We start from the raw sequence: 110,747 nt of genomic DNA, 5'->3' as shown, positions 1-110,747 counted from the left end.
GGGCGGCATCGGGCTGAACGTGATCCAAGGCGCCCGGCTGGCCGGCGCCGACATGATCATCGGGGTCGACATCAACAACGACAAGAAAGCCTGGGGCGAACGCTTCGGCATGACCCACTTCGTCAACCCGAAGGACATCGAGGGCGACATCGTCCCCCACATCGTCAACATGACGAAGACCCCCTTCGACAAAATCGGCGGCGCGGATTACAGCTTCGACTGCACCGGCAACGTCAAGGTGATGCGGGCCGCGCTGGAATGCACCCACCGCGGCTGGGGCCAGTCGATCATCATCGGCGTCGCCCCCGCCGGGGCCACCATCGAGACCCGCCCCTTCCAGCTGGTCACCGGGCGCATCTGGAAGGGCACCGCCTTTGGCGGCGCGCGCGGCCGGACGGACGTGCCGCAGATCGTCGACTGGTACATGGACGGCAAGATCGAGATCGACCCGATGATCACCCACACCCTGAAGCTGGAAGACATCAACAAGGGCTTCGACCTGATGCATTCGGGCGAGAGCATCCGCTCGGTCGTGGTCTACTGATCCAACCCCGGGGGGCTGTCTGCCCCCCGGACCCCCCGAGGATATTTTCGGACAGATGAAAGGGCAGGGGCAGGATGGCCTCGACCCCCGGGTTGAAGATGCTGGCGGCGGCGGGGGTGGAGGTGACGCTGCACCCCTATGACTATGACCCCACGGCCGATGCCGTGGGCCTGGCGGCGGCGCGGGCGCTGGGGCTGGACCCGGCGCTGACCCTCAAGACGCTGATGGTCGAGGTGGACGGGAAGGCTGCCTGCTGCATGATCCCGTCCGACCGGCAATTGTCGATGAAGAAGGTGGCGGCGGCCTTTGGCGGCAAGGCGGCGGCGATGATGCCCGCGCCCAAGGCCGAAAAGCTGACCGGCTATCACGTCGGCGGCATTTCTCCCTTTGGCCAGAAGCGGGCGGTACCGACCGCCATCGAGGCCGTGGCCTGCACCGCGCCGAAGGTCTGGATCAACGCCGGCGCGCGCGGCCTTTTGATGGGCATCGCGCCCGACCGGGCGCTGGCGGTGCTTGCCGCCCGCGCCGTGCCGCTGGTCGCCTGACGCGCCGTCTCGGCAGTCTTGCGCTGGCACGCATGATTTTCCGTGACGGGGCGGCCCCGCCTCGCCTAATCAGGGCCATCATGGGTGTGGCGACGGCCTCGGAACTTGAGGCAATGATCGAATGCGTCGTGCGGGCCCTGCTGTCCGGGCAGCAGGACGGGCGGCTGTTTGTCCGCGACCTGGTGCAAAGCCGGCCCGCCGCGGCGCCGCTGGACATCGTCTATGTCCTGGTGATGGCCGCCGGCACGGTCGAGGCGCTGCTTGCCAGCCCCGCCATCACCGGTGCCGCGCAGGATTGCTGGCGCATGGCCGGGCTGGTGGGCGTCGACCTGTGGATGATGGAACGCCTGGGCCTGCCGCGCGACACCACCGCCGACCTGATGGCCTACTGGTCGACGCATGACCGCTACTTCCTGGACTGAGGCTTTCGCCCCGCGCGGCAACCTGCCATGGTGCGCCGAAAAAGGAGGCCTGTGATGCCTGAACCCCGCGCCCCGCGTCTGGCGGTGCTGATCGACGCCGACAATGTCCCCGCCGGCTATGCCGAAGCGATCTTCGAAGAGATTGCGGCGCTGGGCGAGGCCTCGGTCCGCCGCATCTACGGCGACTGGTCGGCGATGCGCCTGAATGCCTGGGCCAAGAAGGTGGCCGCGCTGGGCCTGGTGGCGGACCAGCAGTTCTCCAACACCAAGGGCAAGAACGCCTCGGACATCGGCCTGGTCATCGCGGCGATGGATTTCCTGCATTCCGGCCTGTTTGACGGCTTTGTGCTGGTGTCGTCGGACAGCGACTTCACCCGCCTGGCCGCGCGTATCCGCGAACAGGGCCTTGACGTCTATGGCATCGGCGAGAAGAAAACGCCGGAAGCCTTCCGCATGGCCTGCAAGCGCTTCATCTACGTCGAGAACCTGGGCGTGGCCGAACCGGAAGAGGCGCCGAAGCCAGTGCGCGGCGAGTCCGAGCCGCCGGCGCAGCCGAAACCCGGCGGCAAGGAACCTCCGGCCAAGGCCATTCCGCTGATCGCCGCCGCCATGCGGGCGATCGACCCCGAGGGCGAGTGGTTCTCGATGGGCCAGATCGGCCAGTACATCACCCAAGGCAACCCCGACTTCGACACCCGCACCTACGGCTCGGCCAAGCTGTCGGATCTGATCCGCAAGTTGCCCCGGTTCGAGGTGCGCCAGGACGGCAACCACCTGCAGGTGCGCGACAAGGCCTGACGCTGGCAATGGGTTTGCGAGCGACCGTTCGGCGCGCGTGGCTGACCGCGCGGTCGGCAGGGTTGCTTGACGCAACGGACGGCCGACCTTACGCAGGACAGACGACCGGAATCCGGCAAGGGGGGTGGCCATGCGGGACGCGAGCGAAGCCTTGATCGTGATCGACGTGCAGAACGATTTCTGCCCCGGCGGCGCGCTGGCCGTGGCCGAGGGAGATGCGGTCGTCCCGCGGATCAACGCCCTGATGCTGGAATTCGCCACCATCGTCCTGACACAGGACTGGCATCCGGTGACGCATTCGTCCTTTGCCATCAACCATCCCGGCGCCGAGCCGTTCAGCCTGACCAGCATGCCCTATGGCCCGCAGGTGCTGTGGCCCACCCATTGCGTGATCGGCACCACCGGCGCGGCCTTCCACCCCGACCTGCGCAGCGACCCGGCGCAGATGATCCTGCGCAAGGGGTTCCGGCCGAGAATCGACAGCTATTCGGCCTTCTTCGAGAACGACCGGACCACCGCCACCGGCCTTGAAGGCTATCTGAAAAGCCGCGGGGTCAAGGCGGTCACGCTGGTCGGCCTGGCCACCGACTATTGCGTCGCCTTTTCGGCAATGGATGCCGCCCGTCTGGGCTTTGCCGTCACCGTGCTGGAAGATGCCTGCCGCGCCATCGACCTGAACGGCTCGCTCGCCGCCGCGCGCCAGCAGATGCAGGCCGCCGGCGTGGAGCTGACATGACAGCAGCCCGTCCCGGCAAGCGCCCAGGTGTCGCGCTTGCCCTTGCCCTTCTGGGCGCCGCACCCGCTGCATGGGCAGACCAGATCTGCCTCGAAGCGCCCTATGCCGACGGCACCGGCGAGATTGGCGCCCTGGCCAAGCGAACGGTCCAGGCTCTTGCGGCCTATCCGTCGCTTTCGCAGGCACTGCAGGACCAGGCCCCGAGGCTTTGCCTGGACGACACGCTGGTCGAAGAGCAGGCCTATTTCGAGCCGAAGACGCGCCGCATCGTGGTGCGCGCCGGCCTTGACCCCGACTTCCAGCTTGCGGTGATCGTTCACGAGGTTCGCCATCTGGAACAGTTCGGAAGGGATGTCTGCCCGACCATCCGGATGACGCTGACCGACTACGTCCGCACCCGGCAGGCGCTTGAGGCCGATGCGGCGGCGATCGGCCTGTACATCGCCTGGGACCTGCGCGCCGGCGGAGAGGCAGGGCCCTGGAACACGCTGCTGACCTGGCCCACGCATGACGATCTGGCGGCAAGGTTCGCAGCCGAAATGGCGGCAAGCGGCGATGTGGTCAAGGCCACCTCCGCCACCTATGCCGCCTGGTTCGACGATCCCGAGCGGCGCGAGATCTATGCCTTCGTGAGTTGCGTCAACTACCTTGATGCGCTGGACCGCGAAAAGCTGCAGCCAGGCCAATCCGAGGTTCCGGACGACTTTGCCGAAACCCTGTGCCGCATGCCCGACGGCAGGCCCTATGACTGCTTCCTGCCACCCTGACGCCCGGGTGCGGCAGCAGGGGTTGCACTGGCCCCGTCCAAGCGGCGACAATCAACAGACGCCCGCAGCCTGCGCGGGGAAGATCGGGGGCCAGACATGGTGGACATCGCAACCAGGGTCTACAATCACAACTGGAAGATCGACCCGATCGTCCGCTCGTTGATCGACACCGACTTCTACAAGCTCTTGATGTGCCAGTCGGTGTTCCGCAACAAGCGCGACACGACCGTGGTGTTCAGCCTGATCAACCGCAGCGACAAGGTGCGGCTGGCCGAATTGATCGACGAAGGTGAACTGCGCGAGCAGCTTGACCACGTCCGCAGCCTGAGCCTGAGCCGCGGCGAAAGCACCTGGCTGCGTGGCAACACCTTCTACGGCAAGCGGCAGATGTTCCGCTCGGACTTCATGGAGTGGTTCGAGAACATGCGTCTGCCGCCCTATCACCTTGAGCGTGTCGGCGGCCAGTACGAGCTGACCTTCGAAGGCGCCTGGCCCGAGGTGATGCTGTGGGAAATCCCGGCCCTGGCCGTGTTGATGGAGTTGCGCAGTCGCGCCGTGCTGAAAGACATGGGCAAGTTCGAGCTGCAGGTCCTCTACGCCCGGGCGATGACCCGGATCTGGGAAAAGATCGAGCGGCTGCGACGGATCGAGCATCTGCGCATCGCAGATTTCGGCACCAGGCGGCGGCACGGGTTCCTGTGGCAGGACTGGTGCGTTCAGGCCATGCAGGAAGGCCTGGGCCGCAAGTTCACCGGCACCTCGAACTGCCGCATCGCCATGCGCCGCGACATCGAGGCGATCGGCACCAACGCCCACGAACTGCCGATGGTCTACAGCGCGCTGACCGATAGCGATGCCGACCTCGCCCAGGCGCCTTATCAGGTGCTGGCCGACTGGCACGAAGAACACGATGGCAACCTGCGCATCATCCTGCCCGACACTTACGGCACCGAGGGTTTCCTGCGCAACGCGCCTGACTGGCTGGCCTCCTGGACCGGCATCCGCATCGACAGCGGCGATCCGGCGGCCGGGGCCGAGATTGCGATCCGCTGGTGGAAAGAGCGCGGCGAAGACCCGACCAGGAAGCTGGTGATCTTTTCCGACGGGCTGGATGTCGAAGCCATCGAGACCCTTTACGCCCGCTTCCACGGCCGGGTGAAGGTGTCCTTCGGCTGGGGCACCCTTCTGACCAACGACTTCCGCGGCCTGGTTCCCGAAGACGCACTGGCGCCGTTCAGCCTGGTCTGCAAGGCGGTCAGCGCCAACGGTCGGCCCACGGTCAAGCTCAGCGACAACCCCAACAAGGCGATGGGCCCGGAAGATGAGATCGCCCGCTACAAGCGCGTGTTTGGCGTGGGCGAACAGGTTGCGCAGCAGGTGCTGGTCTGACCCCGGTCAGAACAGCGCGTTCAGAATCCAGAACAGCAGCGCCGACAGCAGCGCGGTCAGCGGCACGGTAATCACCCAGGCCGCGCCGATGCCCACCACATGCGCCCGCCGCACCAGCTTGCGCCGGGCGCGTTCCTCAACGGCAACGGGCTTGCCCTTCAACTCGTTCAGCCGCCGCGCCACCCGCGCCGCATGCCATTCGCGGTAGAAGCCCACCCCGAACACCCCGCCCACCGCGATGTGGGTGGATGACACCGGCAGCCCCAGCGCCGAAGCGACGATGACCGTGATCGCCGCCGACAGCGCCACGCAATAGGCGCGCAACGGGTTCAGCTTGGTGATCTCCTGCCCGACCATGCGAATGAGTTTGGGTCCGAACAGCAGCAGGCCGAACGAAATCCCGAAGGCGCCGATCATCATCACCCACAGCGGGATGGTCACCTTCTCGGCCGTGCCGGCATCCTGCACCGCATGCACGATGGCCGCCAGCGGCCCCACCGCATTGGCCACGTCGTTGGCGCCATGGGCAAACGACAGCAGAGCCGCCGAGGCGATCAGCGGAACCGCGAACAGCTTCTTCAGGCTGCGCTTGCGGTTCTCCAGCCCCTGCGACTGGCGCCGCACGACGGGACGCATGACCAGGATGGTGGCCACGCCGACCACCAGCCCCAGAGTCAGCGCCTGGCCCAGCGAGACCTCGACGATCTTCTTCAGGCCCTTGGCCACCAGATAGGCCGAAAACGCCCCGGCCATGATGCCGATCAGCAGCGGCACCCAGCGGCGCGCGGCGCCGATCTTGTCGGGCACGTCGTTGATGAAGGCCTTGATGAAGGCCAGGAAGGCGGCGGCGATCACCCCTCCCAGCACCGGCGAGATCACCCAGCTGGCGGCGATCTGGCCCATCTTGCCCCAGTCCACCGCGCCGAAACCCCCGGCAACGACACCCGCGCCCATCACCCCGCCCACGATGGCATGGGTGGTGGACACCGGCGCCCCCAGCCAGGTGGCAAGGTTCAGCCACAGCGACGAAGCGATCAGCGCCGCCATCATCGCCCAGATGAAGGTGTCGGGGTCGGCCACCGCCTCGGGGGCGACGATCCCGCCCGAGATGGTGCTGACCACGTCACCCCCCGCGATCAGCGATCCTGCCGTCTCGAAGATGGCCGCGATGACCAGCGCGCCGCCCATGGTCAGGGCGTTTGCGCCCACCGCCGGGCCCATGTTGTTGGCGACATCATTGGCGCCGATGTTCAGCGCCATGTAGGCGCCAAAGACGGTCGCCGCGATGATGATCAGGGCACCCGACTGATGACCGGTGAAGATCGCGGCAGCAAGGCCGCAGAACACCACGAAGGCCAGCGAGATGCCGATGGCCACCGAAGGCCGACCAATCGCCACCGTCGCCTGGCTCAGCATGTCGATGCGAGACAGGTCCTTGTCCAGGGTCTTCCAGCGGTTCTGCTTGGGGTCGGGGGCGAAGGTCATTGGCTGGCCTTGTCATGCGCGCGTGACGGTTTCGTCACGAAACCGTCATCTGGCGCGCTGACTATCCGTTCACATTGCCTGCCGCAACCGATTCCACCGCGTCCACTCAGCGCATGACGTGACGCGCCCAGTCCACCGCGCGGGTGATGTGAAGCGGCACCACGGGGTTGCCCGGCGCCAGTCTCGGCATCATCCAGCCGACGCTCGCGCAGCAACGGGCCAAAATCATCGTTTCGACCAGTGCGGTGTCGGCCGTGCCATAGCCTGCCATCAAGGCGTCGCGGAGCTCACCATAGGCGGGCTCGTCCAAAGACTGCGCCAGCGCGGTGCCCAGGTCATACAGCGCAAAGCCCCAGCCCGAATCATCGAAGTCGATAAGAGAAACCGAATGGTCGTTCACCAATATGTTCTCGCGCAGCACATCGGCATGCACCAGGGTCTCAGCCTTGCCGCGCAGCCGCTCTGCCAGCAGCCCGCGCGCGGCGACCAGCACCGCCCGGTCGGCCTCCGTTGCGGCCGGATGGTCCCAGAACCGGCCCCAGAATGGAGCCTCGCCGACCAGTCCCGCCCGGTCCCACCGCGGCCGGGTGAACCCTTCCGGCAGCACCAGCCCGGCTGAAACCTGATGCACCTGCCGCAGCAGTTGCCCCATGGCCTGATGCACCTCAAGCAGACGCGGCAAGGGCTGTGCAAAGGCCACCCGCGCCTCGCCCAGCGGCGCGCCCTCCAGCCAGACCACCGCCGAGGCCATCGCCCCCTCGGCCAGCCGCACCAGCACCTCGCCCGTCTGCGCCGCGACCGGCGCCGGTACAGGCAGACCGCGGTCAGCCAGGGCCGCGCACCACCACAATTCCGACCGGATCGCCGCCTCGGACTGATAGCCCGGCCGGTGCAGCCGCAAGGCCGCGCGGCGGCCATCCGGCAGGCGCATCTCATGCACCGCGTTCTCGCGCGCTGCCGCCAGCCGCAACAGCCTGCCCCCCCACAGCGCGGCCGCCGCCCAGGCTGCAGGGTCGGCGGTCATTCCTCGTCCTCGACGCGGCCGCGCAGGGCCTTGACCGTGCCGCGCACCGTCTTGGCCACCAGCCGTCGCCGCTCGCTGCCCAACGTGGGCTTGGTGGCGATGCGGCGCTTCGGTGCCACCAGCGCGGCCCGGATCATCTCGACCAGTCGCTCGCGCGCGATCTCGCGGTTGCGGGCCTGACTGCGGGTGTCCTCGACCTGGATGACCAGTGCGCCCTCGTTCGTCCACTTGCGCCCCGCCAGCCGCTTCAGCCGCGCCTTCACCGGCGCGGGCAGGTGCGGCGACCGCTCGGCCTCGAACCGCAGTTCCACCGCGGTCGACACCTTGTTGACGTTCTGCCCCCCGGGCCCGGACGAGCGCATGAAGCTCTCGGTCAGTTCCCAGTCGGCGATGGCCAGGGTTTCGGTCACATGCAGCATGGGCGGAACACTAGCCACAACGAGAAAGGGCCGCCAGTGCGGCGACCCTTCCCGAGTTCCAAGGAGATGGGCCAGTTAGGGAAAGGCCCAATCAGTGGTCTGTCACCAAGGGGGCTGCCCCTAGAAGACACTCCTCCTGACTGTCCCGACACCTCTCTCCAATATCCCTCTAGACACTGGATCACCTCCTTTCAAAAGATTGCCGATATACGAATCATCCCACAGATTTTGTGTTTGTCAAAACAAATCACGCTACCTTTGCGATCAGTTTCCCGACAATGATGCGAAAAGGAACAAGTGCCGCCACGGCCAGCACGATCTTCACGCCCCAGTCGGCAACGGCCAGCGAAATCCAGAACGGCAACGCCGGGCCTAGGCCCAGCAGGGGGGTGGGAACCGCGGCCCAGGCGACGACGTTGGCCGGCTCCAGGACCACCAGCGCGGCCGAGAAGGCGATGCTGAAGAAGAGCGCCGTGTCGACGGTCGATGACACCAGCGTCGAGACGAAGGGTGCGGTCCACCACTTGCCCTGCCGCAGCCGGTTGAAGATGGCTACGTCCAGAAGCTGGGCGGTCAGGAACGCCAGCCCCGATCCGAGCGCGATGCGCAAGGTCACCAGAGGGCCGGAGTCACCGATGAACTGGGTGCCGGCCAGCGAACAGGCAATGCCGGTGGCGAAGCCCGCCAGCACGACCCGGCGCGCGGCGGCGGGGCCGGCCAGGCGGTTGGTCAGGTCGGTGACCAGGAAGGCGAAGGGATAGGTCAGCGCGCCCCAGGTCAGGTAACCGCCCATCGGGTATTGGACAAGGATGTTCGAGGCCACGACGATGGCGGCCATGGCAAGGATGCCGGGCAGAAGCGGTTTCATCTGGTGTTCCGTTTTGACAAGGTGGCGGAGACTTGGCCCCCGCTGCCGGGGACGCGCCGCTTTAGGGCGAAACCGGGCGGGCCGTCAACGGGGCAGGCGGTATTCGACGATCTCGGTGGTCAGGAAGAAGCCGAAGTTGTCGTCCGAGATCAGGCTCAGCCGCAGGTCTCCGGCGGCATCCTGCCAGACCGACAGGCCTTCCAGGTTGCCATGCAGGCCCGGCGCGGTTTGCAGCACCGTCGCGGCCGCCGCCCGGCCGGTTGCTTCGCCCGCTTTGGGTATCGTCGCCGGATCGAGCGCCCGCACCCGCGAGGCAAAGCCGCCCAGACCCAGGAACTGCCGCTCGAGGATGTAAAGCCGCCCATCTGGTCCGAAATCCGCCCCGACCGGAAGGAAACCGCCCTCGCGTGGCACCGTGAAGGGCTGGCTCCAGCCGGTCGCGGGGTCGTGGCGAAAGACCGGGAAGTCTTCGGTGCCGCCCGCCGTGTCCTCGGGCAGGGTGTAAAGCCGGCCCGCATCGTCCACCGCCAGGGCTTCAAGCGAAGCGTTCAGTGCCAGGTCGCGAAACGCCTCGGGACTTGGCAGGATTTCGGCCGACCCGCCGAAGGCGGCATAGCGCAGGACGCGCGCCCAACCCTCGAACGACACGAAAAGCGTGCCATCCTCGGCGATTGCCAGGCCTTCGCTGTCGGTGCGGAAGGGCTTGAGCGGCGCCTCGCCGCGCCCCTTCAGCAACACGGGTGCGATCGCGTCGATCCCGACGATGGCGCCCGCCGCATTGCGCCGGATCGTGCCACGCGTCCAGCGGCCGCGGTCCGTCAGGGCAACGAAGGCAGCCCCGTCGGCGGAAAGCTCCAGGCCGGAAAAGCCGCCGAAACCGGGGGCATCCATCGACCAGACGAACTTGCCGACAAAGCCGGCCGGGGTGGCAGGATTGGCGGCTCCCTGCAGGCTTGCCGCCAGAAGCAGGGCCGCCGTCAGTCCGAGGCGAGCACGGTTCTGCATTGCTTCGGCAGGTCGGCCAGGGTGAACTCGCGCGGCCCCTTCTTCCTGGGCGCGTCGTCGTCCTTCGGCTTCTTCTTGGCCCCCTTCGGCGGGTTCAGGTAATCGGTCACCCACCAGGTCAGCGTGTCGTCGCAGCCATCGCCGCCGTTCGACAGGTCGGCCACCGTCGGCTTTTGCGTCTCGCACAGCCGCGCACCCTTGGGGCATTTCAGCCGCACGTGGAAATGCGTGTCATGGCCGGCGATGGGACGAATCTTCTGCAGCCATTTCTTGTCGGCCTTTGTCGCGCCCCTGCACAACTCGATCTTGATCGCCGCGGCCACGAAGACGCGGTCCACCCGCGGGTCCGACGCCGCGATCTTCAACAGCTTTGCCGCCCGTGGTCCCCAGGCCTCGGTGACTGATCGCTGGTCGGCCGACCGCATCGGGATCGAGCTGATGTTCTCGCGCGCCTTGGCCGAAAGGTCCAGCCGCTGCGGCGCCAGCCACCAGATGTCGGCGTCCAGCCCGATCTGGTGGCTGGCATGACCGCTGGTCATCGGGCCGCCACGCGGCTGGCTGATGTCGCCAATGTAGAGGCCGCGGCCCCAGCCGATCTGGGCGGCGGCCTGCGAAAGCTCGATCAGAAAGCCGATCATCGCCGGATGGCCGTAGTTGCGGCCGCGCGACAGCCGCATCGCCTGCCAGGTCGGGCCGGTTTCGGGCAGTTCCACAAGGCCCGCCGCGCAGCCCCTGGCGTAGCTGCCGATCGGCATCGGGTCCTGCTGGCTGGGCGCCTGCTTGGCGCCGAACAGCTTGTTGGCCAGATTTTCAGCCATTGCCGGGGCGGGCAGACACAGGGCAAGGCACAGTAGAATGCGCGGGATCATCGGGTTTGCTCGCCTTTGGGGTTGACCCAGACTAGCAGGATCAGCCCGACAAGAAACAGCCCGATCAGCGGCGAGATGCCAATCCGCTGGCTGCCGCTGATCTGGGTCACCAGGGCAATCAGCGCCGGTGACAGGAAGCTGGCCACCTTGCCCGACAACGCGAACAGGCCGAACGACTCGGTCGCGGTGTCCGGCGTGGTGTGGCGCACCATCATGGTCCGGCTGGCCGCCTGAACCGTGCCGCCCGCAGCACCGATCAGCGCCCCGCAGGCAAAGAAGATCTGGTCCGCCGTGCCCGAAGCAGGGTCGATCGGCAGCCCGAACAGGCTGTCTCGCGCCATGCCGACGATCACCGCGCAGACCCCGATCAGCACCACGATGGACAGCGCGATCACCGGCTTCGGCCCGAAGGCCCGGTCCGCCCGCCCGCCGATCCAGGCGGCGATCATCGCCGAGACCGCGCCGACGATGCCGAAAATGCCGATCTGGGTAATCGACCAGCCCAGCACGCCCGAGGCATAGACCCCGCCAAAGCCGTAAAGCGCATTCAACGCATCGCGATAGAACAGCGAAGAGGCAAGGTAGGCGGTCAGGCTGCGGCGATAGCGCAGCGAGGCCAGAAGGTCATAAAGCATCCCCATGGCCCGGCGGATGTGCAGCCCCTGACCCGCCGTGCGCGGTTCCTTCACCCACAGAAAGAACGGCAGCATGAACACCGCATACCACAGCGCGGTGAACGGCCCGACAAAGCGGGTGCCCTCGCGCGCTTCCGGGTCCAGGCCCAGAAGCGGTTGAATCCCCAGGAAGGTGCGGCCGCTGTCCGAGCCTTCGGCAAAGAACAGCAGCATCACGATCAGCGCCAGCAGCCCGCCCAGATAGCCGAAGGCAAAGCCCGAGCCGGAGATGGCGCCCAGGTCGTCATGGTCCGAAAGGGTGGGCATCAGCGCGTTGGTGAAGATGGTGGCGAATTCCATCCCGATGAAGCCCAGGCCAAAGCTGCAGACGGCCCAGAACAGCATGTCGGCTTCGCCGCCCGGGGCGACCCACCACAGGCCCCAGGCCCCGGCGATGTAGAACACCGAGAAGATCCAGACCCAGATCAGCCGCCGCCCGGTGCTGTCGGCGATGGCGCCCAGAATCGGTGCCAGCACTGCAACGAGGATCGAGGCGATGGCCAGCCCCCAGCCCCAGTAGCTTTGCGCCGCTGCCGCTGCCGCTTCGGCGTCCAGGCCCTGGCCCAGGTAGTAGCCGCGGGCGACCTCGGCGAAGTAGGGGCCGAAGACAAAGGTGAGAAGCAAGGTGTTGTAGGGCTGGCTGGCCCAGTCGAAGAAATACCAGCCCCAGATGCGTTTCCGCGCGCTGATCATGCCCTGCCCCCTGTTTGCCGGCCAGTGAAGCCGCAAACCGCCGGTGGCGCAAGCGTCACCCCACGGGGGGCCAGGGGCGCAGCGCATCGGCATCGGCCCAGGCCGCCACCCAGCCCGGCAGGGGCGGGCTGTCGGCCGCCAGCCCCAGCGCCACCGCCATCTCGGCCGGCGGCACGATCCCACGTTTGCCTTGGGTGATCGCCGTCCGGATCAGCGCCTGCGAGGCACATTCGCCCCGCACCCACATCGTCTGGTCCACATAGACAAAGCGCCCGTCCCAGCCGACCATCCGCGTCCGCATCTCGATCCGGTCAAAGGTCTTGATCCGCCCGCGATAGCGCACCGAGGCTCCGGCCACCGCCAGCCCCCAGCCTCTGTCCCGCGCCACCCGGTCCAGCCCCACCCGGGCGATCATCGGCAACCGCCCCAGATCATACAGCGTCAGCGTGCGGCCGTTGTTCAGCTCCATCCAGGGGTCGATGTCCCAGGGCCAGCACAAGTGGTGGCTGACATGCGTGTCGAACGCGCCCAGCGGCGGGGCCTGCCGGAATTTCAGGATTTCTTTGAACATCCGCAGGTAAGGATACATCGGCGCCTCCGAAAGCTGGCGTCCGATTGCCGCGGGCAGGGGGCGAAGGCAAGCGTGACCCTGCGTAGGCCATTGCCCTTGTGGGGGCTGCAGGCTAGGAAACCACCATCTGTTGTGCACGAGGCTGCCATGACGTCGCTCTTCCAGATCCTGATGCTGCTGCTGGACATCGCCTATTTCCTGATCCTCGCGCATGTGATCATGAGCTGGCTGATCAACTTCCAGGTGCTGAACCTGCGCCAGCCGCTGGTGGCCCAGATCTGGGACGGGCTGAACCGGATTCTTGAACCGCTTTATTCCAGGGTCCGCCGCTTTCTGCCGGCCATCTCGGGCATCGACCTTGCGCCGCTGGTGGTGCTGATCGGCATCATCGCGCTGCGCATCGTGCTTCGGAACAACGTCGCCGCCTTCTACTGATGGCCTCACCCGCCGCGCTTCTGGCCCAGGTCTTCGGTTTCCCCGGGTTTCGCCCCGGGCAAGAGGAAATCGTCGCCGCGGTCCTGGCAGGCCGCAACACGCTGGCCATCATGCCCACCGGCGGCGGCAAGTCGCTGTGCTTTCAACTCCCCGCCCTGTGCCGCGACGGCGTGACCGTGGTCATCTCGCCCCTCATCGCCCTGATGCGCGACCAGGTCCGCGGCTTGCGCGCGGCGGGCGTCGAGGCCGGGGCGCTGACATCCGGCAACACCGACGAAGAGACCGAGGCCGTCTTCGCCGCGCTCGACAAGGGGCGGCTCAAGCTTCTCTACATTGCGCCCGAACGGCTGGCCGCGCCCGCCACCCTGCCGATGCTGCGCCGCATCGGCGTGTCGCTGATCGCGGTGGATGAGGCGCATTGCGTCAGCCAATGGGGCCATGACTTCCGCCCCGATTACCTGCGCATCGGCGATCTGCGCCGCATCCTGGGCGTGCCCCTTGCAGCCTTCACCGCCACGGCGGACGAAGAAACCCGGGCCGAGATCACCACCCGCCTGTTCGACGGCGTCGCGCCGGAAACCTTCCTGCGCGGCTTTGACCGGCCGAACATCCACCTGGCCTTCGCCGCGAAAGACTCTCCCCGCGAGCAGATCCTGCGCTTTGCTGCCGCCCGCAAGGGCCAGTCCGGCATCGTCTACTGCGGCACCCGGGCCAAGACCGAAACCCTGGCCGCCGCCCTGCGCGACGCCGGCCACAACGCGCTGGCCTACCACGCCGGCCTTGACCCCGACGAACGCCGCCATGTCGAAACCCGCTTCCAGCGCGACGACGGGCTGATCGTGGTCGCCACCGTCGCCTTCGGCATGGGCATCGACAAGCCCGACATCCGCTGGGTCGCCCACGCCGACCTGCCCAAATCCATCGAATCCTACTACCAGGAGATCGGCCGCGCCGGCCGCGACGGGGCGCCGGCCGAAACCCTTACCCTCTACGGCGCCGATGACATCCGCATGCGCCGCGCCCAGATCGACGAAAGCACCGCCCCGCTTGACCGCAAGCAGGCCGATCACGGCCGCCTCAACGCCCTTCTCGGCCTGGCCGAGGCGATCACCTGCCGGCGCCAGGTTCTGCTGCGCTACTTCGGCGAAGACCCCGCCCCTTGCGGCCATTGCGACCTGTGCGACCGCCCGGCCGAGGTGTTCGACGCCACCGATGCCGTCCGCAAGGCCCTGTCCGCCATCCTGCGCACCGGCGAAAGCTTCGGCGCCGGGCATCTGATCGACATCCTCACCGGCAGCAGCACCGAAAAGGTCCGCCAGCGCCAGCACGACCGCCTGCCCACCTTCGGCGTCGGCCGCGACTTGTCCAAGGTTCAATGGACCGGCCTGTTTCGCCAGATGATGGGCCGCGACCTGGTCCGCCCGGACCCCGAACGCATGGGCGCCCTGCGGATGACCGATTCCGCCCGCCCCGTGCTGCGCGGCGAAGAAACCGTGACGCTGCGCAAGGACATTGCCCCCGCCGCGAAACCCTCCGTGCAGACGCTGGTCAGCGATGAGGATGCCCCGCTCCTCTCGCTCCTCAAGGCCCGCCGCCGCGCCCTGGCCGAGGCCGCCGGCGTGCCCGCCTATGTCATCTTCGCCGACCGCACCCTGATCGAGATGGCCGAGAAACGGCCGCAGACGCTGGACCAGATGGCCGGCATCACCGGCGTCGGCGCCAAGAAGCTGGAGAGCTTCGGCCGCATCTTCCTGGAAATCCTTCGCGGCGGCGCCGAACACCAGCACCCCAACCGCCGGGCGCTGGCCGGCCGCCCCGAAGCCGACGTCTTCGACCGCCTGGCCGAGGCGCAGACCCGGCTTTCCCGCGGCGAGGACGGCACCGGCAAGCCCTTGTCCTGCAACTCCTCCACCCTGCGCCACATCGCCGAGCGCCGCCCCCGCACGCTGGACGAACTGGCCCGCGTGCAGGGGATGGACGCGCAGAAGGCCGACCGCTTCGGCGCCGCCTTCCTTGACGTCCTGCGCGAGGCCTGAGCGATGCTCTGCGTCGTCTCTCCCGCCAAGCGGCTGGACGTGACACCCGGGCCGCTGCCCGAAGGGCGGCAGATGACCCGGCCGGATTTCCTGCCCCAGACCTGGCAACTGGTGCAGGCGGCGCGACAGCTTGCCGTCGAAGACCTGCGCGCCCTGATGCACCTTTCCGACCCGCTGGCCCGCCTGAACGCCGCGCGCTTTGCGGGTTTCCACCGCGCCCCCGGCCCGGATCAGGCGCTACCCGCGATTCACTGCTTCGCCGGCGACACCTACATAGGGTTTTCGGTCCGCACGCTCGACCCCGACGCCCTGCGCTGGGTCGACCGCCACCTGCGCATCCTGTCCGGGCTTTACGGCCTTCTGCGCCCCTGGGACGCGATCCAGCCGCATCGGCTTGAGATGGGCAGTCGGCTGGCCAACCCGCGCGGCCCCGACCTTTACGCCTTCTGGGGCGACCGCATCGCCCGCGCCCTGAACGCGCAAGGGCAGGCAGTGGGCACCAAGACCCTCGTCAATTGTGCCTCGGTCGAATACTTCACCGCCGCAAACCGCAAGGCTCTGAAGCTGAGGGTGATCTCGCCGGTGTTCCTGGAAGACCACCCCGACGGCCCGCGCATCCAGGCGCTGCACGCCAAGCGTGCCCGCGGCGCCATGGCGCGGTTCCTGTGCGAAACCCACCTGACCGACCCGGCCGACCTGCGCGGCTTCTCGACCTTCGGTTATGCTTTCCAGCCGGGCCTGTCTGTGCCCGACCGGCCGGTCTTCCTGCGCGCCGCCCGCGACCAGGACAGAGCGGACGCCGCCGCCTGACCCCGTTCAGGCGGCATCCTCGGCCAGGGGCGCAAGCGGACGGGCACCCTGCGGGCAATGTGCGGCCAGAGCTTCCATGATCGCGGCTTTGCGCAAGGGCTTGGTCAGGTAGTGGTCGATCCCCGCGGCCAGAATGGCTTCGGCGTCGCCCTCCATGGCATGCGCGGTCAGCGCCACGATGGGCACATGCGCCCCGCCCGCTTCGGCCAGACGAATCGCGGTTGCCGCTTGCTTGCCGTCCATCTCTGGCATCGAGATGTCCATGAAGATCAGGTCGGGTCGGAAGCTCTGCCACAACTCTACCGCCTCACGGCCGTTGTTGGCGAAGATCAACTCGATCTCCTGCCCCTTCACCATTTTCTGGAACACCAACTGGTTGGTCTTGTTGTCTTCTGCCGCCAGCACCCGCATCAGGCGGCCGCTTTCCGGTTCCGGCTCGACCGCCAGGGGCGGTGCGGTGACGGGTGCTTCCATCTCGGGCTCGTCCTGTCCGGTCAGGTCGCGCAGGCAGCGATACAGCTCGGCCCGCAACACCGGCTTTTGCAGGATGGCGTCCAGCGCGGCCGCGCCTTCGCGTTCGCGCGCGCTGGCCGGGCTGGAGGACAGCAACAGGATCGGCATCGTCAGCCCCAGGGCGCGGATGCGCCCGGCCAGGGTGACGCCGTCCATTTCCGGCATGTCGTGGTCGGTCAGCACCACATCGTAGCCCGGATCGGCGGCCAGCGCGGTCAGCGCCTCGGCGCCGGACCGGCAAAGCGTGACGTCGATCCCGCAGGGCACCAGCTGGCGTTCCAGGATGGTGCGGTTGATGAAACGGTCGTCCACCACCAGCACCCGGCGGATCTTCACCGGCGGGCGTGCCGAATCGGTGATCTCGGCCACCGGCAGGGTGACGCGAAAGCCGAAGACGCTGCCCTTGCCGGGGTCGCTGTCGACCCAGACCGCGCCACCCATGCGCTCGATCAGGCGGCGGGTGATGGCCAGGCCCAGGCCGGTGCCTTCGTACTTGCGGTTCTGCTCGTCCTCGACCTGGTTGAACTCACCAAAGATGTGGTCCAGATGCTCGGGCGAGATGCCGATGCCGGTGTCTTCCACGGTGACATGCAACTGGTGCCGGCCCGCCTCGGCCTCGATCCCCACCACGCGGATCAGCACATGGCCCTTGTCGGTGAACTTGACCGCATTGCCCAGAAGGTTGGTCAGCACCTGCCGCAGCCGGCCGGGGTCGCCGACAAAGCCGGTCGGCAGGAACATGTCGTAATCGATCATCAGGTCCAGCCCCTTGGCCCGGGCGCGGGGCTGCAGCAGCATCGTCACCTCGTGGATGGTGCGCTCAAGGTCGAAGGGTTCGGGGTGCAGCGTCATCCGCTCGGCTTCCAGTTTGGAATAGTCGAGGATGTCGTTGATGATAACCAGAAGCGCCTCACCCGAAGAGCGGATGGTCTCGGCAAACAGCCGCTGTTCATCGGAAAGCGAGGTGTCGCACAGGAGTTCGGCCATGCCGACGACCCCGTTCATCGGGGTGCGGATTTCGTGCGACATGTTGGCCAGGAAGGCCGACTTGGCGCGGTTTGCGGCCTCGGCGGCCTTGCGGGCGGCTTCCAGCGCGGTCTGCTGCTCGCGCAGCTGGGTGATGTCGGTGCGCAGGCCCACCCGGCCGCCGTCAGGGGTGACGTGGTCGGATTCCAGGATCCAGCGGCCGTCAGCCAGATGGTTTTCGCTGGTCTCCCTCGCCTCGCGCATCTGGCGCAGGCGGTCGGCCAGCCAGTCCTCTTCGCGGCCCACTGCGGCCGGAACGTGGCCGGCCTGCAGCCCGTGGCGCAAGAGGTCTTCGAACGAGGTTCCCCGCACCATCAGGGGTGCGCTATCGGGGAACATGTCACGGTAACGCTGATTGCAGGTCAAGAGACGTTCCTCCCGGTCAAATAGGACAAAACCATCCGGCAACGCCTCAACGGCGGCCCAGATGCGCATCTGTTCGGTGATATCCATGGCCAGGCTGACCAGGTCGCCGTCGCGGGCACGGCGATCCACCAGTCTGACCCAAAGGCCATTGGTAAAGTGTAGCGTTTCGGTCGGGATTGGGTCCTGATCCAGCCGCGACAGCATCCGGTCGATCCAGTCGTCCACGGAGGTGTCGCCAAGTTCCACCAGGTTGCGGTCGGCCAGGACCTGAAGAAGTTCACCGTAGCTGATGCCCGGGTCGACCGGAAATCCGTCGAAGGCTGCCGCATAGGCACGGTTGGCGGTGACCAGCCGCAGGTTGGCGTCGAAGACCGAAAAGCCGTCGCGGATGGTGTTGACCGATTCCCACAGCCGCCGTTCAGCCATCACCGCGGCGGTGTGGGCGCGTTCCAGATCGTGCAGGAAGCGGCTGTTCTGGCCTTTCAGGGTTTCCGCCTCGGTGACCGCGGTTTGCACCACCACGCGCTGCTCGACGATCTGGTCCGACAGCGCGCGTGCGTGCAGCCCCAGCTTTTCGTTGGCGGCAAACAGATCGCGCGTGCGCTGTTCAAGCAGGCGTTCGGCGGCCAGGCGGGCCCGCCGTTCCTTCGCCAGTCTTTCGCCCAGATCCATCCGCGCCTCAGCCGACATCCTGCCTGCCGCCCGGGCCGCGGCACCTGCCACGTCCGGATTTCGCGACTACCTTCGCCGACCAAGGTGAACCAAGACTTAACGACAAAATGACGGAGTCGCTGCTTGCCGGGTTTCGGCCTGCATGGCAGTCTCTGGCTCATCTGACAGGAGGGTATTGGCATGCGCACATTCGCCAGGGCCGCAATCGCGGCGCTGTTTCTGGCTGTTCCGACGCTGGCTTCGGCGCAGGAGCTGATTCCAGAGCGGCGGGCGATCGTGACGCAGGATGCCGACCTTCCCGGCGGCGACATCTCGTCGATCTTCGACACCACACATGAGGCGTGCGAGCGCGCCTGCCTGACCAACACCCGCTGCGAGGCCTATACCTTCAACGGCAAGAACGGCAGCTGCTTTCTCAAGGCCGATCCGGGCGAGGCCGCCTTCTTCCAGGGCGCGTTCTCGGCCCGCATCGTTGCCGCCGACGCCGGGCTGCCCGCCATGGCCAAGGACCGCCGCGCCGAGCTGATGCCCTGGCTGCCCGATTGGGACGTGCGGTCCGCCACCGACATCGCGGCCGGCCTGGGCCGCACCCACACCACCGGGCCATGGTCCGCCGAGGAACACCTGCAGGCAGCCTCGGACGCCGAGGCCAAGGGTGACTGGGTCATGGCCACCGCCTTCACCGGCGCGGCGCTGAACATCACCGACGCGGCCGATCTCTGGCTGGAATACTCCCGCCGCGCCTTCGAGGCCTCCAAGGGCAGCAACATCGACCGCAGCTGGTATCAGAACCGCGCCTTCGGCGGTGCGATCAACGCCTATTTGCGGGCCAAGAACCCGGCCCTGCGCCACAGCATCCTGGTGCAGATGGGCACCGTTCTGGAAGCCAGCGGCCGTGGCCGCGACACCGTGCAGGCGCTGCGGCTGGCGCAATCGCTGCAACCGCGCGACGACACTGCCGCGCTGCTGGATGACGCCATCGGCAAATACGGCTTCCGCATCGTCGAGAACACGGTCGAGGCCGACCTCGCCCGCCCGCGCATCTGCGCCACCTTCTCCGAGGATCTGGTGCCCTCGGGCGTGGATTATTCCACCTACGTCAAGCTGCCCGAACCCGGGCTGACGGTGGAGAATGGCGGCTACCGGCAGCTTTGCGTGACTGGCATCAGCCACGGCAGCCGCTACACCGTGACCTTCCGCGAAGGCCTGCCGGCGCTGGACGGCCAAAGCCTGGCCAAGGACGTCGACCTGACGATGTACGTTCGCGACCGCAATCCCGGCGTCAGCTTCCCCGGCCGCGGCTACATGCTGCCCCGCACCGCCGATGCCGCCCTGCCGGTGCAGACGGTCAACACCACCAAGCTTGACCTGACGCTGTTCGAAGTCACCGACCGCAACATGCTGCGGGCCATCCAGGACAACTACTTCGGCTGGCCGATGCAGGAATACACCGAAGCCTATTTCGCCGACACCGTGGGCCAGGAAATCTGGACCGGCACCGCCACCGTCGCGCAAGAGGTGAACAAGGACGTCGTCACCCGCCTGCCGCTGGCCGAGGCGCTGAAAGACCGCCCCGCCGGCATCTACGCGCTGAAAGCCGCCGTTCCGGGGGTCGATCCCTATGAGGTGCCCGCCGGCTGGCAATGGTTCGTCGTCTCCGACCTTGGCATCACCTCGATGTCCGGCGTCGACGGTCTGCATGTGTTCGTCCGCAGCCTGGGCACCGCCGCCGCCAAGCCCGGCCTGACAGTGGAACTTCTGAATCGCGCCAACAGCCCGCTCGGCACCGCCCAGACCGATGACCAGGGCTATGCCCGCTTTGACGCCGGCCTGACCCGTGGCACCGGCGGCGCGGCCCCCGCTCTGATCGTGGTCAAGGACGGTGACGCCGACATCGCCTTCCTGTCGCTGACCGACCCCGAGTTCGACCTCTCCGACCGTGGCGTGGAAGGCCGCGAGCCCGCCCCCCCGGTCGATGTCTTCCTGACCACCGACCGCGGCGCCTATCGCGCGGGCGAGACCGTCTACGCCACCGCCCTGGCCCGCGACCCGCAGGTCGCCTCGGTCGAAGGCCTGCCGCTGACCGCCGTGCTGATGCGCCCTGATGGCGTGGAATATTCCCGCCAGTTGGTGCAGGACGCCGGCGCCGGCGGCCACGTCTTCCAGATGCCGATCACCGGCACCGCCCCGCGCGGCGTCTGGCGGCTTGAAGTCCTGGCCGATCTTGAGGCCGCCCCCCTGGCGACGAAAACCTTCCTGGTGGAAGACTTCCTGCCCGAACGCATCGACTTCACCCTGTCGCTGGGTGATGCCCCCCTGACCCTGGGCGAGACCGCGGCCGAACTGCTGGTCGACGCGAAATACCTCTTCGGCGCCCCCGGCGCGGGCCTTGCCATCGAAGGCGAAGTGCTTCTCAAGGCCGCCAAGGGCCTTGAATCCTTCCCCGGCTACATCTTCGGCCGCCACGACGAACCCTTCTCGGCGATGATGGATTCGCTGGCGGGTGGCGAGACCCTGGAAGACGGCAAGGGCTACGTCGACCTGATGCTGCCGCAGGCCGCCGACCCCGGCCAACCGCTTGAGGCCGTGGTCACCGTCCGCGTCGCCGAAGGCTCGGGCCGGCCGGTGGAACGGCAGATCACCAAACCCGTCACCCCGGCCTCTGCGATGATCGGCATCAAGCCGCTGTTCGATCAGGTGGCTGCCGAAGGCGCCAACGCCGGGTTCGAACTGATCGGCGTCGGCCCCGACCTTCAGCCCGCGCCGATGACGGTGAAATGGACCGTCACCCGCATCGAGACCGACTACCAGTGGTACCAATCCTACGGCAACTGGAACTGGGAACCGGTGATCTACCGCACCCCGGTGGCCGAGGGCGAGGCGACCCTTGGCACAGCACCCGTGCAGGTGGCCGCCCCGGTGACCTGGGGCGAATACGAGATTCGCGTCGAGCGGACCGATGGCACGCTGGCGGAAACCTCCACCACCTTCTGGGCCGGTTGGTATGCCCCGGCAGACGTCTCGGCCACGCCCGACACGCTGGACCTGTCGCTGGACAAGCCCGCCTACAAACCGGGCGATACCGCCACCCTGCGGCTGGTGCCCCGCGCGGCCGGCACGGCGCTGGTCACCGTGGTGTCGAACCGCCTCGTCGCGATGCAGGCGGTCGAGGTCAAGGAAGGCGAGAACCTGATCCAGCTTCCCGTCACCGCCGACTGGGGTGCGGGCGTATACGTCACCGCCTCGGTCCTGCGGCCGATGGACGTGGCCTCGGGGCGCAACCCGGCCCGCGCGCTGGGCCTGTCCTACGCCGCCATCGACCCGGGCGACCGGGCGCTGAAAACCACCGTCGAAACCGCCGCCGAAGCCGCCCCCCGCGGCCCGCTTGACGTGGCGGTCAAGGTCGAAGGCGTCGCCCCCGGCGACACCGCCTATGTGACCCTCGCCGCGGTGGATGTGGGCATCCTGAACCTCACCGGCTTCCAGGCCCCCGATCCGCAGGATCACTACTTCGGCCAGCGCAAGCTGGGCGTCGGCATCCGCGACGTCTATGGCCGGCTGATCGACGGGCTGAACGGCGCCCCGGGCGAGGTCCGCTCGGGCGGCGACGCCGGCGCGCAGGCCCGCCTGCAAGCCCCCCCTCCCACCGAGGAACTGGTGGCCTACTTCACCGGCCCGGTGCAGGTGGGCACCGATGGCTACGCCCGCGCGTCCTTTGACCTGCCCAGCTTCAACGGCACCGTCAGGATCATGGCCGTCGCCTGGTCAAAGACCGGCGTCGGACAGGCCAGCGCCGATGTGCTGGTGCGCGATCCGGTCGTGGTGACCGCCTCGATCCCGCGCTTCATGGCGCCGGGGGATGAAAGCCGGATGCTTCTGGAAATCGTCCACGCCACCGGGCCTGCGGGCAAGATGGCGCTGGCGGTGGCCGGCACCGGCGTGACCCTGGGCACCGCCCCCGCCGAAATCACCCTGGCCGCAAACGGCAAGCAGGTGGTCGAGGTGCCGCTGACCGCCCTCAGCCCCGGGGTCCATACCATCGACATCACCCTGACCACACCCGACGGCAAGGCGCTGAAGAAGACGCTGACCCTGCCGGTGCAGGCGAACGACCCCGAAATTGCCAAGATCAGCCGGCTTGACCTGAAGAAAGGCCAAAGCTTCACCTTCGATCAGGCCGTCTTCACCGGCATGGTCGCAGGCTCGGGCAAGTCGGTCATGGCCATCGGCCCGATCGCCCGCCTGAACGCGCCCGGCCTTCTGTCCGCGCTCGACCGCTACCCCTACGGCTGCACCGAGCAGATGACGTCAAAGGCGCTGCCGCTTCTCTACTTCGACGAAATCGCCCGGGTGATGGACCTCAAGGGCGCCGACAACATCCAGCTTCGCATTGATCAGGCGGTGGCCGAGATCCTGTCGAACCAGGCCTCCGAAGGCAGCTTCGGCCTTTGGGGCCCCGGCTCGGGCGACCTCTGGCTTGATGCCTACGTCACCGACTTCCTCAGCCGCGCCAGGGCGCAGGGCTTTGCGGTGCCGGACCTCGCCTTCAAGACCGCGCTGATGAACCTGCGCAACCAGGTGAATTACGCGCCCGACTTCGATGCCGGAACCAACGGCGGCGGCACGGCGCTGGCCTATGCGCTGATGGTGCTGGCCCGCGAAGGCGGCGCCGCCATCGGCGACCTGCGCTACTACGTCGACGTCAAGGGTGACGATTTCGCCTCGGCCCTGGCGCAGGCGCAACTGGGGGCCGCGCTGGCCTCCTACGGCGACCAGGCCCGCGCCGACGCGATGTTCCGCAAGGCCGCCGCCCGCGTGCCCGCGCTGTTCGACGGTGACGGCACCCAGGTCTGGCGGGCCGACTATGGCACCGGCTATCGCGACGCGGCTGCCCTGCTGACCCTGGCCATCGAATCGGGGTCCGAGGCGATGGACCGCGAGGCGCTGATTGCCCGGCTGGCCCAGGCGCAGGGCCCGCTGTCGACGCAAGAGGCGACCTGGGCGCTGATGGCGACCAACGCGCTGATCGACCGGCCCGGCGCCGACGGCGTCAAGATCGACGGCCAGCCCGCCGTTGGCCCGCTGGTCAAGGTGCTGCAAGACGGCGACGCGCCGGTGACCGTCACCAACGACGGCGCCGACACCTACCTCACCGTCACCACCTACGGCGTTCCCTCCGAACCCGAACCGGCCGGCGGCAAGGGCTATGCCATCGACCGCGCCTACTACACCATGGACGGCACCCCGGTCGCACTGGACAGCGTCACCGCCGGCGACCGTCTGGTCGTGGTCGTCACCGTCAAGCCCTTCGAATATTCCGAAGGCCGCCTGATGGTCGCCGACCCGCTGCCCGCCGGGTTCGAGATCGACAACCCCAACCTGATGGCCAGCGGCTCGACCTCTGCCTTGGGCTGGCTCGACACGCTGGACCAGGTGGCCCATGCCGAATTCCGGCAAGACCGCTTCCTGGCCCAGGTCGACTGGACCTCGGACCAGCCGTTCAAGCTGTCCTACATCGTCCGCGCCATCAGCCCCGGCACCTTCCACCACCCGGCGGCCTCGGTCGAGGACATGTATCGCCCTGACTTCCGCGCCCGCAGCGATGTGGGAACGGTAAGCATCGCCGCGAAGTGATGCGCGGGCGGTGGCTCATCGCCTTGGCGGCAGGCCTCTGGCTTGCCGCCTGGGGCCGCGATGAGTTCGACCGCTGGGTCGACGCCACCACCCTGCCCAGCCTGCGCATCGAGACCAGCGCCGAGGTGCTGGACCGCGACGGCCGCCTTCTGCGCGCCTATACCGTGGCCGATGGCCGCTGGCGGCTGGCGGTCGATCTTGATGACGTCGACCCCGACTACATCGACATGCTCCTCACCTATGAGGACCGCCGCTTCCGCAGCCACCCGGGCGTCGACCTGCGCTCGATGGCCCGCGCGCTGGCGCAAGCCGCCTGGAACGGCCGCGTCGTCTCGGGCGGCTCGACCCTGACCATGCAGGTCGCCCGCCTGCTTGAGGATGGCACCACCGGCGAAATGGGCGGCAAGCTGCGCCAGATGCGCGTCGCGCTGGCGCTGGAACGGCGCCTGTCGAAGGACGAGATCCTCTCGCTCTACCTCCTCCTCGCCCCCTTCGGCGGCAACCTCGAAGGCCTGCGTGCCGCCTCGCTCTCGTACTTCGGCAAGGAACCCCTGCGCCTGACTCCGGCCGAAGCCGCGCTGCTGGTGGCCATCCCGCAATCGCCGGAAACCCGCCGCCCCGACCGCGCCGCTGACCGGGCCGAAGCCGCGCGCGACCGCGTGCTGTCCCGCGCCGTCACCTTTCACCTGATCGACGCCGAAGAGGCGCAGGCCGCCCTGACCGAACCCGTCCCCGGCCTGCGCCAGCCCTTCCCGGCCTTTGCCCCGCACCTGGCCGACCGTGCCCGGGCGGAAAACCCGATGGCCGGCGAACAGCGCCTGACGCTGGACCTGCCCCTGCAGAAAAAGATCGAATCGCTTGCCGCCGAGGCCGTGGAAGGCAAGGGCGACCAGTTGCAGGTCGCCATCGTGGTGGCCGATCACCTGTCGGGCGAAATCCTCGCCTCGGTCGGCTCGGCCGCCTTCACCGCCGACGCCCGGCAGGGCTTTGTCGACATGACGACCGCGCTGCGCAGCCCCGGCTCCACCCTGAAACCGCTGGTCTACGCCCTGGCCTTCGACGAGGGCCTCGCCCACCCCGAAACCCTGCTCGATGATCGCCCGATGGCCTTCGGCAACTACGCCCCGCAGAACTTCGACAGGCTTTACCGGGGCGAGATTCGCGCCCGGCAGGCGCTGCAGATGTCGCTGAACATTCCCGTCGTGGCCCTGACCCAGGCGCTTGGCCCGGCCAAGCTGCTGTCGGCCCTGACCAAGGCCGGCGTGCAATATGAAATCCCGGGCAACCAGCCCGGCCTGGCCGTCGCGCTGGGAGGCGTCGGTGTCACCCTGCAAGACATGGTCCAGCTTTACGCCGCTCTGGCCCGCGGCGGCGTGGCCCTGCCGCTGATCTGGCAGATCGACGGTGAACGGCCCGAAGGCCAGCGCGTCGTCTCCGCGGTTGCCGCCTGGCAGGTGGGCGACATCCTCGCCGGCCTCGCGCCCCCGCCCGGCGCACCGTCAAACCGGCTGGCCTACAAGACCGGCACCAGCTACGGCCACCGCGATGCCTGGGCCATCGGCTTTGATGGCCGGCACGTCATCGGCGTCTGGCTGGGCCGCGCCGATGGCACCCCGGTCCCCGGGGCCTTCGGGGCTGAGGTGGCCGCACCGGTGCTTTTCCAGGCCTTCAACCGCCTGAAACCCGCGCTTGACCCGCAGCCCCCCGCGCCCGCCGCGACGCTGCTGGTGTCGAACGCCCAGCTGCCGCAGCCGCTGCAACGCTTCCGCCCCCGCGACGCCGCCTTCGCCCCCGCGCCGGACGCCCCCGCCGTGGCCTTCCCGCCCGACGGCGCCGAGGTGGAACTTCTGTCCGCCGGCCTCAAGGTCCGCGTCGCCGGCGGCACCGCCCCCTTCACCTGGATGGTCGACGGCACCCCCGTCGCCGTGGCCCTGCGCGACCGCGAAACCCTGCTCGCGCTGCCCGGCACCGGCTTCGTCACCCTCAGCGTCATCGACGCCACCGGCCGCAGCGCCCGCGCGCAAGTCCGCGTCTGGTAGCCCAAGCCAGAACGACTCCCCGGCCGGGTTAACAGCCGCAAAGCGGCCCCGGCCAGCGCCCGACCGCCCCAGCAACGTATCGGGATGCGGGCGCTTCTGCGCCGTCACCTCTCCGCTCGCCCCTTGCGGCCTTCCTCGGGCCGCCCCCAGACCGTCAGGGCCGGCCCGCGGGCGAAAACGTATGGCTGCAAGCCATGCGTCAGCCATCCGCGGGCCATACCTGCTGCATACCTGAAATTTCTTGCGGATTCAGTCGCTTGGTGCCCCGCCCCGTCAGACCCGCTCCAGCGCCAGCGCGATCCCCTGCCCACCGCCGATGCACATCGTCACCAGCGCGGTCTTGCCGCCCGTCCGCTCCAGCTCATGCAGTGCCTTGACGGTCAGGATCGCCCCCGTCGCCCCCACCGGATGCCCCAGCGCGATGGCCCCGCCGTTCGGGTTCACCTTCGCCGGGTCCAACTCCAGCGCGCGGGAAACCGCCAGCGCCTGCGCCGCGAAGGCCTCGTTCGACTCAACGATATCAAAGCTTTGCGGGGTGACCCCCAGCTTGGCGCACAGCGCCCGCACCGCCGGAATAGGCCCCAGCCCCATCACCTTGGGGTCCACCCCCGCCACCGCCCAGCCCATGATCCGCGCCCGCGGGGTCAGCCCCGCCAAGGCCCCCCCGCGCGCCAGCACCAGCGCCGCCGCGCCGTCGTTCAGCCCGCTGGCGTTGCCCGCCGTCACCGAGCCATCCTTCTGGAACGCCGGCCGCAGTGCTGCCAGCGCCTCGGCCGTCGTGGCCTTGGGATGCTCATCCACGGCAAAGACCACCGGCCCTTTGCGGCCGGAAATCTCAATTGGAACAATCTCTTGAACGAACCTCCCCTCGGCAATCGCCCGCCCCGCCCGGGCCTGGCTCTCCAGCGCAAAGGCATCCTGGTCGGCCCGGCTGATCCCGTCCTGCGCCGCCACGTTCTCGGCCGTCACCCCCATGTGCCCGGTCCCGAACGGGCAGGTCAGCGCGCCGGTCATCATGTCGACGGCCTTGGTGTCCCCCATCTTCTGCCCCCAGCGCGCCGCCGTCAGTGCATAGGGCGAGCGGCTCATGCACTCGGCCCCGCCGGCCAGCGCCATGTCGGCCTCGCCCAGCAGCAGCACTTGTGCTGCCGAGACAATGGCCTGCGCGCCCGACCCGCACAGCCGGTTGACGTTCATCGCCGGCGTCTCCTGCGGCACCCCCGCCTGGATCGAGGCGACCCGGCTCAGATACATGTCCCGCGGCTCGGTGTTGATGACGTGGCCAAAGACCACCGTGCCGATCTGCCCGGCCTCTATTCCCGCGCGGGCGATGGCGGCCTTGGCGGCGTGGGCCGCCAGGTCGATGGGGGGCAAGGACGACAGCGCGCCGCCGAAGGTACCAATGGCGGTGCGGGCGGCGGACAGCAGGAAGACGTCGGTCATGGCGGGCCTCGCGCAAGCGGACAGGGTATCTTGTAGACTACGCCGCCGCGGCCGCGCTTACACCATGACGTCACGTCGCAAAGCCGGTGAGCGGGCGTTGACACGCCTCTGGCGCCGGGCGACACGGGGCGCGGGCGGTCCGACGCAAGGAGACCGGCATGCGCGAACTCATCCGGGCCAATGCAGGGCTTCTGGTCGCCGGAGTGGCAAGCTTCGTGCTGATGGGCGCGGGGCAGTCGTTCTATGGCCCGGCGCTGCCGGCCTTCGCCCGCGCCTTCGGGCTGAGCCTGCCCGCGGCGGGCGTGCTGATCTCGGCGCATTGGGTGGGCTGCGCCATCGGTGTGGCGATCACCTTCCTTGCCGGACCCCGGATCACCCCCCGGCATGCACTGGCACCCATGGTCCTGGGCGCTGCCGGCATTGCCACCATGGCCGGCTGGCCGGCGACCCTGCTTGCAGCAGCCGTCTTCGGCGCCGGCTACGGCATGGCCACCGCCGTCTTCAACCCCCGGGTGCTGGCCGCCTTCGGCCGGCAGGGCCCGTCGATGCTCAGCTTTCTCAACGCCACCTTCGCCGTGGGTGCCATCCTGTCGCCGCTGGTCTTCGTGGCGCTGGGCAGCGACCCGCGCCTGGGCTTTGGCCTGACCGCGGTCCTTGCCGCCCTGGTCTGGCTTGGGTCGGGCGCCGCCAGCCGCCCTGTCGCCCTGACCGATGGCACAACGCGGCCCTACCGGCTGCACCTGCCCATCCTGGCCTTCGGCGCCGTCGCCATCGGCATCGAGGCCTGCCTTGGCGGCCTTGGCCCTGCCGCCCTGATCGCTGCCGGCCATTCCGAGGTCTCTGCCGCCCGCCACCTTTCGGCTTTCTTCCTGGTGTTCCTGGCGGCCCGCATGGTGCTGTCCTTCACGGCGCACCGCATCCCCTCATTCGCGCTTTACACCTTTGCGCTGGGTCTGACCGCTCTGTGCGCGCTCGGCGCCGTCCTGGTTCATGCGGGCGCCTTCTTCGTTGCCATGGGCGCACCCGCGGGGCTGTTCTTCCCCGGCTTCTATGTCACCGCCAGCCGCAAGATGGGCGACGACCCGCGCGTGCCACCGACCATCATCGCCGCCGGGCTGGTGGGCGGAATCCTGTCGCCCGTCGTCATTGGACCTGCCATGGCAGCCCTTGGCCCGTTGGGCTTTTTCTGGATCGTCCTGGGGCTAAGCCTGGCGGCCACGCTGGCCGCGCTGGTGTCCCTGCGCGGCATGTCCCGCTAACGGCCTGCCTGCCAGTTGGCCACCCAGTCCAGCGGCCAGAGCAGCATCAGCACGTTCAGCACCAGCCCGTCGCGGATCAGCCAGATCGTCACCGCCTCGAAGCCGATGGCCAGCACCACCGTCAGCCAGACCGGCAGGCGCGCGGCAAGGAAGAACCCCAGCACCATTGCCAGGATGTCGGCCACCGTGTTGATCACGCTGTCGCCGTAATAGTCCAGCGAGATGGTGACGCTGCGATAACGCTCGATCACCGCGTCCGAGTTCTCGATCAGCTCCCAGGCTGCTTCGACCAGCGTGGCAATCGCCAGCCGCCAGCCGATGGACAGCCGCCGCGCCAGCAGCCAGAGCGCGCCGAACAAGGCGAAGCCGTGGATGATGTGGCTGGGGGTATACCAGTCGGTCAGGTGCTGCGAGTTCTCGGAGCTGACCACCACGCCGTGCCAGAGCTTGACGTATCCGCATTTGCAGATCGGTTCTCGCCCGATCCACAACAGGTAGGCGGCGGCGAGGGCGATGATCAGGGCGGTGACGGCCCAGGGGGACAGGCGCTTGAGCATCGGGTCAGGGAATCATGCCTTGGGCGGCGCGTAAAGGGTTTGCCTTGCGGCTGCGCACGCGGCGGTGTGCTGCGGCCTGACCCGCGGACGATGATTGGCTTCGGACATCTTTTTCGGCCGTCAGATCATCGGCCGCAGCGGCACCCGGCCGGCGTCGGTCAGCAGGAACACCTCGCGGCCTTCCAGGGCAATGGCGGTCAGCGGGCCGCCGTAACCGGCAGAGCTGTCGATGTTCACCCGGTTGCCATGATGCGTGGGGGCGTCCAGCGCGGTGTGGCCATGCACGATCAGCGGCCCATGGTCCCGCGGGTCGTCCAGAAAGGGCTGGCGAATCCAGATCAGGTCGGTTTCTGTCTGGCTCTCGATGGGGATGCCGGGGCGGATGCCGGCATGGACAAACAGCACCTCTCCGATGCGGTGCCAGGCGGGCAGGCCCTCAAGGAAGCTGCGGTGCGCCTGCGGCACAAGCTGGACGGCATCCGCCTGCACCAGCGCCGCGCGCCGGTCGGCGGCCGACCGCACGCCGTAGGAGGCGAGCGTCTCGGCTCCGCCAAGTCGCGGGTGGAGCCAGGTGAACTCTGACCGCAGCCCCGGGTCTTGGTCGAAGGGGTCATGCAGAAAGCGGGTGAACAGGCGGTCGTGGTTGCCCTTCAGGACGGTCCAGTCCTGCCCTGCGGCGATGCCCTGCATCAGGAAGTCGATGACGCCGCGGCTGTCGGGGCCGCGGTCGACCAGGTCTCCGACATGCACCACGGGGGCGGGGCCGTGGCGGACACTGTCGGTGGCGATGCGGTCATGTGCGGCCTTCAGAAGGCCGAGCTGGCCGTGGATGTCGCCGATGGCATAGGCGCGCATGAGTTTCGCCTTCGCGGGGTGGAGAGGCCGGGGGCAATGCCCCCGGACCCCCGGGGTATTTGGTGAAAAGCAAGCCGGAAGGCAACTCAGCCCACGTCGAAGGCGAGCGGCTTGACCTGCTGGAACATACCCGTGGATTCCAGCGTGTCCACCACCTTGGGGTCGATCGCCTGGTCAAGGTACAAGAGCGCGATGGCGTCCTGGCCGATGCCCGAGCGGCCGAGGGTGAAGTTGGCGATGTTGACGCCGTTCTTGCCCATGGTCATGCCCAGAAGGCCGATGATGCCCGGAACGTCCTCGTTGGTGGTATAGAGCATGTGGGCGCCGACCTCGGCGTCGATGTTGATGCCCTTGATCTGGATGAACCGCGGCTTGCCGTCGCTGAAACAGGTGCCGGCCACGCTGCGCTCGCGCTTGTCGGTGACCATGGTCACCTTGATGTAGGCGTCGAAGCTGCCCGACTTGTCCTGCCGCGTGGTCGAGATCTGGATGCCCTTGTCCTTGGCCACCACCGGCGCCGAGACCAGGTTGACATCGGGGTTCTGCGCCTTGAGCACGCCGGCGATCACCGACTGGTTCAGAGCGGCGGTGTTCATCTCGGCGACCGTGCCGTCGTAGAGGATGTTGATCGCCTTGATCGGCTCATCCGTCATCTGGCCGATGAAGCTGCCCAGGTGGCTGGCCAGCTTGATCCAGGGGCCCATCACCGCGGCCTCTTCGGCGGTGACGTTGGGCATGTTCAGCGCGTTCTGCACCGCGCCGGTGAGCAGGTAGTCCGACATCTGCTCGGCCACCTGCAGGGCGACGTTCTCCTGCGCCTCGGTGGTGGAGGCGCCGAGGTGCGGGGTGACGACCACGTTGGGGTGGTTGAACAGCGGGTTCTCCGTGGCCGGTTCGGTCTCGAACACGTCCAGCGCGGCGCCGGCGACATGGCCCCAGTCCAGCGCGTCCTTCAGCGCGGTCTCGTCGATCAACCCGCCGCGGGCACAGTTGATGATGCGGACGCCCGGCTTGGTCTTCTCCAGCGCTTCCTTCGACAGGATGTTGCGGGTCTTGTCGGTCAGCGGCACGTGCAGGGTAATGAAATCGGCGCGGGCCAGCAGCTCGTCCAGTTCCACCTTGTGCACGCCCAGGGTCCTGGCGCGCTCTTCCGACAGGAAGGGGTCATAGGCGATGACCTTCATCTTCAGCCCCACGGCGCGATCGCAGACGATGCCACCAATGTTGCCGGCGCCGATCACGCCCAGGGTCTTGTTGAACAGCTCCACGCCCATGAACTTGGACTTTTCCCACTTGCCGGCATGGGTCGAGGCATTCGCCTCGGGCAGTTGCCGGGCAACGGCGAACATCATTGCGATGGCGTGTTCGGCCGTGGTGACCGAGTTGCCGAAGGGCGTGTTCATCACGATCACGCCCTTCTTCGACGCGGCCGGGATATCGACGTTGTCGACCCCGATGCCGGCGCGGCCGACGACCTTCAGCCGGTCGGCCTTCTCCAGGAGCTTCTCGGTCACCTTGGTGGCCGAGCGGATGGCAAGGCCATCGTAGTTGCCGATGATCTCGGCCAGCTTTTCCTTGTCCTTGCCCAGCTTGGGCATGTAGTCGACCTCGACGCCACGGTCGCGGAAGATCTGGACGGCGGTTTCACTCAGTTCGTCGGAAACAAGAACGCGGGGACGGGCCATCGGGGGCTCCTCTGTCTGGAATTGGGGTAGGGTGGGGTTTGACCCCACCGCTCGCTCAGGCCGCTTCCGTCAGCGCGGCAATCTCGGCGTGGAAAGCCCAGTCGATCCAGGGCATCAGCGCGGCCACATCGGCGGTTTCCACCGTCGATCCGCACCAGATGCGCAGCCCCGCAGGTGCATCGCGATAGGCGCCCAGATCGAAGCCTGCGCCGGCTTTCTCGATCCGCTTGGCCACCGCCTTGGCGAAGGCCTCGCCGTCCACGATCCGCGGATCGGTGAACTTGACGCAGACGCTGGTGGTCGAGGCGATCTCGGGCGTCTCGGCCAGGTTGGCGATCCAGGGGTTGGCGGCGCAGAAGTCCCACACCACCTGCGCATTGGCCTGCGCCCGGGCGACCAGGCCCTTCAGGCCCCCCACCGATTTCGCCCATTTCAGCGCGACCAGGTAGTCCTCATTCGCCAGCATCGACGGCGTGTTGATCGTCTCGCCCGCGAAGATGCCCTCGGACACCTTGCCCTTGGCCGTCAGCCGGAAGATCTTCGGCAGCGGCCAGGCGGGGGTGTAGGTCTCCAGCCGCTCGACCGCGCGGGGGCTCAGGATCAGCATCCCGTGCGCGCCTTCGCCACCCAGCACCTTCTGCCAGGAGAAGGTGGTCACATCCAGCTTGTCCCAGGGCAGGTCCATCGCGAAGGCGGCCGAGGTGGCGTCGCAGATCGTCAGGCCGGCGCGGGTGGCGGGAATGGCGTCGCCGTTCGGCACCCGGCAGCCGCTGGTGGTGCCGTTCCAGGTGAAGACCACGTCCTTGTCGAAATCGACCGTGGTCAGGTCGACGATCTGCCCGTAGGGCGCCTTGCGGACGGTGGCGTCCAGCTTCAGCTGCTTGACCACATCGGTCACCCAGCCTTCGCCGAAGCTCTCCCAGGCCAGCATCTCAACGCCGCGGGCGCCCAGCAGGCTCCACAGCGCCATCTCCACCGCGCCGGTGTCCGAGGCGGGAACGATGCCGATGCGGTAGTCCGCCGGCACGCCCAGGATGTCGCGGGTGAGGTCGATGGCCTCTTTCAGCTTGGCCTTGCCCACCGCGGCGCGGTGCGACCGCCCGAGGGGCGCGTCGGCCAGCATGTCAAGGGAGTAACCGGGGATCTTGGCGCAGGGGCCAGAAGAGAAGCGCGGATTGGCCGGGCGCTTGGCCGGCGGGGTCAGGTCTGTCATGGTAGCCTTCCAGCTAAAGGCCCCTCGTTGGGGAGGGGTGTCCCGCCGCCGCGTCTAACGGGCCGGGCGGGCTGGCACAAGCCGGAAAAGCGCGCTAAAGCGCCGCATCGTCGCGCGAAAGCGGCATTCCCGTTCACCATCGGAAACACGCGCCCATGTTCACCGCCACGCTGTTGACCAATCCCGCAACCCCGGTGCTGGACCGCGTCACGGTGGACTCGCTCCGCAACGCCTGGGCCGGGGGCGATGCGCGCTGGCTGGCCCCGGGCATCGCGGCCGAGTTCCCGGTGTCCGCCGTACCCGAGAACCGCTGGCAGGTCTGGGACAGCCTGCAGGCATTCCAGATTGACCTCGTCGTTCAGCCGTCCGAAGGCCGCAGGAAGCGCCTGCTCATCGCCGACATGGATTCGACCATGATCCAGCAGGAATGCATCGACGAACTGGCCGACGAGGCCGGCGTGGGCACCTATGTCGCCGACATCACCGCCCGCGCGATGAACGGCGAACTCGACTTCGAGGACGCCCTGCGCGAACGCGTGGGCCTGCTCAAGGGACTGTCCGAATCGGTCATCGCCCGCGTGATCCGGGACCGCATCACCCTGATGCCCGGCGGCCCGGTCCTGCTGGCCACCATGCGCGCAGCCGGCGCCCATACCGCCCTTGTGTCCGGCGGCTTCACGGCCTTCACCGACCCCATCGCCGAACGTCTGGGGTTCCACGAGAACCGCGCCAACATCCTGCTCGCAGAAGCGGGCGCCCTTTGCGGCCAGGTCGCCGAACCCATCCTCGGCAAGGAGGCCAAGCTTCAGGCGCTGGAGGAGATCACCGCCCGCCTTGGTATCACCCCCGCCGAGGCCCTTGCCGTGGGCGACGGCGCCAATGACCTGCCGATGCTCTTGCGCGCCGGCACCGGCGTTGCGCTGCACGCCAAGCCCCGCGTTCAGGCCGAATGCGACATTCGCGTGAACCACGGCGACCTGACGGCGCTGCTTTACCTTCAGGGGATTTCCCGCGAAGACTTCGCAGCATGATCATCCGCCCCGCCACCCTCGCCGACGCCCCCGCCATGACCGATCTGCTGAACCGGATCATCGCCATCGGCGGCACCACTGCTCACCAGCACCCGAAACCGGCCGAACGGGTTCTGGTCGATTGCATCGACGGTCCCCACACGCTGACCTGCATGGTGGCCGAGCTTGACGGGCGCGTGGTCGGCTTTCAGTCCGTCGGCCGCAATCCCCAGCTTCCGGCCTCGACAGGCGACATCGGCACCTTTATCGAGCCGGGATTGCAGGCCAAGGGCCTAGGGGCGCAGCTTTTCGTGGCCACCTTGGCCGCGGCGCGGGGGGCGGGTCTGTGCGACCTGAACGCCACCATCCGGGCCGACAATGTTCCCGGTCTGGCCTATTGTGCCCGCATCGGCTTTGTCGATTGCGCCCATGATCCCGACTGGGCGCTGGACGATGGGCGCGTTGTCGGCCGGGTGTCGCGCCGGTTCGTGCTGTAGCCCGCGGATGTTCGAAGTCGCCACCGAGATTGCCGTATTGCTGATCCTTGCCGCCTTTCTGGCGGGGTTCGTCGATTCCATCGCGGGTGGCGGCGGGCTGATCACCGTGCCGGCGCTGCTGCTGGCCGGGGCTGATCCGGTGCAGGCGCTGGCGACGAACAAGCTGCAGGGCAGCTTCGGCGCCGGCACGGCCACGCTGGCCTATGCTCGGGCCGGGCATGTCCGGCTGGGGTCGCAACTTCTGATGGCGGCCGTTGCCTGCCTGGCCGGGGCGGCGGGGGCGCTGGTGGCGCACCTGATTCCGGCCGAGGTGCTGCGGGTGATCATGCCTGTCGTCCTGATCGCCGTTGCCGCCTTCTTTGCCTTCCGCAAGGGCCTGTCCGACGACGACCGGACCCGGCGGGTGAAACCTGCCGTCTTCACCTTCACCGCGGTGCCCCTGATCGCTGCCTACGACGGGTTCTTCGGACCGGGCACCGGCAGCTTCTTCATGATGGGCTTCGTGCTGCTGGCGGGCTTTGGCGTGCTCAAGGCCACGGCGCATACCAAGCTTTTGAACTTCGCTTCGAACGTCGGCTCGCTGCTGGTGTTCATCCCTTCTGGCGCAACCTGGTGGGCGGTGGGCTTCGCGATGGCCCTGGCCCAGGTGGCTGGTGCTGCGCTGGGGGCGCGGGCGGCGATGCGGGTGGGCGCGCGGCTGATCCGGCCCCTGCTCGTGGTGACCTCGACCGGGATGGCCCTGCGGCTGATCTGGCAGAGCTTCGCTTGACCGCGAACACGGCTTAACCTTTGCCTTGCCGGGCGGCAGACTGGCCCAAGGGCTTCACGCGAAAGGGACGGGACATGGCGGACGGCAAGGTGGCGCTGGTGACGGCTGGCGGGTCGGGCATGGGGGCGGACTGCGCGCGGGCGCTTGCGGCGGGCGGTTGGCGGGTGGGCATCCTGTCGTCCTCGGGCAAGGGCGAGGCGCTGGCCACCGAACTGGGCGGCGTCGGCGTTACCGGATCGAACCAGAACGAGTCCGACGTCGCCCGCGCGGTTGCCGCCGTGATGGACCGTTGGGGCCGCATCGACGGGCTGGTGAACTCGGCCGGCCATGGCCCCCGCGCGCCGATTCTGGAGATCAGCGATGCCGACTGGCACAAGGGGATGGACGTCTACTTTCTGAACGTCGTGCGCGCCGCACGGGCGGTAACCCCGATCATGGAGGCGCAGGGCACCGGCGGCGCCATCGTCAACATCTCCACCGCCTGGGCGTTCGAGCCCTCGGCGATGTTCCCGACCAGCGCCGTCGCCCGCGCCGGCCTTGCCGCCTTCACCAAGGTCTTCTGCGACACCTACGCCGCGAAGAACATCCGCATGAACAACGTACTGCCGGGCTGGATCGACAGCCTGCCCGCGACCGAGGAGCGCCGGCAGATGGTGCCGATGGGCCGCTATGGCCGGTCGGAAGAGATCGCCGCGACCGTGGCCTTCCTGCTGTCCGATGGCGCGGGCTACATCACCGGGCAGAACCTTCGGGTCGATGGCGGGCTGACCCGCAGCGTGTGAACAGCACCCGGTTCCGCGGCAGGAAGCCGGGGGTGGGATGCCTGGGCCGGGCGCGGTCGTCCTGCTGTCATGTGCCGCCCCTGGAAGGGGTGCGGCGCGCAGGCCAGACTTCCAGAACGCCTGCGCAAAGCACAAGCGCGCCGCCGGCGATTTCCAGCGGATCAAGAAGTTCTCCGGCCAGAACGGCGGCCGAGACCGCTCCGACCAGGACCTCGGTCATCAGCAGGATGCTGACACGTGCGGGGTCAAGGCGGACGGTCGCCCACATCAGGCCGGCCATCGACACCCCCCACCAGAGGCCCCCGGCCAGCAATGCAAGCGCAATCGCGGGGATCAGGGCGCCTGGTGACGGGGCGCTCAGGGGGGTCAGAAGCGGGGCCAGCAAGAGCGAGGTCGCGGCGGCGCCCAGGGCGAAGACAAAGGCCGCCGAGGCCGGTCCGATGTCGGACCTGGCGCGGATTCCAACGGTCGAGAAGGCCCAGAGAACACCGCCCAGAAAGCTCATCCACTCGCCGATTCCCTTGGGAAAGGGCGGTCCGCCCCCGGCCCCCAGCATCAGGACAAGGCCTGACAGGCCGACTGCGATGGCCAGCAGACGAAGTCTCGGGATAGGCCAGCCCATGAGAAATCGTCCGATCAGGGTGGCCCAGACCGGACTGAGAAACCACAGCAGGATGATGATGGCGACCCGCCCGGACGTGAAGCCGATCGAGTACAGCGCAAAGGCGGCACCGCCGAGGGCGATCGAGGCCAGGGCAATGCGGTTGGCCGTTGCGATCTGGCGCCGGTTCGTCCACGCAACGGGGAGAAGAAGCCCGACCGCCCCCAGCGTGATGGCCGCCGTGCCCCAGGCACCCGGCAATCCGCGTTCAGCAAGAGCCCGCACGGGCAGCCAGTAGACCCCCCAGAAGATTCCCGTCCAGAGGACGATGGACGAGGCGATGAGGGTGACACGATTCGTGGTCATGGTGCAGCGCTAGCAGACCCTGCCGAAGTCGCCAACGGACTGCCCCTGCGGTGGCAAGGCGGCATGGCCGGCAGTTTCCGGTGGGCGGAGGCTATTGCACCCCGGCTACAGCCCCCAGCCGGCTCCCTGCATCTCTCGCAGGCGGCTGGCGGTGCGTTCGAATTCGAACGATCCTTCGCCTTCGACGTACAACCGTTCGGGAACGTCGGCGGCCGAGCAGATCAGGCGGACCTTGGCCTCGTAGAGCGCGTCGATCAGGGTGACGAAGCGCTTGGCCTCGTTGTAGTTGGTGCTGCCCAGTTGGGGGATATCTTCCAGGATCAGCACCCGGCAGGCCTGCGCGATGGCCAGATGGTCGGCCGGGCCGAGCGGGCGGCCGCACAGCTCCCAGAAGCTGGCGCGGCCGACGCCGGTCGAGAACTGCGGCAGCACGGTCTCGCGGCCGTTCACCGACAGCCGGAGCGGGGTGCCCGGGGCGCCGCCGGTCAGATCCTGCCAGATCCGCTGCAACTCGCCATGCGAGGCGCCGACGGGGTGGAAATAGACCTGTGCGCCGGCCAGGCGATGCTGGCGAAAATCGGTCGGGCTTTCCAGTTCGACAACATGCATCCGGTCGCGCAAATGCGCGATGAAGGGCAGGAACAGCACCCGGTTCAGGCCGTTGCGATACAGGTCTTCGGGCGGGCGGTTCGAGGTGGTCACGATCACCGTGCCACCGGCGATCAGCTTTTCGAACAGCCGGCCGACCAGCATGGCGTCGGTGATGTCGGTGATCTGCATCTCGTCGAAGGCAAGAAGGCGGGTGTCGCGGATGACCGTCTCGGCGACCGGGGTCAGCGGGTCTTCGACGCCGGTCTGGCGGGCCGCGTGCATGCCGCGGTGGATCTCCTGCATGAAGGCGTGGAAGTGGACGCGGCGCTTCTGCGCGATGTCGGTGGCCTCGGTGAAGAGGTCCATCAGCATGGATTTGCCGCGCCCGACCCCGCCCCAGAGATACAGACCCTTCGGCGGCGCGACGGGGCGTGCGAAGAGGCCGGCGAACAGGCCGACCCTGCGGGTGGGGTTGGCTTCCAGCCAGGCGCGCAGGTCTTCCAGCAGCGGCAGTACGGCGTGCTGCCCGGGGTCGGGGCGGAGTGTGCCGGCCGCGACGCGGGTATCGTAGATTTCGGTGAGGGTCTGCCGCATACCTTTGTATACCGCGATCGGGTCGGGCTGGAAAGCCGGGCTCAGGGGGGGGCCACGACCAGCCCGCCGGGGCCGGTCTGCGGCCGGATGCCGGGGATCAGCAGACGGTGCCAGAGGCCGGGTGTGGCCGGGGCCGAGGGGAAGGGGGGCTGATACAGCTCAAGCATCGCGGCGCCGAGGGTCAGGAAGCGCACCTCGGTGATGCCTTCGGGGCGGCTGAGGCGGACCGATGCGGCAAGCCGCGCGCCCAGGCCTTCGGCAAAGGCGGTGGCGGCGGCGATGTCGGGGACCGGCAGGCCGATGTGGTCAAGGCCCGGGCCGCGCGGGGCGGCGGGGCGCTCGATCAGCTCGATCCGGGCGCCCTCGGGGCCTTGCAGGAAAACAAAGCGCACGCCGCCCCAGAACTCGGCAATGGCGCGCGGGCCATCGGGCGTGACGGCGGGATCGCGCCGCGCGCCCCGGGCGAGGGCAGCCTCGGCGGCGGCGTCAAGGTCAGGCACGGACAGCGCCAGATGGTCGATGGCACCATGGCCGGCCGGATTGCCTTCGGCCAGCGCGATGGTCTGGTCGTGACAGCTCAGCCGGCCGGGCCCGGCATCGGCAAAGCCGAAGGTGCCGCACAGCATGCGCCGGGCGGCGGCAACATCGCGGACCAGAAGCTCGGGGATGACGGTCATGGGGGCCTGCAGGGGGCGACGGGGAAGGTGCCGCAGGAAACCACGCCCTTTCGCCGGGGAAAAGTCGAAACCGCCGGGCTGCTGCTAACCGAATCTACACGCCTTGCGATCAGCGTTCAGCCAAACCTGCCCTGCAAGCCAGAGGAAGAAGATGAATCGCCTGCGTTCCCTCGGACTCGTGTCAAAGCTGACCGGCCTCTCCGTCCTGTTCTTCCTGATCGTCGGCAGTGTCGGCTTTCTGGTGTCAAGCCATGGCCTGAACCAGTTCAAGGACACCGAACTGCAAGCCACGATGGAAATCGCCGCCCGCGTCTCGGCCGAACTGGTGCAGGACGACTTCCCCGAGATGACCTACAGCATCACCGACGACGGCGAGGTGAACAATGTCGTCTGGCCGGCGATCCCGGATTTCCAGGATCACCGGATCGTTGATGAATTGCACGATCTGATGGGCACCGATTTCTCGATCCTGCGCTGGGACGCCACGCAAGACGACTTTGTCCGCGTCTCGACCAGCCTGCATTCGCCGGAAGGCCAGCGCTGGGTGAACAAGCCGCTGGGCAAGGACCACCCCTCGCGCGAGGCGATGCTGCGCGGAGAGCCGTTCATCGGCGAGGCCGATCTGTTCGGCGAGGCCTACCTGTTGAACCTGCGCCCGGTGAAGGACACTGCCGGCAAGGTGATCGGCATCCTTGGCAACTTCATTCCCGCGGCCGCACAGGCCCAGGCGGTTGCCGAATCGCGTCGGGAAATGCTGATCGGCCTGGCGCTGGCCGCCGCACTGGGTGCACTGGTGCTGTATCTTGCCAACCGGGCCCTACTGCGCCCGCTGGCCGGCCTGTCGGCGGTGATGGAGCGTATTCGCGGCGGCGATACCACCGTGGAGGTGCCGGCGCTGACCCGCACAGACGAGATTGGCACCTTCGCCCGCGGCTTCGAGGCCTGGCGCAATGCCTCGGGCGAGGCGGAACTGCTGGCCGTCACCGCACGGCAGACCGAAGAGGAGCAGGCCCGCGTGGTGCGCGACCTGTCGCTGGGCCTGTCGCGGCTGGCAACGCTGGACCTGACCGCCAGCATCGCCAGCCCGGCCGATTCCCCCTTTCCGGCCCGCTATGAAGAACTGCGCCGCAATTTCAACGCGGTGGTCGACACACTGTCGGAAACCATGCTGATGGTGCGCCAGATCGCCCAGTCGATCGACGCCGGTGCGTCCGAGTTCAACGGCATCGCCCAGGACATGTCGAACCGCACTGAGACTCAGGCGGCAACGCTGGAAGAAACCGCCGCCGCGCTGGATGAACTGACCGCTTCGGTGCAGTCGACGGCGCAGAACGCGGCCGAGGCTGACAGCGCCATGGCCGACAACGCCCGCCAGGCGGAAGAGGGCGGTGCCGTGGTGAAACGTGCGATCTCGGCCATGGAACAGATTGAGCAATCCTCGCGCCAGATCACCCGGATCACCGATGTGATCGACGACATCGCCTTCCAGACCAACCTGCTGGCGCTGAACGCGGGCGTCGAGGCGGCCCGGGCGGGCGAGGCCGGCAAGGGCTTTGCCGTGGTCGCCAGCGAAGTTCGATCGCTGGCCCAGAGGGCGTCGGATTCCGCAAAGGAAATCAAGCGCCTGATCAGCCAGTCCAGCGAACAGGTCGAAGCTGGCAGCGGCCTTGTGCATGCCACCGGTTCCGCCCTGGGCGTAATGATTGACCGCATCAAGAGCGTGACCACGATGATCGCCGACATCGCCAATTCGGCTCGGGAACAGTCGCTGGGTCTGTCCGAGATCAACTCGGGCGTCAAGCAGCTGGACGAGGTGACCCAGCGCAATGCCGCCGTGGTGGTGCAATCCACGACGTCAAGCGAATCGCTGCACGCCAACGCTTCCCGGCTGACCGAAAGCCTGGCGCGGTTCCGGGTGCCGGCGGGCGCCGGTCTGACCCCGGTGCCGGTCGCGGCTTCGATGGGCGCGGGCCTGTCCGCTGTCTCCGCCGGCCCGGCTTCCACGTCCCATCCGGATCCGCAGACCGCCGCCCCTCGGCTCGAAGAGTTCCAGCCGGTCCCGCTGCCCCGCACCGGAACCTCCGATGTCGGTCAGTGGGAGGACTTCTGAACCGAATCCGCCAACCGCTGCGCCCCGAGACGCGGCCGCAGGCAAGCTTGCAGCCCAAGCCAAGGCGCGGCGGCACCTGGGCGGGCGTCGGTCGAAGACCCGCAACAGGCCATCCCGGTGCCCTTGCCGCCTTGGTTGCCCGGCGGGGGGTGCGGACGGCGCAGGTATCGCCGGGACCCGAGCACCGGAACGGGTGCCTCGGCCCCGCACGAAGATCCGAATCCCCCTGCGGCACGGTTGGCGAGTGGCCGGCGGAAGCACCACTCCCCAAGCCCCCAAGGCCGAGCGGAGCGCGGCTTGGGGAAGAATCGACCTTGCCGGCCTTTGGCCAGAGGTGCGAGTGCCCTGGCATCAAGCAACACTTGGTCCTTGCGGTCCGGGCTGTCGCCTGGCGGGGCGCGCAGGTGCTGTCGGGACGAAGCCGGGACATGTGCCTGTCGGGACGAGGCGGGAGGGTTCCTCCCGGCATCGGCGGCCAGGGCATCCTGCGGCCTTGAGGCCCTGCGGTCCGGGCTGTCGACTGGCCGGGCGCACCGGTACTGTCGGGGCGAAGCCGGGATATGGGTCTTTCGGGCGAGGCGGGAGGGTTCCTCCCGGCATCGGCGGCCAGGGCATCCTGCGGCCTTGAGGCCCTGCGGTCCGGGCTGTCGCCTGGCCGGGCGCGCTGGTGCTGTCGGGACGAAGCCGGGACGTGGGTCTGTTCGACACTGGGGAGGGTTGGCCCCCGGCGCAGGTGGCCGAAGGCCTGATGTGGCAGTCCTTGGCGGGCCGAGGCGCCTTGGCCCCGGATGCGGGTCGGCCGGCATCGGTCGCTTTCGGCCAGGCCATGACCGATCATGCCGACAAGCCGACCGTGCCTTCAGGCGCAACTGCCGGGACGGTCTCTTGCCCGCGCGAGGCGACGGCCGGGGTCCGGCAACGACGGCCTGGCCGGATTCAGGGCGCAGTGAGACTGCCCGCCCGGGCCTGATTCGGCCAGAGACCGTCGGTCGGGGCGCTGTCGAAGGGGCGGGCGCCAACCCGTCACCTGTCCAGAGGATCTGGCTGCGATCCGCCTCGGGCGCGTCGGGCGCGCTGGACGCGATGCGTCGCGACAGGGCCGGGGGAACGCGCGGCCACCGACTCCGGGGCCGCGCATGCCGGGACCGGGGCTGTCATCCTTGCGGCGGACCGGTCCAGGTCCGGCCAGCGCGCGCCGCCACGCGCATGGGGGCCTTGATCGTGGCGCCCCCGGGGAACCGCATGGACGTGGCGGCGGTCGGCCCGGCGGACGCAAGTGGCAAAAGGCCGTCAGACGGGTCGGAAACCGGCTCCTGAGGCACCGACCCGGTCCGCGTTGCCGGAGCGCGATGCGCTTGCCAAGGGGCCCGTCACCCCGACGCCCGGTCGAGGTGAGGATGGTCCGTCCGTCCGGGCAGGAGCGGGCGGCGGGGTCGGTCCCCGGCGCTCCAATGCCGTCGGGCCGGGGATGAACCTCGCGGCAATCCCGGACAGGGCCGGCTGCAAGCGTTTGCTGCCGGGACAGGCCAGGCCCGGCACCTTGCAGGCCAGGCCGCAGGGCGATCCCGCCCCCCTGCCCCGACCCTGAGCCGGGGTGAGCACGGGCGGGCCTTCAGGCGCGGCCAGGGGTTGTGGGAGGCGCCGCCAGACCCCCGAGGGCGGTGGCGTGTGTCGAAGGGGCCGCAGGCAGGTGGGGCGGCGCGGTCTTGGGCGTCATGCGGCTGCGATGAAGTCGGCAAGGCGGTTGCGCAGGGCCGGCGGCCAGGGCTGCGGGCGCAGGCCGGGACCGACAAAGACCAGGGTCACGTCGGCGGCAAGGCGGTGCACCCCGTCGCCATGCGCCTCAAGGTGCAGGCCGATCGAGGTGGTCCCCAGGCGGGTGACCAGAAGTTGCCAGTCCAGCACCTCGCCCAGGCGCGACGGGGCATGGAAGCTGACCTCGGCCCGCACCGTTGGAACACCCTCGCCCGCCGCCATCATGGCCTCGTACGGGTAGTGCCCGATGTCCCTGAAGAAATTCTCGGCCACCGAGTTCGTCATCTCGAAGTAGCGCGGGTAGAAGACGATCCCGGCCGGGTCGCAATGGTTGAACTCGATGCGGATGGAGCGGTGGTAGATCATGGCAGGGCCCTCTGGACGAAGATGCGCCGGCTTTCGGTGGCGGGGTTGCGGATGCGCAGTGCGGCGACGTCGGTGCGGTTCCGGTCCGTCGCCCGGCCCCGGTTCGCCGCGCCGCACGGGTTTGCCGGACTGCCGAAGACCGGGCCCGCCGGATCGCTGCCAAGGTGCTTCATGGCGTCCTTTCCCTGAACGCCGCCAGCCTGCCACTGGGCTGGAAGAGCTTCAAGCTTGAGAGTCTCGGGCCGCAATGATCTTGTTGCCGCGGCAAGGGGCGCGTGGCAGCAAGACGCCAGCCAGGGAGACGGACATGGACGGCGCCTATTTCCTGTATCACTCGATCGGGATGTATCCCGGAAAGGCGCGCGACCTGGCGGCGGCGATGGCCGAGTTCGCGCTGACCTGGGGCACGGCGGACGATGCGCAATGGGGCTGGGTGCTGCCGCGGCGGCAAAGGTTCATCGACCGCTGGCGGGGTATCCTGAACGCCGCGCCAGGCAGCGTGACGACCTGCGAGAACGTGACCGCCGGGCTGCATGCCATTCTGGCCGCGTTGCCGGATGGCCACCTGCGCGGCCGCAGCCTGCTGGTGGCAGCGGATTGCTTTCCGTCCAACCACTTTCTGCTGCAAGCGCTGGCGCCGCGCTTCGGCTTCACGCTGAAGACGGTGCCGCTGCGGCAGGGGGCCGCACGGGTGGAGGACGAGGATTTCCTGGATGCCTGGACGCCCGATGTCGGTCTGGCACTGCTGACCTGGGTCAGTTCCACCACCTCGGCCCGGATCGACCTGGCCCGCGCGGTGGCGCATGGCCGGCGGATGGGGGCGCTGGTGGGGGTGGACATCACCCAGGGGGCGGGGCTCTTGCCGTTCGACGTGACGGCGCCCGAGGTGGATTTCGCGCTGTCCACCAGCCTGAAGTGGATGTGCGGCACGCCGGGGGCGGGGGTGCTGTATGTCTCGCCGCGGCTGGTGCCGCATTGCGCGCCGCAGGTGGCTGGCTGGTTCAGCCAGGACAACCCGTTCAACTGGGACATCGCGCGGTTTGCCTATGCGCCCGACATGAGGCGGTTCGACAGCGGCACGCCGGGGTGCATGGCCGCCATCGCCTCGTTGCCGGCCCTGGATTGGCACGCGGGGCAGGACCATGCGGCGATCCGGGCGCAGAACCGGCGGCTGACGGCGCGGCTGTTCGACATCGCCGATGCCCTGAGGCTGGCCACGCTGACCCCGCGCGAGGAGGAAAGGCGCGGTGGCTCGGTGATGCTGCGGCTGCCCGAGACCGTGCCGGCGGCACAGGTGGTGGCCGGCCTGCGCGCCGAAGGCGTCAGCGCCGACCACCGCAGCCAGACCTTGCGCCTGTCGCCCGGCGTGCTGACGACCGAGGCCGGGGTGGCGCGGCTTGAGGCCGCATTGGCGCGGCTGCTGCGAGGCTAGCCCGGGTCTGCGGCATCGCGGCCGGGGGCCGGGCCTTGCCAGTGCGCCCGGGTCGGGCGTATTCGGCAGGCCCCGGTGTCGAGGGTTCTACCGCATGACCGCAGTGAGACGGCTATTCTCCGAAGGGTTCCGCATCTTCTTTCTTGCGGCCTGCGTCTTTGCGCTGGTGTCCCTGGCGGTCTGGGAGGTCTGGCTGGCCGCCCAGGCGGCGGGCGGGCTGGTCGAGTTGCCGACCGCCGCGCTGCCGACCCTGTGGCACGCGCATGAGATGGTGTTTGGCTATGCCGGGGCCACGCTGGGCGGCTTTCTTCTGACGGCAGTGCCCGGATGGGTGGGCAGCAAGGCGGCGGCGCAACGGTTCATCCTGCTGGTCTTTCTGCTGTGGCTGGCCGGCCGGGCGGCGGTCTGGGCCTCGGGCAGCCTGCCGGCGCCCCTGGTGGCGCTGGCCGACCTGTCCTATCTGCCGGTCCTGGGCTGGAAGGTGGGCCGGCTGCTGATGCTGCGGCCCAAGCCGCAACAACTGGTCCTGCTGGCGGTGATCGCCGTGGTCTGGACCGGGAACGTCTTTTGCCACCTGGACTGGCTGGGCCTGATGCCGGACGGTGCCAGTCTGGGGGTGCGGGCGGGCCTTCTGGGCCATGCCGCGCTGATCTTCATCATCGGCGGCCGGGTGGTTCCCGGCTTTACCCGCAACGCCATGGTTCAGGCGGGGCGCGAGCACGGCCACCCGCGCAACCCCACGGCGCTGGCGGTGCTGTCCATTGCCCCGGCGCTGGCGCTGCCGGTCGCCGTTCTGGCCGGGCTGCCGGCGGGGCTGAACGGCACGCTGGCACTGGCGGCGGGCGCGGCGGGGCTGGTCCGGCTGGCGCTGTGGCAGGGCCTGTGGACGGTGACGCGGCCCATCCTCTGGACGCTGCATCTGGCCAGCCTGATGGGTGCGGCGGGCCTGATCGCGCTGGGGCTGGCGTATCTGAACATCGGTTCGGAAATTGCCGCGCTGCATCTGATCGGCATTGGCGGCATCGGCGGGATGACGCTGTCGATCCTCAGCCGGGCCACGCTGGGCCATACCGGCCGGCCGCTGGTGGCGCCGCCTGCGCTGGCTCTGGCCTATGCCCTGCTGCCGCTGGCCGCGCTGGCGCGCTTTGCCGGGTCGACCTGGCCCGAGGTTTATTACCCGACGGGGCTGGCTGCGGGTGCGCTGTGGCTGACGGCCTATGGCCTGACCCTGGCCACCCTGCTGGCGGCCTTCCTGGGCCCGCGCCTGCCGCGTGCCCCGGTCGAACGCCAGCCGACCGAGGCGCTGGGCCGGATGCGGCGCGAAGGGACCAGGGCATAGCCAAAGGGCGACCGGATCACCGCTCTTGATCTTGCCGCCCGCGCGGCGCTACTTGCCGCGAAGGGATGGGAGGCCACGATGGCGGTGATCACGCTTCTGGATGGCGGCATGGGCCAGGAACTGGTGGCGCGGGCGACGCGCGATCCGGGGCCGCTTTGGGCGACCCGGGTGATGATTGACCATCCGGGTCTGGTGAAGGCGATCCACGACGATTACTTCGACGCGGGCGCAAGTGTTGCCACGACGAACACCTACAACATCCTGCACGACCGGCTGCAGCGCGACGGTTTGGACGCGCTATATCACGCGCTGCACCTGCGCGCGCTGGCCGAGGCGCATGAGGCGCGTGCGCGGGCCGGACGCGGGATCATCGCCGGTTCGATGGGCCCCTTGGGCGAAAGCTACCGGCCCGACCTGACGCCCCCGGTCGAAGTCTCGACCGCGCTTTACGCCGAAAAGGCCCGGCTGATGGCGGCGCATGTCGACGTGATCCTGATCGAGACGATCTCCTCGCTCGACCTTGCCCGCGGCGCATTGCGGGGCGCGCAGGCGGCGGGGCGGCCGGTCTGGCTGTCGGTCTCGGTCGATGATCGCGACGGCACGCGCCTGCGGTCCGGAGAGCCGGTGGCCGGGCTGGCCGATGTGATCGCCGAGGCGCCTACGGCGGCGGTTCTGGCGAATTGTTCCATGCCCGAGGCGATGGCCCCGGCGCTGTCGGTGCTGGGGGGGCTGGGTCTGCCCTTCGGCGCCTATGCCAACGGGTTTTCCGAGATCACCGGCCTGCCGCTGCCGGACAATCAGGCCCCGCCGGCCTATTGCGCGCGCCATGACCTGACGCCCGAGCGCTATGCCGATTTCGTCATGGCCTGGGTCGACATGGGCGCCACCCTGGTTGGCGGCTGCTGCGAGGTGGGGCCTCCCCACATCCGCCATCTGGCCGGGCGCCTGCGCGACGCCGGCCACCAGATCGCATGATCCCGGATTTCGTCTACGCGCCGCCGGACGCGCCTCTGAAAATCCTTTTCGAGGATCGGCACATCCTGGTGCTGGACAAGCCGGCGGGTCTGCTTTCGGTGCCGGGCAAGCTGGCCGGGCGCGAGGATTGTCTGCTGTCGCGGCTGCAGGCGGCGCGGTGGGATGCGCTCTTGGTGCACCGGCTGGATTGCGACACTTCGGGGGTGATGATCTTTGCCCGCACCAAGGCCGCGCAGGGCTTTCTGGGGCAGGAATTCGAGCAGCGTCGGGCGCAAAAGACCTATGTCGCCCGGGTCTGGGGCAAGATTGACGGGGAAAGCGGCCGGATCGACCTGCCGCTTTGCGCCGACTGGCCGAACCGGCCGCGGCAGATGGTCAGCCCTGAGCATGGCCGCCCGGCGCAGACCGACTGGCAGGTGATCGGCCGAAGCCCTGGCGAAACCCGGGTCCGGCTGACCCCGCACACCGGGCGCAGCCATCAGTTGCGGGTGCACATGCTGGCCTTGGGCCACCCGATCCTGGGCGATCCGATCTATGCGACTGGCCCGGCTCGCGATTTCCCGCGGTTGATGCTGCACGCCGAGACCCTGGCGCTGCACCATCCGGCCACGAAAGACCGGGTCAGCTTTGTCGCCCCGGTGCCTTTCTGAAATCCGTTAACCAGGATGCAACTTCCGTGCATAACTCTGGCGGCGTCCTGACCAAAGGCCCCCCATGTCCGTGCTTCGTGCCGCCTTCTCGCTGCGTTACGCCCTTGTCACCGGCCCGGCGCTGCTGGCGCTGGCCGCCTTTGCGGCGCTGGTGCTGCACCTGGGCGCCGATTGGATGCTTTGGCCGGTCGCACTGGCCGCAGCCGGGGTGACGGCGCTGGGGGTCTACGACCTGACCCAGACCCGCCACGCGGTCTTGCGCAACTATCCCGTTGCCGCGCACCTGCGGTTCCTGCTGGAATCGATCCGCCCCGAGATGCGGCAGTATTTCTTCGAAGGCGACAAGGACGGCGCCCCCTTCCCGCGCGACAAGCGGGCCATCGTCTATCAGCGTGCCAAGAAGGAGTTGGACAAGCGCCCCTTCGGCACCCAGTTCGACGTCTATCAGGAGCAATACGAATGGCTGCACCATTCCATCACTCCGCGCCCGCCGGTGGGGCATGAGGCGATGCGAGTCATGGTCGGGGCGGGCACGCGGCTGCCCTATGCGGCCAGCCTGCTGAACATCTCGGCGATGAGCTATGGCGCGCTGTCGGCCAATGCGATCCGGGCGCTGAACCGCGGCGCCAAGGCGGGCGGGTTCTACCACGACACCGGCGAAGGCGGCGTGTCGCCCTGGCACCGTGAGGCGGGGGGCGATCTGGTCTGGGAACTCGGCTCGGGCTACTTCGGCGCGCGGGCGGCGGATGGCGGGTTCGATGCCGGCCTGTTCGCCGAGGCCGCGGCGGACCCGCAAATCCGCATGGTCGAGTTGAAGCTGTCGCAAGGGGCGAAGCCGGGGCATGGCGGCGTGCTGCCGGCCGCGAAGGTGACCGCCGAGATCGCCCGCATCCGCGGCGTGCCGATCGGGCAGGACTGCGTCTCGCCGGCCAGCCATGCGGGTTTCTCCACCCCGATCGGGCTGCTGGAGTTCGTCGCCCGGATGCGCGATCTGTCGGGCGGCAAGCCGGCCGGGTTCAAGCTGTGCATCGGCCACCCGTGGGAATTCATGGCCATCTGCAAGGCCATGGTGGAAACCGGGATCACCCCCGATTTCATCGTGGTCGACGGCAAGGAAGGCGGCACCGGTGCGGCCCCGCTGGAATTCATGGACCACATCGGCATGCCGCTGCGCGACGGGCTGACCTTCGTGCACAACGCCCTGGTGGGGGTGGGCCTGCGTGACAGGGTGCGGATCGGCGCCAGCGGCAAGATCACCTCGGCCTTCGACATGGCCAAGGTGCTGGCGCTGGGGGCCGACTGGTGCAACGCCGCGCGCGGCTTCATGTTCGCGGTGGGCTGCATCCAGGCGCAGGCCTGCCATACCGGCGAATGCCCCACCGGCGTGGCCACGCAAGACCCGCTGCGCCAACGCGGCATCGTGGTGCCTGACAAGGCCGACCGGGTGGCGAACTTTCATCGCAACACGCTGCATGCGCTGGCCGAACTGGTGGCCGCGGCGGGGCTGTCGCACCCGTCCGAGCTGCGGCCGCACCACTTTCTGCGCCGCACCGATGCCGACCGGGTGCTGTCTTTCGACGCCTTGTATGAGCAATTGCAGACCGGGCAGTTGTTGGCCGACCCGGGCTCATCTCCGCGGTTCGCCGAGGCCTGGGCACGGTCACGCGCCGACAGCTTCGCACGGGTGGCGTAGGGGCGGCTGGTCCGGGGCTATGCCGCGACGGTCACCCTGACCCCGGCCGCGGCCAGCATGGCGGCAAGAGAGTCCGTCGGCGCGGCCTCGGTGACCAGATGGTGAAAGGCCTGCGGCGGGGCCACCGCGATGGGCGCGCTATGGCCGAACTTGGCGGCATCGGCGGCGACAATCACCGTCTCGGCCCGGGCGATCATGGCACGGCTGAACTCGGCCTCGCGCAGGTCTTGCAGCAGGAATCCACCCTCGGCGTTCACCGCGGCCACCGACAGGATCGCGTGGCCCACCCGGAACTGGCGCAGGAAGTCCAGCGCCTCGGCCCCGAAGGCGCCGCCGTCATGGGCGCGAAGCTCGCCCCCGGCCATGAAGACGCGGTTGCCGTTCACCCCGGCCAGGGCCTGCGCGACGGGCAGGGAATTGGTCACCACAAGCAACTCGCGCCGCGCCCGCAGGGCCTGGGCGACATAGGCCGTGGTCGACCCCACGTCGAGAAACACCGACGCCCCGTCGGGCAGCATCCGCGCCACCGCCTCGGCAATGCGGCGCTTGGCGCCGGGGTTCACCTGCATCCGCTGGGCGAAGGTCGGCTCGGGGCCCCAGTCCTTGAGATGCGCGCCGCCGTGGACGCGGGCGATGCGGCCTGCGGCTTCCAGCCGTTTCAGCGCGCGGCGGATGGTTTCGCCGGTGACCCCCAGGGCGCCGGCCAGATCCTCGACCCGGGCGGTGCCGGTTTCCTCAAGCCGCTCAAGGATTGCGCGTTCGCGGGGACCGGAGAGCATTGGCTTTGTGGCTCCGTTGGGTTCTGCGGCTTTTTGCTGTGAATATCCACGAAAATCCAACACGAATCCACAGGATTCAACATTGGGTTTGACAGGCGCGGGGATTCGGCCGCAGCCTTGGCGGTGCGGACGACCGGGGCCAACCGGCGGCGAAAGGCATGACAACAGGAGAGGATCACGGATGAAACGGATGACCCTTGCGACGGCCGCAGCGCTGGTGCTCAGCGGTGGCATGGCCCTTGCGGAAGTGAAAAGCGAAGACCCGATCAAGCTGACGCTGCACGACTGGACCGGCCAGCTGATCACCACCCAGATCATGGCCGCGGTGCTGGAGGAGGCGGGCTACAACGTCGAACTGGTGCAGGCCGACTATCTGGCGCAGTTCGCGGGCCTTGAGACGGGCGATCTGCACGTTGCCATGGAGATCTGGGAGACGACGGGCCGCGAGGCGATGGATGCCGCCATCGGCAAGGGCGGTGTCGTCAACCTGGGTGAGACCGGAATGCTGGCCAAGGAAGAATGGTGGTATCCGTCCTACGTCAAGGAACAGTGCCCGGGCCTGCCGGACTGGACCGCGCTGAACGATTGCGCCGCGGTCTTCGCCACCGCCGAGACCGGCGAGAAGGGCCGCTATCTGGGCGGGCCGGTCACCTGGGGCGGTTTCGACGAGGAACGCATTGCCGGCCTGGGCCTGAACTATGAGGTGATCCACGCCGGCACCGATGCGGCGATGTTCGCCGAACTGGAATCGGCCTATCAGCGCAAGGACCCGATCCTGCTGTGGGTCTATGCGCCGCACTGGGCACCGCAGAAGTATGAGGGCGAGTGGGTCGAGTTCCCGGCCTATGAGGCCGCCTGCTACACCGATCCGGCCTGGGGCGGCAACCCGAACGCCACGCATGACTGCGGCAAGCCTTCCGGGCCGATCTGGAAGGTGGGCTGGGCCGGCCTGGCGGAGAAGTGGCCGGGCGCCGACAAGGCGATCCGCGCCTTCACCATCGACAACGACGCCATGGGGGCGATGATCGCCAAGGTCGATCTCGACGGCCAGCCGATCGAGGACGTGGTCAACGAATGGATGGATGGAAACCAGGCCACCTGGTCGGCCTGGATCGCCCAGTAACCTTGTGCTGACCGGACCAGCGGGGCGGCCCGTCGCGGCCGCCCTGCCTTTCCCCTGCCCGGAACCGCGATGACCCGCCCTGTCAAACTGGCCTGCCGCCATGTGTGGAAGATTTACGGCCCGCATCCCGAACGCCTGTTGGGAAACGCGCCCACGCTTGAGGCGATCCGCGCCTCGGGCCATGTCGGCGCGGTGCGGGATGTCAGCCTTGCGGTGGGGGAAGGCGAGATCTTCGTCATCATGGGGCTGTCGGGGTCGGGCAAATCGACCCTGGTGCGCTGCCTGTCGCGGCTGGTGGAACCGACCGGCGGCGAGATCCTGTATGACGGCGAGGATCTGCTGAAGGCGTCTCCGGCGCGGATGATCGAGATCCGCCGGCACCACATGGGGATGGTGTTCCAGCACTTCGCCCTGCTGCCGCATCTGACGGTGCTGGAGAACGTGGCCTTTCCGCTGGAGGTTCAGGGTCTGGCGCGGGCGGCCCGCGAGGCGCGGGCGCGCGAGGTGATCGGGCTGGTGGGCCTGCAGGGCCGTGAGGGGCATTTCCCGCGCCAGCTGTCGGGCGGCCAGCAGCAGCGGGTGGGCATTGCCCGCAGCCTGGCGGTGGAACCGGACCTGTGGTTCCTCGACGAGCCGTTTTCGGCGCTGGACCCGCTGATCCGGCGCGAGATGCAGGAGGAATTCCTGCGCATCCAGAAGCAGTTGAAAAAGACCATCGTCTTCATCACCCATGACTTTGACGAGGCCATCCGCCTGGCCGACCACATCGCCATCATGAAGGACGGCGCCCTGGTCCAGGTCGCCAGCCCCGAGGAACTGGTGCTGGCCCCGGCCGACGATTACGTCCGCGCCTTCACTGCGCATGTCAGCCGGGCCAAGGTCATCACCCTGGGCCGGATCGCCACAAAGGGCGTGCCCGCGGGGGTGGCGGGCACCCTGCCGGCCGAGGCGCGGGTGGAAACGGTGGCCGAGCAGGTGGTGACCGCCGGACGGCCCTTCGCGGTGGAACGCGAGGGGGCGGTGATCGGCCATGTCACACCGCAGGCGGTGATCGACGTGCTGATCGGGCGCGGGACATGAGGTTGTGGCCGGCCATATGGGCGGCGCTGGCCGCCGCGGCGCTGGCCCTCGCGCTGTGGGCCAGGCTGCCCGCGGGCTGGCTATGGCCTCCGCAGGCGATGCATCTGCCGATGGCGGGCTGGATCACTGCCGGGATGGCCTGGCTGACCGACACGGCGGCGATCGGGCCGGTCACCTTCAAGGACCTCACGCGCGGCATCGCGGCAGTGATCGAGGCGCCCTATGACGCGGCGCGGGTGCTGCTGGTGGACGGCATCACCGAAGGCAAGGGACGCAAGGCGACGGTGCTGGTGCCACCGCTGAGCTGGGTCGCGGTGACCGTGGCGGCGGTGGCGCTGGGGCATTACGCCAAGGACCTGGCGCTGGGGCTGCTGGCCGGGGCGCTGATGCTGTATCTGGCGGTCTTCGATCAGTGGGACAGCGCCATGGTCACGCTGGCCTCGATTGCCATCGCGGTGCCTTTGGGGGTTGCCGGGGGGCTGGGCCTTGGCATCGCGGCCTGGCGCTGGCGCTGGGTCGAGCGGGTGCTGTCGCCGGTGCTGGACCTGATGCAGACCGTACCGACCTTTGCCTATCTGGTGCCGGTGCTGGTGCTGTTCGGTTTCGGCCCCGTTTCAGCACTGCTGGCGACGGTGATCTATGCGATGCCGCCGATGGTGCGGGTGACGCTGGTCGCCTTGCGCGCCGTGCCCTCGGAGATTGTCGATTTCGCCGACATGGCGGGCTGCACCCAGACCCAGCGGATGCGCAAGGTGATGCTGCCCGTCGCCCTGCCAGACCTGATGGTGGGGGTGAACCAAGTCATCATGCTGAGCCTGAACATGGTCATCATCGCCTCGATGATCGGCGCCGGCGGTCTGGGCGCGGATGTGCTGGCAAGCCTGCGGCGGCTGGACATCGGCGGCGGCATCGAATCGGGGCTGGCGATCACCGCGCTGGCCATCGTGCTGGACCGGCTGGGTCAGGCTCTGGCCGCGAAGGCCGGGGGGGTGCGGGCCGCCGAGGGTTCCTGGCCCAGGCGGCATCCGCGGACGGTTCTGGTCCTGGCGGTGATCCTGGCGTCCGGGGTGCTGGGGCTGTTGGTGCCGGCGGTGCAGGACTGGCCGAAGGATTGGACGGTCACCACCAAGCCGTTCTGGGCCGATCTGATGGAGTGGATCAACGTCAAATACTACGAGCAGCTGGAAGCGCTGCGGGTCTGGGTGCTGGAGCATGTGATGCTGCCGGTTAAGGGGTTCCTGCTGGCGCTGCCCTGGCCGCTGGTGGTGGGCGTCGCGACGCTGGCCGGCTGGCGGCTGGGGGGCCTGCGGCTGGCGGCGTTGGCTGTGGCCCTGGGGCTGTTCCTGGCGGCAACAGGGCTGTGGGAACAGGCGATGATCACGCTCTATCTCTGCGGCGTGTCGGTCGCCATCGCCATGGCGCTGGGGGTGCCGCTGGGCATCCTTGCGGCCTCAAGCGAGCGCGCGGGCAAGGTGATCGGCACCGTGGTGGACACGCTGCAGACGCTGCCCAGCTTTGTCTATCTGATCCCGGTCGTCATGCTGTTCCGGGTCGGCGACTTCAGCGCGATGATCGCGGTGGTGCTGTTCGCACTGGTCCCGGCGGTGAAATACACCGCGCACGGGTTGCGTTCGGTGCCGGAAGAGCTGGTCGAGGCGGGGGTGGTCAGCGGGGCGACGCGCTGGCAGATCCTGCGCAAGGTGCGGCTGCCGATGGCGGTGCCGATGATCCTCTTGGGCCTGAACCAGACCATCCTGCTGGCGCTATCGATGCTGGTGATCACCGCCTTGGTGGGTACGCGCGACCTGGGACAAGAGGTCTATATCGCGCTGACCAAGGCCGATGTCGGGCGCGGGCTGGTGGCGGGGCTGTCGGTGGCGGCCATCGCCATCCTGGCCGACCGGCTGATCGGGGCGGCCGCAAAGGACGCAAAGGCGCGGCTGGAGGGCGGGACATGACGCCGGAAGACAAGGTGCGCGGGCTGTCGTGCTGGACCGGGCGGGTGCGGATCGAACCCCTGGGCGGCGGCATCACCAACCGCAACTTCGTGGTGCAGGATGGCGCGCGGCGGGCCGTGGTGCGGATCGGCGACGACATTCCGGTGCACCAGATCCTGCGGTTCAACGAGTTGGCGGCGTCGAAGGCGGCCTTTGCGGCCGGGGTCTCTCCGGCGGTGCTGCACCATGAACCGGGCGCACTGGTGATCGACTTTGTCGAGGGGCGGACACTGGCCGCCGAAGACTTGCGCCAGCGGCCGATGCTGGCCGAGGCGCTGGCGCTGGTGGGGCGGGCGCATCGCGACATCCCCCGGTTCCTCCGCGGCCCGGCGCTGATGTTCTGGGTGTTCCACGTCCTGCGCGACTATGCCGGCACGCTGCGCGACGGCGGGTCGCGGCATCTGGCCTTGATCCCGGGCCTCTTGGACGAAGCCGCCCGTCTCGAGGCTGCGGTTGGGCCGATCGAACTGGTCTTCGGGCACAACGACCTGCTTCCGGCGAATTTCCTGCACGACGGCCAGAGGCTGTGGCTGATCGACTGGGACTATGCCGGCTTCAACTCGCCCCTCTTCGACCTGGGCGGCCTGGCCGCCAACAACGGCCTGACGCCCGACGACGAGGCCTGGATGCTGGCCACCCATTTCGGCCGCGACCCGGATGCCGCCCTCTGGCGGGCCTATCGGGCGATGAAGGCCGGGGCGGCGCTGCGCGAGACCATGTGGAGCATGGTTTCCGAGATTCACTCGGAACTCGACTTCGATTTCGCGGCCTATACGGCCACCAACCTGGACACCTACCATGCGGCGCTGGCCGCCTTCGAGGATTCCCATGGCTGAACTTCCCTCCACTGCCAAGGCCGTGGTCATCGGCGGGGGCATCGTCGGCTGCTCGGTCGCCTATCACCTGGGCAAGCTGGGCTGGACCGACACGGTGCTGCTGGAACGCAAGAAGCTGACCTCCGGCACCACCTTCCACGCCGCGGGCCTGGTGGGGCAGTTGCGCACCTCGGCCAACATCACCCAGCTGCTGGGCCATTCGGTGGCGCTGTACCGCACGCTGGAACAGGAGACCGGCCTGCAGACCGGCTGGAAGATGAACGGCGGTCTGCGGCTAGCCTGCAACGCCGAACGCTGGACCGAGGTCAAGCGGCAGGCCACCACGGCGCACAGCTTCGGGCTGGAAATGCACCTGCTGACGCCGCGCGAGGCGCAGGATCTGTGGCCCCTGATGACCATCGACGATGTGGTCGGTGCGGCCTACCTGCCGACGGACGGGCAGGCGAACCCCTCGGACATCACCCAAAGCCTGGCGCGCGGGGCGCGGATGGCGGGGGTCAAGATCTTCGAAGACACGCCGGTGATGAGGGTGATCGTCGAGGACGGCCGCATCCGTGGGGTGGAAACGCCTTTCGGAACCATCGCTTGCGAAAAGGTCGTGGTCTGCGCCGGGCAATGGACACGGACCCTTGCTGCGACCGTGGGGGTGAACGTGCCGCTGGTCAGCGTCGAGCATCAATACATGATCACCGAGCGGATCGAAGGGGTGACACCGAAGCTGCCCACTTTGCGCGACCCCGACCGGCTGACCTACTGGAAGGAAGAGGTGGGCGGTCTGGTCTGGGGCGGCTACGAGCCGAACCCCAAGCCCTGGGCGGCAGAGGGCATTCCCGAGGGGTTCCACTTCGAGACGCTGACGCCGGACTGGGACCACTACGAGCAGTTCATGGAGAACGCCATCGCGCGGGTGCCCGCTTTGGCGGGGGCGGGGGTGAAGCAGCTCTTGAACGGCCCGGAGAGTTTCACGCCGGACGGCAACTTCATTCTCGGCGAGGCGCCGGAGCTGCGGAATTTCTATGTCGGCGCGGGGTTCAATGCCTTTGGCATCGCCGCGGGTGGCGGCGCCGGGATGGCGCTGGCGGAATGGGTGGCCAAGGGCGAGCCGGCCTTCGATTTGTGGCCGGTGGACATTCGCCGTTTCGGCGGGGTGCATCGGTCGGTGGACTGGGTGCGCAGCCGCACGATGGAAGCCTATGGCAAGCACTACACCATCGCCTGGCCGTCCGAGGAAATGCGGTCCTGCCGGCCGACCCGGCGCAGCCCGCTTTACGCCCACCTGCAGGCCGCCGGGGCCTGTTTCGGCGAAAAGCTGGGCTGGGAGCGGCCGAACTGGTTTGCCGACCTCGCCGCGGGAGAAGAGCCGGTGGACCGATACTCCTATCAGCGGCCGGGCTGGTGGGGCGCGGCGCGGCGCGAGCACCAGGGGTGCCGCGAGGCGGCGGTGCTGATCGACCAGACCTCGTTCGCCAAGTTCGTGCTGAAGGGGCCGGGGGCGGCACGCGACCTGAACCGCATCGCGGCGGGGAACGTCGACCGGGCTGTGGGAAGCCTGACCTATACCCAGATGCTGAATGCCAGGGGCGGCATCGAATGCGACCTGACCGTGGTGCGCCGGGCGGCGGACGAGTTCTACATCGTCACCGGCACCGGCTTTGCCACGCATGATTTCGACTGGATTTCCAGGCATTTGCGCGGGGATTGCCAGCTTCTGGACGTGACCTCGGGGTTCGCGGCGCTGTCGCTGATGGGGCCGGAGGCGCGGGAAATCCTGGGCCGGGTCTGCCCGGACGATCTGTCGAACGACCGGTTCCCCTTCGGCACGGCGAAGGCGATCTCGGTCGCCGGCTGCCCGGTGCTGGCCTTGCGGGTGACCTATGTCGGCGAGTTGGGCTGGGAACTGCACATGCCGACCGAGGTGGCGGTGACGGTCTACGAGGCGCTGATGCAGGCCGGGCGCGGCCTGGGGCTGGTGAACGCGGGCTACAGGGTGATCGAGACGCTGCGGCTGGAGAAGGGCTACCGCGCCTGGGGCGCCGACATCGGGCCGGACCATACGCCGGTCGAGGCGGGGCTGGCCTGGGCCTGCAAGATGAAATCGAACGTCGACTTCATCGGGCGCGAGGCGGTGGCGGCGCAACTGGCGGGCGGGGTGAAGAAGCGTCTGGCGACCTTCACCGCCGCGCCCGAGGTGGTGCTGCTGGGCCGCGAGACGATCTACCGCGACGGGCAGCGGGTGGGCTGGCTGTCGTCTGGCGGGTTCGGGCATACGGTGGGGAGATCCATCGGAATGGGCTATGTGCGGCAGGCCGGGGGGGTGACGGAAGATTTCGTCCTGTCAGGCACTTACGAGCTTGAGGTGGCCAGCGAACGGGTGCCGGCGCAGGTGCACCTGGAGCCCTTGTATGACCCCAAGGGGCTGCGGGTGAAGGCCTAGCCGGCGGCGGCGCGCAGGGCCTGCATCAGCTCGGCCAGGGCCTTGCGGTAGCGGTCGTCCTTCAGGCGGCCATCTGCGTCGAAGGCGTTGGAACTGTCGGCCACCAGCACCTCGGGGCCGGTCAGCAGGTGCGGATGGAACGGCGTCAACATCAGCCGCAGGGCAAACTGCGAACGGTCGCCGCCGCCGCGGCCATCGGCGGCCGAGACCAGGGCGACCGGCTTGTCTTTCCAGGGCGCGCCCTTGGTGCGGCTGACCCAGTCGAGCGCGTTCTTCACCACGCCGGGCGGGGCCTTGTTGTATTCCGGGCAGGCGATCACCACCGCATCCGCCGCCGCGATCTGGTCGGCAAGGGTTTGAACGGCCTTGGGAATTCCATCGGCGGCCTCAAGGTCTCCGTCATAGAGCGGCAGCCGCAGGTTGGCCTCGGTCTGCGTCGCCGGCCCGAAGGCCTGGCGGGCTTCGGCCAGCAGCAGGCGGTTGGTCGAACCGGCACGCAGGGCGCCGGGAATGCCTAGGAGAGTGAGCATGGCGGGTCTGTCCTGACGGGGCGGCGGAAGGTGATCGAGGTCGGGCGGGCATAGCCCGGGTGCGCGGTGCAGCCGGTTTCGGCAAAGCCGAGCGCCTTGAAAACGCAGTGGTTTTCGAAAAGTTCCACGCGCGTCTGCAATTCCAGCGCGGGCAACCCCAGCGCACGGGCGCGGGTCTCGGCCAGGTCGATCAGGGCCCGGGCAAGGCCCCGGCTGCGGTGGCTGCGCGCGACGGCCAGCTTGCCCAGATACAACGCGTGGTCCTTTGGGGTCAGGACCACGCAGGCAAGGGGCGGGTGGCCGATGGCCCAGACCTCGATGCCGGGGTCCGCAAGCGACCCGGCCGTCAGCCTGTGGACCGAGGAGGGCGGGTCGATGCGGCCCTCCATCCCGGCGAACTCGGACTGGATGAGGCCCAGCAGGGCGGCCCAGTCGAACGGCTCAAGGCATTGATAGGGCGTCATTTCCGGGGCAGCCCGTCGGACAGGTGCAGCCAGGGCAGCATCTCATTGGTGTGGACGTGGTATTGCGGGCTGTAGGCCCTGGGGTCATCCAGCGTGGCGGCGTAGAAATGGCATTCGCCGGGATAGCGACTGCTGCGGTAGGCCATCTGGGTGCCGCAGGTCGGGCAGAAGTCGCGCCAGACCCCGGGGCTGCTGGCGTAGGTCGCAGGGGGCGCGCCGGTCCAGGACCATTGGCCGTCGGTAATGCCGAAGAAGCTGGTGAAGGCCGAGGCGGTGGCACGCCGGCACGACTCGCAATGGCAGTGCGCCGACCACAGGGGCGCGGCGGTACAGCGGTAAGTGACGCCGCCGCAAAGGCAGCGGCCGGTGAAGGGGGGTGTCATGGCGGGCCTCCTGTGCGGCCATGGGACGACGGATTCGGCTTTGGCGCAACAGGTGATGCAGCCCGGCGGGTGTCGCAAGATGTTGGGGATAAGGAGAGGAAAGCCGCCATGGATAGGGCCGGGGTGGTTGACTTGGGGCCGGATTCCCCGACGATGGGGACCATGCGAGTCGAGAGGGACAGGTGCGTTTCACCAAGCTGCGGCTGAACGGGTTCAAGTCCTTTGTGGACCCGACAGATCTGGTGATTCATGACGGGCTGACCGGGGTGGTCGGCCCGAACGGCTGCGGCAAGTCCAACCTGCTGGAGGCCCTGCGGTGGGTGATGGGTGAGAATCGCCCCACGGCAATGCGCGGCGGCGGCATGGAAGACGTGATCTTCAACGGCGCCGCCACGCGAACGGCGCGGAACTTTGCCGAGGTCGCGCTGGTGATCGACAACGCCGACCGGCTGGCGCCGAGCGGCTTCAACGACGCCGACCAGATTGAGATCGTGAGGCGGATCACCCGCGATGCTGGATCGGCCTACCGGGCCAACGCGAAAGAGGTGCGCGCGCGCGACGTGCAGATGCTGTTCGCCGATGCCTCGACCGGCTCGCACAGCCCGGCGCTGGTGCGGCAGGGGCAGATTTCCGAACTGATCAACGCCAAGCCGAAAGCGCGGCGGCGCGTGCTGGAAGAGGCGGCGGGAATCTCGGGCCTTTATGCCCGGCGGCATGAGGCCGAGTTGAAGCTGCAGGCGACCGAGCAGAACCTGCTGCGGGTCGATGATGTGCTGGAGCAGATGGCGCAGCAACTCAGCGTGCTGACGCGGCAGGCGAAGCAGGCCGCGCGCTATCGCGAGATTTCCGAGGAATTGCGCAAGGCCGAGGGCACGCTGCTGTATCGCCGCTGGCGCGAGGCGGATGAGGCGCGGGGGCAGGCCGAGGCGGCCTTGCGCGAGCGGCTGATTGCGGCAAGCCAGGCCGAGGCGGCGGCGCGGGGGGCCGGGCATGCGCGCGAGGCGGCCGAAGAGGCCCTGCCGCCGAAGCGCGAGGAAGAGGCGATTGCCTCGGCGGTGCTGCAGCGGCTGGTCTTGCAGCGCGAGGCGCTGGGCGATCAGGAGGCCCGCGCGCTGGCGCTGATCGAGACGCTGCGCGGCCGGGTGGCGCAACTGGGCGCCGACATGGAGCGCGAGGCGGGGCTGAACCGCGACGCGGGCGAGGTGATCGAGCGTCTGGAATGGGAGATCGAGCAGGTCGCCCGCGCGCATGAGGGGCACGACGACCGGCTGGCCGAAGCGGTCGAGGCCGCGCGCGAGGCGGGAGCGATCCTGACCGACCGCGAGACATCGCTGTCCGAGGCGACCGAAGATGCCGCGCGCCTGTCGGCGCGGCACCAGTCGGCGGCGCGGCTTCTGGCCGAGACCTTGGCCGGGGTGGACCGGGCCGAAGCGGCGGCGGCGCAGGCGCGGGCGGCAGTCGGGGCCGCGGAGGAACAGGTCGCGGCGCTGGAAGAGACCTTTGCGGCCGCCGAAGAGGCCCGCGAGTCGGCGGCCGAACTGGCCGAGCGCACCGAGGCGGCGCTGGAGGCCGCCGAGGTGGCCCGGGCCGAGGCCCAGGGCCGCGAGGCCGAGGCGCGCGGGGCACGCTCCGAGGCCGAGGGCGAGGCCTCGGCGCTGCGAGCCGAGGCGGCGGCGCTGGCCCGGCTGGTGGACCGCGAGGCGCAGGCCGGGCATCAGGTTCTGGACCGGCTGGTGGTTGTGCCGGGCTATGAAAAGGCGCTGGGCGCGGCCCTGGCCGACGATCTGCGGGCGCCCGAGGTGGCGGCGGGGGTGCGGTCGGGCTGGGGGCTTCTGGAGCCCTATCTCGCGCCGCAGGGTCTGCCCGCGGGGGCCGAGGCCCTGGCGGGGTTCGTCGAGGCGCCGGCGGTCTTGGCGCGGCGGCTGTCGCAGATCGGCATCGTGACCCGCGAAAAGGGTTTTCAGCTTCAGGAGGCGCTGAAGCCGGGCCAGCGGCTGGTGTCGCTGGAGGGCGACCTGTGGCGCTGGGACGGGTTCCGGTCGGGCGCCGAGGATGCTCCTTCAGCGGCGGCTTTGCGGTTGCAGCAATTGAACCGGCTGCAGCGGCTGAAGGGCGAGTTGAACGAGGCCGAGGCGCGGGCCGAAGGGGCGCGCGGGGCGCATGAGGTGCTGCAGGCGCGGCTGTCCGATCTGGCGCGGGCCGATCAGATGGCGCGCGAGGCGCGGCGGGCGGCGGATCAGCGGGTGACAGAGGCGGACCGGGCGCTGTCTCGGGCCGAGGCCGACCGGGCGCTGGCGGGCGGCAAGCTTGAGGCCGCACGGGCCTCGGTTTCGCGGTTCGAGGATGAGGCGATGGCGGCGCGGGGCCGCGCGCGCGAGGCCGAGGCGGCGGCGAAGGATCTGGGCGATCTGGACGCCGCGCGTGGCGCGGTCGAGGCGGCAAAGATCACCGTCGAAGCGGCGCGGATCGCCATGCTGACCCGGCGCAGCGCGCACGATGAAGTGCGCCGCGAGGGCGAGGCGCGGGTGCGGCGCCGGCAGGAGGCGACGAAGGAACTGTCGGGCTGGAAGCACCGTCTGGAGACGGCGGAACGCCGCAGCGCCGAACTGGCCGAGCGCCGGGCCGCGGCGGAGGCGGAGTTGGAGGAGGCTTCGGCGGCGCCGGAGGAGATTGCTGAAAAGCGCGAGGAATTGGGCGAGGCGATCGAGGCGGCCGAGGCGCGGCGACGGGTTGCGGCAGAGGTTCTGGCGGCGGCCGAAGGCGGGCTGCGTGACGCGCAGATGGCCGAGCGCGAGGCCGAACGCGCGGCCGGCGAGGCGCGGGAAGGCAAGGCCCGGGCCGAGGCGCGGGTAGATGCGGCGCGCGAGGCGGTTGCGGCGGCGGCCGAGCGGATTGCCGTAGAGGCCGACCGCACGCCGCAGGAACTGCTGGTTTCGCTGCGCAGCGATCCCGACAGGATGCCGGATGCGGAGACGCTGGAACACGACGTCAACCGCCTCAAGCGCCAGCGCGAGGCCTTGGGCGCGGTGAACCTGCGGGCCGAGGAAGACGCCAAGGCGGTCGAGGCGGAATACGACGCCTTGGCCAAGGAAAAGGCCGACCTGGAAGAAGCGGTCAAGAAGCTGCGCGCCGGCATCGCCGGGCTGAACAAGGAAGGCCGCGAGCGGCTGCTGACGGCCTTCGAGCAGGTCAACACCAACTTCGCCGCGCTGTTCACCCACCTGTTCGGCGGTGGCGAGGCGCGGCTGGTCCTGGTGGAATCCGACGATCCGCTGGAGGCCGGGCTTGAGATCATGTGCCAGCCCCCCGGCAAGCGGCTGGCGACGCTGAGCCTGCTGTCGGGCGGCGAGCAGACGCTGACCGCGCTGGCGCTGATCTTCGGCGTGTTCCTGGCCAACCCCGCGCCGATCTGCGTGCTGGACGAGGTGGACGCGCCCCTGGACGATGCCAACGTGACCCGGTTCTGCGACATGCTGGACGAGATGACCCGGCGCACCGAGACGCGGTTCCTGGTCATCACCCACCACGCGGTGACGATGGCCCGGATGGACCGGCTGTTCGGTGTGACCATGGCCGAACAGGGCGTCAGCCAGTTGGTCAGCGTCGATCTCAAGAAGGCCGAGGCCCTGGTCGCCTGACGCGCGGACGCCTGGTTAACCGTCTGTTCACGCAACTCTGTCAGGAACACAGCATGAACATGCCACAGAAGGGGGATGTCATGCAGGGTTATTCCGTTGTTGCGATGCTGGCGGCCTTCCTCGCTCTGGCCGGCGGGGCTGTCGACCATCCGGGTGCGGGCCAATGGGACCGCGCGCTGATCCTGAAACTGATGCCCTGAGGGCCGTCCGGCACTCAGCCGGGCCGGGACAGCACGGTGATCGGGTCTTCGACCGCGATCTCGCCGTCTTCCACCACGGCACAGAGGATTCCCCGCAGGCGCAGAAGCGGGTGGCCGGGCAGGGTGATCCAGTCCTTTGCGGCCTGCCCATAGCGCACCTTCCACTTCACGCAGCCGTCGTTGAACAGGCTTGAAACGCGCAACGTCGCGGTGCCGGCACGCAGGAGCGTGCCTTGCGGAAGGTTGGCCTCGCTGGTGTCGAGATCGGCAAGGATGGTGTCGCCGGGGTGTGGCTGATCGGGGTGGGTGCGAACCAGGTCATGCGCCCGTGTCGGCAGGATCGAGACCTGGATCGACGGGTCGGGGCGGCCATCGGGCAGGCGTGACCAGGGCGCGGTCAGCCAGCGCTCGCCCGGAACGCCCTGGCCGACGGTCAGGCGCAACCGGTCGGGGTGTTGGCGCTGGTTGTAGCCCGCGCGGAAGGTCAGCTGACGCGCAAAGGTCGCGTCCTTCGGCGCCGCAAGAACCTGCGGCAAAGCCGCCATCAGTGCCTCGATCGTGACCATCCCGACCTTGCCTTCGCTGCGCAGCATTCAGTCCGGCGCCAATCGCCGGGCCAGCATCTGTACGACCTTCCGGCGCAACGAAAGGTCAACCTCGACCAGACGGCCTTCGCTGCGCAGCATAGCGGCTTTCTCGGCGCTCAGCATCTGGGTTTCCCGATAGAACGCCTCGACCTCCTCGGGGCTTGCGCCGGCCAGGGCGGCGCGCATCGCGTCGCGCTTCTGGTAGGCGCCGCGCTGCAGTCGGAACGGCAGCGCAGCAATCCAGGCGGCGCGGTCCTGGGCGTGGAAATGCAGCAGCTTCACCCGCGGATCGACCGGCAGCCCCGGCACCCGCTCGCCGTTCCGCGAAGCCCCATGCAGACGCGGCGTCAGGCCCTTGATCCCGGTCCGGAAGAACACCTTTCCGACGACATGCGACAGCATGCCATCGGTCAGCATCGGGGCGAAGCGGCCGAAGATCGGGCCATGCAGGAAGGCGAAGCGCTGCTTCAGCGGCCCGCGAAAGGCGCGGGCGGTGAAGATGTCGTCAGGCAGGGCAGGGTCGTGCAGCGCCTCGAACGGCTCGACCCGCAGCATCGACTGCGGCGCGGGCAAAGCGGCGAGAATCTCGCCCATCGGCCGATCTGGCAACAGGAATTCATCGACGTCGATATGGCCAAGCCAGGGCAACTCGCAGAGACGATAGGTGCGTGCGGCGTTGCGCGCCTGGCGGTTCTGGTGCCGTTCGGGGCGGCCGTTGCCCTGCGCCCAATGCTGCGCGGTGCAACGGATGGCGGTGACGCCGCGGATCCGGCTGACGGTTGCAAAGGCAGGGTCGTCCGGGTCGTCGAAATAGACCCAGATGCGCGCGGCCCCAAGGTCCAGGTGATGCGCGATGAAGGCAAGCACCTGCTCTTGCGGCGCCTTGACGGTGGCGACCAGCGCCCAGTCGGCCGCCGGTCCGGTCACAGCCGGTCCAGCAGGTCGCGGGTTGGCCAGGCGTCGGCGGGCAGGCCCAGGCGGACCTGTTCCTTCTGCACCGCGTCGCGGGTGCCGGCGCCCAGGATGCCGTCGATCTGCCCGACATCGTGGCCCAGGGCCGACAGCTTGCGCTGCAGGTTCTTCATCTCGTCCAGGGAAAGCTGCGGGTCGGGGTTGCCCGCCAGGTAGGGCGGGGCGCCCTCGATCCGGGTGGCGAAATAGGCCGCGGTCAGGACATAGGTAAAGCTCTTGTTCCATTCGAACAGCACGCGAAAGTTCGGATAGGCCAGGAAGGCCGGCCCCTTGCGGCCCTGCGGCAGCAGAACCGAGGCCGGCAGTCCGGTCGCCAGCACGCCCTGCCGCGGAGCGACGCCCAGCTCAGCCCAGTCGGTGTCGGGCCGCTGGGTGTGCAGGCCGGTCTGCGCCCAGTCGAAGCCCCCGGGCAGGGTGACCTCTACCGCCCAGGGTTCGCCCGCACGCCAGCCATGGTGCTTCAGCAGGTTGGCACCGGACAGAAGCGCGTCCTCGGGCGAAGTCTTCAGCGTCACGAGGCCGTCGCCGTTCCCGTCAACGCCCTTTTCCAGAATGTCCTTCGGCAGCATCTGGACCTGGCCGATTTCGCCTGCCCAGGCCCCGACGGTCGCCAGGTCGAATTCGCCCAGGGCATGCAGTTGCACGGCGGCCAGCACCTGCGGCTGAAAGATCTCCGGGCGGCGGCAGTCATGCGCCAGGGTCAGCAGCGCGTTGCGGGTGTTGAAGTCGCCCTGGACCTGGCCGAAATCGGTCTCGAAGGCCCAGAAGGCCAGGAGGATTCCGCGGCTGACACCGAAATCCGCTTGCGCCCGGGTGAAGATGGCGTCGAGGCTGGTGGACTTCGCCTGCGCGGTGGTCAGCCGGTTCTTCGAGATCAGCGCCTGCGAGAAATCGAGAAAGGTCTTGCGGAACACGCCCTGCGCGCGGTCGGCCTTCAGCACCCTGGGGTCTTGCCCTGCGCCATCGAAAAAGCTTTTCACGGCAGCTTCGGGCACTCCGGCAGCGCGGGCCTCCTGGCGCATGGAATCAAGGAATGCCGCGAAGTCGCCGCCGCAGGGGGCGGCAGAGGCGGCGGCGGGCAGGGCAAGGGCAAGGCTCAGGACAACGGCGCGCATGATGGCTCAGACTAGGGCGGCAAGCAGGGCAAGGGCAAGCATCCCCGCCCAGGCCCGCCACAGTGCGGCACAGGCGGCGTCAATGTCGTCGGGGCCGGGGTCGCGGCGGCCTTCGGGCCAGACCCAGGGGTCGTCGGTCATCACGCCGTCATAGCTGCGCGGGCCGGCCAGGGCGACGTTCAGCACCGGACCCAGCACGCTTTCGGGCCAGCCGGCGTTGGGGCTGCGGTGCTGCCGCGCGTCGCGCAGCACCGGGGCCGGGTCCAGCCAGCCGCTGGTCAGCGCGATCAGAAGCCCAGTCAGCCGCGACGGGATCAGGTTCAAGAGGTCGTCGAAACGGGCCGCGGCCCAGCCGAACTGCCGGTGGCGGGGCGTCATGTGGCCGATCATGCTGTCGGCGGTATTGGCCAGCTTGTAGACCAAGAGGCCCGGCAGGCCGCCGACCAGATACCAGAAGGCCGGGGCGATGACGCCGTCGGACAGGTTCTCGGCGGCGCTTTCGATGGCCGCGCGGGCGACCTCGGCCTGCCGCATCGGCCCGGTGTCGCGACCGACGATCCGCGCGACGACGCGCTTGCCCTCGTCCAGGCTGCGCCGCAGGGCGGTGGCGACCGCGCGGACATGATCGACCAGCGACCGCTGCGCCAGCAGGATGGCGACCACCAGGATCTCGACCACGCCAAAGTCGGGCAGCAGGTGGATCACCCAGCCCAGGGTCGCTGCGGCGGGGATCAGCACGGCCATCACCACCACCCCGGCGGCACGGCGACTGGGGCCGCGGTTGAACCGCCGGTCGGCCCAGGCGATCAGCCGGCCCATCAGCACCGCGGGGTGCGGCCATCGCCGCCAGGCCCAGTCGGGCTCGCCGAGCAGGGCATCGAGGATCAGGGCGAGGGCAAGGGTCATGTGCGAATCGGCAGGTGTCCAGAGGCCCGGTTGGACCGCATCGGAGTGGCGTCCGCAAGGGCAACTCGCCTCTCGCGCGAATCGGGTCGGGGCGCGGCTGCGCTTTTGCTGCAACGTTGCCTTCACAATGCTGCAACACTCCTGCGGCACAACGAAGCAGGCTTGATTTTCTGTCTTAACGACACAGACTTGGCCCCAGGAGGGCACGGCAATGCTTGAGTTTCTGCCACAGGAGGTGCGGGCCGGTCTTGAGGCCGCTCGCAAGCGCGAAGAGCGCAAGCGGTCGCGGATGCGGGTGCAGGTGGGACCGGAGATCTATCCGATCCTGAGGTTCTGGCAGGACGGCTTTGCGCTGGATGCCAAAGCGGTGCCGGCCCCGTTGCGCGGACTGGTCGACGTGTATGACGGGTCGCGGCATGTGTTCCAGTGCCTGATCGTGGCTTCGGCGAACGAAAACGGAGAGCTGATCTGCGACTTCAAGCGCCTGACCGCGGTGACTGATCGCCCGGCGCTGGACTATCTGCGCGACGAAAACGCGCCGGTGGGCTATCTGCCCAAGGCGTGAAAGGGTCAGGGCCGGATCTCGACCGGCGTTCCGGTCGGGGCATGTGCCCATATTTCCCGCATCTCGGCGTTGGTGACGGCAATGCAGCCGGCCGTCCAGTCGCCCTTGACGACAAAGCCCTCGGGCAGCTGGTTCGGCTGGCCGTGAATCATGATGTCACCGCCGGGGTCGTAGCCGGCAGCCTTGGCGCGGGCGCGGTCCTCGGGCTGCGGGTAATCCAGCCCCAGCGACAGGTGATAGGCGGACTGATCGTTGCGGCGGTCGATGGTGAAGTGGCCCTCGGGCGTGCGTCCGTCGCCCTGGCGCAGCTTGTCGCCATCGGGGGAAAACCCAAGGGCGACGCGGTAGCTGCGCACCGGCTGGCCGTCCTGCAGCAGCAGCATGCGGCGGGCGGCCTTTTCCACCACGATCAGATCCACCGGCCCCGACAATGGCGGCAGCGGCAGCGGCGGAGGCTGCGGAACGGGGCGCACCCACAACAGCGCGGCCGCCCCGAACAGCGCCAGCAGGGCAAGCAGGGCGAACAGCCGGGCCAGACGTTTCATCGCCCCAGCCTAGCCGGTCATTGCAGGTCGGCGAAGGCCCTTTGCAGGCGGTTCACCGCTTCGGCCACCTGGGCGCGCGGGGCGGCGAGGTTCAGCCGCAGGAAGCCTTCGCCGCCCGCGCCAAAGGTCTCGCCGTGATTCGGCGCGATCTGCGCCTGCCGCTGCACCCGGTCCAGGATTTCCGCCTGCGTCATGCCGGTGCCGGCGAAATCGACCCAGGCGAGATAGGTCGCCTCAAGCGCCATCGAGCGCACGCCCGGAATGGCGTTCAGGCCGGCGTCCAGAAGGCGCCGATTGCCATCAAGGTAGCACATCAGCTCATCCACCCAGGCCGCCCCTTCGGGCGAATAGGCGGCGGTGACCATGTGCATGCCAAACGAGTTGGGCGAGATACCCATCGCCATCATCCGATCGGCAAAGCGTTTGCGCAGGGCGGGATCGGCGATGATGACGTTGCCGGTATGCGCACCGGCGATGTTGAAGGTCTTGGTGGCGGCGGTCAGCATGACCAGCCGGTCGGCGATGCCGGGGGCGGCCTTGGGCATGACCATGTGCTTGTGGCCGGGGAAGACCAGGTCATGGTGGATCTCGTCCGAGACCAGGATCAGGTCGTGCCGGCGGCAGAAGTCGGCGGTGGCCCGCAACTCGGCCGCGGTCCAGACCCGGCCGCCGGGATTGTGCGGCGAGCACAGGATCAGCATCCGCTCGCCCCCGGTCATCTGCGCGTCCCAGGCGTCGAAATCCATCTCGTAGCGGCCGTCTGCCAGGGCAAGCCGGCATTCCACCACGGTGCGCCCGGCGGCGCGGATGGTGCGGGCGAAGGCATGGTAGACCGGGGTCATCAGCACCACGCCGTCGCCCGGCGCGGTGAAGGCGTCGATGCACAGCGCGGTGCCGTTCACCAGGCCGTGGGTGGTGAAGATGTGGCTCGGGTCGACCTGCCAGCCGTGGCGGCTGTCCATCCACCAGCGAATCGCCTCAAGATAGGCGCGGTCATCGCCGAAATAGCCATAGATGCCATGCGCCAGCATCCGCTCCAGCGCGCGCTGCACGGCTTGCGGGGGGCGGAACTCCATGTCCGCGACCCACATCGCCAGGCCGGTTTCCGGCGGCACGCCGTAAAAGGTTTCCATCATGTCCCACTTGACGCAGTGGGTGCCCTTGCGGTCGATTGTCGTATCGAAGGTCATTTCGTCCGGCCGTGGTTACATTTCTGTTCCAGATAATCCCGATTGATAGGGAAGTCATTCCAAAATATGTCTAAGGTTTGGAATATTATGCCGCGAAGGAAATGTCTTATGGAATTTCGTCCCCTTGTCGCGGGCGATTTCGGCCCTCTTGCGCGCAGGCCCCGCCTTCCCCTAAATCCGGGACATGATCCGAAGCATCCTCATCTATCCCGATCCGCGCCTCAAGAAGGCCTGCGAGCCGATCACCGAAATCACCGACGAGGTGAAGGCGATTGCCGCCGACATGCTTGAGACCATGTATGTCGCCCCCGGAATCGGGCTGGCCGCGCCGCAGCTTGGCTTCATGAAGCGGCTTCTGGTGATGGATTGCATCAAGGACGGCCCGGCCGAGCCGATGGTGCTGATCAACCCGGTGCAGCTCTGGGCGTCGGAAGACGTGACCACGTTCGAGGAAGGCTGCCTGTCGCTGCCCGAGCAATATGCCGACGTCAAGCGCCCGGCCGCGGTGACAGTGCGCTGGACGGACCTGGACGGCGCCAGCCAGGAGCGCACCTTTGAAGGCATCTGGTCCACCTGCGTGCAGCACGAGATGGACCACCTGGATGGCAAGCTGTTCATCGACTATCTGGGTCCGATGAAGCGGCAGATGGTCTTGCGCAAGCTTGAGAAAGTGAAGCGCGAGCGCGCCCGGATGGCGTGACGCGCCGGCGCGCCCGGAAAGGCCGGCCTTGCGGCGGGCGATGCACCCGAGGGGGTTTCGATGATCCTGCCCATCCTGCGCTGGCCCGATCCGCTGCTGTCGCAGCCCTGCGCGCCGGCGGTCCTGTCGGACGACCTGCGCGCGCTGGCGGCAGACATGCTGGAGACGATGTATGCCGCGTGCGGCCGCGGTCTGGCCGCGCCGCAGGTCGGGCGGCTGCTGCGGCTGTTCGTCATGGACACGACCTGGAAGGAAGGAACGCGCGCGCCCCGGGTCCTGGTGAACCCCGAGATGGTCGAGGTCCTCGGGCCGCGCGTGGTGGGGCCGGAGGGCTGTCTGTCGATCCCGGGTGCCACCGCCCTGGTCGAGCGGGCCCAGGCGGTGCGGCTGCGCTGGACCGATCTTTCGGGGGACCGGCAGGAAGAGGTTCTGACCGGTTTCGCCGCGATCTGCGTGCAGCATGAACACGATCACCTGGACGGCATCCTGACGCTGGACCGGCTGGCGCCCGAAGCGCGCGCCCGGGCCGAAGCCGAGGTGCTGGCATGACTGTGCGCCCGGTTCTGATCTGGCCGCATCCGATGCTGAGAACGCCGGTCAGGGACGTCGAGGCCGTCACCGACGACATCCGCACGATCTGGGCCGACATGATCGAGACGATGGACGCCATGCCGGGCCTGGGCCTGGCGGCGGTGCAGATCGGGGTGCCGTTGCGGCTGGCGGTGGTGGATTGCTCCGACAAGCGCGGGCAGGCGGTGCGGATGGCCAATCCGCAGGTGCTGCATGCCTCGGCGCAGCTGCGGCCGCATGAAGAGGCATCGCCCTGCCTGCCCGGCGTCTCGGCGGTGATCGAGCGGCCGCGGGCCGTGACGGTGCGGTTCCTGAACGAAGCCGGCGAGGTCGAGGATCGCGATTTCGTCGATCTCTGGGCCACCAGCGCGCAGCATCAGATCGACCATCTGGCGGGCAAGATGTATTTCGACCGGCTGTCGGGACTGAAACGCAAGATGCTGATCGCCAAGGCCGACAAGCTGCGGAGACATCTGTGAAAATCATTTTCATGGGAACGCCCGCGTTCAGCGTTCCGGTGCTGGACGCGCTGGCGCAAGCCCATGAAATCCTGTGCGTCTACTGCCAGCCGCCACGCCCCGCCGGGCGCGGCAAGGGGTTGCGGAAAAGCCCGGTCCAGCAGCGGGCCGAGGCGCTGGGTCTGGCCGTCCGCACGCCGGTTTCGCTGCGCGGCGAAGTAGCGGCGAAAGAGCTGGCCGATCTGGGTGCCGATGTCGCGGTGGTGGTGGCCTATGGCCTGATCCTGCCGCAAACGGTGCTGGATGCGCCGCGTCTGGGTTGCCTGAACATCCATGCCTCGCTGCTGCCGCGCTGGCGCGGCGCGGCGCCGATCCACCGCGCGATCCTGGCCGGAGATGCCGAAACCGGGGTCTGCATTATGCGGATGGAGGCGGGGCTGGACACCGGCCCGGTGCTGCTGCGTGAAGCCACGCCGATCGGGCCGCAAGAGACCACAGCCGAGCTGCACGACCGGCTGTCGGCCATGGGGGCGCGGCTGGTCGTCGAGGCCCTGGCGCGGCTTGCCGCGCTGCAGCCGCAGCCGCAGCCCGAGGCGGGGGTCACCTACGCCGCCAAGATCGACAAGGCCGAGGCCCGGGTGGACTGGACCAGGTCCGCGGCCGACGTTGACCGGCAAATCCGCGGCCTGTCGCCTTTTCCCGGCGCCTGGGTGTCGGTGGGTCCGGAACGGATCAAGCTGCTTCGGTCGCGGCTGGCCCCGGGCAAGGGCGCGCCCGGGCAGGTGCTGGGCGGCTTCACCGTCGCCTGCGGCACCGGCGCAGTCGAGGTCACCGAGGCACAGCGCGAGGGCAAGCGGCCGATGCCGGCGGCCGAGGTGCTGAAGGGTCTGGCGCTGCCCGACCGGCTCTAGCGGCCGGAGGCAGAAGGCCCCATATTGGCCGCAACAGGTTTCGGAGGCGGCGATGCCCTTCTTCATGCTCATCATCATCGGCGCGGCGGCGGGATACTTTGCCACCCGTTTCATGAAACTGGAAACCGACGTGCCGACGACGGTGGCCATCGGCATCTTCGGTGCGCTCATCGGCGGCGTTGTGCTGCGCTTTCTGGTGTCGCTTCTGGGGGCGGTCGCCGGCTTCGTAGGCGCCTTCCTGGGCGCGCTGGCGCTGATCTGGCTGTGGAAGACTTACGTGAAGTAAGCCCGCGTCAAGCCAGCCGGCGGGCGATGTCCTTGATCTTCACCTCGGACCCGCCCCACAGCACCTGCCCCTGCCACAGGGCGAACAGCGCCTGGGCCGACTGACGCGCTCTTTCGCCGTTGCCCAGCCGGCGCGCCAGCGCTGCCTCGACGGCGCCACGCCACTGCGCCGCGGCCTCGGCCGCGGCGGCATCCCTTGCCCCCAGCGCCAGCAGCATCGGCGCCTCGCGCGCGGCATTGTCCAGCGCCTTCAGAAACCCCTGCGGCCCCTTGTCGGCGGCCTCGGCCTCGGCGGCCGCGGTCGCGCCGATCAGCCCGGCCCAGCCGTCGCGGGCGGCGGCGGCCAGCATCCCCGCAACGCTGCCATAGCGCTGCGCCAGCGTCGAGGCGGCAAGGCCGCTGGCGCGGGCCACGGTGCCGAAGGACACCGCCTTGTCACCGCCTTCGGCGTGAAGCCGGCGGGTCTTGGCCAGAACGTCTGCGTCGGAAAGCGTCTTGTGGCGGGGCATGCCGGCAGAATGACCGAACGCGCGTTCGGATTCAAGGGCCGCGTTTGGGGCTGTCTTCCTGCGGCGGGCGGGTGCGGTAGACCGGAAGCCGCCAGCCAAAGCCCAGACTTCCGGCGCGCAGCACCAGAACAGTCAGGGCGCAGGCGACCAGCGCTGTCATCTCGGACGCCCCGGCCAGGCCCGCCAGCACCGCCACGCCCGCCCCGGCAAAGGCGCAGGTGACGTAAAGCTCACCCTGTTTCAGCACCAGCGGCACCTCGTTGCAGACCACGTCGCGCATGAGGCCGCCAAGGCAACCGGTGACCATGCCCATCACCAGCACGATGGGCCAGCCCTGCTCCGCCGCCTGCGCCGCAGCCACGCCCGCCGGGACGGCAACGGCCAGCGCGAAGGCGTCGATCCACAGCAGTGCCCGGTAGCGGCTTTCCAGCAGATGCGCGGTGAAGAACACCAGCACCGCGGCGGCGGTAGCGACCGCCAGGATCACCGGGTCGGCGACCCAGAACACGGTGCGGTCCAGGATCGCGTCGCGGGTGGTGCCGCCGCCGGTGGCGGTCAGGCAGGCGACGAAGATGAAGCCCACGACGTCGAGTTGCGAGCGCGAGGCGGCCAGCGCCCCGGTCACCGGAAAGACTGCCACCGCGGCATAGTCCAGCAGTTGCAGCGCCGCCTCGGGCGTCACGCCGCGGGGGCCTTGAAGGGCGCCATGCCGGCACGGGCCAGCGCATCGGCGCGCTCGTTTTCGGCATGGCCGGCGTGGCCCTTGATCCAGCGCCAGGTCACCTTGTGGCCGGCCTGTGCGGCGTCAAGCCGTTGCCACAGCTCGGCGTTCTTGACCGGCGGGCCGCCGGCGGTGCGCCAGCCCTTGCGCTTCCAGGCGTGAATCCACTCGGTCACGCCGTTCTTCACATAGGCGCTGTCGGTGACGATGGTGATTTCGGAGGTCCGGGTCAGGCTTTCCAGCGCGCTGATGGCGGCCATCAACTCCATCCGGTTGTTGGTCGTCAGGGCTTCGCCGCCCGACAATTCGCGCTCCTTGACCACGGCGCCGCCGTCGCGGGCGATCAGCAGCACGCCCCAGCCGCCGGGGCCCGGATTGCCCGAACAGGCACCGTCGGTATAGGCGAAGAGGTCGGGCATCAGGGCGAGCGTTCCAGCGCCAGCCGGGCACCAAGGGCCGCAAAGGATGCCGCGAAGGCGCGTTTCATCCAGCTCAGCACCGAGGGCGAGGACAATATCGCCTTGCGCCCCGAGGCGGCGACGGCGGCATAAAGCAGGAAGGTGGCGAAGGTCATCGCGGTGAAGCCGGCACCCAGTTCGACCAGCGGGCCAAGGCCGGTGGTCTGGCCAGGAACCGGGGCGGGCAGGAACTGCGGCAGGAAGGCCACGAAGAACAAGGGCAACTTGGGGTTCAGGATGTTCAACAGGATGCCACGCCAGACCAGCCTGGCGGGAGAGCCTCCGTTCGCGGCCTCGACCGCCAGCGAGCCGGTCGATTGCAGCACCGCCCAGGCCATCCACAGCAGGTAGGCCACGCCGGCATATTTGATGGTCTGGAACAGCAGGGCCGAGGTGTGCAGGACCGCCGCCAGCCCGGCCATGGCGATGACCAGGTGGAACACGGTGGCCAGCGTGCAGCCGACCGTCGCCCAGACCCCGGCGCGGAAGCCTCCGCCCAGGGTGACCGACAGGGTATAGACCACGCCGATGCCCGGAGTGATGCAGACGATGAAGGCGGTCAGCAGGAATTCCGGGGAAAGCGCCGTCATGCCTTGTCCTTTCGCGGGGGGTCAGTTGCCGTTCAGGAAGCGATCCTGCAGGCGTTGCGGAATGGCCGCAACCACCGCCGTCAGCACCGCGTTGACGCGGGGGGTGTCGGCTTCGGTCGGATAGGCCGGCAGCTCGATCTTCTGGCCGTCAAGCCAGATCACCCCGCCGCTGGCCCCGCCGCCGACCGGGATGTCGTCGACCTGTTGGGCCGGGGTCCGGTCAAGGCCCTGATCGACCACCGCAGCGCGGATCGCATCCATCTGCGCGGCCGTGACCGTGGCCTTGCGCGTCTTGCAGGCGGGGCCTTCGGTTTCATAGCCGGTGCAGTGCTTGAGCGTCAGCTTGCCATCGGCAAGGATGGTGACGTCGACGTCCCAGGCGTATTCCGGCGGCAGGCTGCCCGAATTGGCCCAGTAGATGGCGAAGACCGCGGCATCTTCGGCCTGCACGGCCAAAGGCGCAGCCAGGGCGGCCACAAGGGCAAGGCGGCGGAACATCGGGACCTCTCAGTCGCGCAGGATCTTGGGGACCTTGAATTCGACCCGCTCGGTGGTGGTTTCCACCGTCTCGACCGTCAGGTCGAAGCGGTCGCGGAAAGCCTGCAGCACCTCGTCCACCAGCACGTCGGGGGCGCTGGCGCCGGCGGTCAGGCCGACGCGGGACAGGCCGCGCAGGCTGTCCCAGTCGATGTCGGTGGCGCGCTGGATCAGCATGGCCTGCGGGCAGCCGGCAGCGCGGCCGACCTCGACCAGCCGTTTCGAGTTCGAGGAATTCGGCGCCCCGATCACCAGCAGCGCCTGAACCTTCGGGGCGATGGCCTTGACCGCGCCCTGCCGGTTGGTCGTGGCATAGCAGATGTCTTCGCGGCTTTGCTCCTCGATGCCGGGAAAGCGGGCGACCAGTGCGGCGATGGTTTCGGCGGTGTCATCGACCGACAGCGTGGTCTGGCTGATGTAGGCCAGCTTCGCCGGGTCGCGGACCTGCAGGGTCGCCACATCCTCGGCGGTCTCGATCAGCAGCACCTCGCCCTCGGGCAGTTGCCCCAGGGTGCCGATGGCCTCGGGGTGGCCGCGGTGGCCGATGTAGATCATCTGCAACCCGGCCTCGGCGTGGCGGGCGGCTTCGAGGTGCACCTTGGTGACCAGCGGGCAGGTCGCATCGACGGCGATCATCTGCCGGCGCTCGGCTTCTTCGGGCACCGATTTCGGCACGCCATGGGCCGAGAACACCACCGGGCGGTCATCGGGGCAGTCGTCAAGCTCCTCGACGAAGACCGCACCCTTGTCGCGCAGGGTGTCCACCACGAACTTGTTGTGCACGATCTCATGCCGGACATAGACCGGCGCGCCCCATTTCTCCAACGCCATCTCGACGATCTTGATCGCCCGGTCCACCCCGGCGCAGAAACCGCGCGGGGCGGCAAGGAAAAGCGTGAGGGCGGGCTTGTCGGACATCGGCGGACTCGGGGCTTGGGGCGAGGGGCAGCCCAAGAGGTAAGGCCAAAGCCCGGCAGGGTCCAGTGGGGGCGTCAGGAGGCCGCGCCAAGAAGGCCGGCCCCGGCCGCGGCCAGCGCCAGGTAGCGGGCGGTCTTGGCCAGCGCAACAAGGGCAAGGAAAACCGCAAACGGCACCCGCATCAGCCCGGCGAGCGCGACGATCACGTCGCCACCCGGCGCCCAGGACAGCAGCAGCGACCACAGGCCCCAGCGGCCCCACCAGCCTTGCGCCCGGGCCAGCCGGTCGGGGGTCAGCGGGAACCAGCGCCGGTCGCGGAAGGTTTCGGCGCCGCGGCCCATTGCATAGGTGACGCAAGAGCCTGCCGTGTTGGCCAGCGAAGCGGCGGCAACCAGGGTCAGCATCGGCCATCCCGCGGCCTGAAGGCCCAGAAAAACCACCTCGGAATTCGCTGGAACCGGAGTCGCGGCCAGGAAGGCAACCGCCATCAGGGCCAGAAGCCCCGTCATCGCTGCCGCATGTCCATCGTCCTGCCCGGCGCTCTCCCCAGAACGGGCCGGGCAGGCCCTTGCGTCACTTGGCGTCGACCGTCATGTCCTCGACCGGTGCCGGGCGCGGTTCGCGCGGCGGGCGGCCGATGACTTCGCGCAGCTCGTCCAGCTCGATGAAGTTGTCGGCCTGGCGGCGCAACTCGTCGGCAATCATCGGCGGCTGGCTGCGAATGGTCGAGACCACCGAGACCCGGACGCCCTGGCGCTGCAGGCTTTCGACCAGCGGCTTGAAGTCGCCGTCGCCCGAGAACAGCACCATGTGGTCCATGCGCGGCGCCAGCTCCATCGCATCGACCGTCAGCTCGATGTCCATGTTGCCCTTCACCTTTCGGCGGCCCTGGCTGTCGGTATACTCCTTCGCCGGTTTCGTCCGCATCGTGAACCCGTTGTAATGCAACCAGTCCACCAGCGGCCGGATCGGCGAATAGTCGTCGTTCTCCAGCAGGGCAGTGTAGTAGAACGCGCGCAGAAGCTTGCCGCGGCGCATGAATTCCATCCGCAGAAGCTTGTAGTCGATGTCGAATCCCAGCGCCTTTGCGGCGGCATAAAGATTCGACCCATCGATGAACAGCGCGAGCCGTTCGTCCTTGTAGAACATCAGTAAGGTCCCCTCGAAAAATGCGCTCCGCCAATCGGACTTCCGTGAGTGGATCAAGTGGATTACTGAAATCCGCTGGGGAACCATTCGCAGATAACGCCGAGAGGACGGCCCGACAAGTGAACTATATGGTATGACTGCTGTTCAGGATATAGGCAAGATACACGCTCTGGTTGTATTCGGCGCGAATCTGCCGGTTGATTCTCAGCCTCCAGAGGAAACAATCCGGCTAGCACTCGCGGAACTTGCTGAACAGGGGCTTGAGGTTGCATCGGTCAGCCGGATGTATCGCACCCCCTGCTTTCCGGCCGGCACCGGGCCGGACTATGTGAACGCCGGGGCACGATTGCGGATTTCCGCCGACGCCGACCCGGCGCAGGTGCTGGCGCTGTTTCACCGCATCGAGGCCCGCCACGGCCGGACACGGCAAATCCGCTGGGGCGGCCGGACGCTGGACATCGACCTGATCGCCTGGGGCGATTCGGTGCTGCCCGACGCCGCCACCCAGGATGCCTGGCGCAGGCTGCCGCCGGCCCGGCAGGCCCTGGACACGCCCGACCGGCTGATCCTGCCGCATCCGCGGCTGCAGGACCGGGCCTTCGTCCTGGTGCCGCTGGCCGAGGTGGCGCCCGACTGGGTGCATCCGCGCACCGGGCTTTCCGTGGCCGCGATGCTGGCCGCCCTGCCGGAACCCGAGCGCGCGGCGGTGGTGCCGCTCTGAGCGCCGGCACGCTTCGGTGAAACCCCTGTGAGCCCAGCGATTCCACGCTTGTCAAGCCCCGGCTTCCAGCGTAGAGAGGCGGCTTCCTAGCCCAAGTGACAGAGGTGTCCGATGGCCCGCGTGACGGTCGAAGATTGCGTTGACAAGGTGCCGAACCGGTTCGAACTGGTGCTGCTGGCCGCCCATCGGGCGCGCGAGGTTGCTGCCGGTGCGCCGATCACCATCGACCGCGACAACGACAAGAACCCGGTCGTCGCCCTGCGCGAGATCGCCGAGGAAACCCAGGGCGCCGATGTGCTGCGCGAGCGGATGATCGAAAGCCACCAGACCCAGATCGAGGTGGACGAGCCGGAAGAGGACCAGATGGCCCTGCTGATGGCCGGCGACATCGACCGTCCGATGGTGGACGACATGTCGGAAGAGAAACTGCTTCGCGCGCTGATGGAAGCCCAGGGCGAAAACTGAAGCGAGAACTGATCGGGGCCAACCCCCGGCAGGCAGGGCAGTGATGATCGACGTCGAAGACCTGATCGCCCTGGTCCGCAACTACAACCCGCGCTGCAATGCCGATCTGATCCGCCGGGCCTATGCCTATGGCGGCAAGATGCACGAAGGTCAGACCCGCAAGTCGGGCGAGCCCTATTTCACCCATCCCGTCTCGGTGGCCGCCATCCTGACCGAGCAGCGGCTGGACGATGCGACCATCGTCACCGCGCTGTTGCACGACACCATCGAGGATACCAGGTCCACCTACACCGACATCACCCGCGATTTCGGCGAAGAGGTGGCCGAACTGGTGGACGGGGTGACCAAGTTGACCAACCTGCAGCTTGGCAGCGCCCAGAGCCAGCAGGCCGAGAACTTTCGCAAGCTGTTCATGGCGATGTCCAAGGACCTGCGGGTGATCCTGGTCAAGCTGGCCGACCGTCTGCACAACATGCGCACGATCCGGTCGATGAAGCCCGAAAAGCAGGCCCAGAAGGCGCGCGAGACGATGGAGATCTTCGCGCCGCTTGCCGGCCGCATGGGCATGCAGTGGATGCGCGAAGAGCTTGAGGACCTGTCGTTCAAGGTTCTGAACCCAGAGGCGCGCAATTCGATCATCCGCCGCTTCCTGACCTTGCAGCGCGAAACCGGCGACGTGGTCCACAAGATCACCGGCGACATCCGGCACGAGCTGGAAAAGGCGCAGATCGAGGCCGACGTCTTCGGCCGGGCCAAGAAGCCCTATTCGATCTGGCGCAAGATGCAGGAAAAGGACCTGGCGTTCAGCCGCCTGTCCGACATCTACGGCTTTCGCGTCATCTGCGGCAGCGTCGCCGACTGCTACCGCATCCTGGGCGTGATCCACCAGCGCTGGCGGGCGGTGCCGGGGCGGTTCAAGGACTATGTCAGCCAGCCCAAGACCAACGGCTACCGGTCGATCCACACCACCGTCTCGGGCCGCGACGGCAAGCGGGTCGAGGTGCAGATCCGCACCCGCGAGATGCACGAGGTGGCCGAGGCGGGGGTGGCGGCGCACTGGTCCTATCGCGAAGGCGTCCGGGCGCAAAACCCGTTTGCCGTGGACCCGGCCAAGTGGGTGGCCAGCCTGACCGAGCGGCTGGACGAGGAAGACCACGACGAGTTTCTCGAAAACGTCAAACTCGAGATGTATTCCGACCAGGTGTTCTGCTTCACGCCCAAGGGGGATGTGGTGCAGCTTCCGCGGGGGGCCACGCCTTTGGATTTCGCCTATGCCATCCACACCCGCATCGGCAACGGCACCGTCTCGGCCAAGATCGACGGCATCCGCGTGCCGCTCTGGACCCGGCTGAAGAACGGCCAGTCGGTCGAGATCATCACCGCCGAAGGCCAGCGCCCGCAGGCCAGCTGGATCGACATCGTCACCACCGGCCGCGCCAAGGCGGCGATCCGGCGCAGCTTGCGCGAGGAAGACCGCGGCCGCTTCGTCAAGCTGGGCATCGAACTGGCCCGTGCCGCCTTTGACCATGTCGGCAAGAAGGCCACCGACAAGGCGCTGCGCACCGCCGCCAAGATGATGGGCCTGGCCGACGAGAACGATCTCCTGGCCCGCGTCGGCAGCGCCGAGATCACCGCCCGCCGCGTGGTCGAGGCGCTGTATCCGGAACTGGTGCTGGCCCAGGCCGAGGAGGTGGACGCCAAGCGCCCCGTCGTCGGCATGGCCACCGAGGAATCGGTCCGCCGCGCGCCCTGCTGCCAGCCCTTGCCGGGCGAGCGCATCGTCGGCATCACCTATCGCGGACAGGGCGTGGTGATGCACGCCATCGACTGCCCCGCGCTTGAGGAATTCGAGACCCAGACCGAACGCTGGGTCGATCTGCACTGGAAGTCCGGCCGTCACGCCGCCGTTCACACCGTGTCGCTTGACCTGACGATCTCGAATGACTCTGGCGTCCTGGGGCGCATTTGCACATTGATCGGTGAGCAGAAGGCCAATATCTCGGACCTCAGGTTCACCGACCGGAAACCGGATTTCTATCGCCTTATTGTTGACGTCGATCTGCGTGATGTCGAACATCTGCACATGGTGATGACGGCGCTTGAAGCCGAGACCGACGTGGCGCAGATCAGCCGGCACCGCGACCTGTCGCGCAAGCCCTGAGGCAAGGGGAAGACCGGCTCCGGACGGGCCGGCAAGGAAGGAAGTAGGTTGGTCTTCAAGCGCAGAGATCCCTTGGGCTGGGGCGCGTGGATGCGCGAGCAGATCTATCCGCGCAGCGGCATCCGCCGGGCCGTGCTTTATGTGATCTATCGCATGCGCCGCCTGCCCGACCAGCCGCACCGGGTGGCCCGCGGGGTCTTTGCCGGCTCGCTGGTGGGGTTCCTGCCGCTGCCGGGGATGCAGTTCCTGGCCGCCTGGGGCGCCGCCCGGCTGATCCGCGGCAACGTGCTGGCCGCCCTTCTGGCGACCTTCAACACCAACCCGTTGACCACGCCCTTCTTCGCCGTGCTGGCGATGTCGCTGGGCCACTGGATCATGGGCATCGAGGCGCCGCTGTCGGCGGAATACATCGGCCGCGCCTTCGGCCATGCCGGCCGCGACCTGTGGTTCAACGTGAAGGCGATGTTCGGCCCGGCCCATACCCAGTGGGAGGGCCTGATCCAGTTCTGGCATGAGATCTACGTGCCCTATTTCATCGGCGCGCTGGGTCCCGGCATCCTGCTCAGCCTGATCGGCTACTACATCACCATTCCGCTGGTCGCCGCCTATCAGAAGGCCCGCGCCGCCAAGTCGCACGAACGCTCCGAACGCCGGCACCGCCTGCGCGAGGCGCTGGCCGAGGCGGCGGCGCGGCTGAAGCACCGCGATCATGTCGAAACTTCGGATGACGACGCGCCCGGTTCGCCTTAGGCTGGCGCGGGCGAGATCGAAGCAGAGGATAAGGCCATGCCATACCGCGGCAAATTGCGGCTCGGGGTGAACATCGACCACGTCGCGACGCTGCGCAATGCTCGCGGGTGCGCCTGGCCTGATCCCTTGCGCGCCGCAATCCTGGCCGAGGCCTCGGGCGCCGACGGCATCACCGCGCACCTGCGCGAAGACCGCCGCCACATCCGCGACGGCGACATGGAGGCGCTGCGGGCCGGCATCGGCATCCCGCTGAACTTCGAATGCGCCGCGACCGATGAGATGCAGGCCATCCTCTTGCGGATGAAGCCCCACGCCTGCTGCCTGGTACCCGAACGCCGCGAGGAACGCACCACCGAGGGCGGCCTTGACGTCGCCGGCGACGAGGCCCGGCTGACCGCCTTCCTGCGGCCGCTGCGCGAGGCGGGCATCCGCGTCAGCATGTTCATCGGCCATGCCGCGCGCCAGATCGAGGCCTCGGCCCGCATCGGCGCGGCGGTGGTGGAACTGCACACCGGGCACTACTCGGACCTCTTGGCCGAGGGCCGCCAGGATGAAGCCGAGGACGAACTGGCCGCGCTGCGCCGCGGTGCCGCCCAGGCCGCCGCGCTGGGGCTTGAGGTTCACGCCGGTCACGGCCTGACCTATGAGAACGTCGAGCCGATCGCCGCCATCCCAGAGGTGATGGAACTGAACATCGGCCACTTCCTGGTCGGCGAGGCAATCTTCCGCGGCCTTGGTCCGGCGATCGAAGAGATGCGCCGCCGGATGGACGCCGCGCGCGGAGAGCGGTGATGCGCGCCCTTCTGGTTCCGGCCGTCCTGGCCCTCTCGGCCGCTGCCGCACAAGCCGTCACCGTGGCCGATTGTGGCGACCACCGCAGCGACGTGCGCGCCATCGCCGAGCCCTGGGAGGCCAACACCCGCACCTTCGCCAAGGGCGACATCCGCGTCGTGGTGATCGACACCATCGAACCGGGCGCCGGGGCTTTCCACCTGCTGGTGCTGCACCCGCCCTTCGACGAAATGGGCGGGCCGCAATGCCACGTTGTCTCGGTCAACGACTATTTCGGCTTCGCCGGCATGGACCTTGGCCCTGCCGGGGCCGCCTACGACCCCGCCCGCGGCCTGACCGTCACCCTGCCGGTCAGCCTTTGGAACGAGGACGGCGGCGATTTCGCCGACGCGCTGCTGTCGGTGACCATCAACCAGGCCAGTGGCGCCGTCACGGCATCGGTGAGATGATCCTCGGCATCGGCACCGATCTGGCCAACATCGAGCGGATCGAGGCCACCCTTGCCCGCTTCGGCGACCGCTTCCGCGACCGCGTCTTCACCCCCGCCGAACAGCGCAAGGCCGAAGGCCGCCAGCAGGTGGCCGCCACCTACGCCAAGCGTTGGGCGGCGAAAGAGGCCTGTTCCAAGGCGCTGGGCACCGGGTTGCGCATGGGCATCGCCTGGAAGGACATGGCGGTGACCAACCTGCGCTCGGGCCAGCCGGTGATGCATGTCACCGGCTGGGCGGCGGAACGGCTGGACCAGATGACGCCCGCCGGGCACGAGGCGGTGATCCACGTCACCCTGACCGATGACCACCCCTGGGCGCAGGCCTTCGTGGTGATCGAGGCCCGCCCCATCGGCCCGCAGGCCGGCCCCCAGGGCCACCCCCACGCGACCCCGGGTTGACTTGACTCCCACCCCCGCCCGCGCAATGACGCGGCGCAAGCGACAGGCACAGCGACAGGCACAGGGCGGCAGCAACATGGCTTCGAAGACCAAGGGCGAAGGCGGCGGGATCGTCGAGACGATCAAGACGGTGTTCTGGGCGCTGGTGATCGCGGGGGTCTTCCGTACCCTGTTCTTCCAGCCGTTCTGGATTCCCTCGGAATCGATGAAGGACACGCTGCTGGTCGGCGACTTCCTCTTCGTCAACAAGATGGCCTATGGCTATTCGAAATATTCCTGCCCCTTTGCGCTGTGCCCCTTCACCGGACGGATTCTCGCCTCTGACCCCGAACGCGGCGACGTCGTGGTGTTCCGCCATCCGGTCAACGGCACCGACTTCATCAAGCGGCTGATCGGCCTGCCGGGCGACAGGATCCAGATGAAGGACGGCATCCTATTCCTCAACGGCGAGGCAGCACCCCAGCAACCCGCCGGCATCTTCGAAGAGCTGTTCGAGGCCCAGGGCCCGATGCGCAACCGCCCGCGCTGCGAGAACGGCGCCGTGGCCGAAGGCGGCATCTGCCAGAAGTCGCGGTCGATCGAGACGCTTCCGGGCGGCCGCAGCCACTCGGTCCTGAACATCGACGCCAACGGCTATGCCGACAACACCGACGTCTTCACCGTGCCCGAAGGCCACTATTTCTTCATGGGCGACAACCGCGACAACAGCCAGGACAGCCGCTATTCCCAGGCCGTCGGCGGCGTGGGCATGGTGCCGGCGGAATACCTGATCGGCCGCGCCGACCGGGTGATCTTCTCCTCGGCCGGCAGCCGCATGTGGTATCTCTGGACCTGGCGCGGCGACCGCTTCTTCAAGGCCATCGAGTGAGGCTTTCGGCCGACCTCAAGGCCCTTCAGGGCCGCCTCGGGCACGACTTCCGCCACCCCGACCTTCTGGTCCGCGCGGTGACGCATGCCTCGTTGTCGTCGGCCACCCGGCCGCACAACGAACGGCTTGAGTTTCTGGGTGACCGGGTGCTGGGCCTGGCAATGGCCGAGGCGCTGTTCTCGGCCGACCTGACGGCGACCGAGGGCCAGATGGCGCCGCGCTTCAACGCGCTGGTGCGCAAGGAGACCTGCGCCGAGGTCGCGCGCGAGGTGGCCCTGGGCGAGGTGCTCAAGCTGGGCCGCTCCGAGATGCTGTCGGGCGGCCGTCGCAAAGAGGCGCTCTTGGCCGACGCGATGGAGGCGGTGATCGCCGCGGTCTATCTGGACGGCGGGTTCGAGGCCGCGCGCGCGGTGGTGCTGCGGCTCTGGGGGCCGCGCATCGGCGCGGTGGCGCCAGACGCGCGCGACGCCAAGACCAGCCTGCAGGAATGGGCCCAGGCCCGCGCCATGCCGCCCCCCGCCTATGTGGAAACCGCGCGCGAGGGCCCCGACCACCAGCCGATGTTCACCGTGACGGTGACCCTGGCCACCGGCGCGACCGAGACCGCGCAGGCCGGATCGAAACGCGCCGCCGAACACTTGGCCGCTGCGGCGCTGCTGAAACGGATGGAGGCCGGCCCGTCCTGACGTCAGTCCTGATCGGGCCGCAGCGGCGGCATCCGGCCCTTTTGCCGGGCATCGCAGCGCCACAGCTTCCTGCGGATGCCGTCCACCTCAAGCGCGCGATACTTGCCGCCCGAATACCTGGGCCAGTCGATCGCCATCCCGGCCCTGACCATTTCGGCCGACAGATCGCGCCCGTCCGGCAGGGTACAGGTTGCCATGCTGCGGTCGTATGAGGATTCGCCGTGGAAAACCGCGCTGACCTGATGCCCCTGGCACAGCCGGATCAGCGCGGACTTGGCGTTGCGGCCATAGGGATGGTCCAACTCCGGGGCGTCGATCCCGGCCAGCCGGATGCGCTTGCCGCCGATGTCGAGGGTGTCGCCGTCGATGACCCAGGCTTTGCCGGTCAGGACCGCCCCGGCCTCGGCCACCGCGGCAACCATGGTCTGCGTCGTGACCCGGACCGACACCAGTCGCGCCGGCTGGCCAGTCGTCTGATCGGTTGGGGCGGTGTAGGTATAGCGGGCCCGCGTTGTCTCTTTGCGAAGCAGGTGGACGAAAAACCGAAGCAGGCCCATCACTTGTCAACCGTCAGACGATCCTGCGGGCAGAATTGGCAAATCTGCGGGCTGCGGCAAGCGGCATTTTTCCACAAACTGGCCTTTCCGTGCCATATCGACTAAGCAACCCGCTGTTCGCCAAAGAGGGCCACATGGATACCACCACACGCGCGGGCTTCGTGGCCCTGATCGGCGAGCCGAATGCGGGGAAATCGACGCTCTTGAACCGGATGGTGGGGGCGAAGATTTCCATCGTCACCCACAAGGTGCAGACCACCCGCACCCGCATCCGCGGGGTCTGCATGGAGGGGCAAAGCCAGATCGTCTTTGTCGACACGCCGGGCCTGTTCCGGCCGCGCCGGCGGCTGGACCGGGCGATGGTCAAGGCGGCCTGGGGCGGGGCGGCCGATGCCGACATCGTGGTGCTGCTGATCGAGGCGCAGCGCGGCCTGACCGAGGGTGCCAAGGCGATCATCGGCCGGATGGCGGATGAACTGCCGCGCGACCGGCCGGTGGCTCTGGCGATCAACAAGATCGACCGGGTCAAGGCGGAAAGCCTGCTGTCGCTGGCCGAAGAGGCGAACAGCGCCTTTCCCTTTGCCAGGACCTTCATGATCAGCGCCGAAAAGGGCTATGGCGTGCCCGCCCTGCGCGAATGGCTGGCGGGGATGGTGCCGGAAGGCCCGTGGTTCTATCCCGAAGACCAGTTGGCCGACCTGCCGATGCGGATGATCGCGGCCGAGATGACGCGCGAGAAGCTGACCCTGCGGCTGCACGAAGAGCTGCCCTACCAGCTGACGGTGGAAACCGAGAAGTGGGAGGACCGGGCGGACGGGTCCACCCGGATCGACCAGATCGTCTATGTTGCCCGCGATGGCCACAAGGGCATTGTGCTGGGCAACCGGGGCGAGACGATCAAGGCCATCGGCGCCGCGGCGCGGGCCGATATCTCGGAATTCCTGGGGCGCACGGTGCACCTGTTCCTGACCGTGAAAGTGCGGCCGAACTGGCTGGAAGAGGCCGAGCGCTATTCCGAGATGGGGCTGGAGTTCAAGGACGGCGATGCTTGAGCCCGAATTTTCGACGAAAATTCGGGGCGGGTGGTGAGCGCGCGCCTGGCTTCGGGACTGTGGGTCGCGGCCTATATGGCGCGGCTGCAGGCGGCGGCGATTCCGGCCTATCTGGCGCGGCGGGGCGATGCCACGGCCGGCGCCGTGGTGGTCAAGCTGGCCACGCTGGACGGGCAGGCGCGGGCCTTCGTGCGACGTTGGGATTTCGCCTCTGACACCCGGCGCTGGGCCGTGCTGGCCGAGGGCGACGAGGCCGCGGTGGACGCCGCTCTGGCGCGCGAGGGCGGGCGCGACCCCGACCTCTGGGTGGTCGAGATCGAGGATCGGGCAGGGCGCACGCTGCTGGACCAGGACGGGTTGGCCGAGGGCTGAGCCGCGGTCCGCCTGTCGGCCGCCGATAACGCCTGCGTTACATTCATGGTGCATCTTTGCGACAGCCATTGCATCGAAGGACCGGTCTTCCGATCTGGTCGGAAGGACCACAGATGACCAAGCCCCACACACCCGACCGCCCCAAGGCCTCGCCGTCCCGCGCCACGCCGCACGAGCGGCGGCATGCCCGGCTGATGCGCCAGTTCGACAAGCTGCGGCGGATGCTGCCCTGGCTGGACGGCTGGATCCGCCACCTGCAATCGGACCGGGCGGCGCTGATCCGCCTGCCGGTCGCGTTGTTGCTGACCTTTGGCGGGCTGCTGTGGTTCCTGCCGGTGTTCGGGCTGTGGATGCTTCCGGCCGGGTTGATGCTTCTGGCGATCGACATTCCCACCCTTCAGCATCCGGTCTCGGTCTGGTTCATCCGGGCCCGTCGCTGGTGGGCGCGACAGCGGCGGGCGCGATGGTGGTGACTTGCCGGGGCGGCCCGGCGCGCCGATAGTCGCGTGCATGGACTGGCGTGACGAAGGCATATTGATCGCAGCCCGGCCACATGGCGAGACCTCGGCGATCATCGAGATTTTCACTCGGGCGCATGGGCGGCATGCCGGGGTGGTGCGGGGCGGGGCCTCGCGCCGGATGGCGGCGCATCTGCAGCCGGGCACCCAGGTTGCCGCCGAATGGCGGGCGCGGCTGGGCGAGCACATCGGCACCTTCACGCTGGAACCGCTGCGCAGCCGGGCGCATGTGCTGGCCGACCGGCTGGCGCTGGCGGGCCTGAGCGCCGTTTGCGCCCTGCTGCACGCCACCCTGCCCGAGCGCGAGCCGCACCCCGCGCTGTGGGCCGCCACGCTGCCGGTGCTGGATGGCCTGGGCTCCGAGCATTGGCCCGGCACCTATCTGCGCTGGGAGGTGCTGCTGCTGGAGGAACTGGGCTACGGCCTGGACCTGACCTCATGCGCGGTAACGGGGGCGACCGAGGGGCTGGCCTTCGTCAGCCCCAAGACCGGCCGAGCGGTCACCAAGGCCGGGGCGGGCGACTGGTCGGACAAACTGTTCCCGCTGCCTGAGGGCCTTGCCGGGGCGGGACCGCTGCCGCCGCTGGCGCTGGCGCAGGGTCTGGCGATCACCAGCCATTTCCTGACCCGCGAACTGGCCGAGGCCCACCACGGCCGCCCCCTGCCCGAGGCGCGCAGGCGGCTGATCGACCTTCTGTTGCGCCCCGCCTGATACGACGGCAGATGTCGGTTTCGTGACAGACGCGCCGCGGGGCGACGGGTCTCTCATGGTCAGATCATGGCCACCCGCTACATTCCCCTGGCGCTGAAGCACAGCGCGACGCCGCGGATCGAGAATTTCGCGCTGCTGGCGGGGCTTGAGGCAGCGGTGCGCGGCACCCTGATCAGCGCCATGCCGCTGGCGGTCTATCATGCGCTGGGCGATGCGCAGGCGACCTCAGTCGCCTATTTCGCCTCCGGGGTGGTGGCGCTGGTCTGGGGGCTGATGGTGCCATGGGCGACGCGCTGGATCCCCCGGCGCTGGGCCTATACCGCGGGCTGCCTGCTTTATGTCACCGGCATGGCGCTGGCCGTCATCGGCACGCCGTCGGCGGTGGCGGCGGCGCTGATCTGCAACGCCATGGCCACGGCGACCACCTTCGTCTGCTTCAACGCCTATGTGCTGGACTATGTCGAGCGGGTGAACCTGGGCCGCAGCCAGAGCGTGCAGATGGCCTATGCGGCGCTGCCCTGGTCGGTGGGGCCGATGACCGGAGTCTGGCTGTCGGGCCAATGGGCGCCGGCGCCGTTCCTGCTGGCGGGGGCTTTCGCGCTGCTCTTGCTGGTGGTGTTCTGGGTGCTGCGCCTGGGCAACGGCAAGCAGATCGCCCGGGCCAAGGGGCCGGCGGTGAACCCCCTGGGCTATCTTGGCCGGTTCTTCCACCAGCCACGGCTGATTGCGGGCTGGTTCTTTGCGGTGATGCGGTCCTGCGGCTGGTGGGTCTATGTCGTCTACCTGCCGATCTTCTGCGTCGAGGCAGGGCTGGGCGACAAGGCCGCCGGAATCGCCCTGTCGGTGTCGAACGCATTCCTCTTCGCCGCCCCGGCGGTGGACCGCTGGGCCCGCCGGATGTCGGTACGCCGCTCGGTCCGGTTGGCATTCTTCGGCTGCGGCACGCTGATGGCGGCGGCGGCGTTGCTGTCATTCTTCCCGTGGGCGACAGTCGCTCTGGTGTTCGGGTCATCTTTCTTTCTGGTCATGCTGGACGTGGTGGGCGGCTTGCCCTTCCTGATGTCGGTCAAGCCATCCGAACGCACCGAGATGAGCGCGGTCTATTCCAGCTTCCGCGATGTCTCGGGGATTCTGACGCCGGGTGCGGCCTGGCTGGTGCTGTTCGTGCTGCCCTTGCCCGGCATCTTTGCCGCCAGCGCGGCGGGGCTGTTCGCCAGTTGGGTGATTGCCGGACGCCTCCACCCGCGCCTTGGCGCAACAAGGCCCTCGCGCGGCGGCGGCTGAGGGACCCGAATTTTCGACGAAAATTCGGAGTCGGTCAGGCCCAGATCTTTCCGGCCCGCACCAGCCAGTCGGCGCTGGCCTTAAGCGCCTGGTTCACCGGGATGAACGTCATCCCCAGCTCCTGCACCGCCCTCAGGTTCGATACCCGCTCCAGCCGACCCAGCTTGGGCAGGATCGAGCGGACCGAAGGGTCGAACAGGCCCAGCAGGCGCATCGCGACCCGCGGCGCCTCGCGGGTGGCGATCTTGCGGGTGGGCCAGGCGGCCTTGAACAGCTGCCCGATGCCCGCCAGCGTGATCGACCCGGCGGCGGCGATGTAGCGCTTGCCGGCGGTCTCCCGCCGGTCCAGCGCGCGCAGGTGCATCTCGGCCACGTCGCGCACATCGACGAAGGGAAAGCCGACCGGAGGCATCAGCGGATCGCGACCCTTCAGGATGCGCACCAGCAGGTCAAGCGAGGCGCCGTAATGGTCGTCCAGCGGCGGGCCGGCCACCATGCCGGGGTTGATCGTGGTCAGCTTCAACCCGTTGGCCTTGGCAAACTCCCAGGCCGCCTTTTCGGCCAGGGTCTTCGACCTGGCATAGGCCGTGGTGCCCGGCAGGCTCAGGTCGCACCAGTCGTTTTCGTCCTGCAGCGCATCCTTGCCGTTGTTCACCACCGCCACCGCGGAAGAGGTCAGGATCACCCGCGCCACCCCGGCCGCCTTTGCCGCCCGCAGCACCCGCAGCGTGCCGTCGACGGCGGGGCGGATCAGCGCGCCCTCGTCCCGGGGCTGCACCAGCGGAAAGGGCGAGGCGCAGTGGATCACCGCCGTCATGCCCTGCATCGCCGCATCCCAGCCGTCGTCACGTTCCAGATCGGTGGCCGCAAAGGACAGCCGGTCCAGCGCGGCGGGGTCTTTCAGATGGGGCCGCAGCGCGGCGCGCACCTCCTCGGCCCGGTCGGGGCTGCGCAGGGTGCCCTTGACGACGTGCCCCCGGTTCAGGGCGCACAGGGCGATGTGCTTGGCGATGAAGCCGGAAATGCCGGTCAGCAATATCACTTCGGTCATGGCGCGCACCCTGCAAGGGAAAGGCCCGGCCATGATCCATGACCGGGCCTTGTCCGTCCATCCGGAACGTGAGGTCAGTCCAGCAGGCGCCGGGCAATCACCTGGGCCTGAATCTCGGCCGCCCCTTCGAAGATGTTCAGGATGCGCGCGTCGCACAGGATGCGGCTGATCCGGTATTCCAGCGCAAAGCCGTTGCCGCCGTGGATTTGCAGCGCATTGTCTGCCGCCGCCCAGGCGACGCGGGCGCCCAGCAGTTTCGCCATCCCGGCCTCGAGGTCGCAGCGCTGGCCGTGATCCTTCTCCCAGGCCGCGAAATAGGTCAGCTGCCGGGCGATCATGATTTCCACCGCCATCATCGCCAGCTTGCCGGCGACGCGGGGAAACTCGATCAGCGCCTTGCCGAACTGCTTGCGGTCCTCGGCATATTGCATCCCGGTTTCCAGTGCCGATTGCGCCACGCCGATGGCGCGGGCGGCGGTCTGGATGCGGGCGCTCTCGAAGGTCTGCATCAACTGCTTGAAGCCCTGCCCGGGCTGGCCGCCCAAGAGGTTGTCCGCCGCCACCTTGAAGCCGTCGAAGGCCAGTTCGTATTCCTTCATGCCGCGATAGCCCAACACCTCGATCTCGCCACCGGTCATGCCGGGGGTGGGGAAGGGGGCCTCGTCGGTGCCGGGGGTCTTTTCGGCCAGGAACATGCTGAGGCCGCGATAGTCGGTGGTCTCCGGGTCTGTCCGGGCCAGCAGCGTCATCACATGGGTGCGCGCGGCATGGGTGATCCAGGTCTTGTTGCCGGTGATCTCCCAGCCGTCCCCGGTCCGCACCGCGCGGGTGCGCAAGCTGCCCAGGTCCGATCCGGTGTTCGGCTCGGTGAAGACGGCGGTCGGCAGGATTTCCCCGCTGGCCAGGCCGGGCAGCCACTTCGCCTTCTGCGCGTCGGTGCCGCCGCAGAGGATCAGTTCGGCGGCAATCTCGCTGCGGGTGCCCAAGGAGCCAACGCCGATATAGCCGCGCGACAGTTCTTCCGAGACCACCACCATGCTTGCCTTCGACAGCCCGAAGCCGCCGAATTCCTCGGGGATCGTCAGGCCGAACACGCCCATCCCGGCCAGCTCGCCGATCACCTCCATCGGGATCAGCTGGTCCTTCAGGTGCCAGTCGTGGGCAACCGGGATGACCTTTTCATCCGCATAGCGGCGGAACTGCTCGCGGATCATCTCCAGCTCTTCGTCCAGCCCGGTGGCACCAAAGGTCGCCCGGCCATGGTTGTCGCGCATCAGCGCCACCAGACGGGCACGCGCCTCGACCGAGTTGCCGGCGGCGATCAGCGCACGCGCGTCCTCGCCCGGGGTCCAGCTGCCACCCAGGTCCGACAGCCGCGCGGTCTCGCCCTGGCTCATCGGAATGCCGCCGGCGATCTGCGCCAGGTATTCGCCAAAGCCGATCTGCAGGATCAGCGCCTCGATCTCGCCGAAGCTGCCGGCCTCGGCCAGCCGCCCGGCCCAGGCCCGCAACTGGCGCAGCGATTCGACATAAGTTGCCAGCCAGGCCAGCGCATGGGCGGCGAACTGATGCTCTTCCAGCGCCGCGTTCGACACCTTGCCGGACACCGAGACCCGGTCGCGCAGCACACCACGCGCGGCGTCGAACAGCGCCGCGATCTCGGGCAGCGCGGCCTGGGTGCGCGCCAGCAGGTCGGTCAGGACAGGCGTTTCGGGCCGGGGCTGGCCATCGTGCGGCATCTGGGGCCTCCGTCGGATCGGGCGGAAAAAGGGGGATTCTGCAGTTGCGAGAGGGGTAGCGTTTTTGCAGGTGCAGCGCAATATCCTTTCGCGCCTCTGTCGCCAGGCGACGGAATATGTCGCGCCCGTCGCGCCCTTTCCAGCGAAGGCAAAGAATGCGATCACCGTCCCGGACAGGCGCGGGGGGCGGGATGGAGTTTCTTGCGGCGGGACTTTCGCCCCTTGCGGTGGCGGCCGCGATGGCGGTGGCGCTGCTGGCCGGATTCGTGAAGGGAGCGGTGGGCTTTGCCATGCCGCTGATCATGATCTCGGCCTTCTCCGCCTTCCTGCCGGCCGACCTGGCGCTGGCGGGCATGATGCTGCCGACGCTGGTGACGAACCTCAGCCAGGCCTTCCGCCAGGGCTGGGGGCCAGCGCTGGAAACCACGCGGACCTACCGGCGCTTCCTGATCGCGACGGTGGTCTTCATCGCCGTCTCGGCCCAGGTCTTCGATCTGATCCCGCGGGTGGCCTACCTTCTGCTGCTGGGCCTGCCGGTCACCGCCTTCGCGGCTGCGCAACTGGCCGGCGTGCCCCTGGCCCTGCCGCTGCACCACCGGGTGCGGGCGGAATGGACCCTAGGCGTGATCGGCGGCCTTTACGGCGGCATCTCGGGCATCTGGGGCCCGCCGCTGCTGGTGTTCCTGCTGTCCACCGGTGTGCCGAAGACCGAGATGGTGCGCGCCCAAGGCGTGGTCTTCCTGATCGGCGCAGTGGCGCTTCTGGCCGCGCATCTGGGCACCGGCCTGGCCAACCCGTCCAGCCTGACCTTCTCGGCGCTGCTGGTGATTCCGGCCCAGATCGGCATGTGGGCCGGGTTCAAGCTGCAGGACCGGCTGGATCAGGCGCGGTTTCGCCGCTGGACGCAAGCGCTGCTGGTGCTGACCGGCCTCAACCTGGTGCGGCAGGCGCTGATGTGACCGGTGCAGGCGGGGGTTTCACACCCCCGCACCCCCGTGGGATATTTCCAGACAGATGAAGAAAGGCCCGTTCTTTCATCTGTCCTCAAATATCCCGGGGGTGCGGGGGCTGGCCCCCGCAGGGTGCGGAAACGGAAAACGCCCGTGCGGGGGAACCGCACGGGCGAGCAATCGGGTCAGCGGCAGAAGCGTCAGCCGATGGCGGCGGCCTTCACGTCGGCGTCGATGAAGGGGACGTACTGGCCGAAGTTCTTCGAGAACATCTCGACCAGCTTTTTCGCCTGTGCGTCATAGGCCGCCTTGTCGGCCCAGGTGTCGCGCGGGTTCAAAAGCCGGGTGTCCACGTCATGCACCGCGACCGGCACGTCGAAGCCGAAGTTCGGGTCGCGGCGGAATTCGCCGCGGTCAAGCGAGCCGTCCAGCGCGGCAGTCAGCAGGGCGCGGGTGGCCTTGATCGGCATCCGCTTGCCGGTGCCGTAGGCGCCGCCGGTCCAGCCGGTGTTCACCAGCCAGCAGCTTGCGCCATGCTGGGCGATCTTGGCCTGCAGAAGCTTGCCATAGACTTCGGGGCGGCGCGGCATGAAGGGCGCGCCGAAGCAGGTCGAGAAGGTCGGCTGCGGCTCGGTGATGCCGCGCTCGGTGCCCGCGACCTTGGAGGTGAAGCCGGACAGGAAGTGGTACATCGCCTGCGCCGGTGACAGCCGGGCGATCGGCGGCAGCACGCCGAAGGCGTCGCAGGTCAGCATCACCACGTTCTTCGGGTTCCCGCCCAGCGCGGTGGCCGAGGCGTTCGAGATCGCCTCCAGCGGATAGGCGCAGCGGGTGTTGTCGGTCAGGCTGTTGTCGGCAAAGTCGATCACCAGCGTCTCGGGGTCGTAGACCATGTTCTCGACCACGGTGCCGAAGCGGCTCATGGTCCCGTAGATCTCGGGCTCGGCTTCCTTCGAAAGGTTGATCGTCTTGGCGTAGCAGCCGCCTTCGAAGTTGAAGATGCCGCGGTCCGACCAGCCGTGTTCGTCATCGCCGATCAGCGTGCGGGTGGCGTCGGCCGACAGCGTGGTCTTGCCGGTGCCGCTGAGGCCGAAGAACACCGCCGAGTCATCGGGGTTGCCGATGGCATGGTTGGCCGAGCAGTGCATCGCCATCACGCCCTTGCCGGGCAGGATGTAGTTCAGGATGGTGAACACCGACTTCTTGTTCTCGCCGGCGTAGCCGGTGTTGGCGATCAGCACCATCTTCTCGTCGAAGTTCAGCGCGATCACGGTCGAGGTGCGGCAGCCGTGACGGTCCGGGTCGGCCTTGAACGACGGCACGTTCACGATGGTCCAGTCCGGCACAAAGCTGTCCAGCGCGGCGCGGTCGGGGCGGCGCAGCATGTGGCGCATGAAGAGGCCGTGCCAGGCCAGTTCCGAAACCACCCGCACGTTCAGCTTCAGCGCCGGGTCGGCGCCGGCGTAAAGATCCTGCACGAACAATTCGTCGCCCTGGATATGCGCCAGCATGTCGGCTTTCAGCCGGGCAAAGGCCTCGGGCGCCATCGGGGCGTTGTTTTCCCACCAGATGGTGTCTTCCACCGCTGCGGTGCGGACCACGAACTTGTCCTTCGGCGACCGCCCGGTGAACTGCCCGGTCGAGCACAGGAAGGCGCCGCCAAGGCCCAGATGGCCCTCGCCGCGGGCCACCGCGGCCTCGACCAGGGCGGGTTCGAGCAGGTTGTAATGCACGGCCGCCGCCCCGCTGATGCCCTGCGTTTCCAAGGTCTGGTTGGGGTTCACGCGTCCGTTCATCATCTGCAAGCTCCCGTTGCCGCACATCCCGCGCGGCGATGATTTCCGTTGAAAAGCGCCGCGCCCGGGCCAGGGGGCGCCGACAGAACGCCCCGGGACAGGATCGGGGGGCGGTCTGTCCCGTGGCCTATAACATGGCATATTTCCAATGGAATAGCATCCTTTGGCACAGTTAGCGCAACCATCCGGAGGTTAGCGCAACCAATTGCACCCCCTGTCGCGCTTCGGTCCCTCACTGAGGCAAATTAGCCATTGCTTGGGAAATATCGTGTTCCCTGCGAGGATAGCACAGGGGGGTGATTCGCTTTTGTGTTGATTCCCCGGGCAGCAAGGCGGAGTATGTCGGAAAAATCATAAGTCCAGAGCAGGAACCGAAAACATGTCGAGGATCGCCCTTGTGGACGACGACAGGAACATCCTGACGTCTGTCGCCATGACCCTTGAAGCCGAAGGCTTCGAGGTCGAAACCTACAACGACGGTCAGTCCGCCTTCGAGGCGTTCAGCCGGCGGATGCCCGACATGGCGGTGCTTGACATCAAGATGCCGCGGATGGACGGCATGGATCTGCTGCAGCGGCTGCGGCAGAAGACCTCGATCCCGATCATCTTCCTCACCTCGAAAGACGATGAGATCGACGAGGTGCTGGGGCTGCGCATGGGCGCCGACGACTATGTGAAAAAACCCTTCTCGCAGCGACTGCTGGTCGAACGTATCCGCGCCCTGCTGCGGCGTCAGGAAGCCATCGCCACCGGCGAGACGGCGACGACCGAAGAAAACAAGATCATGGAACGCGGCAGCCTGCGGATGGACCCGCTGCGCCATTCGGTGCTGTGGAAGGGCAAGGACGTCGCCCTGACGGTGACCGAGTTCCTGCTGCTGCAGGCCCTGGCCCAGCGCCCCGGCTTCGTGAAAAGCCGCGACCAGTTGATGGACGTGGCCTATGACGACCAGGTCTATGTCGACGACCGCACCATCGACAGCCATATCAAGCGGCTGCGCAAGAAGATGCGCAGCGTCGACGACGACTTCTCGGCGATCGAAACGCTGTACGGCATCGGTTATCGTTACAACGAAGAATGAGCGCAGCACCGCGTATCGCGATGGAGGAGCAGCCGCGCCCCAGAAAGACCGGAGAGGTGCTTCTGGGCGAGGACTGGGTCTCGCCCGACGCCACTGTGGAAAGCCTGCGCGAGGTGCGCTCGCGCGGCGGTCTGGTGGCGCTGAACCGCAGCCCGCTGGCGCGCAAGATCATCATCTTCAACCTGATGGCGCTGGTCATCCTGGTTGGTGGCGTGCTGTTCCTCAATCCGTTCCGCGACAGCCTGGTGGTGCAGCGCGAGGCCGGGCTGATCCGCGAGGCGCAGTTGATCGCCGATGTGTTCGAGGCCCGGATGCCGCGGGCCGAGCCGGGGTTCGACTTTGCCGGCACTCTGGCCAAGATCGAAATCGGTGGCGGGGTCGAGGCCTTTGTCTTCGACCCTGACGGCGGTGTTCTGGCCAACCGCACCGGCCCGCCGGCCCGGCGTCTGGCCGGAGAGCGCATCCGCCCGACCGTCATCACCGATTTCCTGAACGCGGTCTGGGATGGCGTCTCAAGCGTGCTGACCTTCGGCCGCGAAACGGCCGAGCCGGTCGACAGCGCCACCCTGGCCCGCGAGGTCTTTCCCAAGGCCCGTGCCGGCGAGACGCAGTCGCACACCGGGCGCGACCCGTCGGGCAGCACGCTGTTTTCGGTCGGAACGCCGATCTGGGTCGCCGGCGAAGTGGTGGGCGTGGTCGCCCTGACATCGGCCGAGGGCGAGATCGACCGCCTTGTCCGCTATGAGCGCGAGCAGATCCTGCAGATGTTCGTGGTGGCGCTTCTGGTCTCGATCGGCCTGTCGCTGGTGCTGGCCTCGACCATCGCCAACCCGCTCAGCGACCTGGCCGCCGCCGCCGAGATCGGCCGCGACCGCGACAGCCGCCGGGTCAGCCCCGGCCGGGTGCGCATCCCCGACCTGGCCGCCCGCCCGGATGAAATCGGCCGGCTTTCGGTGGCCATGCGCGGCATGGTGGCGGCGCTGTATGACCGGATCGACGCCAACGAACAATTCGCCGCCGATGTCGCGCATGAGATCAAGAATCCGCTGGCCTCCCTGCGCTCGGCCGTCGGCAGCATGCGCTTTGTCAAGAAGGACGAACAGCGCGCCAAGCTTCTGGACGTGATCGAACATGACGTGCGCCGGCTGGACCGGCTGGTCAGCGACATCTCCAACGCCTCGCGGCTGGACAGCGAACTGGTCAAGGAAGAGGAAGAGCAGTTCAACCTCCTCAAGACCATCTCGAACCTCAGCCAGTATCTGGGCAGCCAGGCCAGCGAAAAGGGGGTGGACTTCATCACCGACCTGCCGGCCGACCAGATCATGATCAACGGGCTTGAGGCGCGGCTGGCGCAGGTCTTCGTCAACCTCATCGGCAATGCGATCTCGTTCTGCGAAGAGGGCGACGCCGTGCGGGTCTGGGCCCGGCGGCGCGACAACCGCGTGCTGGTGGTGGTGGAAGACACCGGCCCCGGCATTCCCGAACAGGCGCTGACCAAGATCTTCAAGCGGTTCTACTCCGAACGCCCCTCGGGCGATTTCGGCAACCATTCCGGCCTGGGCCTGGCAATCTCCAAGCAGATCGTCGAGGCGCATGGCGGCGTGATCTGGGCCGAGAACATCCGCCCGACCACCGCCGACGTCACCAGCGAACCGCTGGGCGCCCGCTTCGTGGTGGGCCTGCCGGTGTGACCGGCCCCGCCGGCGACCGCACCATCCTGCATGCCAGTTCGGTGGCCGTCGACGGCCGGGCTGTCCTGGTCACCGGCCCGTCCGGCGCCGGCAAGTCGGCGCTGTGCCTGCGGATGCTGGCGCTGGGCGCGCGGCTGGTGTCGGACGACCGGACCGAGGTGATCCGCACCCCCGAGGGCCTGCTGGCCCGCTGCCCCTCGGACGCGATCCGCGGGCTGATCGAGGCGCGCGGCCTGGGCCTTCTGCGGGCCGACCCGGTTCAGGCGCCGGTGGCCCTGGTGGTGGACCTGGGCACCCCCGAATCCGACCGCCTGCCGCCGTTTCGCACGATCAAAATCCTGGGAATGACGCTGCCGCTTGCCCAAAGGCCGCAGATCGACCCTGTTGCCGAGGCGCTGATGGTCTATCTTCAGGGTGGGCGGCAGGAGTGAGCATGGTCGAACCCGCGCAGGAGCATCGGCTGGTGCTGGTGACCGGGCCTTCGGGCGCCGGGCGGACGACTGCAATCCGCGTTCTGGAAGACCTCGGCTATGAGGGCATCGACAACATCCCGCTGACGCTGGTGCCCCGGCTGATCGACGGCCCGCCGCTGGACCGGCCCATCGCCCTGGGCCTGGATGTGCGCAACCGCGATTTCAACGCCACCGCGCTGATCGAACTGATCGACGGCCTGACCCGCGACCTGCGGGTGACGCTCGAAGTGCTGTATCTCGACTGCTCCGCCGCCGAACTGATCCGCCGGTATTCCGAAACCCGCCGCCGCCACCCGCTTGCCCCCGCCGAAACCCCGGCCGAGGGGATCGAGCGCGAGTTCGACCTGCTGGCGCCGATCCGGGCGCGCGCCGACCACCTGATCGACACCTCTGACCTGTCGCCGCACGACCTCAAGGCCGAGATCGCGCGCTGGTTCGACACCGGCAAGACCGGCCGGCTGGCCGTCTCGGTGCAATCGTTCAGCTACAAGCGGGGGGTGCCGCGCGGGGTGGACATGATCTTCGACTGCCGCTTCCTGGCGAATCCCTACTGGCAACCCGCCCTGCGCGGCCTGGATGGCCGCGATCCGGCAGTGGCCGATTTCGTCCGCGCCGACCCGCGCTTTGCCGAATTCTTCCGCAGATTGCAGGACCTGATCCTGTTTCTCCTTCCGGCCCATCTCGAGGAGGGCAAGGCCCACCTCTCGATCGGCTTTGGCTGCACCGGCGGGCAACACCGCTCGGTCGCAATTGCGGAAATGCTGGGGGTCGCCCTTGCGCAGGCAGGCTGGCCAGTGGCAAAACGACATCGGGAACTGGAACGCAAGGGCGCGGGGGGCGCGCCCGCTGGCATGGTGTCGGGCGCTTGATCGGAATCGTCATCGTGGCCCACGGCGGATTGGCGCGCGAATACCTCGCCGCTGTCGAACATGTCGTGGGCAAGCAGCCCGGCATGCGCGCCATCGCCATCGAGGATGAGCATGACCGCGAAGTGAAGCAGGCCGAGATCATGGCCGCGGCCGATGCCGTGGACCAGGGCCGTGGCGTGGTGGTGGTGACCGACATGTTCGGCGGCAGCCCGTCGAACCTGTCGCTGCCGGCCTGCGCCACCAGCGGACGCCGCATTCTCTATGGCGCCAACCTGCCGATGCTGATCAAGCTGGCCAAGTCGCGCGACATGACCCTGACCGAGGCAGTTGCGGCCGCGCTGGATGCGGGCCGCAAGTACATCAACAGCCTCGACCTTGGCGGCGGGGCCTGAAGGAACCGCCAATGACCATGCGCAGCCTCAGGATCGTCAACGAAAAAGGTCTGCACGCGCGCGCCAGCGCCAAGTTCGTCGAAGTGGTCGAGTCGCATGACGCCCGCGCCACCGTCGGCAAGGACGGGATGGAGGTTTCGGGCGATTCGATCATGGGTCTGCTGATGCTGGCCGCCTCGCGCGGGACCTCGATCGAGGTCACGACGTCGGGGAATGAGGCGGAGAAACTGGCCGACGCACTGGAGGCGCTTGTTGCGGCCCGCTTCGGAGAGGATTATTGAGCGAGGATTGCCCCGGCCCGCCGGGGCGGCACCCTGAGGACCGCCGCGTCGTGATCGAACAGAGCCAGATCGCAGCCGAGGTGCCGCCGGCACCCAAGCCGGACAAGCCCTACGACATGCGGCGGCTCAGCTATGCGGGCACCTTCAAGAACCCGTTCAAGGCCGGCACCATCCGCGCCATCGAATGGATGACCGCCAAGGTCCAGCTTCTCAGCCTGATCCGCAGCTTCGAGAAATCGGGCGCCCCCTTCGGCGCGCCGTTCTGGCCCAAGGCGATCCGGCACATGGGCATCCGCATCGACACTCCGCCCGAAGAGATCGCCCGGATTCCGGCCACCGGGCCGCTGGTGGTGGTGGCCAACCATCCCTCGGGGCTGGTCGACGGCATGCTGATGGCCGAAATGGTCAACCGGGTGCGGTCTGACTTCCGCATCCTGACCCGCAGCCTCCTGACCGGCATTCCCGAGGTCGAGGAATTCATGATCCCCGTGCCCTTCCCGCACGAGGACAACGCCCGCGAACTGGGCCTGAAGATGCGCCAGGACACCATGGACCACCTCAGGGCCGGTGGCGTGATCATCCTGTTCCCGGCCGGCAAGGTGGCAATGTCGCCCGGCTGGTGGGGCCGCGCCGTCGAGGCCGAGTGGAACGTCTTCACCCACAAGATCGTGAAGGGCTCGGGCGCGACCATCCTGCCGATCTATTTCCCCGGCCAGAACAGCCGGGCGTTCCAGATCGCCAACCAACTGTCGGACACCCTGCGCCAGGGCCTGCTGCTGTATGAAATCAAGCGCAGCCTGTTCAAGCCGCAGCGCCCCTACATCGGCGAACCGATCCCGGCCAGCGAACTGGCCAAGTGGGAAGGCAACCCGCGCGGCTTTCTGGCCTGGCTGCGCGAGCACACGCTGGCGTTGGGGAAGTAACCCGCTCTCACCGCTCGGTGGCGCCCTTTCCGGCAAGGATTCTGGCGCGGAACCCGGCAATGCGCGAGACCCGGGTCGCCGCCGTCTTTGCCGAATTCAGGTTCAGCGCATAACTCTTCTTCCGCCCTGGCGTCAGGGCGTGAAACGCCTCGGCCAGTTCGGGGTCGGCATCCAGCGCCTCGATCAGCTCATCCGGCAGATCAACCTCGCGCGCGTCTTTCGGCGCCTTGAGACCGGCCTCGGCATAGCCCATCGCTTCCTTGATGTACGACCGCAGGACTGGCTCCTGCGCCGTCACCTGTGCCGCCCTGGTAAAGCGGATCATGTCGGGATGGCTGGAATTCTCCCCCTGTTTCGCCAGCACTCCCGCAGGGTCTTTCATCAGGGCGGCGTTGAAGAAACTCAGGCGGAAATCGCCGCGGAACGCGCCGATGATCGCGATGTTTCGGCCGGCGTGCATGTAGCAGGGATGGCCCCATTTCACTGTCTCGGCCAACCCGGCCTCGCGGCAGATGCGGCGCAGGTCTTGCAGGCCTTGCGCCCAAAGCAGCGCCGAACAGTCGGGCGAGGAAAACCGGGGGCAGCGCCCGCACCCTTTCAGGAAATAGTCTTCAATCTCCGAAATCATCGTGGCCCCCCCCCCTCGCAAATCCTGGCTGCGGGCAGCAAGTGCCCGGAGGGCGGTTCAGCGTGTCGGCACCGGCACCTCGCCCCGGTAGTCGTAGAATCCCCGCTGGGTCTTGCGGCCCAGCCAGCCGGCCTCGACATACTTGGTCAGCAAGGGGCAGGGGCGGTACTTGCTGTCGGCCAGCCCGTCATACAGCACGTTCATGATGGCAAGGCAGGTGTCCAGCCCGATGAAATCGGCCAGTTCCAGCGGCCCCATCGGGTGATTGGCGCCCAGCTTCAGCGCCTGGTCGATGCTCTTCACGTTGCCGACGCCTTCGTACAGCGTGTAGACCGCCTCGTTGATCATCGGGATCAGGATGCGGTTCACGATGAAGGCCGGGAAATCCTCGGCGCTGGCGGCGGTCTTGCCCAGCCGCGCCACCACCGCGTGCATGGTGTCCCAGGTCGCCTGGTCGGTGGCGATGCCGCGGATCAGCTCCACCAGCTGCATCACCGGCACCGGGTTCATGAAGTGCAGGCCCATGAACTTTTCCGGCCGGTCGGTGCGGCTGGCCAGCCGGGTGATCGAGATCGACGAAGTGTTGGACGTCAGGATGGTGTGCGGCTTCAGATGCGGCGCGAGGTCGTCGAAGATCGCCTGTTTGACCGTCTCGCGCTCGGTCGCGGCCTCGATGATCAGGTCCAGTGGCCCGATCTCCGACAGCTTCATCGTGGTGCGGATGCGGGCCATCGCCTCGGCCCTCAACTCGGCCGTCACCTTGCCGCGGGAAACCTGGCGGTCCAAGTTGCGGCCGATGGTGACCAGCGCCTGTTTCAGGCCGTCCTCGCTGATGTCGTTCAGAAGCACGTCGTAGCCCGCCAGAGCGAAGACATGGGCGATGCCGTTGCCCATCTGCCCTGCGCCCACAATGCCGACCGTCCTGACTTCCATCGCTTCGCCCTTTCGCAGCCTCCGGGCCGACCTTACGGCCCGCTCCGGGGCAGGACAAGGCCGCGCGGCGGGCACAAGGAAAACACCTCGCTTTCTTGGCAAAGGCCGCGGTTTAGACTTTTGGAAAGGCGGCGCTGGCAGGATGTCCCCGGGTGTTGGAAATTTCTTGGGTGTGGAAGATGGCGTTCGTTCATCCGGGCGACGGGGCGCTCGACTATTTCTCCTGTCATTACGGGATGTCGCGGCTGACCTTCCGGGGGCCGCGCCGCGACCTGACTGGGGAATACCTGGCCATGCTGGGCGGAACCGTGACGCATGGCAGGTTCGTCATCGCGCCCTTTCCGGCGCTGGTCGAGGAACGGCTCGGCGTTCCGGTGGCCAATCTCGGCGTGCCGAACGCCGGCCCCGATGTCTATCTGGGCGACCGTGGCGTGGGCGAAGTGGCCGGGGCGGCCCATCTGGCGGTGCTGCAGGTGCTGGGGGCGCAGAACCAGACCAACCGGTTCTACACTGTCCACCCCCGCCGCAACGACCGCTTCATCGCCGCCACGCCGCTGCTGCGCTCGATGTACCGTGACGTCGATTTCACCGAGTTTCACTTCACCCGCCATCTGATCCACGCGCTCTGGGCCCGCGGGCCAGAGAGGCTTGCCCCGGTGGTCGAGGAGTTGCGCAACCTCTGGCTGGTGCGAATGCGGGGCATCCTGGCGCGGATGCCGCAGCGGCGCGTGCTGGTCTGGACCGGCTCGGCCCCGCCGCCCGAGAGCTTCGGCCCGCCTAACACCGCGCCGATGTTCATCGACCGCGGGCTGGTCGAGGCGCTGGTGCCCGATGTCTCGGCCTATGTCGAGCATGTCGCCAGCCCCGCGGCCCAGGCCGAGGGGGTGCGGGCGATGCGCTTCACCCCGGCCGAGGAAAGCGCGGCGCAGGAACTGCCCGGCGCAGCTGCGCACCGGGAAATGGCCGAAGCGCTGGCGCCGGTGATCGAGCGGCTTCTGTAGGACGACGAAGAACGTTTGTTCCGGCGGGTGCAAACGCAAACGGGCGCCGCAAGGGGCGCCCGTCCTGGTTCCATTCATCGGCCGATCAAAGCTTGCCGGTCAGTTCCGGCAAGGCGGTGAACAGGTCTGCCACCAGGCCGTAATCGGCCACCTGGAAGATCGGCGCCTCTTCGTCCTTGTTGATGGCGACGATGACCTTGCTGTCCTTCATGCCGGCCAGGTGCTGGATCGCGCCCGAGATGCCGACCGCAACGTACAGGTTCGGCGCCACGACCTTGCCGGTCTGGCCAACCTGCCAGTCATTCGGCGCATAGCCCGAATCGACCGCCGCGCGGCTGGCGCCCACGGCGGCGCCCAGCTTGTCGGCCAGCTTTTCGATCAGGCCGAAGTTTTCTTCCGACCCGACACCGCGGCCGCCCGAGACGACGATCTTGGCGCTGGTCAGTTCCGGCCGGTCGCTGGCCGCGACCCGGTCTTCCACCCAGGCCGACAGCGCGCCATCGACCGCACCGCCCACGGCCTGAACCGGGGCAGCACCGCCGGCACCGACGGCGGTGAAGTTCGCGGTGCGGACCGTGAACACCTTCGTCGCGTCGGCGGTCTTGACCGTCTGCATGGCGTTGCCGGCGTAGATCGGGCGCTCGAAGGTCGAGGCGTCGATGACGGCGGTCACGTCCGACAGCACCATCACGTCCAAGAGCGCCGCCACGCGCGGCAGCACGTTCTTGTTGAACGCGGTGGCCGCGCCGCAGATGTGCTCATAGCCGCCGGCCAGCGAGACGACCAGCGCCGCGGTGGGTTCGGCCATGCCATGGCAATAGGCGTGGTCGCCGGCGAACAGCACCTTCGACACGCCATCCAGCTTGGCGGCATCGGCCGCGGCGGCATCGCCACCCTGGCCTGCCACCAGCACATGCACTTCGCCAAGCGAGGCCACGGCGGCCAGCGTCTTGGCCACCTGGTCGGTTGCCAGATGGCCGTCGTTCACGTCGGCAAGAAGAAGAACGGCCATCAGATCACCCCCGCCCCGATAACGCCTGCGTCTTTGAGCTTGGCGATCAGCTCGTCCACCGAGCCGACCTTGACCCCGGCCTTGCGGCCCATGGGTTCCGCCGTCTTCAGCACCGTCAGCCGCGGCGCGACATCCACGCCGTAATCGGCCGGCGTCTTCGCCGCCAGGGGCTTGGCCTTGGCCTTCATGATGTTGGGCAGGCTGGCATAGCGCGGCTCATTCAGCCGCAGGTCCACCGTCAGCACCGCCGGCAGGGTGACGCTGATCTGCTGCAGACCGCCGTCCACCTCACGGGTGACCTTGGCCGCACCGCCGTCGATGGCGACTTCGGAAACGAAGGTTCCCTGGGCCCAGCCCAACAGCGCCGCCAGCATCTGGCCGGTGGCGTTCATGTCGTTGTCGATCGCCTGCTTGCCGCACAGAACCAGGCCCGGGCCTTCTTCCTTGACCACCGCGGCCAGCAGCTTGGCCACCGACAAGGGTTCGATGTCGGTGTGCACGTCGGCGGTCGCCTCGATCAGGATCGCCCGGTCGGCGCCCATCGCGAGGGCGTTGCGCAGGGTTTCCTGCGCCTGCTTGACGCCGATCGACACCACCACGACCTCGGTCGCGATGCCCTTTTCCTTCAGCCGGATCGCCTCTTCCACGGCGATCTCGTCGAAGGGGTTCATCGACATCTTCACGTTGGCCAGATCGACCCCGCTTCCGTCCGCCTTGACGCGAACCTTCACGTTGTAGTCGATCACCCGTTTGACAGGCACCAGCACCTTCATGCGGCAATCTCCATATCCGAAGGGCACGGGGTCCGCGCCCGCCCAAGCTTCCGCAGGCCCATTACCGCAGGAGAAAGTGATTCAACAGGGCAAATGCGACGATAGCGCGCGTCGGGACGTCGCGTTTCGATCGCGCTCAGCCGCCGCGGGTCAGGCCCGGCACCCAAAGCACATCTTTCGTGCCGTTTTCATTGGCGATCCGCCCGGCTACAAAGAACCAGTCGGACAGCCGGTTCAGGTATTTCACCGCCTCGGGGTTCACGTCTTCCATCGTCGCGGCTTCCACCACCAGCCGCTCGGCGCGGCGGCAGACGGTGCGGCACAGGTGCAGATGCGCGGCCAGGGGGCTGCCGCCGGGCAGGATGAAGCTGCGCAAGGGCTGCAACAGCGCATTCATCGCGTCGATCTCGGCTTCCAGCCGCAGGGTCTGCGGCTCGATCATCCGCAGGGGGGTGTAGGGCAGGCCCTCATCCATGTGGCGGTTGGGGGTGCAAAGATCGGCGCCCAGGTCGAACAGGTCGTTCGAGATGCGGGCCAGGGCGGCATCCATCTCGGCCGGCGCGTGCAGGCGGGCAAGGCCCACCGTGGCGTTGGTCTCATCGACCGTGCCATAGGCGCTGACGCGCAGGCTGTGCTTGGCCACCCGCGCGCCGTTGCCCAGCGCGGTTTCCCCGGCATCGCCGGTCTTGGTGTAGATTTTCGACAGAACGACCATGTTATCCCTTTGCGCGCAGCCAGGCGAAGCCCGCAACCAGCACCACGGCGATGAACTGCGCGATCAGCCGCCAGCGCATGATGCGGTTGGACGCGCGCCCGTTGGACTCTCCGCCCTTGGCAAAGCTGGCGATGCCATAGATCAGGATGCCCGCCACGATCAGCGAGGCCACCGCGGCAAGCAGGAACATCGGGTCAGACAGCATGGGCGCCCTCCGCATTCCGGTCTGTGGTCCGGTCTGGGGGATGTAGGGCACCGAGGCCGAAAAGCGAAGCGGAAATCGCCGTGGCCCGGATCAGACCCGCGCGATCAGCCAGTCCAGCGCCCGGGTCGGAAAGAACCGGCGGGCGAAGCCCATCAGGTGCGTCGGCAGGGTGACGTAATAGCGCGCCTTGGGCCGCGGGCTTTCCAGCGCCCGGATCAGCTGCGCCGTCACCGCGCTGGCCGGCAGCTCGAAGGTGTCGGGCTTGTCCTTGGCCTGGTACAGCCGGTGCAGCAGCCCGCGGTACTCCTCGACCCGGGCCGAGGCCTGCCAGTCCACCCACCGCTCGAAATGCGGCACCGAGTTCTCGCGGATGCGGCTGGTGATCGGGCCGGGCTCGATCAGGATCACCTCGATCCCGGTCCCCTTCATCTCGATCCGCAGCACGTCCGACAGCCCCTCCATGGCGAACTTGGTCGCCACATAGGCGCCGCGCCAGCGCATCGCCACCAGCCCCAGCACCGAGGAACAGTTGACGATCCGCCCCGCCCCCGCCGCCCGCATCATCGGGATCACCCGCCGCGTCAGGTCGTGGTAGCCGAAGAGGTTGACCTCGAAGATCTCCCGCAGCGCCCCCCGTGGCAGGTCTTCCACCGCGCCGGGGCAGGCAAAGGCGCCGTTGTTGAACAAGGCGCCCAGCCGGCCGCCGGTCAGCCCCTTCACCGTCTCGACCGCCGCCGCGATGCTGGTCTCGTCGGCGTAGTCCAGAACAAAGCTCTCCAGCCCCTCGGCCCGCAGCCGTTCGCAGTCGGCCTCGGCCCGGCAGGTGGCGAAGACCCGCCAGCCGCGCGCGGCCAGCCCCTTTGCGGCGTCATAGCCGATGCCCGAGGAACACCCGGTGATCAGAATGGATCGGTCCATGATCCCGCCCTAGCGACCGGCGGCAGAGAGGTCAAACCGGTTCAGGGCGCAACCGGCGACAGGAAGCGCGTCGCGACATAGCCTTCGATGCCGTCGCCCTCGATGATGATCTGCGCCCATTCGCTGTCTGCCATCGCGATCACCGTCACCGCCTCGCCCGCGGCCAGCTTGCCCAGGACATAGGCCTCGGTCGAAGGGTCCTCGCGGACGTTTACCGAACTCGCGGTCACATACCAGATCTCGCCCCCCGTCGCGCTGCCGAGCGGAACCGCCTCGGGGGTCGCTTCGGGAAGGGTCTCTGCCACCTCGACCTTGTCGCCGCCCAGCGAGGGCAAGGCCGACAGCGTGAACACCGGCGCCGGGGTCACCTTGCGGGCTGCCGGTTCCGGCACGGGCGGCGCTGGGTCGGGCGTGAAGGCGGCCGCAATGACCGCGGGTTCGGCCGCCACCGCCGCCGGCTGCACCGGGGCGGCCCGACGGCGTTCCAGCACCACGATGTCTTGCCCTTCCGCCACCGCCTTCGCCAGACCGGGGCGCATCTGCCCCCGGTCTTCGCCCGCGACCAGAAGGGTCACGAACAGGCCAGCACAGAGCAGCACCGTAAGGCGGAACATGAGATCACCAGTTATCAGGCAAGGGCAGGTGATGACCTTCTAACACATTCACCGGCAGGCCTTTAGAGGAAAAATCGCCGGCTTTTCCCCGTCGGCCGGGACCCGCGGGGAAAACCGTCTGGACCGCGCGGCCAGCCCGCAATACACAACATCCATGTCCGCCGAAGACGAAACCGACAAGCCCTATGGCCTGACCGTGTCCGAGCCGCTTTCCCGCGCGATCGGAGAGCGGTACCTGACCTATGCGCTGTCGACCATCATGCACCGCGCCCTGCCCGATGCCCGCGACGGGCTCAAGCCGGTGCACCGGCGAATCCTCTGGGCGATGCGGCGGCTGCGGCTGACGCCGACCGGGGGCTTTCTGAAATCGGCCAAGATCGCCGGCGACACGATGGGCGATTTCCACCCCCACGGCGACGCTGCGATCTATGACGCGATGGCGCGGCTGGCGCAGGATTTCAACATGCGCTACCCGCTGGTCGACGGGCAGGGCAACTTCGGCAACATCGACGGCGACAATCCGGCCGCCTCCCGCTATACCGAGGCCCGCATCACCGCCCTGACCGAGGCGCTGCTGGAAGGCATCGACGAGACCTCGGTCGATTTCCGCCCCAACTACGACGGCCGCCTGGAAGAGCCGGTGGTGCTGCCCGCCGCCTATCCCAACCTTCTGGCCAACGGCTCCAGCGGCATCGCGGTCGGCATGGCGACCAACATCCCGCCGCACAACCTGGATGAGCTGATCCGCGGCTGCCAGGCCCTGATCCGCGACCCCGGCCTGTCCACCGCCGACCTGGTCGCCCATATCCCCGGCCCGGATTTCCCCACCGGCGGCGTGCTGGTCGAACCCGCCGCCAGCATCCTTGAGGCCTACGAGTCCGGCCGCGGCAGTTTCCGCACCCGGGCGAAATGGCAGATCGAAGACCTTGGCCGCGGCACTTGGCAGATCGTCGTCACCGAGATTCCCTTTCAGGTGCCGAAATCCCGCCTGATCGAAAAGCTGGCCGAACTGATCGAGCTGAAGAAGGTGCCGCTGCTGGCCGACATCCGCGACGAGAGCGCCCAGGACATCCGCATCGTGCTGGAACCCCGCGCCCGCACCGTGGATGCCGACATGCTGATGGGGATGCTGTTCCGCAACAGCGACCTGGAAACGCGGTTCAGCCTGAACATGAACGTCCTGATCGACGGCCGCGTGCCCAGGGTCTGCTCGCTCAAGGAAGTCCTGCGCGCCTTCCTTGACCACCGCCGCGACGTTCTCCGCCGCCGCAGCGAGCATCGCATCGACAAGATCGACGCCCGGCTTGAGGTGCTGGAAGGCTTCATCATCGCCTACCTCAACCTCGACCGGGTGATCGACATCATCCGCTATGACGAAGACCCGAAAGCCGCCCTGATGCGCGAGGACTGGGGTCGCAGCCACACGCGGGCGACGTCGGAAAAGGACTATCGCCCCCCCGCACCGGGCGAGGGCGAGCTGACCGAGGTGCAGGCCGAAGCCATCCTCAACATGCGCCTGCGCAGCCTGCGCAAGCTGGAAGAGATCGAGCTGCGGCGCGAGCGCGACGATCTGATGAAGGAACGCGCCGGGCTGGCGGACCTTCTGGAAAGCGACCGCCTGCAGTGGAAGCGGATCGCCGAGGAGTTGGAAGACATCCGCCGCAAATACGGCAAGGGCACCCCCGGCGGCGACCGCCGCACCCTTCTGGCCGAGGCCGGCGAAGTGGAAGAGGTGCCCTTCGAGGCGATGATCGAGCGCGAGCCGATCACCGTGATCTGTTCCCGCATGGGCTGGATTCGCGCCATGAAGGGCCATGTCGACCTGGCGCTTGAGCAGAAGTTCAAGGATGGCGACGGCCCCCGCTTCGCCTTCCACGCCGAGACCACCGACAAGATCCTGGCCGTGGCCGAAAACGGCCGCTTCTACACCCTTCTCGGCGCCAACCTGCCCGGCGGCCGCGGCATGGGCGAACCGCTGCGCCTGATGGTCGATCTGCCGAACGACACCGGCCTCACCGACCTGATCCTGTTCCGGGCCGGCGCGAAATACCTTGTCGCCTCAAGCGCCGGCGACGGTTTCGTCGTCCCGGCCGAGGAACTTTTGGCCCAGACCCGGGCCGGCAAGCAGGTGCTGAATGTGCGCGACGGCGAAAAGGCCGCCGTCTGCACCGCCGTCAGGGGCGATCACGTCGCCGTGGTGGGCGACAACCGCAAGCTCCTGGTCTTCCCGCTGGCCGAATTGCCCGAAATGGCCCGCGGCAAGGGTGTGCGGCTGCAGAAATACAAGGACGGCGGGCTGTCCGACGCGATCACCTTTGCGCTGTCCGACGGCCTGTCGTGGAAAGACCCCGCCGGCCGCACCCGCACCGAGACCGACCTGAGCGAATGGACAGGCTCCCGCGCCAGCGCCGGCAAGATGGCCCCGCGCGGCTTCCCGCGCGACAACCGCTTCACCTGAAACCGCGCGGCCGCGCGAGCGCGGCCGGCATAGACCCGGGCCAGATAGACCCGGGCCAGGCGCCGGCGCGGGGGGGGGCGTTGCGGCGGTCGGCGGCCTCGGCTATGCCTCGGGGCCAGCCCCTGCGCACCGGAGATCCCCATGGCCCGCCGCCTTGCCGCCCTGATCTTGGCCCTTGGCCTGGCCGCCTGCGCCCGCAACGACCTGGCCGAGCCGCCGGTGCCCCTGGGCGACTTTGCCCTGGGTCTGAACATCGCCGTTGCCGACAAGGTGCAGATGGTGCCGATCAGCCGCCCGGCCACCCCGGCCGATTGGGAAGCCGCGATGTCCAAGGCCGTCGCCGACCGTTTCGGCCGCTACCAGGGCAGCAAGCTTTACAACATCGGCATCTCGATCGACGGCTACGCGCTGGCCCCGCCCGGCATTCCCGTCGTCGCCGCGCCGAAATCCGTCGTCGTGATCACCGCCAATATCTGGGACGACGCCGCGCAGAAGAAACTGAACCCCGAGGGCAAGCAGTTCACCGTTTTCGAGGGTCTGTCCGGCGAAAGCGTCATCGGCACCGGCCTGACCCGCACCAAGGCCCAGCAGATGGATGCGCTGACCTACAATGCCGCGAAAAAGGTCGAGGGCTGGCTGCTGGAACACCCCGAATGGTTCGGCATGACGCCCGAACAGCTGCAGGCCGCGCTGGCCACCCGCACCGCGGCGATGAAAGCCGCCCCTCCCGCCGCCCCGCCTGCGTCACCCGCACCTGCGCCGGCAGGCAACTGAGGCTTGATTTTCCCCCCTTGTGCCAGTAAGCCGCCGCGCGAGTGAACCGAGGGTCCTCTCCCGGGGTCCCCAGAACCAAGGGCAGCCACGATGGGCAAGGCAAAGTTTGAACGCAACAAACCGCACGTCAACATCGGCACGATCGGCCACGTTGACCACGGCAAGACGACGCTGACCGCGGCGATCACCAAGTATTTCGGCGAATTCAAGGCCTACGACCAGATCGACGGCGCGCCGGAAGAGCGGGCGCGGGGGATCACGATCTCGACCGCGCATGTCGAGTATGAGACCGAGGCCCGTCACTACGCCCACGTCGACTGCCCCGGCCACGCCGACTATGTGAAGAACATGATCACCGGTGCGGCGCAGATGGACGGCGCGATCCTGGTGGTTGCGGCCTCGGACGGCCCGATGCCGCAGACCCGCGAGCACATCCTGCTGGGCCGCCAGGTGGGCATTCCCTACATGGTCGTCTACATGAACAAGGTCGACCTGGTCGATGACCCGGAACTCCTGGAACTGGTCGAGATGGAAGTGCGCGAGCTTCTGTCCTCCTACGAATACCCCGGCGACGACATCCCGATCATCAAGGGCAGCGCCCACCAGGCGATGATCGGCGAGCGCAAGGACATCGGCGAGGATTCGGTCCGCGCGCTGATGAAGGCGGTGGACGACTACATCCCGACCCCGGCGCGGGCCGTCGACCAGCCGTTCCTGATGCCGATCGAGGACGTGTTCTCGATCTCGGGCCGCGGCACCGTGGTCACCGGGCGGGTCGAGCGCGGCGTGATCAACGTCGGTGACGAGGTCGAGATCGTCGGCATCCGCCCGACGGTCAAGTCGGTCTGCACCGGCGTCGAGATGTTCCGCAAGCTCTTGGACCGCGGCGAGGCCGGCGACAACATCGGCGCGCTGCTGCGCGGCATCGACCGCG

At 68.3% G+C, this 110,747-nt stretch carries 110 protein-coding genes (1 of these 110 running past the window's edge); 62 read left to right on the top strand and 48 right to left on the bottom strand.

Annotation, left to right across the window (positions count from 1 at the left end):
- From LHP98_RS06305 to pncB, 7 genes are all read left to right on the top strand, one after another.
- A protein-coding gene (locus tag LHP98_RS06305) for an S-(hydroxymethyl)glutathione dehydrogenase/class III alcohol dehydrogenase (RefSeq protein WP_227251677.1) crosses the window boundary here: on the top strand, window positions 1–544 show its final stretch. It extends 587 nt beyond the left edge of the window; only the last 544 of its 1,131 coding nucleotides appear in the window; its start codon lies off the left edge, out of view; it ends in the stop codon at window positions 542–544.
- Window positions 545–618: 74 nt separating this feature from the next.
- Complete coding sequence (locus LHP98_RS06300) at window positions 619–1,089, top strand: YbaK/EbsC family protein (protein WP_227251676.1); 471 nt, start codon at window positions 619–621, stop codon at window positions 1,087–1,089.
- Window positions 1,090–1,169: 80 nt separating this feature from the next.
- Window positions 1,170–1,511: a hypothetical protein gene (locus LHP98_RS06295; protein ID WP_227251675.1), complete on the top strand. Its 342-nt coding sequence runs from the start codon at window positions 1,170–1,172 to the stop codon at window positions 1,509–1,511.
- A gap of 54 nt (window positions 1,512–1,565) precedes the next feature.
- A complete protein-coding gene (locus tag LHP98_RS06290; RefSeq protein WP_227251674.1) occupies window positions 1,566–2,309 on the top strand; it encodes an NYN domain-containing protein in 744 nt (247 codons plus the stop codon).
- A gap of 130 nt (window positions 2,310–2,439) precedes the next feature.
- Complete coding sequence (pncA, locus tag LHP98_RS06285; protein ID WP_227251673.1) at window positions 2,440–3,045, top strand: bifunctional nicotinamidase/pyrazinamidase; 606 nt, start codon at window positions 2,440–2,442, stop codon at window positions 3,043–3,045.
- Window positions 3,042–3,812, top strand: a complete 771-nt coding sequence (locus LHP98_RS06280; protein WP_227251672.1) for a DUF6782 family putative metallopeptidase — start codon at window positions 3,042–3,044, stop codon at window positions 3,810–3,812. The genes pncA and LHP98_RS06280 overlap by 4 nt, the downstream gene beginning before the upstream one ends.
- A gap of 96 nt (window positions 3,813–3,908) precedes the next feature.
- The gene (gene pncB, locus LHP98_RS06275; RefSeq protein ID WP_227251671.1) at window positions 3,909–5,201 is read left to right on the top strand and encodes a nicotinate phosphoribosyltransferase; all 1,293 of its coding nucleotides are present in this window, start codon (window positions 3,909–3,911) and stop codon (window positions 5,199–5,201) included.
- Window positions 5,202–5,207: 6 nt separating this feature from the next.
- On the opposite strand, the gene LHP98_RS06270 is transcribed toward pncB, so the two are convergent.
- From LHP98_RS06270 to LHP98_RS06235, 8 genes are all read right to left on the bottom strand, one after another.
- Complete coding sequence (locus LHP98_RS06270; RefSeq protein WP_227251670.1) at window positions 5,208–6,686, bottom strand: inorganic phosphate transporter; 1,479 nt, start codon at window positions 6,684–6,686, stop codon at window positions 5,208–5,210.
- A 106-nt stretch (window positions 6,687–6,792) separates the two neighbouring features.
- Entirely contained in the window at window positions 6,793–7,710 is a 918-nt protein-coding gene (locus tag LHP98_RS06265) for a phosphotransferase enzyme family protein (protein WP_227251669.1), read from the bottom strand.
- On the bottom strand, window positions 7,707–8,129 hold the full coding sequence (gene arfB / locus LHP98_RS06260) for an alternative ribosome rescue aminoacyl-tRNA hydrolase ArfB (protein ID WP_227251668.1): 423 nt from the start codon (window positions 8,127–8,129) through the stop codon (window positions 7,707–7,709). The genes LHP98_RS06265 and arfB overlap by 4 nt, the downstream gene beginning before the upstream one ends.
- A gap of 247 nt (window positions 8,130–8,376) precedes the next feature.
- The gene (locus LHP98_RS06255) at window positions 8,377–8,997 is read right to left on the bottom strand and encodes a VUT family protein (protein ID WP_227251667.1); all 621 of its coding nucleotides are present in this window, start codon (window positions 8,995–8,997) and stop codon (window positions 8,377–8,379) included.
- A gap of 84 nt (window positions 8,998–9,081) precedes the next feature.
- The gene (locus LHP98_RS06250) at window positions 9,082–10,002 is read right to left on the bottom strand and encodes an esterase-like activity of phytase family protein (protein WP_227251666.1); all 921 of its coding nucleotides are present in this window, start codon (window positions 10,000–10,002) and stop codon (window positions 9,082–9,084) included.
- Complete coding sequence (mepA, locus tag LHP98_RS06245; RefSeq protein ID WP_227251665.1) at window positions 9,975–10,871, bottom strand: penicillin-insensitive murein endopeptidase; 897 nt, start codon at window positions 10,869–10,871, stop codon at window positions 9,975–9,977. Before mepA ends, LHP98_RS06250 begins: the two co-directional genes overlap by 28 nt.
- On the bottom strand, window positions 10,868–12,238 hold the full coding sequence (locus LHP98_RS06240) for an MFS transporter (protein WP_227251664.1): 1,371 nt from the start codon (window positions 12,236–12,238) through the stop codon (window positions 10,868–10,870). Before LHP98_RS06240 ends, mepA begins: the two co-directional genes overlap by 4 nt.
- Window positions 12,239–12,293: 55 nt before the next feature.
- The gene (locus tag LHP98_RS06235) at window positions 12,294–12,827 is read right to left on the bottom strand and encodes an acyl-CoA thioesterase (protein ID WP_227251663.1); all 534 of its coding nucleotides are present in this window, start codon (window positions 12,825–12,827) and stop codon (window positions 12,294–12,296) included.
- Between the two features lie 129 nt (window positions 12,828–12,956).
- Between LHP98_RS06235 and LHP98_RS06230 the strand changes: the two genes are divergently transcribed.
- From LHP98_RS06230 to yaaA, 3 genes are read left to right on the top strand one after another with little or no spacing between them, the layout of a single operon-like run.
- The gene (locus LHP98_RS06230; RefSeq protein ID WP_227251662.1) at window positions 12,957–13,244 is read left to right on the top strand and encodes a YggT family protein; all 288 of its coding nucleotides are present in this window, start codon (window positions 12,957–12,959) and stop codon (window positions 13,242–13,244) included.
- The gene (gene recQ / locus LHP98_RS06225) at window positions 13,244–15,280 is read left to right on the top strand and encodes a DNA helicase RecQ (RefSeq protein WP_227251661.1); all 2,037 of its coding nucleotides are present in this window, start codon (window positions 13,244–13,246) and stop codon (window positions 15,278–15,280) included. The genes LHP98_RS06230 and recQ overlap by 1 nt, the downstream gene beginning before the upstream one ends.
- Before the next feature lie 3 nt (window positions 15,281–15,283).
- Window positions 15,284–16,090 (top strand): peroxide stress protein YaaA, encoded by an 807-nt coding sequence (gene yaaA, locus LHP98_RS06220; protein ID WP_227251660.1) that lies wholly within the window; start codon window positions 15,284–15,286, stop codon window positions 16,088–16,090.
- Window positions 16,091–16,096: 6 nt separating this feature from the next.
- Here yaaA and LHP98_RS06215 read toward each other — a convergent pair whose 3' ends face one another.
- The gene (locus tag LHP98_RS06215) at window positions 16,097–18,667 is read right to left on the bottom strand and encodes a response regulator (protein ID WP_227252068.1); all 2,571 of its coding nucleotides are present in this window, start codon (window positions 18,665–18,667) and stop codon (window positions 16,097–16,099) included.
- Between the two features lie 180 nt (window positions 18,668–18,847).
- Here LHP98_RS06215 and LHP98_RS06210 point away from each other — a divergent pair, with 180 nt between their 5' ends.
- Window positions 18,848–24,301: an alpha-2-macroglobulin family protein gene (locus LHP98_RS06210; protein ID WP_227251659.1), complete on the top strand. Its 5,454-nt coding sequence runs from the start codon at window positions 18,848–18,850 to the stop codon at window positions 24,299–24,301.
- Window positions 24,298–26,340, top strand: coding sequence for a penicillin-binding protein 1C (gene pbpC, locus LHP98_RS06205; protein WP_227251658.1), 2,043 nt, complete (start codon window positions 24,298–24,300; stop codon window positions 26,338–26,340). The genes LHP98_RS06210 and pbpC overlap by 4 nt, the downstream gene beginning before the upstream one ends.
- 273 nt (window positions 26,341–26,613) lie before the next feature.
- Here pbpC and bktB read toward each other — a convergent pair whose 3' ends face one another.
- Window positions 26,614–27,783, bottom strand: coding sequence for a beta-ketothiolase BktB (bktB, locus tag LHP98_RS06200; RefSeq protein ID WP_227251657.1), 1,170 nt, complete (start codon window positions 27,781–27,783; stop codon window positions 26,614–26,616).
- A gap of 158 nt (window positions 27,784–27,941) precedes the next feature.
- Between bktB and LHP98_RS06195 the strand changes: the two genes are divergently transcribed.
- Entirely contained in the window at window positions 27,942–29,042 is a 1,101-nt protein-coding gene (locus tag LHP98_RS06195) for an MFS transporter (protein ID WP_227251656.1), read from the top strand.
- On the opposite strand, the gene LHP98_RS06190 is transcribed toward LHP98_RS06195, so the two are convergent.
- From LHP98_RS06190 to LHP98_RS06175, 4 genes are all read right to left on the bottom strand, one after another.
- Window positions 29,039–29,599, bottom strand: coding sequence for a DUF2585 domain-containing protein (locus tag LHP98_RS06190; protein ID WP_227251655.1), 561 nt, complete (start codon window positions 29,597–29,599; stop codon window positions 29,039–29,041). The genes LHP98_RS06195 and LHP98_RS06190 overlap by 4 nt on opposite strands.
- A 120-nt stretch (window positions 29,600–29,719) precedes the next feature.
- Window positions 29,720–30,454, bottom strand: coding sequence for a metallophosphoesterase family protein (locus LHP98_RS06185; RefSeq protein ID WP_227251654.1), 735 nt, complete (start codon window positions 30,452–30,454; stop codon window positions 29,720–29,722).
- 86 nt (window positions 30,455–30,540) lie between these two features.
- On the bottom strand, window positions 30,541–32,139 hold the full coding sequence (gene serA / locus LHP98_RS06180) for a phosphoglycerate dehydrogenase (RefSeq protein ID WP_227251653.1): 1,599 nt from the start codon (window positions 32,137–32,139) through the stop codon (window positions 30,541–30,543).
- A gap of 55 nt (window positions 32,140–32,194) precedes the next feature.
- Window positions 32,195–33,352 (bottom strand): phosphoserine transaminase, encoded by a 1,158-nt coding sequence (locus LHP98_RS06175; protein WP_227251652.1) that lies wholly within the window; start codon window positions 33,350–33,352, stop codon window positions 32,195–32,197.
- Window positions 33,353–33,507: 155 nt separating this feature from the next.
- Here LHP98_RS06175 and serB point away from each other — a divergent pair, with 155 nt between their 5' ends.
- The 4 genes from serB to LHP98_RS06155 all read left to right on the top strand — a co-directional run bounded on the left by serB (window position 33,508) and on the right by LHP98_RS06155 (window position 36,410).
- A complete protein-coding gene (gene serB, locus LHP98_RS06170; RefSeq protein WP_227251651.1) occupies window positions 33,508–34,383 on the top strand; it encodes a phosphoserine phosphatase SerB in 876 nt (291 codons plus the stop codon).
- Window positions 34,380–34,859, top strand: a complete 480-nt coding sequence (locus tag LHP98_RS06165) for a GNAT family N-acetyltransferase (RefSeq protein WP_227251650.1) — start codon at window positions 34,380–34,382, stop codon at window positions 34,857–34,859. The genes serB and LHP98_RS06165 overlap by 4 nt, the downstream gene beginning before the upstream one ends.
- A gap of 7 nt (window positions 34,860–34,866) precedes the next feature.
- Entirely contained in the window at window positions 34,867–35,628 is a 762-nt protein-coding gene (locus LHP98_RS06160) for a TSUP family transporter (RefSeq protein ID WP_227251649.1), read from the top strand.
- A gap of 74 nt (window positions 35,629–35,702) precedes the next feature.
- Complete coding sequence (locus LHP98_RS06155) at window positions 35,703–36,410, top strand: SDR family oxidoreductase (RefSeq protein ID WP_227251648.1); 708 nt, start codon at window positions 35,703–35,705, stop codon at window positions 36,408–36,410.
- A gap of 67 nt (window positions 36,411–36,477) precedes the next feature.
- Here LHP98_RS06155 and LHP98_RS06150 read toward each other — a convergent pair whose 3' ends face one another.
- The 3 genes from LHP98_RS06150 to LHP98_RS06140 all read right to left on the bottom strand — a co-directional run bounded on the left by LHP98_RS06150 (window position 36,478) and on the right by LHP98_RS06140 (window position 39,239).
- Window positions 36,478–37,377 (bottom strand): DMT family transporter, encoded by a 900-nt coding sequence (locus LHP98_RS06150; protein WP_227251647.1) that lies wholly within the window; start codon window positions 37,375–37,377, stop codon window positions 36,478–36,480.
- Window positions 37,378–37,482: 105 nt separating this feature from the next.
- Window positions 37,483–38,562: a cell division protein ZapE gene (zapE, locus tag LHP98_RS06145; protein WP_227251646.1), complete on the bottom strand. Its 1,080-nt coding sequence runs from the start codon at window positions 38,560–38,562 to the stop codon at window positions 37,483–37,485.
- A gap of 41 nt (window positions 38,563–38,603) precedes the next feature.
- Window positions 38,604–39,239, bottom strand: coding sequence for a VOC family protein (locus LHP98_RS06140; RefSeq protein WP_227251645.1), 636 nt, complete (start codon window positions 39,237–39,239; stop codon window positions 38,604–38,606).
- 151 nt (window positions 39,240–39,390) lie between these two features.
- Here LHP98_RS06140 and LHP98_RS06135 point away from each other — a divergent pair, with 151 nt between their 5' ends.
- Window positions 39,391–41,349 (top strand): methyl-accepting chemotaxis protein, encoded by a 1,959-nt coding sequence (locus LHP98_RS06135; RefSeq protein ID WP_227251644.1) that lies wholly within the window; start codon window positions 39,391–39,393, stop codon window positions 41,347–41,349.
- Between the two features lie 1,713 nt (window positions 41,350–43,062).
- On the opposite strand, the gene LHP98_RS06130 is transcribed toward LHP98_RS06135, so the two are convergent.
- Window positions 43,063–43,470 (bottom strand): acyl-CoA thioesterase, encoded by a 408-nt coding sequence (locus LHP98_RS06130; RefSeq protein WP_227251643.1) that lies wholly within the window; start codon window positions 43,468–43,470, stop codon window positions 43,063–43,065.
- A 307-nt stretch (window positions 43,471–43,777) separates the two neighbouring features.
- Between LHP98_RS06130 and LHP98_RS06125 the strand changes: the two genes are divergently transcribed.
- From LHP98_RS06125 to LHP98_RS06105, 5 genes are all read left to right on the top strand, one after another.
- The gene (locus tag LHP98_RS06125) at window positions 43,778–44,902 is read left to right on the top strand and encodes an aminotransferase class V-fold PLP-dependent enzyme (RefSeq protein WP_227251642.1); all 1,125 of its coding nucleotides are present in this window, start codon (window positions 43,778–43,780) and stop codon (window positions 44,900–44,902) included.
- A 94-nt stretch (window positions 44,903–44,996) separates the two neighbouring features.
- Window positions 44,997–46,241, top strand: a complete 1,245-nt coding sequence (locus tag LHP98_RS06120; protein ID WP_227251641.1) for an NnrS family protein — start codon at window positions 44,997–44,999, stop codon at window positions 46,239–46,241.
- A gap of 78 nt (window positions 46,242–46,319) precedes the next feature.
- Complete coding sequence (locus LHP98_RS06115; protein ID WP_227251640.1) at window positions 46,320–47,216, top strand: homocysteine S-methyltransferase family protein; 897 nt, start codon at window positions 46,320–46,322, stop codon at window positions 47,214–47,216.
- Window positions 47,213–47,866 carry an RluA family pseudouridine synthase gene (locus LHP98_RS06110; protein WP_227251639.1) on the top strand — a complete coding sequence of 218 codons (654 nt, stop codon included), beginning with the start codon at window positions 47,213–47,215 and terminating at the stop codon, window positions 47,864–47,866. Before LHP98_RS06115 ends, LHP98_RS06110 begins: the two co-directional genes overlap by 4 nt.
- Window positions 47,867–47,930: 64 nt before the next feature.
- Window positions 47,931–49,559 (top strand): FMN-binding glutamate synthase family protein, encoded by a 1,629-nt coding sequence (locus LHP98_RS06105; protein WP_227251638.1) that lies wholly within the window; start codon window positions 47,931–47,933, stop codon window positions 49,557–49,559.
- Window positions 49,560–49,576: 17 nt separating this feature from the next.
- Here LHP98_RS06105 and LHP98_RS06100 read toward each other — a convergent pair whose 3' ends face one another.
- Window positions 49,577–50,338 carry a DeoR/GlpR family DNA-binding transcription regulator gene (locus LHP98_RS06100; RefSeq protein WP_227251637.1) on the bottom strand — a complete coding sequence of 254 codons (762 nt, stop codon included), beginning with the start codon at window positions 50,336–50,338 and terminating at the stop codon, window positions 49,577–49,579.
- A 190-nt stretch (window positions 50,339–50,528) separates the two neighbouring features.
- Between LHP98_RS06100 and LHP98_RS06095 the strand changes: the two genes are divergently transcribed.
- The 5 genes from LHP98_RS06095 (at window position 50,529) to LHP98_RS06075 (ending at window position 57,808) form a co-directional block, all read left to right on the top strand.
- A complete protein-coding gene (locus LHP98_RS06095) occupies window positions 50,529–51,461 on the top strand; it encodes an ABC transporter substrate-binding protein (RefSeq protein ID WP_227251636.1) in 933 nt (310 codons plus the stop codon).
- A gap of 69 nt (window positions 51,462–51,530) precedes the next feature.
- On the top strand, window positions 51,531–52,541 hold the full coding sequence (locus LHP98_RS06090; protein ID WP_227251635.1) for a quaternary amine ABC transporter ATP-binding protein: 1,011 nt from the start codon (window positions 51,531–51,533) through the stop codon (window positions 52,539–52,541).
- On the top strand, window positions 52,538–54,499 hold the full coding sequence (locus LHP98_RS06085) for an ABC transporter permease (protein ID WP_227251634.1): 1,962 nt from the start codon (window positions 52,538–52,540) through the stop codon (window positions 54,497–54,499). Before LHP98_RS06090 ends, LHP98_RS06085 begins: the two co-directional genes overlap by 4 nt.
- The gene (locus tag LHP98_RS06080) at window positions 54,496–55,374 is read left to right on the top strand and encodes a choline/ethanolamine kinase family protein (protein WP_227251633.1); all 879 of its coding nucleotides are present in this window, start codon (window positions 54,496–54,498) and stop codon (window positions 55,372–55,374) included. The genes LHP98_RS06085 and LHP98_RS06080 overlap by 4 nt, the downstream gene beginning before the upstream one ends.
- Window positions 55,367–57,808: a GcvT family protein gene (locus LHP98_RS06075; RefSeq protein ID WP_227251632.1), complete on the top strand. Its 2,442-nt coding sequence runs from the start codon at window positions 55,367–55,369 to the stop codon at window positions 57,806–57,808. Before LHP98_RS06080 ends, LHP98_RS06075 begins: the two co-directional genes overlap by 8 nt.
- Here LHP98_RS06075 and LHP98_RS06070 read toward each other — a convergent pair.
- From LHP98_RS06070 to LHP98_RS06060, 3 genes are read right to left on the bottom strand one after another with little or no spacing between them, the layout of a single operon-like run.
- Window positions 57,805–58,338, bottom strand: coding sequence for an NADPH-dependent FMN reductase (locus LHP98_RS06070; protein WP_227251631.1), 534 nt, complete (start codon window positions 58,336–58,338; stop codon window positions 57,805–57,807). The genes LHP98_RS06075 and LHP98_RS06070 overlap by 4 nt on opposite strands.
- Window positions 58,323–58,802 carry a GNAT family N-acetyltransferase gene (locus LHP98_RS06065; protein ID WP_227251630.1) on the bottom strand — a complete coding sequence of 160 codons (480 nt, stop codon included), beginning with the start codon at window positions 58,800–58,802 and terminating at the stop codon, window positions 58,323–58,325. Before LHP98_RS06065 ends, LHP98_RS06070 begins: the two co-directional genes overlap by 16 nt.
- On the bottom strand, window positions 58,799–59,185 hold the full coding sequence (locus LHP98_RS06060) for a GFA family protein (RefSeq protein WP_227251629.1): 387 nt from the start codon (window positions 59,183–59,185) through the stop codon (window positions 58,799–58,801). Before LHP98_RS06060 ends, LHP98_RS06065 begins: the two co-directional genes overlap by 4 nt.
- 182 nt (window positions 59,186–59,367) lie before the next feature.
- Here LHP98_RS06060 and smc point away from each other — a divergent pair, with 182 nt between their 5' ends.
- Together smc and LHP98_RS06050 are read left to right on the top strand one after the other, a co-directional pair.
- Complete coding sequence (gene smc / locus LHP98_RS06055; RefSeq protein WP_227251628.1) at window positions 59,368–62,823, top strand: chromosome segregation protein SMC; 3,456 nt, start codon at window positions 59,368–59,370, stop codon at window positions 62,821–62,823.
- Between the two features lie 53 nt (window positions 62,824–62,876).
- Window positions 62,877–63,023 (top strand): hypothetical protein, encoded by a 147-nt coding sequence (locus LHP98_RS06050; protein ID WP_227251627.1) that lies wholly within the window; start codon window positions 62,877–62,879, stop codon window positions 63,021–63,023.
- Window positions 63,024–63,037: 14 nt separating this feature from the next.
- Here LHP98_RS06050 and LHP98_RS06045 read toward each other — a convergent pair whose 3' ends face one another.
- From LHP98_RS06045 to cbiB, 4 genes are read right to left on the bottom strand one after another with little or no spacing between them, the layout of a single operon-like run.
- The gene (locus LHP98_RS06045) at window positions 63,038–63,616 is read right to left on the bottom strand and encodes a hypothetical protein (RefSeq protein WP_227251626.1); all 579 of its coding nucleotides are present in this window, start codon (window positions 63,614–63,616) and stop codon (window positions 63,038–63,040) included.
- Window positions 63,617–64,537: a glycosyltransferase family 2 protein gene (locus tag LHP98_RS06040; RefSeq protein WP_227251625.1), complete on the bottom strand. Its 921-nt coding sequence runs from the start codon at window positions 64,535–64,537 to the stop codon at window positions 63,617–63,619.
- Window positions 64,534–65,697, bottom strand: coding sequence for a lytic murein transglycosylase (locus tag LHP98_RS06035; RefSeq protein WP_227251624.1), 1,164 nt, complete (start codon window positions 65,695–65,697; stop codon window positions 64,534–64,536). The genes LHP98_RS06040 and LHP98_RS06035 overlap by 4 nt, the downstream gene beginning before the upstream one ends.
- Window positions 65,698–65,703: 6 nt before the next feature.
- A complete protein-coding gene (cbiB, locus tag LHP98_RS06030; RefSeq protein ID WP_227251623.1) occupies window positions 65,704–66,603 on the bottom strand; it encodes an adenosylcobinamide-phosphate synthase CbiB in 900 nt (299 codons plus the stop codon).
- 211 nt (window positions 66,604–66,814) lie between these two features.
- Between cbiB and LHP98_RS06025 the strand changes: the two genes are divergently transcribed.
- The gene (locus LHP98_RS06025) at window positions 66,815–67,168 is read left to right on the top strand and encodes a hypothetical protein (RefSeq protein ID WP_227251622.1); all 354 of its coding nucleotides are present in this window, start codon (window positions 66,815–66,817) and stop codon (window positions 67,166–67,168) included.
- A gap of 5 nt (window positions 67,169–67,173) precedes the next feature.
- Here the strand turns inward: LHP98_RS06025 and LHP98_RS06020 are convergent, their stop codons facing one another.
- Both LHP98_RS06020 and LHP98_RS06015 read right to left on the bottom strand, forming a co-directional pair.
- A complete protein-coding gene (locus tag LHP98_RS06020) occupies window positions 67,174–67,713 on the bottom strand; it encodes a L,D-transpeptidase family protein (RefSeq protein ID WP_227251621.1) in 540 nt (179 codons plus the stop codon).
- Between the two features lie 17 nt (window positions 67,714–67,730).
- On the bottom strand, window positions 67,731–68,903 hold the full coding sequence (locus LHP98_RS06015) for a MalY/PatB family protein (RefSeq protein WP_227251620.1): 1,173 nt from the start codon (window positions 68,901–68,903) through the stop codon (window positions 67,731–67,733).
- A 184-nt stretch (window positions 68,904–69,087) separates the two neighbouring features.
- Between LHP98_RS06015 and def (LHP98_RS06010) the strand changes: the two genes are divergently transcribed.
- The 5 genes from def (LHP98_RS06010) to LHP98_RS05990 are packed head-to-tail and all read left to right on the top strand — an operon-like array spanning window position 69,088 to window position 71,828.
- Complete coding sequence (gene def / locus LHP98_RS06010; RefSeq protein ID WP_227251619.1) at window positions 69,088–69,603, top strand: peptide deformylase; 516 nt, start codon at window positions 69,088–69,090, stop codon at window positions 69,601–69,603.
- Window positions 69,604–69,663: 60 nt separating this feature from the next.
- Complete coding sequence (gene def / locus LHP98_RS06005; protein WP_227251618.1) at window positions 69,664–70,152, top strand: peptide deformylase; 489 nt, start codon at window positions 69,664–69,666, stop codon at window positions 70,150–70,152.
- A complete protein-coding gene (gene def / locus LHP98_RS06000) occupies window positions 70,149–70,652 on the top strand; it encodes a peptide deformylase (RefSeq protein ID WP_227251617.1) in 504 nt (167 codons plus the stop codon). Before def (LHP98_RS06005) ends, def (LHP98_RS06000) begins: the two co-directional genes overlap by 4 nt.
- Window positions 70,649–71,542, top strand: coding sequence for a methionyl-tRNA formyltransferase (gene fmt, locus LHP98_RS05995; RefSeq protein ID WP_227251616.1), 894 nt, complete (start codon window positions 70,649–70,651; stop codon window positions 71,540–71,542). Before def (LHP98_RS06000) ends, fmt begins: the two co-directional genes overlap by 4 nt.
- Before the next feature lie 52 nt (window positions 71,543–71,594).
- A complete protein-coding gene (locus LHP98_RS05990; RefSeq protein ID WP_227251615.1) occupies window positions 71,595–71,828 on the top strand; it encodes a GlsB/YeaQ/YmgE family stress response membrane protein in 234 nt (77 codons plus the stop codon).
- 7 nt (window positions 71,829–71,835) lie between these two features.
- On the opposite strand, the gene LHP98_RS05985 is transcribed toward LHP98_RS05990, so the two are convergent.
- The 8 genes from LHP98_RS05985 to LHP98_RS05950 all read right to left on the bottom strand — a co-directional run bounded on the left by LHP98_RS05985 (window position 71,836) and on the right by LHP98_RS05950 (window position 76,709).
- Entirely contained in the window at window positions 71,836–72,336 is a 501-nt protein-coding gene (locus LHP98_RS05985; RefSeq protein ID WP_227251614.1) for a transcriptional regulator, read from the bottom strand.
- Window positions 72,337–72,367: 31 nt separating this feature from the next.
- Complete coding sequence (locus LHP98_RS05980) at window positions 72,368–73,018, bottom strand: trimeric intracellular cation channel family protein (RefSeq protein ID WP_227251613.1); 651 nt, start codon at window positions 73,016–73,018, stop codon at window positions 72,368–72,370.
- Window positions 73,015–73,476 carry a ribonuclease HI gene (gene rnhA, locus LHP98_RS05975; RefSeq protein WP_227251612.1) on the bottom strand — a complete coding sequence of 154 codons (462 nt, stop codon included), beginning with the start codon at window positions 73,474–73,476 and terminating at the stop codon, window positions 73,015–73,017. Before rnhA ends, LHP98_RS05980 begins: the two co-directional genes overlap by 4 nt.
- A complete protein-coding gene (locus tag LHP98_RS05970; RefSeq protein WP_227251611.1) occupies window positions 73,476–74,105 on the bottom strand; it encodes a LysE family translocator in 630 nt (209 codons plus the stop codon). Before LHP98_RS05970 ends, rnhA begins: the two co-directional genes overlap by 1 nt.
- Window positions 74,106–74,126: 21 nt before the next feature.
- Window positions 74,127–74,603 (bottom strand): hypothetical protein, encoded by a 477-nt coding sequence (locus tag LHP98_RS05965; RefSeq protein WP_227251610.1) that lies wholly within the window; start codon window positions 74,601–74,603, stop codon window positions 74,127–74,129.
- Between the two features lie 9 nt (window positions 74,604–74,612).
- Window positions 74,613–75,560 (bottom strand): 4-hydroxy-3-methylbut-2-enyl diphosphate reductase, encoded by a 948-nt coding sequence (gene ispH / locus LHP98_RS05960; RefSeq protein ID WP_227251609.1) that lies wholly within the window; start codon window positions 75,558–75,560, stop codon window positions 74,613–74,615.
- Window positions 75,561–75,634: 74 nt separating this feature from the next.
- Window positions 75,635–76,069, bottom strand: a complete 435-nt coding sequence (locus LHP98_RS05955; RefSeq protein WP_227251608.1) for a YqaA family protein — start codon at window positions 76,067–76,069, stop codon at window positions 75,635–75,637.
- Between the two features lie 64 nt (window positions 76,070–76,133).
- On the bottom strand, window positions 76,134–76,709 hold the full coding sequence (locus tag LHP98_RS05950; RefSeq protein WP_227251607.1) for an NYN domain-containing protein: 576 nt from the start codon (window positions 76,707–76,709) through the stop codon (window positions 76,134–76,136).
- Window positions 76,710–76,842: 133 nt separating this feature from the next.
- Between LHP98_RS05950 and folK the strand changes: the two genes are divergently transcribed.
- The 9 genes from folK (at window position 76,843) to rnc (ending at window position 84,041) form a co-directional block, all read left to right on the top strand.
- Window positions 76,843–77,430 carry a 2-amino-4-hydroxy-6-hydroxymethyldihydropteridine diphosphokinase gene (gene folK, locus LHP98_RS05945; protein WP_227251606.1) on the top strand — a complete coding sequence of 196 codons (588 nt, stop codon included), beginning with the start codon at window positions 76,843–76,845 and terminating at the stop codon, window positions 77,428–77,430.
- 111 nt (window positions 77,431–77,541) lie between these two features.
- Window positions 77,542–77,895, top strand: coding sequence for a DNA-directed RNA polymerase subunit omega (gene rpoZ, locus LHP98_RS05940; RefSeq protein ID WP_227251605.1), 354 nt, complete (start codon window positions 77,542–77,544; stop codon window positions 77,893–77,895).
- A 43-nt stretch (window positions 77,896–77,938) separates the two neighbouring features.
- The gene (locus LHP98_RS05935) at window positions 77,939–80,056 is read left to right on the top strand and encodes a RelA/SpoT family protein (protein ID WP_227251604.1); all 2,118 of its coding nucleotides are present in this window, start codon (window positions 77,939–77,941) and stop codon (window positions 80,054–80,056) included.
- 90 nt (window positions 80,057–80,146) lie between these two features.
- Complete coding sequence (locus LHP98_RS05930) at window positions 80,147–80,806, top strand: DUF2062 domain-containing protein (RefSeq protein WP_227251603.1); 660 nt, start codon at window positions 80,147–80,149, stop codon at window positions 80,804–80,806.
- A 36-nt stretch (window positions 80,807–80,842) separates the two neighbouring features.
- Entirely contained in the window at window positions 80,843–81,598 is a 756-nt protein-coding gene (locus tag LHP98_RS05925) for a pyridoxine 5'-phosphate synthase (protein WP_227251602.1), read from the top strand.
- Window positions 81,598–82,047, top strand: a complete 450-nt coding sequence (locus LHP98_RS05920) for a hypothetical protein (protein WP_227251601.1) — start codon at window positions 81,598–81,600, stop codon at window positions 82,045–82,047. The genes LHP98_RS05925 and LHP98_RS05920 overlap by 1 nt, the downstream gene beginning before the upstream one ends.
- Window positions 82,044–82,487 carry a holo-ACP synthase gene (gene acpS, locus LHP98_RS05915; protein ID WP_227251600.1) on the top strand — a complete coding sequence of 148 codons (444 nt, stop codon included), beginning with the start codon at window positions 82,044–82,046 and terminating at the stop codon, window positions 82,485–82,487. The genes LHP98_RS05920 and acpS overlap by 4 nt, the downstream gene beginning before the upstream one ends.
- A 76-nt stretch (window positions 82,488–82,563) precedes the next feature.
- A complete protein-coding gene (gene lepB, locus LHP98_RS05910) occupies window positions 82,564–83,355 on the top strand; it encodes a signal peptidase I (RefSeq protein ID WP_227251599.1) in 792 nt (263 codons plus the stop codon).
- Window positions 83,352–84,041, top strand: a complete 690-nt coding sequence (gene rnc, locus LHP98_RS05905) for a ribonuclease III (protein ID WP_227251598.1) — start codon at window positions 83,352–83,354, stop codon at window positions 84,039–84,041. Before lepB ends, rnc begins: the two co-directional genes overlap by 4 nt.
- A 2-nt stretch (window positions 84,042–84,043) precedes the next feature.
- Here rnc and LHP98_RS05900 read toward each other — a convergent pair whose 3' ends face one another.
- Window positions 84,044–84,598: a thermonuclease family protein gene (locus LHP98_RS05900; protein ID WP_227251597.1), complete on the bottom strand. Its 555-nt coding sequence runs from the start codon at window positions 84,596–84,598 to the stop codon at window positions 84,044–84,046.
- Between the two features lie 134 nt (window positions 84,599–84,732).
- Here LHP98_RS05900 and era point away from each other — a divergent pair, with 134 nt between their 5' ends.
- From era to LHP98_RS05875, 5 genes are all read left to right on the top strand, one after another.
- Window positions 84,733–85,650, top strand: coding sequence for a GTPase Era (era, locus tag LHP98_RS05895; RefSeq protein ID WP_227251596.1), 918 nt, complete (start codon window positions 84,733–84,735; stop codon window positions 85,648–85,650).
- Between the two features lie 33 nt (window positions 85,651–85,683).
- The gene (locus LHP98_RS05890; RefSeq protein WP_227251595.1) at window positions 85,684–86,022 is read left to right on the top strand and encodes a DUF1491 family protein; all 339 of its coding nucleotides are present in this window, start codon (window positions 85,684–85,686) and stop codon (window positions 86,020–86,022) included.
- A 113-nt stretch (window positions 86,023–86,135) separates the two neighbouring features.
- Window positions 86,136–86,495, top strand: coding sequence for a hypothetical protein (locus LHP98_RS05885; protein ID WP_227251594.1), 360 nt, complete (start codon window positions 86,136–86,138; stop codon window positions 86,493–86,495).
- A gap of 37 nt (window positions 86,496–86,532) precedes the next feature.
- Entirely contained in the window at window positions 86,533–87,252 is a 720-nt protein-coding gene (gene recO / locus LHP98_RS05880; RefSeq protein ID WP_227251593.1) for a DNA repair protein RecO, read from the top strand.
- 66 nt (window positions 87,253–87,318) lie between these two features.
- Window positions 87,319–88,536, top strand: coding sequence for an MFS transporter (locus LHP98_RS05875; RefSeq protein ID WP_227251592.1), 1,218 nt, complete (start codon window positions 87,319–87,321; stop codon window positions 88,534–88,536).
- Between the two features lie 34 nt (window positions 88,537–88,570).
- Here the strand turns inward: LHP98_RS05875 and LHP98_RS05870 are convergent, their stop codons facing one another.
- Window positions 88,571–89,587 (bottom strand): SDR family oxidoreductase, encoded by a 1,017-nt coding sequence (locus LHP98_RS05870; RefSeq protein WP_227251591.1) that lies wholly within the window; start codon window positions 89,585–89,587, stop codon window positions 88,571–88,573.
- Window positions 89,588–89,661: 74 nt separating this feature from the next.
- Entirely contained in the window at window positions 89,662–91,326 is a 1,665-nt protein-coding gene (locus LHP98_RS05865; protein ID WP_227251590.1) for an acyl-CoA dehydrogenase family protein, read from the bottom strand.
- A 191-nt stretch (window positions 91,327–91,517) separates the two neighbouring features.
- Between LHP98_RS05865 and LHP98_RS05860 the strand changes: the two genes are divergently transcribed.
- Window positions 91,518–92,285: a sulfite exporter TauE/SafE family protein gene (locus LHP98_RS05860; RefSeq protein WP_227251589.1), complete on the top strand. Its 768-nt coding sequence runs from the start codon at window positions 91,518–91,520 to the stop codon at window positions 92,283–92,285.
- 191 nt (window positions 92,286–92,476) lie between these two features.
- On the opposite strand, the gene LHP98_RS05855 is transcribed toward LHP98_RS05860, so the two are convergent.
- Window positions 92,477–94,075: a phosphoenolpyruvate carboxykinase gene (locus LHP98_RS05855; protein ID WP_227251588.1), complete on the bottom strand. Its 1,599-nt coding sequence runs from the start codon at window positions 94,073–94,075 to the stop codon at window positions 92,477–92,479.
- Window positions 94,076–94,451: 376 nt separating this feature from the next.
- On the opposite strand from LHP98_RS05855, the gene LHP98_RS05850 reads away from it, so the two are divergent.
- From LHP98_RS05850 to LHP98_RS05820, 7 genes are read left to right on the top strand one after another with little or no spacing between them, the layout of a single operon-like run.
- Window positions 94,452–95,153: a response regulator transcription factor gene (locus tag LHP98_RS05850; protein WP_227251587.1), complete on the top strand. Its 702-nt coding sequence runs from the start codon at window positions 94,452–94,454 to the stop codon at window positions 95,151–95,153.
- Window positions 95,150–96,844: a sensor histidine kinase gene (locus tag LHP98_RS05845; protein ID WP_227251586.1), complete on the top strand. Its 1,695-nt coding sequence runs from the start codon at window positions 95,150–95,152 to the stop codon at window positions 96,842–96,844. The genes LHP98_RS05850 and LHP98_RS05845 overlap by 4 nt, the downstream gene beginning before the upstream one ends.
- Window positions 96,841–97,275: an HPr kinase/phosphorylase gene (locus LHP98_RS05840; protein ID WP_227251585.1), complete on the top strand. Its 435-nt coding sequence runs from the start codon at window positions 96,841–96,843 to the stop codon at window positions 97,273–97,275. The genes LHP98_RS05845 and LHP98_RS05840 overlap by 4 nt, the downstream gene beginning before the upstream one ends.
- A gap of 2 nt (window positions 97,276–97,277) precedes the next feature.
- On the top strand, window positions 97,278–98,186 hold the full coding sequence (rapZ, locus tag LHP98_RS05835; protein ID WP_227251584.1) for an RNase adapter RapZ: 909 nt from the start codon (window positions 97,278–97,280) through the stop codon (window positions 98,184–98,186).
- A complete protein-coding gene (locus LHP98_RS05830) occupies window positions 98,183–98,578 on the top strand; it encodes a PTS sugar transporter subunit IIA (protein WP_227251583.1) in 396 nt (131 codons plus the stop codon). Before rapZ ends, LHP98_RS05830 begins: the two co-directional genes overlap by 4 nt.
- 11 nt (window positions 98,579–98,589) lie before the next feature.
- Window positions 98,590–98,859: an HPr family phosphocarrier protein gene (locus LHP98_RS05825; protein WP_227251582.1), complete on the top strand. Its 270-nt coding sequence runs from the start codon at window positions 98,590–98,592 to the stop codon at window positions 98,857–98,859.
- 50 nt (window positions 98,860–98,909) lie between these two features.
- A complete protein-coding gene (locus LHP98_RS05820) occupies window positions 98,910–99,782 on the top strand; it encodes a lysophospholipid acyltransferase family protein (protein ID WP_227251581.1) in 873 nt (290 codons plus the stop codon).
- Between the two features lie 7 nt (window positions 99,783–99,789).
- Here LHP98_RS05820 and LHP98_RS05815 read toward each other — a convergent pair whose 3' ends face one another.
- Window positions 99,790–100,410, bottom strand: a complete 621-nt coding sequence (locus tag LHP98_RS05815) for a YdeI/OmpD-associated family protein (protein ID WP_227251580.1) — start codon at window positions 100,408–100,410, stop codon at window positions 99,790–99,792.
- A gap of 57 nt (window positions 100,411–100,467) precedes the next feature.
- Window positions 100,468–101,343, bottom strand: coding sequence for a 3-hydroxybutyryl-CoA dehydrogenase (locus LHP98_RS05810; RefSeq protein ID WP_227251579.1), 876 nt, complete (start codon window positions 101,341–101,343; stop codon window positions 100,468–100,470).
- A 179-nt stretch (window positions 101,344–101,522) separates the two neighbouring features.
- On the opposite strand from LHP98_RS05810, the gene LHP98_RS05805 reads away from it, so the two are divergent.
- On the top strand, window positions 101,523–102,344 hold the full coding sequence (locus LHP98_RS05805; RefSeq protein ID WP_227251578.1) for a DUF6473 family protein: 822 nt from the start codon (window positions 101,523–101,525) through the stop codon (window positions 102,342–102,344).
- An 85-nt stretch (window positions 102,345–102,429) separates the two neighbouring features.
- Here LHP98_RS05805 and LHP98_RS05800 read toward each other — a convergent pair whose 3' ends face one another.
- The 6 genes from LHP98_RS05800 to LHP98_RS05775 all read right to left on the bottom strand — a co-directional run bounded on the left by LHP98_RS05800 (window position 102,430) and on the right by LHP98_RS05775 (window position 106,581).
- Window positions 102,430–103,356: an electron transfer flavoprotein subunit alpha/FixB family protein gene (locus LHP98_RS05800; protein WP_227251577.1), complete on the bottom strand. Its 927-nt coding sequence runs from the start codon at window positions 103,354–103,356 to the stop codon at window positions 102,430–102,432.
- On the bottom strand, window positions 103,356–104,129 hold the full coding sequence (locus LHP98_RS05795) for an electron transfer flavoprotein subunit beta/FixA family protein (RefSeq protein WP_227251576.1): 774 nt from the start codon (window positions 104,127–104,129) through the stop codon (window positions 103,356–103,358). The genes LHP98_RS05800 and LHP98_RS05795 overlap by 1 nt, the downstream gene beginning before the upstream one ends.
- A 136-nt stretch (window positions 104,130–104,265) precedes the next feature.
- Window positions 104,266–104,844: a cob(I)yrinic acid a,c-diamide adenosyltransferase gene (locus tag LHP98_RS05790; RefSeq protein ID WP_227251575.1), complete on the bottom strand. Its 579-nt coding sequence runs from the start codon at window positions 104,842–104,844 to the stop codon at window positions 104,266–104,268.
- A 1-nt stretch (window position 104,845) separates the two neighbouring features.
- A complete protein-coding gene (locus LHP98_RS05785) occupies window positions 104,846–105,049 on the bottom strand; it encodes a twin transmembrane helix small protein (protein ID WP_227251574.1) in 204 nt (67 codons plus the stop codon).
- Between the two features lie 90 nt (window positions 105,050–105,139).
- Window positions 105,140–105,967, bottom strand: coding sequence for an SDR family NAD(P)-dependent oxidoreductase (locus LHP98_RS05780; protein ID WP_227251573.1), 828 nt, complete (start codon window positions 105,965–105,967; stop codon window positions 105,140–105,142).
- A gap of 41 nt (window positions 105,968–106,008) precedes the next feature.
- On the bottom strand, window positions 106,009–106,581 hold the full coding sequence (locus LHP98_RS05775) for an SH3 domain-containing protein (RefSeq protein ID WP_227251572.1): 573 nt from the start codon (window positions 106,579–106,581) through the stop codon (window positions 106,009–106,011).
- A 154-nt stretch (window positions 106,582–106,735) separates the two neighbouring features.
- Between LHP98_RS05775 and parC the strand changes: the two genes are divergently transcribed.
- From parC to LHP98_RS05760, 3 genes are all read left to right on the top strand, one after another.
- The gene (gene parC / locus LHP98_RS05770) at window positions 106,736–109,039 is read left to right on the top strand and encodes a DNA topoisomerase IV subunit A (protein WP_227251571.1); all 2,304 of its coding nucleotides are present in this window, start codon (window positions 106,736–106,738) and stop codon (window positions 109,037–109,039) included.
- 141 nt (window positions 109,040–109,180) lie between these two features.
- Window positions 109,181–109,813, top strand: coding sequence for a hypothetical protein (locus LHP98_RS05765; RefSeq protein WP_227251570.1), 633 nt, complete (start codon window positions 109,181–109,183; stop codon window positions 109,811–109,813).
- Window positions 109,814–109,903: 90 nt separating this feature from the next.
- A partial coding sequence (locus LHP98_RS05760; protein ID WP_227251569.1) for an elongation factor Tu occupies window positions 109,904–110,747 on the top strand: 844 nt, incomplete at its 3' end.

Origin of the sequence: Rhodobacter sp. Har01, assembly GCF_020564565.1 — a bacterium.
Lineage (GTDB): Bacteria > Pseudomonadota > Alphaproteobacteria > Rhodobacterales > Rhodobacteraceae > Pseudogemmobacter.
This window is presented reverse-complemented; position numbering and strand designations above follow the sequence as displayed.

Excerpts from the sequence above, each read along its gene's own strand:
- LHP98_RS06190 (WP_227251655.1), bottom strand. The coding sequence starts at position 29,599 with ATGCTCAAGCGCCTGTCCCCCTGGGCCGTCACCGCCCTGATCATCGCC.
- yaaA (WP_227251660.1), top strand. The coding sequence starts at position 15,284 with ATGCTCTGCGTCGTCTCTCCCGCCAAGCGGCTGGACGTGACACCCGGG.
- LHP98_RS06140 (WP_227251645.1), bottom strand. The coding sequence starts at position 39,239 with ATGACCGTCATCCCCGAGCTTCTGGTCCGCGATGTTGCCGCCGCCCGG.
- LHP98_RS06050 (WP_227251627.1), top strand. The coding sequence starts at position 62,877 with ATGAACATGCCACAGAAGGGGGATGTCATGCAGGGTTATTCCGTTGTT.
- serB (WP_227251651.1), top strand. The coding sequence starts at position 33,508 with ATGTTCACCGCCACGCTGTTGACCAATCCCGCAACCCCGGTGCTGGAC.
- LHP98_RS06115 (WP_227251640.1), top strand. The coding sequence starts at position 46,320 with ATGGCGGTGATCACGCTTCTGGATGGCGGCATGGGCCAGGAACTGGTG.
- LHP98_RS06255 (WP_227251667.1), bottom strand. The coding sequence starts at position 8,997 with ATGAAACCGCTTCTGCCCGGCATCCTTGCCATGGCCGCCATCGTCGTG.
- LHP98_RS06095 (WP_227251636.1), top strand. The coding sequence starts at position 50,529 with ATGACCCTTGCGACGGCCGCAGCGCTGGTGCTCAGCGGTGGCATGGCC.
- LHP98_RS05810 (WP_227251579.1), bottom strand. The coding sequence starts at position 101,343 with ATGGAAGTCAGGACGGTCGGCATTGTGGGCGCAGGGCAGATGGGCAAC.
- LHP98_RS06065 (WP_227251630.1), bottom strand. The coding sequence starts at position 58,802 with ATGACGCCCTATCAATGCCTTGAGCCGTTCGACTGGGCCGCCCTGCTG.
- LHP98_RS06185 (WP_227251654.1), bottom strand. The coding sequence starts at position 30,454 with ATGCGCGCCTATGCCATCGGCGACATCCACGGCCAGCTCGGCCTTCTG.
- LHP98_RS05790 (WP_227251575.1), bottom strand. The coding sequence starts at position 104,844 with ATGGTCGTTCTGTCGAAAATCTACACCAAGACCGGCGATGCCGGGGAA.
- LHP98_RS05925 (WP_227251602.1), top strand. The coding sequence starts at position 80,843 with ATGCCATACCGCGGCAAATTGCGGCTCGGGGTGAACATCGACCACGTC.
- LHP98_RS05935 (WP_227251604.1), top strand. The coding sequence starts at position 77,939 with ATGATCGACGTCGAAGACCTGATCGCCCTGGTCCGCAACTACAACCCG.
- LHP98_RS06300 (WP_227251676.1), top strand. The coding sequence starts at position 619 with ATGGCCTCGACCCCCGGGTTGAAGATGCTGGCGGCGGCGGGGGTGGAG.
- LHP98_RS06100 (WP_227251637.1), bottom strand. The coding sequence starts at position 50,338 with ATGCTCTCCGGTCCCCGCGAACGCGCAATCCTTGAGCGGCTTGAGGAA.
- LHP98_RS06150 (WP_227251647.1), bottom strand. The coding sequence starts at position 37,377 with ATGACCACGAATCGTGTCACCCTCATCGCCTCGTCCATCGTCCTCTGG.
- LHP98_RS05775 (WP_227251572.1), bottom strand. The coding sequence starts at position 106,581 with ATGTTCCGCCTTACGGTGCTGCTCTGTGCTGGCCTGTTCGTGACCCTT.
- LHP98_RS05845 (WP_227251586.1), top strand. The coding sequence starts at position 95,150 with ATGAGCGCAGCACCGCGTATCGCGATGGAGGAGCAGCCGCGCCCCAGA.
- LHP98_RS06215 (WP_227252068.1), bottom strand. The coding sequence starts at position 18,667 with ATGGATCTGGGCGAAAGACTGGCGAAGGAACGGCGGGCCCGCCTGGCC.
- LHP98_RS06230 (WP_227251662.1), top strand. The coding sequence starts at position 12,957 with ATGACGTCGCTCTTCCAGATCCTGATGCTGCTGCTGGACATCGCCTAT.
- serA (WP_227251653.1), bottom strand. The coding sequence starts at position 32,139 with ATGGCCCGTCCCCGCGTTCTTGTTTCCGACGAACTGAGTGAAACCGCC.
- LHP98_RS06085 (WP_227251634.1), top strand. The coding sequence starts at position 52,538 with ATGAGGTTGTGGCCGGCCATATGGGCGGCGCTGGCCGCCGCGGCGCTG.
- LHP98_RS06080 (WP_227251633.1), top strand. The coding sequence starts at position 54,496 with ATGACGCCGGAAGACAAGGTGCGCGGGCTGTCGTGCTGGACCGGGCGG.
- LHP98_RS05990 (WP_227251615.1), top strand. The coding sequence starts at position 71,595 with ATGCCCTTCTTCATGCTCATCATCATCGGCGCGGCGGCGGGATACTTT.
- recQ (WP_227251661.1), top strand. The coding sequence starts at position 13,244 with ATGGCCTCACCCGCCGCGCTTCTGGCCCAGGTCTTCGGTTTCCCCGGG.
- folK (WP_227251606.1), top strand. The coding sequence starts at position 76,843 with ATGACTGCTGTTCAGGATATAGGCAAGATACACGCTCTGGTTGTATTC.
- LHP98_RS06020 (WP_227251621.1), bottom strand. The coding sequence starts at position 67,713 with ATGAAACGTCTGGCCCGGCTGTTCGCCCTGCTTGCCCTGCTGGCGCTG.
- rnhA (WP_227251612.1), bottom strand. The coding sequence starts at position 73,476 with ATGCCCGACCTCTTCGCCTATACCGACGGTGCCTGTTCGGGCAATCCG.
- acpS (WP_227251600.1), top strand. The coding sequence starts at position 82,044 with ATGATCCTCGGCATCGGCACCGATCTGGCCAACATCGAGCGGATCGAG.
- LHP98_RS05815 (WP_227251580.1), bottom strand. The coding sequence starts at position 100,410 with ATGATTTCGGAGATTGAAGACTATTTCCTGAAAGGGTGCGGGCGCTGC.
- LHP98_RS06240 (WP_227251664.1), bottom strand. The coding sequence starts at position 12,238 with ATGATCAGCGCGCGGAAACGCATCTGGGGCTGGTATTTCTTCGACTGG.
- LHP98_RS05885 (WP_227251594.1), top strand. The coding sequence starts at position 86,136 with ATGACCAAGCCCCACACACCCGACCGCCCCAAGGCCTCGCCGTCCCGC.
- LHP98_RS06175 (WP_227251652.1), bottom strand. The coding sequence starts at position 33,352 with ATGACAGACCTGACCCCGCCGGCCAAGCGCCCGGCCAATCCGCGCTTC.
- LHP98_RS06280 (WP_227251672.1), top strand. The coding sequence starts at position 3,042 with ATGACAGCAGCCCGTCCCGGCAAGCGCCCAGGTGTCGCGCTTGCCCTT.
- LHP98_RS05970 (WP_227251611.1), bottom strand. The coding sequence starts at position 74,105 with ATGACGGCGCTTTCCCCGGAATTCCTGCTGACCGCCTTCATCGTCTGC.
- LHP98_RS06025 (WP_227251622.1), top strand. The coding sequence starts at position 66,815 with ATGCTTGAGTTTCTGCCACAGGAGGTGCGGGCCGGTCTTGAGGCCGCT.
- def (WP_227251617.1), top strand. The coding sequence starts at position 70,149 with ATGACTGTGCGCCCGGTTCTGATCTGGCCGCATCCGATGCTGAGAACG.
- LHP98_RS05985 (WP_227251614.1), bottom strand. The coding sequence starts at position 72,336 with ATGCCCCGCCACAAGACGCTTTCCGACGCAGACGTTCTGGCCAAGACC.
- LHP98_RS05955 (WP_227251608.1), bottom strand. The coding sequence starts at position 76,069 with ATGACGGGGCTTCTGGCCCTGATGGCGGTTGCCTTCCTGGCCGCGACT.
- mepA (WP_227251665.1), bottom strand. The coding sequence starts at position 10,871 with ATGATCCCGCGCATTCTACTGTGCCTTGCCCTGTGTCTGCCCGCCCCG.
- def (WP_227251618.1), top strand. The coding sequence starts at position 69,664 with ATGATCCTGCCCATCCTGCGCTGGCCCGATCCGCTGCTGTCGCAGCCC.
- LHP98_RS06160 (WP_227251649.1), top strand. The coding sequence starts at position 34,867 with ATGTTCGAAGTCGCCACCGAGATTGCCGTATTGCTGATCCTTGCCGCC.
- parC (WP_227251571.1), top strand. The coding sequence starts at position 106,736 with ATGTCCGCCGAAGACGAAACCGACAAGCCCTATGGCCTGACCGTGTCC.
- LHP98_RS05900 (WP_227251597.1), bottom strand. The coding sequence starts at position 84,598 with ATGGGCCTGCTTCGGTTTTTCGTCCACCTGCTTCGCAAAGAGACAACG.
- LHP98_RS06090 (WP_227251635.1), top strand. The coding sequence starts at position 51,531 with ATGACCCGCCCTGTCAAACTGGCCTGCCGCCATGTGTGGAAGATTTAC.
- LHP98_RS06195 (WP_227251656.1), top strand. The coding sequence starts at position 27,942 with ATGCGCGAACTCATCCGGGCCAATGCAGGGCTTCTGGTCGCCGGAGTG.
- bktB (WP_227251657.1), bottom strand. The coding sequence starts at position 27,783 with ATGACCGACGTCTTCCTGCTGTCCGCCGCCCGCACCGCCATTGGTACC.
- LHP98_RS05825 (WP_227251582.1), top strand. The coding sequence starts at position 98,590 with ATGACCATGCGCAGCCTCAGGATCGTCAACGAAAAAGGTCTGCACGCG.
- LHP98_RS05795 (WP_227251576.1), bottom strand. The coding sequence starts at position 104,129 with ATGAAGGTGCTGGTGCCTGTCAAACGGGTGATCGACTACAACGTGAAG.
- LHP98_RS05785 (WP_227251574.1), bottom strand. The coding sequence starts at position 105,049 with ATGCTGTCTGACCCGATGTTCCTGCTTGCCGCGGTGGCCTCGCTGATC.
- LHP98_RS05930 (WP_227251603.1), top strand. The coding sequence starts at position 80,147 with ATGCGCGAGCAGATCTATCCGCGCAGCGGCATCCGCCGGGCCGTGCTT.
- pncB (WP_227251671.1), top strand. The coding sequence starts at position 3,909 with ATGGTGGACATCGCAACCAGGGTCTACAATCACAACTGGAAGATCGAC.
- LHP98_RS05800 (WP_227251577.1), bottom strand. The coding sequence starts at position 103,356 with ATGGCCGTTCTTCTTCTTGCCGACGTGAACGACGGCCATCTGGCAACC.
- LHP98_RS05780 (WP_227251573.1), bottom strand. The coding sequence starts at position 105,967 with ATGGACCGATCCATTCTGATCACCGGGTGTTCCTCGGGCATCGGCTAT.
- LHP98_RS06015 (WP_227251620.1), bottom strand. The coding sequence starts at position 68,903 with ATGACCTTCGATACGACAATCGACCGCAAGGGCACCCACTGCGTCAAG.
- LHP98_RS05920 (WP_227251601.1), top strand. The coding sequence starts at position 81,598 with ATGCGCGCCCTTCTGGTTCCGGCCGTCCTGGCCCTCTCGGCCGCTGCC.
- ispH (WP_227251609.1), bottom strand. The coding sequence starts at position 75,560 with ATGTCCGACAAGCCCGCCCTCACGCTTTTCCTTGCCGCCCCGCGCGGT.
- LHP98_RS05875 (WP_227251592.1), top strand. The coding sequence starts at position 87,319 with ATGGCCACCCGCTACATTCCCCTGGCGCTGAAGCACAGCGCGACGCCG.
- LHP98_RS06035 (WP_227251624.1), bottom strand. The coding sequence starts at position 65,697 with ATGCGCGCCGTTGTCCTGAGCCTTGCCCTTGCCCTGCCCGCCGCCGCC.
- LHP98_RS06125 (WP_227251642.1), top strand. The coding sequence starts at position 43,778 with ATGGACGGCGCCTATTTCCTGTATCACTCGATCGGGATGTATCCCGGA.
- LHP98_RS06105 (WP_227251638.1), top strand. The coding sequence starts at position 47,931 with ATGTCCGTGCTTCGTGCCGCCTTCTCGCTGCGTTACGCCCTTGTCACC.
- zapE (WP_227251646.1), bottom strand. The coding sequence starts at position 38,562 with ATGCGGCAGACCCTCACCGAAATCTACGATACCCGCGTCGCGGCCGGC.
- LHP98_RS05855 (WP_227251588.1), bottom strand. The coding sequence starts at position 94,075 with ATGATGAACGGACGCGTGAACCCCAACCAGACCTTGGAAACGCAGGGC.
- LHP98_RS06135 (WP_227251644.1), top strand. The coding sequence starts at position 39,391 with ATGAATCGCCTGCGTTCCCTCGGACTCGTGTCAAAGCTGACCGGCCTC.
- arfB (WP_227251668.1), bottom strand. The coding sequence starts at position 8,129 with ATGCTGCATGTGACCGAAACCCTGGCCATCGCCGACTGGGAACTGACC.
- LHP98_RS05965 (WP_227251610.1), bottom strand. The coding sequence starts at position 74,603 with ATGTTCCGCCGCCTTGCCCTTGTGGCCGCCCTGGCTGCGCCTTTGGCC.
- LHP98_RS05850 (WP_227251587.1), top strand. The coding sequence starts at position 94,452 with ATGTCGAGGATCGCCCTTGTGGACGACGACAGGAACATCCTGACGTCT.
- LHP98_RS06250 (WP_227251666.1), bottom strand. The coding sequence starts at position 10,002 with ATGCAGAACCGTGCTCGCCTCGGACTGACGGCGGCCCTGCTTCTGGCG.
- LHP98_RS05805 (WP_227251578.1), top strand. The coding sequence starts at position 101,523 with ATGGCGTTCGTTCATCCGGGCGACGGGGCGCTCGACTATTTCTCCTGT.
- LHP98_RS06070 (WP_227251631.1), bottom strand. The coding sequence starts at position 58,338 with ATGCTCACTCTCCTAGGCATTCCCGGCGCCCTGCGTGCCGGTTCGACC.
- LHP98_RS06155 (WP_227251648.1), top strand. The coding sequence starts at position 35,703 with ATGGCGGACGGCAAGGTGGCGCTGGTGACGGCTGGCGGGTCGGGCATG.
- LHP98_RS06130 (WP_227251643.1), bottom strand. The coding sequence starts at position 43,470 with ATGATCTACCACCGCTCCATCCGCATCGAGTTCAACCATTGCGACCCG.
- rapZ (WP_227251584.1), top strand. The coding sequence starts at position 97,278 with ATGGTCGAACCCGCGCAGGAGCATCGGCTGGTGCTGGTGACCGGGCCT.
- LHP98_RS06060 (WP_227251629.1), bottom strand. The coding sequence starts at position 59,185 with ATGACACCCCCCTTCACCGGCCGCTGCCTTTGCGGCGGCGTCACTTAC.
- LHP98_RS06290 (WP_227251674.1), top strand. The coding sequence starts at position 1,566 with ATGCCTGAACCCCGCGCCCCGCGTCTGGCGGTGCTGATCGACGCCGAC.
- LHP98_RS06165 (WP_227251650.1), top strand. The coding sequence starts at position 34,380 with ATGATCATCCGCCCCGCCACCCTCGCCGACGCCCCCGCCATGACCGAT.
- LHP98_RS06210 (WP_227251659.1), top strand. The coding sequence starts at position 18,848 with ATGCGCACATTCGCCAGGGCCGCAATCGCGGCGCTGTTTCTGGCTGTT.
- pncA (WP_227251673.1), top strand. The coding sequence starts at position 2,440 with ATGCGGGACGCGAGCGAAGCCTTGATCGTGATCGACGTGCAGAACGAT.
- LHP98_RS06110 (WP_227251639.1), top strand. The coding sequence starts at position 47,213 with ATGATCCCGGATTTCGTCTACGCGCCGCCGGACGCGCCTCTGAAAATC.
- LHP98_RS05870 (WP_227251591.1), bottom strand. The coding sequence starts at position 89,587 with ATGACCGAAGTGATATTGCTGACCGGCATTTCCGGCTTCATCGCCAAG.
- LHP98_RS05765 (WP_227251570.1), top strand. The coding sequence starts at position 109,181 with ATGGCCCGCCGCCTTGCCGCCCTGATCTTGGCCCTTGGCCTGGCCGCC.
- era (WP_227251596.1), top strand. The coding sequence starts at position 84,733 with ATGGATACCACCACACGCGCGGGCTTCGTGGCCCTGATCGGCGAGCCG.
- LHP98_RS05860 (WP_227251589.1), top strand. The coding sequence starts at position 91,518 with ATGGAGTTTCTTGCGGCGGGACTTTCGCCCCTTGCGGTGGCGGCCGCG.
- cbiB (WP_227251623.1), bottom strand. The coding sequence starts at position 66,603 with ATGACCCTTGCCCTCGCCCTGATCCTCGATGCCCTGCTCGGCGAGCCC.
- LHP98_RS06270 (WP_227251670.1), bottom strand. The coding sequence starts at position 6,686 with ATGACCTTCGCCCCCGACCCCAAGCAGAACCGCTGGAAGACCCTGGAC.
- LHP98_RS06265 (WP_227251669.1), bottom strand. The coding sequence starts at position 7,710 with ATGACCGCCGACCCTGCAGCCTGGGCGGCGGCCGCGCTGTGGGGGGGC.
- LHP98_RS06075 (WP_227251632.1), top strand. The coding sequence starts at position 55,367 with ATGGCTGAACTTCCCTCCACTGCCAAGGCCGTGGTCATCGGCGGGGGC.
- def (WP_227251619.1), top strand. The coding sequence starts at position 69,088 with ATGATCCGAAGCATCCTCATCTATCCCGATCCGCGCCTCAAGAAGGCC.
- lepB (WP_227251599.1), top strand. The coding sequence starts at position 82,564 with ATGGCTTCGAAGACCAAGGGCGAAGGCGGCGGGATCGTCGAGACGATC.
- rpoZ (WP_227251605.1), top strand. The coding sequence starts at position 77,542 with ATGGCCCGCGTGACGGTCGAAGATTGCGTTGACAAGGTGCCGAACCGG.
- LHP98_RS06235 (WP_227251663.1), bottom strand. The coding sequence starts at position 12,827 with ATGTATCCTTACCTGCGGATGTTCAAAGAAATCCTGAAATTCCGGCAG.
- recO (WP_227251593.1), top strand. The coding sequence starts at position 86,533 with ATGGACTGGCGTGACGAAGGCATATTGATCGCAGCCCGGCCACATGGC.
- LHP98_RS06295 (WP_227251675.1), top strand. The coding sequence starts at position 1,170 with ATGGGTGTGGCGACGGCCTCGGAACTTGAGGCAATGATCGAATGCGTC.
- LHP98_RS05950 (WP_227251607.1), bottom strand. The coding sequence starts at position 76,709 with ATGTTCTACAAGGACGAACGGCTCGCGCTGTTCATCGATGGGTCGAAT.
- LHP98_RS06120 (WP_227251641.1), top strand. The coding sequence starts at position 44,997 with ATGACCGCAGTGAGACGGCTATTCTCCGAAGGGTTCCGCATCTTCTTT.
- LHP98_RS05865 (WP_227251590.1), bottom strand. The coding sequence starts at position 91,326 with ATGCCGCACGATGGCCAGCCCCGGCCCGAAACGCCTGTCCTGACCGAC.
- LHP98_RS06045 (WP_227251626.1), bottom strand. The coding sequence starts at position 63,616 with ATGCTGCGCAGCGAAGGCAAGGTCGGGATGGTCACGATCGAGGCACTG.